At 54.0% G+C, this 107,000-nt stretch carries 81 protein-coding genes (1 of these 81 only partly in view); 35 read left to right on the plus strand and 46 right to left on the minus strand.

Annotation, left to right across the window (positions count from 1 at the left end; translation table 11 throughout):
* Positions 1 to 810, minus strand: partial view of a serine/threonine-protein kinase gene (locus ABD971_RS11710; protein WP_345322229.1) — the 5' portion only. 177 nt of this gene lie to the left of the window's left edge; only the first 810 of its 987 coding nucleotides appear in the window; its start codon is at positions 808 to 810; its stop codon lies off the left edge, out of view.
* Between the two features lie 125 nt (positions 811 to 935).
* Here ABD971_RS11710 and ABD971_RS11715 point away from each other — a divergent pair, with 125 nt between their 5' ends.
* Positions 936 to 1,700 (plus strand): WD40 repeat domain-containing protein, encoded by a 765-nt coding sequence (locus tag ABD971_RS11715; RefSeq protein ID WP_345322231.1) that lies wholly within the window; start codon positions 936 to 938, stop codon positions 1,698 to 1,700.
* The gene (locus ABD971_RS11720) at positions 1,618 to 3,552 is read left to right on the plus strand and encodes a hypothetical protein (protein WP_345322232.1); all 1,935 of its coding nucleotides are present in this window, start codon (positions 1,618 to 1,620) and stop codon (positions 3,550 to 3,552) included. Before ABD971_RS11715 ends, ABD971_RS11720 begins: the two co-directional genes overlap by 83 nt.
* A gap of 1,272 nt (positions 3,553 to 4,824) precedes the next feature.
* Here ABD971_RS11720 and ABD971_RS11725 read toward each other — a convergent pair.
* The 4 genes from ABD971_RS11725 to ABD971_RS11735 all read right to left on the minus strand — a co-directional run bounded on the left by ABD971_RS11725 (position 4,825) and on the right by ABD971_RS11735 (position 10,414).
* Positions 4,825 to 6,588: a hypothetical protein gene (locus tag ABD971_RS11725; protein ID WP_345322234.1), complete on the minus strand. Its 1,764-nt coding sequence runs from the start codon at positions 6,586 to 6,588 to the stop codon at positions 4,825 to 4,827.
* Between the two features lie 148 nt (positions 6,589 to 6,736).
* Positions 6,737 to 7,108: a transposase gene (locus ABD971_RS36040; RefSeq protein WP_425571298.1), complete on the minus strand. Its 372-nt coding sequence runs from the start codon at positions 7,106 to 7,108 to the stop codon at positions 6,737 to 6,739.
* A 36-nt stretch (positions 7,109 to 7,144) separates the two neighbouring features.
* The gene (locus ABD971_RS11730) at positions 7,145 to 7,603 is read right to left on the minus strand and encodes a helix-turn-helix domain-containing protein (RefSeq protein WP_345322236.1); all 459 of its coding nucleotides are present in this window, start codon (positions 7,601 to 7,603) and stop codon (positions 7,145 to 7,147) included.
* A gap of 630 nt (positions 7,604 to 8,233) precedes the next feature.
* Positions 8,234 to 10,414 carry a CHASE3 domain-containing protein gene (locus ABD971_RS11735; RefSeq protein WP_345322238.1) on the minus strand — a complete coding sequence of 727 codons (2,181 nt, stop codon included), beginning with the start codon at positions 10,412 to 10,414 and terminating at the stop codon, positions 8,234 to 8,236.
* Positions 10,415 to 10,720: 306 nt separating this feature from the next.
* Here ABD971_RS11735 and ABD971_RS11740 point away from each other — a divergent pair, with 306 nt between their 5' ends.
* The 5 genes from ABD971_RS11740 to ABD971_RS11755 all read left to right on the plus strand — a co-directional run bounded on the left by ABD971_RS11740 (position 10,721) and on the right by ABD971_RS11755 (position 16,549).
* On the plus strand, positions 10,721 to 14,836 hold the full coding sequence (locus tag ABD971_RS11740; RefSeq protein ID WP_345322240.1) for a chemotaxis protein CheB: 4,116 nt from the start codon (positions 10,721 to 10,723) through the stop codon (positions 14,834 to 14,836).
* Between the two features lie 180 nt (positions 14,837 to 15,016).
* Entirely contained in the window at positions 15,017 to 15,178 is a 162-nt protein-coding gene (locus ABD971_RS11745; RefSeq protein ID WP_345322242.1) for a hypothetical protein, read from the plus strand.
* Positions 15,175 to 15,351, plus strand: a complete 177-nt coding sequence (locus ABD971_RS36045; RefSeq protein WP_425571294.1) for a chemotaxis protein CheB — start codon at positions 15,175 to 15,177, stop codon at positions 15,349 to 15,351. The genes ABD971_RS11745 and ABD971_RS36045 overlap by 4 nt, the downstream gene beginning before the upstream one ends.
* A gap of 184 nt (positions 15,352 to 15,535) precedes the next feature.
* A complete protein-coding gene (locus tag ABD971_RS11750; RefSeq protein ID WP_345322244.1) occupies positions 15,536 to 16,057 on the plus strand; it encodes a CheR family methyltransferase in 522 nt (173 codons plus the stop codon).
* 102 nt (positions 16,058 to 16,159) lie between these two features.
* A complete protein-coding gene (locus ABD971_RS11755; RefSeq protein WP_345322246.1) occupies positions 16,160 to 16,549 on the plus strand; it encodes an Hpt domain-containing protein in 390 nt (129 codons plus the stop codon).
* Between the two features lie 390 nt (positions 16,550 to 16,939).
* Here the strand turns inward: ABD971_RS11755 and ABD971_RS11760 are convergent, their stop codons facing one another.
* Positions 16,940 to 17,998, minus strand: coding sequence for a GGDEF domain-containing protein (locus ABD971_RS11760; protein WP_345322248.1), 1,059 nt, complete (start codon positions 17,996 to 17,998; stop codon positions 16,940 to 16,942).
* Positions 17,999 to 18,060: 62 nt separating this feature from the next.
* Between ABD971_RS11760 and ABD971_RS11765 the strand changes: the two genes are divergently transcribed.
* From ABD971_RS11765 to ABD971_RS11795, 7 genes are all read left to right on the plus strand, one after another.
* On the plus strand, positions 18,061 to 18,243 hold the full coding sequence (locus ABD971_RS11765) for a hypothetical protein (protein WP_345322250.1): 183 nt from the start codon (positions 18,061 to 18,063) through the stop codon (positions 18,241 to 18,243).
* A gap of 812 nt (positions 18,244 to 19,055) precedes the next feature.
* A complete protein-coding gene (locus tag ABD971_RS11770; protein WP_345322252.1) occupies positions 19,056 to 20,141 on the plus strand; it encodes an HD domain-containing phosphohydrolase in 1,086 nt (361 codons plus the stop codon).
* Positions 20,142 to 20,169: 28 nt separating this feature from the next.
* Positions 20,170 to 21,924 (plus strand): HDOD domain-containing protein, encoded by a 1,755-nt coding sequence (locus tag ABD971_RS11775; protein WP_345322254.1) that lies wholly within the window; start codon positions 20,170 to 20,172, stop codon positions 21,922 to 21,924.
* A 304-nt stretch (positions 21,925 to 22,228) separates the two neighbouring features.
* Positions 22,229 to 22,690: a hypothetical protein gene (locus ABD971_RS11780; RefSeq protein ID WP_345322256.1), complete on the plus strand. Its 462-nt coding sequence runs from the start codon at positions 22,229 to 22,231 to the stop codon at positions 22,688 to 22,690.
* Complete coding sequence (locus ABD971_RS11785) at positions 22,687 to 22,995, plus strand: GNAT family N-acetyltransferase (protein ID WP_345322258.1); 309 nt, start codon at positions 22,687 to 22,689, stop codon at positions 22,993 to 22,995. The genes ABD971_RS11780 and ABD971_RS11785 overlap by 4 nt, the downstream gene beginning before the upstream one ends.
* Positions 22,996 to 23,185: 190 nt before the next feature.
* Entirely contained in the window at positions 23,186 to 23,497 is a 312-nt protein-coding gene (locus ABD971_RS11790) for a hypothetical protein (RefSeq protein WP_345322260.1), read from the plus strand.
* Between the two features lie 217 nt (positions 23,498 to 23,714).
* On the plus strand, positions 23,715 to 24,197 hold the full coding sequence (locus tag ABD971_RS11795; RefSeq protein WP_345322262.1) for a hypothetical protein: 483 nt from the start codon (positions 23,715 to 23,717) through the stop codon (positions 24,195 to 24,197).
* 563 nt (positions 24,198 to 24,760) lie between these two features.
* On the opposite strand, the gene ABD971_RS36050 is transcribed toward ABD971_RS11795, so the two are convergent.
* Complete coding sequence (locus ABD971_RS36050; RefSeq protein ID WP_425571295.1) at positions 24,761 to 25,042, minus strand: BON domain-containing protein; 282 nt, start codon at positions 25,040 to 25,042, stop codon at positions 24,761 to 24,763.
* A 340-nt stretch (positions 25,043 to 25,382) separates the two neighbouring features.
* Between ABD971_RS36050 and ABD971_RS11800 the strand changes: the two genes are divergently transcribed.
* Entirely contained in the window at positions 25,383 to 25,949 is a 567-nt protein-coding gene (locus ABD971_RS11800) for a superoxide dismutase family protein (protein ID WP_345322264.1), read from the plus strand.
* Positions 25,950 to 27,410: 1,461 nt separating this feature from the next.
* On the opposite strand, the gene ABD971_RS11805 is transcribed toward ABD971_RS11800, so the two are convergent.
* Positions 27,411 to 29,873 (minus strand): multiheme c-type cytochrome, encoded by a 2,463-nt coding sequence (locus ABD971_RS11805; RefSeq protein ID WP_345322266.1) that lies wholly within the window; start codon positions 29,871 to 29,873, stop codon positions 27,411 to 27,413.
* A gap of 399 nt (positions 29,874 to 30,272) precedes the next feature.
* On the opposite strand from ABD971_RS11805, the gene ABD971_RS11810 reads away from it, so the two are divergent.
* Positions 30,273 to 30,737: a CBS domain-containing protein gene (locus ABD971_RS11810; RefSeq protein ID WP_345322268.1), complete on the plus strand. Its 465-nt coding sequence runs from the start codon at positions 30,273 to 30,275 to the stop codon at positions 30,735 to 30,737.
* Between the two features lie 372 nt (positions 30,738 to 31,109).
* On the opposite strand, the gene ABD971_RS11815 is transcribed toward ABD971_RS11810, so the two are convergent.
* The 9 genes from ABD971_RS11815 to ABD971_RS11855 form a co-directional block, all read right to left on the minus strand.
* On the minus strand, positions 31,110 to 31,571 hold the full coding sequence (locus tag ABD971_RS11815; protein ID WP_339946734.1) for an MgtC/SapB family protein: 462 nt from the start codon (positions 31,569 to 31,571) through the stop codon (positions 31,110 to 31,112).
* Positions 31,572 to 32,013: 442 nt separating this feature from the next.
* Positions 32,014 to 33,375 (minus strand): arylsulfatase, encoded by a 1,362-nt coding sequence (locus tag ABD971_RS11820; RefSeq protein WP_345322271.1) that lies wholly within the window; start codon positions 33,373 to 33,375, stop codon positions 32,014 to 32,016.
* Positions 33,376 to 33,467: 92 nt separating this feature from the next.
* The gene (locus ABD971_RS11825; protein ID WP_345322273.1) at positions 33,468 to 34,904 is read right to left on the minus strand and encodes a sulfatase; all 1,437 of its coding nucleotides are present in this window, start codon (positions 34,902 to 34,904) and stop codon (positions 33,468 to 33,470) included.
* 341 nt (positions 34,905 to 35,245) lie between these two features.
* Complete coding sequence (locus ABD971_RS11830) at positions 35,246 to 36,724, minus strand: sulfatase family protein (RefSeq protein WP_345322275.1); 1,479 nt, start codon at positions 36,722 to 36,724, stop codon at positions 35,246 to 35,248.
* Between the two features lie 186 nt (positions 36,725 to 36,910).
* Positions 36,911 to 38,281 (minus strand): DUF1552 domain-containing protein, encoded by a 1,371-nt coding sequence (locus ABD971_RS11835; RefSeq protein WP_345322277.1) that lies wholly within the window; start codon positions 38,279 to 38,281, stop codon positions 36,911 to 36,913.
* Positions 38,278 to 38,733 (minus strand): four helix bundle protein, encoded by a 456-nt coding sequence (locus ABD971_RS11840; RefSeq protein ID WP_345322279.1) that lies wholly within the window; start codon positions 38,731 to 38,733, stop codon positions 38,278 to 38,280. The genes ABD971_RS11835 and ABD971_RS11840 overlap by 4 nt, the downstream gene beginning before the upstream one ends.
* A gap of 58 nt (positions 38,734 to 38,791) precedes the next feature.
* Positions 38,792 to 41,485 (minus strand): DUF1592 domain-containing protein, encoded by a 2,694-nt coding sequence (locus ABD971_RS11845; protein ID WP_345322281.1) that lies wholly within the window; start codon positions 41,483 to 41,485, stop codon positions 38,792 to 38,794.
* A gap of 6 nt (positions 41,486 to 41,491) precedes the next feature.
* Positions 41,492 to 42,886 (minus strand): FecR domain-containing protein, encoded by a 1,395-nt coding sequence (locus tag ABD971_RS11850; protein ID WP_345322283.1) that lies wholly within the window; start codon positions 42,884 to 42,886, stop codon positions 41,492 to 41,494.
* Position 42,887: 1 nt separating this feature from the next.
* Positions 42,888 to 43,445, minus strand: a complete 558-nt coding sequence (locus ABD971_RS11855) for a sigma-70 family RNA polymerase sigma factor (protein ID WP_339946726.1) — start codon at positions 43,443 to 43,445, stop codon at positions 42,888 to 42,890.
* Positions 43,446 to 43,626: 181 nt separating this feature from the next.
* Between ABD971_RS11855 and ABD971_RS11860 the strand changes: the two genes are divergently transcribed.
* Both ABD971_RS11860 and ABD971_RS11865 read left to right on the plus strand, forming a co-directional pair.
* Entirely contained in the window at positions 43,627 to 44,925 is a 1,299-nt protein-coding gene (locus ABD971_RS11860) for a DUF1552 domain-containing protein (RefSeq protein ID WP_345322285.1), read from the plus strand.
* A 239-nt stretch (positions 44,926 to 45,164) separates the two neighbouring features.
* Positions 45,165 to 47,651 carry a DUF1592 domain-containing protein gene (locus tag ABD971_RS11865; RefSeq protein WP_345322287.1) on the plus strand — a complete coding sequence of 829 codons (2,487 nt, stop codon included), beginning with the start codon at positions 45,165 to 45,167 and terminating at the stop codon, positions 47,649 to 47,651.
* A 569-nt stretch (positions 47,652 to 48,220) separates the two neighbouring features.
* Here ABD971_RS11865 and ABD971_RS11870 read toward each other — a convergent pair.
* Positions 48,221 to 48,697, minus strand: a complete 477-nt coding sequence (locus ABD971_RS11870; protein ID WP_345322289.1) for a tetratricopeptide repeat protein — start codon at positions 48,695 to 48,697, stop codon at positions 48,221 to 48,223.
* A 244-nt stretch (positions 48,698 to 48,941) separates the two neighbouring features.
* Positions 48,942 to 49,304, minus strand: coding sequence for a hypothetical protein (locus ABD971_RS11875; protein WP_345322291.1), 363 nt, complete (start codon positions 49,302 to 49,304; stop codon positions 48,942 to 48,944).
* Positions 49,305 to 50,091: 787 nt separating this feature from the next.
* On the opposite strand from ABD971_RS11875, the gene ABD971_RS11880 reads away from it, so the two are divergent.
* Together ABD971_RS11880 and ABD971_RS11885 are read left to right on the plus strand one after the other, a co-directional pair.
* On the plus strand, positions 50,092 to 50,970 hold the full coding sequence (locus tag ABD971_RS11880) for an SLC13 family permease (RefSeq protein ID WP_345322293.1): 879 nt from the start codon (positions 50,092 to 50,094) through the stop codon (positions 50,968 to 50,970).
* A gap of 55 nt (positions 50,971 to 51,025) precedes the next feature.
* Positions 51,026 to 52,027, plus strand: coding sequence for a calcium/sodium antiporter (locus tag ABD971_RS11885; RefSeq protein WP_345322295.1), 1,002 nt, complete (start codon positions 51,026 to 51,028; stop codon positions 52,025 to 52,027).
* A gap of 49 nt (positions 52,028 to 52,076) precedes the next feature.
* On the opposite strand, the gene ABD971_RS11890 is transcribed toward ABD971_RS11885, so the two are convergent.
* The 4 genes from ABD971_RS11890 to ABD971_RS11905 all read right to left on the minus strand — a co-directional run bounded on the left by ABD971_RS11890 (position 52,077) and on the right by ABD971_RS11905 (position 58,747).
* On the minus strand, positions 52,077 to 53,456 hold the full coding sequence (locus ABD971_RS11890; protein WP_345322297.1) for an MFS transporter: 1,380 nt from the start codon (positions 53,454 to 53,456) through the stop codon (positions 52,077 to 52,079).
* 110 nt (positions 53,457 to 53,566) lie between these two features.
* Positions 53,567 to 56,209, minus strand: a complete 2,643-nt coding sequence (locus ABD971_RS11895) for an efflux RND transporter permease subunit (protein WP_345322299.1) — start codon at positions 56,207 to 56,209, stop codon at positions 53,567 to 53,569.
* Between the two features lie 192 nt (positions 56,210 to 56,401).
* Positions 56,402 to 56,866, minus strand: a complete 465-nt coding sequence (locus tag ABD971_RS11900) for a hypothetical protein (RefSeq protein ID WP_345322301.1) — start codon at positions 56,864 to 56,866, stop codon at positions 56,402 to 56,404.
* Positions 56,867 to 57,169: 303 nt separating this feature from the next.
* Complete coding sequence (locus tag ABD971_RS11905; RefSeq protein WP_345322303.1) at positions 57,170 to 58,747, minus strand: alkaline phosphatase D family protein; 1,578 nt, start codon at positions 58,745 to 58,747, stop codon at positions 57,170 to 57,172.
* 1,334 nt (positions 58,748 to 60,081) lie between these two features.
* Here ABD971_RS11905 and ABD971_RS11910 point away from each other — a divergent pair.
* Both ABD971_RS11910 and ABD971_RS11915 read left to right on the plus strand, forming a co-directional pair.
* The gene (locus ABD971_RS11910; RefSeq protein WP_052031703.1) at positions 60,082 to 60,516 is read left to right on the plus strand and encodes an AP2/ERF family transcription factor; all 435 of its coding nucleotides are present in this window, start codon (positions 60,082 to 60,084) and stop codon (positions 60,514 to 60,516) included.
* A gap of 584 nt (positions 60,517 to 61,100) precedes the next feature.
* Entirely contained in the window at positions 61,101 to 62,291 is a 1,191-nt protein-coding gene (locus tag ABD971_RS11915) for a type III polyketide synthase (protein ID WP_345322306.1), read from the plus strand.
* Between the two features lie 182 nt (positions 62,292 to 62,473).
* On the opposite strand, the gene ABD971_RS11920 is transcribed toward ABD971_RS11915, so the two are convergent.
* A complete protein-coding gene (locus ABD971_RS11920; protein WP_345322308.1) occupies positions 62,474 to 63,793 on the minus strand; it encodes a serine/threonine-protein kinase in 1,320 nt (439 codons plus the stop codon).
* Positions 63,794 to 63,841: 48 nt separating this feature from the next.
* Complete coding sequence (locus tag ABD971_RS11925) at positions 63,842 to 66,700, minus strand: hypothetical protein (protein ID WP_345322310.1); 2,859 nt, start codon at positions 66,698 to 66,700, stop codon at positions 63,842 to 63,844.
* Between the two features lie 795 nt (positions 66,701 to 67,495).
* Here ABD971_RS11925 and pilM point away from each other — a divergent pair.
* From pilM to ABD971_RS11940, 3 genes are all read left to right on the plus strand, one after another.
* Positions 67,496 to 69,652 carry a type IV pilus assembly protein PilM gene (gene pilM / locus ABD971_RS11930; RefSeq protein ID WP_339945663.1) on the plus strand — a complete coding sequence of 719 codons (2,157 nt, stop codon included), beginning with the start codon at positions 67,496 to 67,498 and terminating at the stop codon, positions 69,650 to 69,652.
* A 126-nt stretch (positions 69,653 to 69,778) separates the two neighbouring features.
* Complete coding sequence (locus tag ABD971_RS11935; RefSeq protein ID WP_345322312.1) at positions 69,779 to 71,599, plus strand: hypothetical protein; 1,821 nt, start codon at positions 69,779 to 69,781, stop codon at positions 71,597 to 71,599.
* 195 nt (positions 71,600 to 71,794) lie between these two features.
* Entirely contained in the window at positions 71,795 to 73,864 is a 2,070-nt protein-coding gene (locus ABD971_RS11940; protein ID WP_345322313.1) for a hypothetical protein, read from the plus strand.
* Here ABD971_RS11940 and ABD971_RS11945 read toward each other — a convergent pair.
* The 3 genes from ABD971_RS11945 to ABD971_RS11955 all read right to left on the minus strand — a co-directional run bounded on the left by ABD971_RS11945 (position 73,834) and on the right by ABD971_RS11955 (position 77,980).
* The gene (locus ABD971_RS11945; RefSeq protein WP_345322314.1) at positions 73,834 to 76,539 is read right to left on the minus strand and encodes a protein kinase domain-containing protein; all 2,706 of its coding nucleotides are present in this window, start codon (positions 76,537 to 76,539) and stop codon (positions 73,834 to 73,836) included. The genes ABD971_RS11940 and ABD971_RS11945 overlap by 31 nt on opposite strands.
* A 233-nt stretch (positions 76,540 to 76,772) precedes the next feature.
* The gene (locus ABD971_RS11950; RefSeq protein WP_339945655.1) at positions 76,773 to 77,411 is read right to left on the minus strand and encodes an ECF-type sigma factor; all 639 of its coding nucleotides are present in this window, start codon (positions 77,409 to 77,411) and stop codon (positions 76,773 to 76,775) included.
* Between the two features lie 209 nt (positions 77,412 to 77,620).
* The gene (locus ABD971_RS11955) at positions 77,621 to 77,980 is read right to left on the minus strand and encodes a hypothetical protein (RefSeq protein ID WP_345322317.1); all 360 of its coding nucleotides are present in this window, start codon (positions 77,978 to 77,980) and stop codon (positions 77,621 to 77,623) included.
* Between the two features lie 459 nt (positions 77,981 to 78,439).
* Between ABD971_RS11955 and ABD971_RS11960 the strand changes: the two genes are divergently transcribed.
* Positions 78,440 to 79,321, plus strand: coding sequence for a PP2C family protein-serine/threonine phosphatase (locus ABD971_RS11960; protein WP_345322319.1), 882 nt, complete (start codon positions 78,440 to 78,442; stop codon positions 79,319 to 79,321).
* A 65-nt stretch (positions 79,322 to 79,386) separates the two neighbouring features.
* Here the strand turns inward: ABD971_RS11960 and ABD971_RS11965 are convergent, their stop codons facing one another.
* Both ABD971_RS11965 and ABD971_RS11970 read right to left on the minus strand, forming a co-directional pair.
* A complete protein-coding gene (locus ABD971_RS11965; RefSeq protein ID WP_345322321.1) occupies positions 79,387 to 79,884 on the minus strand; it encodes a gamma-glutamylcyclotransferase family protein in 498 nt (165 codons plus the stop codon).
* A 10-nt stretch (positions 79,885 to 79,894) separates the two neighbouring features.
* Positions 79,895 to 80,173, minus strand: a complete 279-nt coding sequence (locus tag ABD971_RS11970; protein ID WP_345322323.1) for an FmdB family zinc ribbon protein — start codon at positions 80,171 to 80,173, stop codon at positions 79,895 to 79,897.
* A 39-nt stretch (positions 80,174 to 80,212) separates the two neighbouring features.
* Between ABD971_RS11970 and ABD971_RS11975 the strand changes: the two genes are divergently transcribed.
* Positions 80,213 to 80,884: an NAD(P)H-hydrate epimerase gene (locus ABD971_RS11975; protein WP_345322325.1), complete on the plus strand. Its 672-nt coding sequence runs from the start codon at positions 80,213 to 80,215 to the stop codon at positions 80,882 to 80,884.
* Between the two features lie 31 nt (positions 80,885 to 80,915).
* On the opposite strand, the gene ABD971_RS11980 is transcribed toward ABD971_RS11975, so the two are convergent.
* Positions 80,916 to 82,190 carry a PP2C family protein-serine/threonine phosphatase gene (locus ABD971_RS11980; protein WP_339945644.1) on the minus strand — a complete coding sequence of 425 codons (1,275 nt, stop codon included), beginning with the start codon at positions 82,188 to 82,190 and terminating at the stop codon, positions 80,916 to 80,918.
* An 827-nt stretch (positions 82,191 to 83,017) separates the two neighbouring features.
* On the opposite strand from ABD971_RS11980, the gene ABD971_RS11985 reads away from it, so the two are divergent.
* From ABD971_RS11985 to tmk, 5 genes are all read left to right on the plus strand, one after another.
* On the plus strand, positions 83,018 to 84,448 hold the full coding sequence (locus tag ABD971_RS11985) for an aldehyde dehydrogenase family protein (RefSeq protein ID WP_345322327.1): 1,431 nt from the start codon (positions 83,018 to 83,020) through the stop codon (positions 84,446 to 84,448).
* 89 nt (positions 84,449 to 84,537) lie between these two features.
* Entirely contained in the window at positions 84,538 to 86,130 is a 1,593-nt protein-coding gene (locus tag ABD971_RS11990; protein ID WP_345322329.1) for a phytoene desaturase family protein, read from the plus strand.
* Between the two features lie 114 nt (positions 86,131 to 86,244).
* Positions 86,245 to 88,656, plus strand: coding sequence for a PAS domain-containing sensor histidine kinase (locus ABD971_RS11995; protein WP_345322331.1), 2,412 nt, complete (start codon positions 86,245 to 86,247; stop codon positions 88,654 to 88,656).
* A complete protein-coding gene (locus ABD971_RS12000; protein ID WP_345322333.1) occupies positions 88,653 to 89,108 on the plus strand; it encodes a response regulator in 456 nt (151 codons plus the stop codon). The genes ABD971_RS11995 and ABD971_RS12000 overlap by 4 nt, the downstream gene beginning before the upstream one ends.
* Positions 89,109 to 89,399: 291 nt before the next feature.
* On the plus strand, positions 89,400 to 90,023 hold the full coding sequence (tmk, locus tag ABD971_RS12005) for a dTMP kinase (RefSeq protein ID WP_345322335.1): 624 nt from the start codon (positions 89,400 to 89,402) through the stop codon (positions 90,021 to 90,023).
* 21 nt (positions 90,024 to 90,044) lie between these two features.
* Here the strand turns inward: tmk and ABD971_RS12010 are convergent, their stop codons facing one another.
* Positions 90,045 to 91,007, minus strand: a complete 963-nt coding sequence (locus tag ABD971_RS12010) for a DUF4349 domain-containing protein (protein WP_345322337.1) — start codon at positions 91,005 to 91,007, stop codon at positions 90,045 to 90,047.
* Positions 91,008 to 91,450: 443 nt separating this feature from the next.
* Between ABD971_RS12010 and ABD971_RS12015 the strand changes: the two genes are divergently transcribed.
* Complete coding sequence (locus tag ABD971_RS12015) at positions 91,451 to 92,689, plus strand: HD-GYP domain-containing protein (protein WP_339945629.1); 1,239 nt, start codon at positions 91,451 to 91,453, stop codon at positions 92,687 to 92,689.
* A 37-nt stretch (positions 92,690 to 92,726) separates the two neighbouring features.
* Here ABD971_RS12015 and ABD971_RS12020 read toward each other — a convergent pair whose 3' ends face one another.
* The 14 genes from ABD971_RS12020 to ABD971_RS12085 all read right to left on the minus strand — a co-directional run bounded on the left by ABD971_RS12020 (position 92,727) and on the right by ABD971_RS12085 (position 105,361).
* Positions 92,727 to 93,692 carry a DUF1559 family PulG-like putative transporter gene (locus ABD971_RS12020; protein ID WP_345322339.1) on the minus strand — a complete coding sequence of 322 codons (966 nt, stop codon included), beginning with the start codon at positions 93,690 to 93,692 and terminating at the stop codon, positions 92,727 to 92,729.
* Between the two features lie 4 nt (positions 93,693 to 93,696).
* Positions 93,697 to 94,188 (minus strand): hypothetical protein, encoded by a 492-nt coding sequence (locus ABD971_RS12025; protein WP_345322341.1) that lies wholly within the window; start codon positions 94,186 to 94,188, stop codon positions 93,697 to 93,699.
* A complete protein-coding gene (locus ABD971_RS12030) occupies positions 94,185 to 94,718 on the minus strand; it encodes a PulJ/GspJ family protein (RefSeq protein ID WP_345322343.1) in 534 nt (177 codons plus the stop codon). The genes ABD971_RS12025 and ABD971_RS12030 overlap by 4 nt, the downstream gene beginning before the upstream one ends.
* Positions 94,718 to 95,146 (minus strand): hypothetical protein, encoded by a 429-nt coding sequence (locus tag ABD971_RS12035; RefSeq protein WP_345322345.1) that lies wholly within the window; start codon positions 95,144 to 95,146, stop codon positions 94,718 to 94,720. The genes ABD971_RS12030 and ABD971_RS12035 overlap by 1 nt, the downstream gene beginning before the upstream one ends.
* Positions 95,143 to 96,261, minus strand: a complete 1,119-nt coding sequence (locus ABD971_RS12040) for a type II secretion system F family protein (protein ID WP_345322347.1) — start codon at positions 96,259 to 96,261, stop codon at positions 95,143 to 95,145. Before ABD971_RS12040 ends, ABD971_RS12035 begins: the two co-directional genes overlap by 4 nt.
* Positions 96,261 to 97,289: a type II secretion system F family protein gene (locus ABD971_RS12045; protein WP_345322349.1), complete on the minus strand. Its 1,029-nt coding sequence runs from the start codon at positions 97,287 to 97,289 to the stop codon at positions 96,261 to 96,263. The genes ABD971_RS12040 and ABD971_RS12045 overlap by 1 nt, the downstream gene beginning before the upstream one ends.
* Positions 97,290 to 97,364: 75 nt before the next feature.
* On the minus strand, positions 97,365 to 98,330 hold the full coding sequence (locus ABD971_RS12050) for a type II secretion system F family protein (RefSeq protein WP_345322351.1): 966 nt from the start codon (positions 98,328 to 98,330) through the stop codon (positions 97,365 to 97,367).
* 135 nt (positions 98,331 to 98,465) lie between these two features.
* Entirely contained in the window at positions 98,466 to 98,864 is a 399-nt protein-coding gene (locus tag ABD971_RS12055; RefSeq protein ID WP_345322353.1) for a hypothetical protein, read from the minus strand.
* Positions 98,857 to 99,423 (minus strand): RNA polymerase sigma factor, encoded by a 567-nt coding sequence (locus tag ABD971_RS12060; RefSeq protein ID WP_339945614.1) that lies wholly within the window; start codon positions 99,421 to 99,423, stop codon positions 98,857 to 98,859. The genes ABD971_RS12055 and ABD971_RS12060 overlap by 8 nt, the downstream gene beginning before the upstream one ends.
* 306 nt (positions 99,424 to 99,729) lie before the next feature.
* Positions 99,730 to 100,878, minus strand: coding sequence for a quinolinate synthase NadA (gene nadA / locus ABD971_RS12065; protein ID WP_425571296.1), 1,149 nt, complete (start codon positions 100,876 to 100,878; stop codon positions 99,730 to 99,732).
* A 133-nt stretch (positions 100,879 to 101,011) separates the two neighbouring features.
* On the minus strand, positions 101,012 to 103,255 hold the full coding sequence (locus ABD971_RS12070) for a multiheme c-type cytochrome (protein WP_345322356.1): 2,244 nt from the start codon (positions 103,253 to 103,255) through the stop codon (positions 101,012 to 101,014).
* Positions 103,256 to 103,387: 132 nt separating this feature from the next.
* Positions 103,388 to 103,951: a hypothetical protein gene (locus ABD971_RS12075; protein WP_345322358.1), complete on the minus strand. Its 564-nt coding sequence runs from the start codon at positions 103,949 to 103,951 to the stop codon at positions 103,388 to 103,390.
* Positions 103,952 to 104,020: 69 nt separating this feature from the next.
* Positions 104,021 to 104,794: a HisA/HisF-related TIM barrel protein gene (locus ABD971_RS12080; protein WP_345322360.1), complete on the minus strand. Its 774-nt coding sequence runs from the start codon at positions 104,792 to 104,794 to the stop codon at positions 104,021 to 104,023.
* A gap of 18 nt (positions 104,795 to 104,812) precedes the next feature.
* Positions 104,813 to 105,361, minus strand: a complete 549-nt coding sequence (locus ABD971_RS12085; protein ID WP_339945604.1) for a DUF2617 family protein — start codon at positions 105,359 to 105,361, stop codon at positions 104,813 to 104,815.
* A gap of 373 nt (positions 105,362 to 105,734) precedes the next feature.
* Here ABD971_RS12085 and ABD971_RS12090 point away from each other — a divergent pair, with 373 nt between their 5' ends.
* Positions 105,735 to 106,313, plus strand: coding sequence for an anthranilate synthase component II (locus ABD971_RS12090; protein ID WP_339945602.1), 579 nt, complete (start codon positions 105,735 to 105,737; stop codon positions 106,311 to 106,313).
* Positions 106,314 to 106,347: 34 nt separating this feature from the next.
* Positions 106,348 to 106,656 carry a DUF167 domain-containing protein gene (locus ABD971_RS12095; protein ID WP_345322363.1) on the plus strand — a complete coding sequence of 103 codons (309 nt, stop codon included), beginning with the start codon at positions 106,348 to 106,350 and terminating at the stop codon, positions 106,654 to 106,656.
* Positions 106,657 to 107,000 lie beyond the last annotated feature (344 nt).

Genomic DNA, 107,000 nt, shown 5'->3' on the forward strand with positions numbered 1-107,000 from the left:
TGTGTGTGCACGCTCGGCCTCGATGTACTTTCGCCAAGTCCTCGTCAGCAATTCGTTAATGGACTGGAGTTGCTCGTCGCTGATTTGCAATGTTTTGGCGAACCAGCCATTCAAATGAACCGTGTCTGATGTTTGCCAAACAAGGTATGCGTCTGCGCCAGCATCACCGGATGACTGATTCACTGAATCGCTATGGGGTTGCCTTGCATAGTGGCCCGTTTGCTGCGGGCGCTCGATGCGGGCGATCCAAGTGGCTCCACGTGAAAGTTCGATCTGGTCGCCTTTGATCGTCAAAGCGGTATCATTGCTCTCGACCTCAATGACGTAACGACCGGCTTTTAAGCGTGTCGAAGCACCCGCCTTTGTGACGGTCAGTTCTTTGACGACCGCATCGCCTCGCCGGATGATGACTGGCACGGCTGACTGGCTGTTGGTCTCAATTCGTATGGTGCCTTTGCCTGTTTCCAAATAAATGACGGTTCCTGCCAATGCAAAGAAGGCAATTGCGGCTAAGCCAATCAGCCGTTTTGGAATTCGCGGGCCGTCGCCACTGGCGGCGAGCATTGGTTTTTTTGCAGAACCCGCGGCTAGCGTCATGGGCTCAATTAGCGGTTTTGCAAGGTCGGGTCGTTGCAAATGAGCGTGCCATTTTTGCAACAAGGCAGCGACCTCGCACGCGGATTGATAGCGATCACCGGGTGACTTGTAAAGTAACTTGACGACGACTTGTTCTAACCACGCGGGTACGTCCGGATTGATACTGCGTAGCGAGCGAGGTTCGTCGTTTCCGATCCGGTTGAGTATGCCCATCGTGGTTTCGGCACGAAAGGGACTGCGGCCAAGTCCACGATATCCAGCGCCGATCGGAGAGCTTCCTAGTTCGCTGGGCCTACGATCGCGAAATGCGAAATACGGCACGACTGGAGGTGGTTGCTATGACGAAGGACGGCAAGCGTTTACTTCCATACGGGGCAACCCTATGGGATGACGAAGAAGGAAACACTCGCAACGCCGACGTGTTCCGCACATCAGTCGACGACATTGATCGCTTCGAGTACCGACTATGTCCAATCCAATATCGCGTCACATTCAAGAACATCTCATTGCAAGCGGGTCAACGAACGGATGTCAGCGTGGAGAGCGAACGAGTCACGAATGCAGACACCGATGAAATCTCCGTCTTGCCCAACCTGCTGCTGCCCGAGTCCAGCAGCGTCAAGAGCATTCAGTTCGCTGGCGACTCCACCATTCGTAGTCTCGCGTATGGTACGGGCGAGGCCAAACCGGACAGTTTTCTACGAGTTCGAGAGTGGAATCTGACGACGCAGACAGTGCTCACGGAAGTTGCGTTGGAGTGGGAGAAAAATTGGACTCGATACACGAGTCAACTCGTCTTGGCGGGAGACGGAAAGCTAGTCTTTGGCAGCCTTGGCAACGAACAGGCCTCTTGGGACGCCAAGACCGGCCAACTACTACGACGGATGAAGCCCGCGTGGGAAGAGTTCGGTGATCTTATGCTTCAACACGTCACTGCAACTCCCTCAGGAGATCGAGTTGCTTGCGTGGGCTTATCAAACTCGACCGAATTGATGCAGAGCGGGCACATCTATATTTGGAATGCCAAGACCGGCGAAATGGTACGAGAAATCAAATCCGAACACACTGGATACGTTCGTTCGTTCGTTCGCGTTGTCGGATGACGGACGGTACGTCGCTGCATGGCCAGCGCGAGAAGGCGTCGGGATTTGGAATGTCGAGAGCGGCGAACAAATTTTCAAGTTCGAGAATCAAAACCCGCCGGGGAGCTGGCCCGGCGAGCCGATGCACACGAGCGTCCCGGATCAGGTCCTTGGGTTGCAGTTTTCGCACAATGGACAGACGCTGGCGATCGGCGATCTAGTCGGTGTCAAACTGATCGACATCAAAACGGGCAAAGTGCAGCATTCGATGAAAGCGCCTCTGCGACTTGGTTCTCCGACGTTTGTCTTTTCGCCGAACGATCGCTACCTGTTTCGATACGGAGTTCACCTCGACAATCGTGAAGAGTCAATGCTTTGGGACGTCGAGACAGGCAAGCCGCTCGCAACGCTTCCAGTTTACGCCACCGCTGCTGCCTTTTCGTCCGACGGGAGCAAACTGGCGATCGGACGATCTGATCGGAAACAAGCGATCGCTCTTTGGGAACTCGACACAATCGCAGAGCGGAACCAGTCGAAAGATCGTCGCGATGATGTGTTCTGGTACCCACGAGGTACTGAGCAGTGGACGACCGGATTGCAGATTGTAAAGCGTCCGAGCCACAATAATCCGACATTGGTTCTCGAATACTTGCTACGAAACGATGCGGATACTGTTAGGACGGCTGATGTTTCGTTTAAGAGCGGTCCCTGCGGATACTTTGTAGATGCGGCCCATCGGATCGAACCCGGGCCCGGTGCGGAGGGTAGCCAAATCCACATCGAAAAATTTGATATCAACGCTGGAGAAGGTTTCACCGACCCGCGTTTCAGACAAGAGATTGATCTGCGGGGACTGGAGCCGGGCACATACAATGTCAACCTGGGAGTATTCTTCTCTTTGCCGACTGACGAACCTGGGACTCGCCATGGAATCCCTTTTGAACACCAATTCCCGGTTCGCTGGGAAGAGAAAGGTTCTGCATCGGCAGCTACCGGCGAAGAGATAAGTAACGCAAAACGGTTTCCCACGGTAACGCACAATAGAAACATTGCAGGCGACCAGCGAACCAACCTGACTGAGATTCGATGGGGCAAAGCCGTTGGCGGATTGCGAGCGGGTCTTACATGGACCAGCCATCGGGACGACGCACTACCGAATTTTGCGCATGGTCAAAGGGTGACCGCAGACCTGTTCGTACAAAACGTCTCAGACAGCGAAATTGCGTGCGAATTACTTCTTCCACACCGCATGGATAGTTGGGGCTTCAGCATCCGCGATGCCAGTGGCAAACTCATGCAGAGGAATCAGATTATACTCAGCCAAATCGAACCGCAACGAGTTCTGATCGCCTCAATCGCACCGGGTGAGACGAAACTTATTACTGGTAACCCGAGCGGATTCAGCGAGCGAACAGCCAGTGAGAAAAGCATCGATGTGTCACGATTGGACTTCAAGATCGCTAGTGAACTGCCGAGTGCCGAGTCCATTCCGTCTTACACTTATGGATTACCGGTGGGCAAGTATACGATCGAGGCGTACATTTTTATCCGCCAGGCCTCGAACTCGGATGCGACACTCAATCTCGATACCGAACGCTTAGGATTTTTCGTCGTTTCGGACGAATCCGTGAAGGCTACCGCCGAGGATGCCGAGTTTCAGTCCTCTCGCGATGCTGATAACTCCGGGGCGGAAGAACGCGAGGCTCCTTGGCGTGCTTTCGGTCGCGTGCTCGACGGCGATGGCAAGCCATTGGAGAGTGTCACGATTCGTGCTGCGACTGGCATGGGAACACTTCTCGGCGGAGGTGCGACTATAACCAACGCCGACGGCCGCTATGACTTTCGCTTCGGCATGGGGGGAATCAGCTTCTAAGACATTTCCGACGATAACCATATCCTCAGACGCAGTTTGCTCACGTTACTGCTCACTTTGACGGACACTTCGAAAAGAAATTTAGTCGTCATGGTAACGGGATTGGCAGTTTACAACCTGTCGCGAACGAACATCTTTAAAAGTGGAAAATCGCCGCAGACCAAGTCGTCCTGCCCAACCAAACTCGCGAGATCAACTTCGTGATGCTTCCCCCAGCAACAGGCATTTGCACGTTAATCGACGATAATGATCAGCCTCTTGCGGAGTCCTCCGTATCACTAACCGCCGACGCGCTGCCGCCGGGATCGTCTGTACTGTCACAAGTACGAACTGACGAGCAAGGCCGATTTACGATCACTGAGATTCTCACCTCGATCCCGTACCAGTTCGTTGTTTGCAAAACGAACAACAGTAATTCGGCCACCCCCCTCACTGTATGGAGGACTTTCAGACGCCCATCATTGGTCCTTTTTAGGTGTCCGGTGAAGGCCCGTGACAGCCCGCCCGAACGCCGGTTCAATACGACTTAGTCAACACACTCGGGTGTTAAGAAAAAATGTAATCGCCGCATAGACTCAAGTACGCGACACGATTCACGACGCTGGTCGACCCGCCGACCTCGAAGCCGTTCGCGAGATTATTGTTGAAGACTCAATCGTGGTCGCGATTTAGATGACGAGCACCAGTGGCGAACAGTGTTGCGATCGAGCGACGGACGGATGTAATGCGATTTCTCACGTAGCCCGGGGCTGACCTAACGGCCCATGGCGGCGATTTGCTGATGTTGCTTCGCATTGTGATAATCGCCCGAGCCTTGACCGAAGGCCGAGACAACGAATGCTACTTCTACCTAAACCAATCTGATTTCGATACGGACTGCAAAAACGGAATGAGTCCAGGATTGTGCGCTCCGAATGCCTGTTTAATTCCAAGAGACGTCACACACGGTCATGGTAAAAATCAGCAAGCTTTGTCGCGGTATCGCAGCAGCCGACTGTTGTTGTTGACAGTTTATGATCAGGAGAGCGTTATTGGGACTCGCCTCCGAAGACGGAAACGCGGCTGCAATTGAGAGAGCGACGCAACCGCGCGAACTGCGGAGCACAAGTTCTGATCTCGGTCGCCGACGCCTCGCGGATTTTCGTTTTCATCGATCCGAAGGATATCCGATCGGATCGCATTACCCCCTGGCCTATTGATGAGTAACATTTTGGTGCGTTCGTCGCTGGAAGGTTCCACAATTGCACGCCCGTCCGGCGATGGCCGCGATGGTCACTGGCTTGATACTGCACCCTGCGTGGCAAAAGGGGCGTGGCCCGCTTCAGCAAACACGGGCTGTAGGTATTCTTGGACATTGCGAATCGCGGTGAACACGCGATCAAATGGACGATTGCTGTACGCGTCAGTCAGAGCGTCACTCTTGACGGGTTGCCCATGGCAATCGAACACTCCCATGATCTCTCCGTCAGAGAAACGCTTGATAAGCTGACTGCCAGTCTTACGGAGCTTTCCAAACGACAATGACCGAATGTCGTGGCCATCGGCACGAATGCGTTTGATCAACCGATCGAAATGGTTCGGAATCAATTGGTTTGTGTTGCCCGCTTTGGTGGACTTATCCAGAGCGGTGCCCGCCCGATTGACCACTAGCACCGCATGAGGACCGTAGCCTGGGAATGTTCTGCGATGCTTCATCGCCCACTGAATTCCCTGGATAGTCAGTGGGAAAAGAATGTGTTCTCCATAAACGCCGCTTTTGCGACGGACCCGCTTGATAAACGAATCCTCCGCCGTCGATTTGAAGTCCAGAATTTCCTGGTGCCGGGGTGAGTGGGCCGAGAACAAGTGCACTTCGCCTACCAGTGTTGATGCGATCTCTGCACGACCGAAGCCGCAATTGAGCCCCATCAAAAGCAAAAGACGATCAAACGGATGTCCATAACGCGCCAGCAGTTTAAGTTCATCAAATGAGAAGGTGTCTACCTGCTCTAGACTCTTTCGTGCATGGTCGACAGCAAGACGTCTGATTCGCGTGTCCATGTCGCCGAAAGCAATAGGTTTTGTCCACTCGAACCGCGAACTGGAGTCCAGCCATTTTAAAAAGCGAGTGAGTGCGCTGAGATAGTTTTTGCAGCTTTTCGCCGTCATCGGAGTCGTTGCTCTAAGCTTGCAGGGACGCCGACGCCAGTACCCGATTAATTCGTTTATTTCGGAAGCGTCTAACTCGCTGATCGGGCGGTCCCCATGATGCTGAATCAGGGTTTCGACCTGCTTCACCTGAGTTTTGCCCCAGGGGGAGATTTGGTTCGACTCTGGACGGTGGAACTCACGTTCAAGGTACTCCTGATATTTCTTCATTGCCTGGTGCAGCGACACTTTGATCGCGATTGCGTCTGCTGGACCCACGCACGAAGTCGCTCCAGGGCGAGGCAATTGATGCGTACCACTGGCGGGCACATCGTCGCCAACAAACGGTTTGACGGGAGCGAGGTCCGGCTTGGGCGAGGTGAGCGGCACTCCCGCAGCAACAAGCACCCGCTCAGACTCTTGCATTGCCACGATTTTAGCGGGATCCACGTTTTCCAGTCGCGTGTGGACGGATGCAAGCTGGCCAGCGTCGTTGATTGCTTCCAATCTCGTCAGATTTTCCTCCCCGATTCGAAAGACGCGTCGATCCTCCGGAAGGACGAGAATGACCGTGAAACGTTTTTGGAGCCTCTGCAGTCGCTCCGCGTAGTTCGTCGGCGTCTCATTGCCGTTGCGGGGCAGGGCAAACTCACTGGCTCCTTTGGCGGTGGCTCGGGCCACTTCTAATTCGGTTTCGCACCAGAGCGGGTCCGGTTCGCGCGAGCGGCTCGCGATAACAGTCCAGATTTCCCGAAGCTTGACCTCGCGAATCTCAGCCTGGCGGAGGTCGGTACCTAAGATGAATTTGTGCTGCTGCCGGATGCCGGATTTACTTAGCTTCCAGCCTATCTGACGGGTGTAGTATCCCCGGCTGTCGAGTTTCCACTGACGACGCGCTCGAGCGACCATTTGGCAGCACTCCTGCCGGTCTTATCGGAACATCTGGGTCCCTGACTGGCTTCTTATCGGAGCATTTATCGGAACGTCGCGTTTTCGAGACAAAACTGACCGCCCGAAAAAGACGCGTAAACGACGTGAATACCAATAAAATAGCCACTTACCGACTGGCGGCAAGTGGCTCTAAAGCGGAGGACACGGGCAAGTACTCAAAAGTGACCCAGCGGCACTTCAACTCGCTTAGTGCTCTCGCTGCCTTTCGGTGAGCGCTCAGTCGATCCCAAACAACGATCAGTGGCCGTCGGACTTCGCAGTGTAACGAAAACAAGATCCAGAAGAAGTCTTCTGCCTTTGCGTTGTGATCAAGTAACTCGAAGTGCAAACCAAGCTTTCGACAGTGAGGCGTTAACGTCAGCGCTGTGATCGCAGTCAGTCGGTCATGCCGCTCCCACGCATTCATTCCTGGAGTCTTACACTTGGGAGCCCAGGTACGCCGCAGCAACGGTTGAAGCATAAAGCCGCTCTCGTCAATAAAAACACAGCTAGCATTGTGATTTTGGCCCCTTTTTTATTCGTTTCCAAGTTTCGCTTCGAAACTCTCGTGCTGCTGCATCATTGTGTTCGCGTGCACGACTGGTGTTTTTTGGCAAGAGTACCCCATCTTAAGAAGGACTCGTCCCAGATGTGCGGAGTTGTAACTAACCCCAAACTCCTCGAGTACAACATGGGCAATCCGATCACAGGTCCAAAGATCCGTTGGATAGCCTCGTGCCAACGCGCCACCGATCAAAATCTTTTTAAGTTGGCGTTTCTGTTCACTGGACATTCGCGACTGAAGAACATGCTGTGGTACCGCGTTGAGTGCTCTGAGGCCACCTTCGATCGCAGTTTTCTTCCATTTGCTGACTGTGACTCTGCTCACGCCGAGATCATTTGCCACATCGGCTACACGTCCACCGGCACGAATTCGACGCACCGCATCCTTACGTCGATTTTCCAATTCAATCGCACTGCCAACAGCACGCATGGTATCCTCTCCCGTAGAATGAGGATTAACCCGCCATTATGCGCAAAGCAAATCATGTCGCTTTGCTGGCGCAATGCTCAATAATGTTGCTCAAAGATCTGCGTTTAGTGTTTTCGCAGCTCAATGACGACTAAACAATCCTTCTTCATTAAGAAAAGATACAATCGTGTCACAATTTCAGATCAGTAGCGATTTAACATGCGACGTTCGCATCTCGACGAAATTTCTCTTTCGGTTCACTGATGCGGCGACGCCGCACTAGAAAATTGTCCATAAAAACTTCTCTATCGTTCCTGTAGTGAATGTATAGGCATTTCAGGTTGGCATTGAGAGAAACAGAATGCGTAATGTGATCGTTCAGCTTGGCTAACTGAAAGTAAAAAGCTGCAAAGCACTCATGGGACTTTCACCGCAAGTTGATCGATTAGCAAAGTCAACGAAATGATCGCTTCGCAATTGCCAGCAGAAGTCTTGACTTACATGAATCCTAGCTGGTATTGCGAGAGCGAGTTATTAGCCCAGTTTGCTTTGGAGGAATCGGCTCACTAAATCGGGGCGTCAGTCGCGTGCAATCGATCTGTGATTGGATTTACAATCATCTTGATTACACGCCGGGAAGCACGTCATCCGTTACGAAGGCTGGAGGTTTTGGAAAAACGCTTGTAACAATTTGAAATCGACAGGCTTGACCATGTGTTCATCGAAACCAGCGGCAAGTGCTCTCTCGCGGTCGCTCGCTTGACCGTAGCCGGTCATCGCGACCAACGCCAGCGGTTGACTCCTATACTCCACACGCAATCGCTTGGCTAATTCGTACCCCGTCATGCCGGGCATTGAAATGTCTGAAAACACCACGTCAGCGGCGAATCGTTCCATCATTGCCAATGCAGCGAGGCCGCTATCTACGACCTCGACTTCGTGACCGAGCTTCATCAGCAATCGCGATAGTATGACAGATAACGCGTGCATATCATCGACTACCAACACTCGCATCGGCTGAATTGGCTTGGAGTCGTCAACCACTGGAGACACTGCCTTGTTTGAATCATCAACCGTCGCGATCGGAATCTTGATGGAAAACTCACTGCCCTGATCGACTCCATCGCTGTGTGCCGAAACCGTACCGCCGTGCAATTCGACCAGGGTTCGCACCAACGTCAATCCGATGCCCAAGCCCGCGGTGCCGCGTTCGACCGAGTCCTCGATTTGAGCGAACATCTCAAAAATATCGCTAAGTCGTTCGGGAGCGATACCGCTACCATTGTCCTTTACCGTTACTACCACATGCTCGCCAACATGTTCCGCAATGACTTCAATTTTGCAATTCACGTCGCTGTACTTCGACGCATTATTGAGCAGATTACAAATGACTTGGGTCAGCCGCGCCGGGTCGACGTGGACGGTCAAGCCTTCCTCGGGCACGTCGACACTGAGCTCCTGCTGATTGCTTTCGATCAAAGCACGCGAATTCTCAATTGCAGAATCAATGATCGTCCGCATTTCGATCGCTTGCCTTTTCAGTTCGATCTTACCACGTCCGATCCGCGATACATCCATCAAGTCGTCCAGCAAGCGAACAAGCTGGTCAACTTGAAGGTCCATCGTGACCCGCAGTTCGTCAACTTCGCCGCTGAGTTCCATCATTGACATCAACTGAACAGCACTTTTTATGGGAGAAAGTGGATTTCGAAGCTCGTGAGCCAGGGTGGCAAGAAATTCGTTCTTGCGGCGAGATTCCTCGGACAGCTCCGCAGCCAGGCGGCTCAATTCATCGCTGTTCCTTTTCTGCTCGGTCATGTCACGCATCACCTTGCTGAAGCCGACCAGTGCACCGGAACGGTCGTGAATCGACGTGGTGATACCAGACGCCCAGAATTGCGACCCGTCTTTGCGTTGCATCCAACGGTCATCGCTTGCCGAGTCGTTCTTGACGGCCTTTTCAAATTCGGCATCGACGGTTCCAGATGCGTGAGCTTCGGGTGTGAAGATCAATGGTCGAATATCTCGTCCCAGAAACTCGTGCTCATCGAAGCCAAGCACTTGGCGGACGCCATCGTTCCAAGTTGTCGCGCGGCATTGGCTGTCCATCATGAAGATCGCGTAATCCGATATCTGCTGGAGAAAAAAGTGAATTCGCTCGTCAAGTTCGCGATTTTTTTCCTTCAAGTTTTGTGCTCGAAAGACTGCCCAAATAACCCCGCCGACCAAAGCGATGCCCAAGAGTGTGAGCAGCAGGCCGGTGAACCATGCAGTGCGGTAGGTTTCATTGGTCGCCATCAATTGCTGCGACTGCCGAACGCGTGCGTTGTTTCGCATCAGATCGAGTTGCTGACCAATCCGATCCATCAACTGCTTGCCAACATCGGTCTTGACAACCTGCTCCGCGGCGTTTGATTTGCCTTGACGTTGCAGATCGATGGTTTTCACCATCTCGCCACGCTTGGATTCGATGAATTGCTTGAGCGTCGGCAGGACCGCCGCTTGTGCAGGATTCGTGGTCGTGTGTGATTCGAGTTGTTTTAGGAAGCCATCGAGCTTAGCTTCGGCAGCATTGTAGGGTTCAAGGTAGCTTTCATCGCCCGTGACCAAATAACCACGTTGTCCAGTTTCGGCTTCGCGGAGTGCCAACGCTACCGAATCGAGCGAATCCAAAACCGCGTAGGAGTCGCCAAGGTTGATTGCGGCATGGTGCATCCGGGTCAGGTTTTGTAGCGTCACGACACCACTGACCACCAGCAGGATGATGACCGTTGCGGCCATCACAGGCTCGGAGAGGTTTCGATTGAGTTTCGTGGGTGGTGGTCGATACAAGGCAAAAAATCCTTCAAACGGTTGCCTACTGCTCGATCGCGTCACAGTCGGTAAAATCTTTGGTTCCAGTCGCCGCGATTATAGCCACCAACTGAACTTACTGAAACAATGAACCCGAGAGTTTCGCCAAAGGCACACCAATTGCTCTACCACTGGTAGGGAATCTAATCCCAAAGCCGGCAGTGAGGGGATATCAAATAGTACGTTGCCGCTCGCTCACCTAGGAGATGGAGTTCGTCGCTCATGCTGCGGGTTGGGGTTTTAACGGTCAATCAGTTTATCCATCCATGGAAGCAATCGCAGACCATGACTGACGACGACGCAAACTCAGTGGCAAACGTATCGACACCGAAATCATCCGGTTTTTTCGTCGTCGGAATCGGTGCATCTGCGGGTGGGTTGGAAGCTCTAGAAGCGTTCTTCTACGCAATGCCTTCGGATTCGGGGATGGCATTTGTCGTCGTCCAGCATTTGTCGCCAGACTTTAAAAGTCATATGGAGGAACTGCTTGCGCGGCAAACGACCATTACGATTCATCGCGTTGAGTCCGGCGTCGTCGTGCAACCAAACTCGATCTATCTCATTCCGCCAAAGAAGGAGATGATCATCAGTAGTGGTAAACTGCTGCTCACGGATCGAAGTAGCGATCGGTCATTGATTCACCCAATCGACCAGTTCTTCACATCACTCGCGACCGATCGCGGAAAAGAATCAATCGCGGTCATCTTGTCCGGCACGGGCAGTGATGGATCTCGTGGCCTCGTGGACGTGAGCGACGCTGGAGGTCTAGTGTTTGCTCAGGACGAGGCTTCAGCGAAGTTTAATGGGATGCCGATGAGTGCGACAGAAACGGGCAAGGTCGACTTGGTGCTGCCGCCAGCCGCGATTGCCGAGGCGCTCGTGAAGTATTCATGCGAAGGAATCTCACGAGAGAAGTTGATGGAAGAGGACTTGGCCTTCAGCACGATGCCAGGGGTGGAACAGATTTCAACGCTGCTTAATCACAAATACGGCCTCGACTTCGCATTCTACAAACCGGGCACTGTCGGTCGACGTATCAATCGTCGCATCGCATTGCTGGGGCTTGATTCGATCGAAACCTACGCCGCGTTTTTGGCGACCAATGAAGTGGAATTGAGCAAGTTATACGAAGACTTGCTGATCGGCGTCACAAAATTCTTCCGCGACGTCGAAGCATTTGAGACGTTGCAACGACAAGTGATCTCAAAGCTGGTGCGTGAGGCGACGGAGGAACCAATTCGAATTTGGGTCGCTGCGTGTGCTTCGGGCGAGGAGGCTTACTCGATCGCGATACTCTTCGATGAGGAAATTCGTAAGTCCAACCGACAAATAGAAATTAAGATCTTTGCCACAGATGCGCACCAAGGTTCGTTGCAAACCGCCGCGAAAGGAATTTTTCCGCCCGAATCGCTTAGCGAGATGACAGACGATCGTTGCAATCGCTATTTCATTCGTGCCAGCGACGGCTATCATGTAACGCGGGCACTTCGAAATAACATCGTTTTCGCGGCACACAATCTCATCAACGACGCGCCCTTCACGCAAATGGATTTAGTGACGTGTCGCAATATGCTGATCTACTTGCAGCCTGCGGCGCAGCGAAAGGCGCTCGGCATGTTTCACTTTGCCCTTAAGCTCAGTGGTACTCTTTTTCTTGGTCCAAGTGAATCGACCGGAGAACTTTCGGATGAGTTCAAGGCGATCGACAGCAAGTGGCGGATGTATGTCAAACGGCGAGACGTTCGATTGCCAGTAGGTATGAAAGCCCCGATTGGGCGACGTTCCGAGAGACTGCCTCACGTCACGTTGCCGACCCCGATGCCGCGTAGTAATCGTGTCGACCAAGAGCTGATCGCCACCTACGACCAAGTGCTTGCCAAGATGATGCCCTGCAGCATTCTAGTAAGTGAACTCGGAGACATTCTGCACGTGTTCGGCGGCGCGGAACGATACTTGAAGGGACGCGGCGGACGTCCTACGAATCATTTGCTAGAAGCAATCGACAAATCACTACGAACGTCAGTCTCTGTCGCATGGCATCATGCGATGAAGAAAAGCGACGCGATAAGGAACGCTTCGACGACATTCGACAGTCACGATGGTCAAGAAGACGTTCGCATCACGGTCACGCCGATGTCCGATGACAACAGCGGCCCTAACAATTTTTTGATAGCGATCGAAAAGACCGGCACGTCAATTAAGCACCTCGATCCCCTCGATGTCAGTACTCAGGAGATGCACCGCACTCGCGTCGAAGGATTGGAAACCGAGCTGAGGTACTCACAAGAGAACTTGCAATCGGCGCTCGAAGAGATGGAAACGTCGAATGAAGAACTTCAAGCGAGTAACGAAGAGCTGGTCGCGTCGAACGAGGAACTTCAAAGCACGAATGAAGAATTGCACAGCGTCAATGAAGAGCTTTATACGGTCAACGCTGAGCATCAGCGGCGAGTCGAAGAGCTTGCTGTCGCTAACGACGACATGGACAACTTGCTCGCGACAACACGCGTCGGTGTGATATTTCTGGACAAAGACCTCTACATTCGTCGCTTTACTCCCGAGATCGCACGAGTGTTTCACTTGAGCAATCAAGACACAGGACGATCGATGGGGCATTTTTCGCACGTGCTCAATCGTCCCGATTTAACAGATGAACTGCACGAAGTGATTCGGACGCATGAAGAACTTGAGATGAAGGCCACCGATCAATCTGGGAATCATTTCTTATTGCGAGTTTTGCCCTATCGCAGCGGTGACACGACCGAAGGTCTTGTGTTGACGCTGATCGACATAAGTTCGCTCGTCGCTGCAGAAGCCGAAATTCACTTGCAAAAACTGGCGATCGAATCGGCGATCAACGGCATTGTCATCACCGACCCAAAACAGGAGGACGATCCGATCGTTTATGCCAATCAAGGGTTTCTCGATCTGACGGGATTTGATCGTGAAGAAGTCATTGGCCATAATTGCCGGTTCTTACAATGCGACGAGACAGACGAAGACGCGGTGGAGCAAATCCGCGAGTCATTAGCTTCCGGTAATCCCATTCGTATCCCTCTTCTCAATCGTCGCAAGGACGGCCGACAATTTTGGAACGACCTTAGTATTACGCCGGTTCGCGATGCAAAAGGCGAGATCGTTAACTTCGTCGGAGTCCATCATGATGTGACCGATCAGATGAAAGCACAAAAGCGTCTTGAGGAAGCGAACCGTGCCGCTCAGCAATCCAGTGATGCGAAGAGTTCGTTCCTGGCGACTATGTCGCACGAACTGCGAACACCGTTGACCGCTGTTCTTGGTTTTGCCGAAATCCTGCGTAACGAATCGGACGATCCTGGTTACCAGGAAAAAATCGATACGATCCGTCGCAACGGTTCCTACCTTCTTGCGCTACTTAACGACATCCTGGACCTGTCCAAAATCGAGGCTGGCAAGTTGACTTTTGGGAGGACAAGTATCAATGTGCGATCAGTTCTGAAGGAAGTCGAGATACTAATGCAAATGCGAGCCACGGAGGCATGTGTGCCTCTTCGCTTTGACTTGCACAAACCACTCCCGGCGGGAGTGACAGCCGACGAGGTTCGCGTTCGGCAGATAATCGTAAACTTGCTCAGTAACGCGATCAAGTTCACCGAAGATGGCGAAGTTGTCGTCGATGCGATCCTACGCGAAGAAGGTTCATGTGATGGTGAAAGCGTTCCCGCTCGACTTGAGATTTCGGTGACCGACACGGGTATCGGGATTTCAAAGAGTCAGTTGGCGAAATTGTTTACACCTTTTAATCAGGCCAAGAAACAAACGACGCGGCATGCCGGTGGGACAGGACTGGGGCTGAGTATCTGTAAACGTTTGGCGGAAGGCATGGGCGGTACGATTAAAGTAGAAAGCGAGCTGGGCAAAGGCAGCCGATTTACCTTGTGTTTGCCAGTAACGCAGGAGCAATCAAGACGTTTGATCAGCGAAGGGGAGCAAGCGGACGCCGAGAAAGAGCAACGCCCCACCAATTTCCCGACGATCCATTCCCGGATTTTGCTTGCCGACGACCGTCGCGATGTTTGGCAAGTCGGCAAACATTTTCTGGAGAAGTGCGGTGCGGAAGTCGCGATCGCTGAAAATGGCAAATTGGCAGTGGAGATGACGGAGCAAGCGTCTAACGAAGGTCGTCCGTTTGAGTTGATCTTGATGGACATGCAGATGCCGGTCATGGACGGACGTCGAGCGGTCGCCAATATTCGCGAACTTGGCTACAAGACACCGATTATCGCGATGACTGCCGACGCAATGGACGGCGAACGTGAATCCTGTATCGCGATGGGCTGCGACGAATATTTCCCCAAGCCAATCGATGGCTTGTTGCTGACGAACTTGATTGCAGAGATGCTATCACAACCCGACGCGTGAGCTACGGACGCATGTCGCGGGAAAAGTCCCTCGCTGGCGCTTCGGGTGGAGATTTTCTAGCGGCATACTCTTACGCCATGCCAGTGTTTCGGCATGTTCCACCCACTGAAGCTATACGCATTACGATATTAGCCCCCATGGAGCGACTCTGAATTGGAGGTCGAAAACAGAGTCCAACCGATGGCCGACGTCGTTTACATTTGCCCGCGGCAGACGCAACGTGAGTTTGCCGACAGCTGGTTGACTCCGTCAAAGCTTGGCGATTCTGAAATGAACAACATTCCGATCGACGAGTTGTTTCATTCGTTGGCAGAAAACCAAGCGAATGCGGGATCGGCGTGATTATTTCTGGCTCAGCCACTGAAGGCACTTTGGGACTAAAGGCGATCATTGATGCCGGTGGATTAACGTTCGTTCAAGATGCAAAATCGGCCAAGCATGATTCGATACCACGCAGCGCAGCGACGACAGGTGCGGCCGATCATGTTATGTCCCCCCGACAAGATCGCGAATGAGTTGCGGAAATACTCTCATCATTTGGTTAGCACTTTCGAAAATCGCTCGCGTGGAGAACGAGATGCTCAAATCGGTCGTGCGATTCCTGACATTACGGTGATTTTGGCGAAAAGCATAAGACACAGCGTTCAGTAGTAGAAGTAAAGTGCGTTGACTCGTCGTTACGGACGAAGGATGCAGGTCTTGAAGATTAATCGTGTGGCGGATTACGTCGAACGCCTGGAGGAAGTCGAAGCGTTGTTTCGGAACTTATTGATCGGTGTCACCGCGTTCTTTCGCGAGCCCGACGCATTTGTGACGCTCGCCCAATTGGTTCTGTCAAAGATTTTAAACGATCGAGCCGCCGATAGTTGTGTTCGCATTTGGACTTCCGGTAACGCCAACAGTTCCGAAGCATGCACTCTGCCGATTCTTTGTCGTGCAATCATGGAAACGCTGGACGTGGCACCGGGGGTTAAGTTTTTTGCCACCGACATTGACGGGCGGTCGCTCAGGATGGCACTTATACCCTGCGAGCTCAGCGTAGAAAACGTTACTCTGTCTAAGCCTGAGAAAATGCCGCTGAGTCTTCGCGATCCCACCCTTCCTGAGCGGCTCATGGTGGTAAAATTTTCCCCGATGGAGAATGCATTTTGTTCATCATTGGCAAGCATGCATGTTCTAATGGGCATGAACGGTACAACAGGCAACCCTTATGATAAATGACTCGGAACTGTTTCAGGTTTCCGAATTGTCTGCAAAAACGCAGCCTATCGTTGATAAAACGATGAATCTGTTATTTACGTGGTGGGCAGGAGATAGTTGTTGATGAGTTCACTTACTTTATCACCAGAGGCAAGCGGTTCAACTGCGGTGGCAATCGATCAGAATGCCCTATTGGCCCGCTGTATGGGGAACGTACCGTTCGCCGTGTCTCTTCTTTACGAGCTAGAGCTCACTGGAGAACAGAAGGTCAGAGATATCGCCGAATGCGCCATGTCCGGTGATCATCATGGGGTCGTTCATGCGGCTCACGGCTTAAAAGGTGCGGCAGCCATAATCGCCGCGGAGCCTCTGCGTGCCGTAGCTGCAGCAATCGAAGAGGCCGGAGAATTTGAAGTTCAAGACGTTATTACTTTCCTTGTTGCAAACTTGCAGCTGGAAATGGCAAGATGTTTGGAATTCGCCCAAGTATTTCGTGAGCAGAACAGGGCCTGATGTAAACCGCAGCTTCGACGTTTATACACAACACAATCTGTTTCAAAAGTCTTTACCGGCGATCAACGCGGAAATTTTCAACGATCTTCTCGCGAGAACGTTCTTGCTCGACGGCGACATCTTAGCTGCGAGCTCGAACTTCTCACTGCGTTTTCAGTGTCAGTGTGAAATCCTGAATCATGCCGTTTTTCGATGATTCATCTTCAACGTTTAGCAGGTAATTGCAGACCAAGTTATCAATCCAATCTCTTGCAAAGCAATGTTGGATGATTATGATCCGCTTGGCATGACTCTCCTCCAGTTGTGTCGATTCTGGGTGACGAAAGGGGCATTCGTCACCCAGTTTTTCATTTGGAGCAGTGCGCTACGCAAATCGCTCCTGAAGATTATTTACAAATTGAGTTGGCGTTCAGCCTTAACTCCGTTTCGACCGTCTTGCTTGGCACAATACAGAAGTTTATCAGCACGGTGAAACCAACTCTCTGAAGTATCGGAGTCGCGTAAGATCGCGACTCCAATCGATGCCGTCACACGCTGTAATGTTTGGTCGCTTTCCTCATGCTTGAATCGGCTCTCTACGAGTGAACAACAGATTTCCTGGGCAAAATCCAGTGCATCCTGGGCTTCTACTGTTCTCAAGAAAACGCCAAATTCATCGCCTCCATATCGGGCGACCGTTGCATTTTCATTCAGTTTCTGGATGTTTGAAGCGATGAACTTTAGCAGACTGTCTCCCACCGCATGGCCTAACATGTCATTGACATCCTTGAATTTATCAAGATCAACCAGAAGTAACGCGACCTCTCCCGATGCGTCAGAGTCTCGTCCTCTAATCGCAGTTTCCATTAACGAATCGAAACAACGACGGTTGCCAACCCCCGTAAGCGGATCAGTCATGGTCAATTTTTGAGAGATGGCAAGATTCCTTTTTAGCGTCCCCATTTGGCTTTGGGACTCATTCAGCTGTGCTCGCATCTCCTCAAGTTGTGACTGCATGCACTCGTTTCTTTCGAGCATCTCAGCAACACAAGATCCAAATTTCTGTGGTGTGATGTCTGGCGATGCCAGATCGCGGTTCGTCTGTTCAATGGAATTGCCATATTCCGCCCCAGCATCCACTTGGCGATTTATCGCTAACTGCAAATTTTGCAACTCCTGCTCTAGGTCCCGCCTTATTCCATCCTGCAGGTCATCATTGTCGGCAGACTGGCAAAACTGCTGATGGAGCGACTGAAGCTGCTGAACTGTAACTGACTCCGGTCCGTCCACCACGTGCGAGAGTCGCTCGTGTAGCCCTCCGGTATTGCCCTCCGCAAACCGATACCAGACCTCGTATACTTCGGGAGTGGGTGGCGTATTGAATTGCCCAACATATCGAAGTGCTTTTTTCGCGATCACGAACACTTCATCAACGTCAGGGGGTGAAATAGGATTGGAACGTGGCGTCATGCGATGGCTCCTCTTGACGCTGAAATATCATTAATCGAGCACACTGCTTGTTCGAGGCAGAAATGAAAAATCTCCTCTTTGTCCGGCTTGTGGTTCTGTTCAAAACCTTTGGCAAAACGAAGCGGCCTGCAGCCGTTGAAACGGAGGTAGCTTATTTTTCTGTTAAGGAAGTTTTCGCCGATTTGCAGACAAAAAAACGCGTCAATCATTTTGAAAAGGAAACCATTAATGAACGTTATTTCTAACGCAGTGTCCAAGTAACGCATTTGCTTATTTCGTCTCTTTATTGCGTAAACAGTGCACGGAAAACGATTGAACAGGCGGCGCATTAATTACCATTTTGCATGCCTAGCTGACAGACGATCGCGAATGCGGTGCATTTGTTTGCTATCAACCCTGTCGTGTTGTTTTCGCAAATAACGCAGAAAAGATGCACGCGACTACCCATTGGAATATGGAGAGAGTTTGCCAACTCACTCAATAACCGCACGCACGTGATACAACCTTAGTGCGCTTTCCGCCGGGCGGCCAATAATTTCCAAAGGAAAGTCGTTAAAGGATGGTGGGCAGGTGGAGTGTTTCCATCTCGTTATACGGAGACAACTCTTGATGGTCAGATTCCGATCTTTTATGAATCCAGATGGATGCAGATTTTAAGGCGATTAAAAAAAACGAAGTAAATTAGTAGCTAGCTTGGCGTGAGAAATGCATCCTGATTGGTTCTTCTAGAAGTCACAACCAAACATCCTCCCCTGCAACGAATCAGATCCGCCCCTATCCAATGTGGTGTCGTTTTTATTCTGCGTATGACGTCTAAAATGATTGAGTGGGAGGAATCGTTGAGAGGGTTCCACCCGATAAAAGTCGACTGTCATCGCTCGTTTTGCTCCGCACTCCCACGTATTTTGTTTTGGGAATACGTAGCGAATGACCAGGAAATATCGCTTATAACGCTTGAAGGAGTCTTGAGGACGCCACATTTAGTTACACGCGCTTACACCTGCTTTTCATTTCCTTAGCAAGTTAAAACGTTCTATAGTAAAAGCAGGAGATTACAATGAAAGTTTTAGTTGTAGAGGATGATGCGATCTCAAGGGAGGTCGTAGCTCACGTTCTTACGAGTGCCGGATACGAAGTTGTTACTGCGAGCGACGGCAACGAGGCTCTTCAAGCAATCGATACGATTGGGCATTGCCAATTGGTAATTTCGGATCGTGACATGCCTGGAATGAATGGCATTGAACTGTGTCGCGAATTACGTGCGCGGAACACACGAGGCTATGTCTATTTCATAATGTTGACCAAGCTTGATCAACCAAAGGATAAGATTGAAGGCTTTGCAGCCGGGGCTGACGATTACATAACTAAGCCGTTTAATTCAGCCGAGCTGCTGATGCGGGTCAACACAGGGCGGAGGATCATCGCTCTTGAGACTCGCGATATGGCAATCTTCATGATGGCCAAACTTGCGGAATCTCGTGACCCTGAGACCGGAGAGCACTTAGAACGCGTTCGCAATTTTGCAAAAACTCTTGCCCATCACATGTATGAAAGGCATCCTCGGCGACAAGGGTTAGATCGGTTATTCGTAGATCTCATTTACGATACAAGTCCTCTGCACGATATTGGAAAAGTTGCGATTCCCGACCGCGTGTTGTTGAAACCAGGCAAACTTACCGCTGAAGAATTTGAGATTATGAAACGGCACACGCTTGAAGGAGCAAAAACCATCCAAGCGGCTTTGGAGGCGTATCCCAATGCACGGTTTCTACAAATGGCGTGGGAGATCGCAATTTCGCATCACGAAAAGTTTGACGGCACTGGCTATCCATACGGCCTGTCCGGCGAACAGATACCGCTTTCGGCACGAATTGTGGCAGTCGCCGATGTCTATGACGCGGTAACATCAAAACGCGTCTACAAAGATGCGTTTCCGCATGAAGCAGCGCGTTCAATCATCATTGATGGCTCAGCTCATCATTTTGATCCAGATGTTGTCGACGCATTCCTAGAGTCTGAAAGCGAGTTCCAATCGATTCGATCACGGTTCACGGACGCTCCAGTGGAGGGATACAGCTCACTTGTCAATGATCCTACAGCGGATCCGATGAACTCAATCGCACTTCCGGCGAACTCAATGTAACAACACAGAAACATAAGGGGCAATTACCATGAACGGTACGCAGAAACAACGTCTTGCAATTGTTGTTGACGACGAATCAATTGCCAGGAAAATGATGACCTTCGCGTTAAAGCGTGAGGGGTTCACCTGCCATTCTGCCAGCGATGGCGAAGAGGCGATGCTACTGCTTGAGGATCTAGAGTACGATCTTGTCGTTACGGACCTTGCGATGCCACACAAGAACGGACACGCGCTCGCGGTTGAACTGCTGAAGCTCGCCAAACGCCCATTCATCGCTGTTCACACTTCAGTCGTAGACCCGCAAATCACAAAGGATCTGATGAACCGAGGAGTTGACGACATTGTCTTTAAGCCAACCGACTACGCTGCCTTCGCAGCGAAAATGAAAGTGCTGGTTGACAAACTTGTCAATTATCCTCAACCGGAACATTCGCAGCAGACGCTTGAATCAAATGATGACGTTGAGTTGACAACGAATCAGACTTCAAACACTGGAATTAACAACACCGAGGGGGGCGTTGAAATAGATGGGGAAGTCGAATCACCAGCAGAGGCTCCAAAGTTAGGCAAATCGTCAGTAGTGAAGTCCTTGCAATCAATGGGGATCGAATCACTACCCTTTTCGCATTTCGCATTAGAAGCGTGCCGGGTCGCCTGTGAACAAGATTCTGAAGCAGAAGATATCGCTGCAGCGATTGAGAAAGAGCCTGCACTTACATCCGAGCTTCTGCGACTGGGAAACAGCAGTCTTTACAATCGCACGGGCAACAAAGCTCTAGATTTAGAAGAAATTATTGTTCGAGTTGGACGACGCCAAATAGGAGAATTGGCGTTAGCGTTAGATGCTTGCGATTCACTGCGTGACATGGGCATCCCTTTCTTGAATGTGAAACTTGCATGGCAACGCAGCCTTGCGGCTAGAGTCGCTGCAAAGCTTTTGATATCTCAGAGATCGAGCGGGAGCACGAGTGCTGGAATCGTGCTTAGCGCATCGATGCATCTTCTTGGTCGAATGATTCTCGCCAAAAAGTTTTCATGCGAAATGGTCGCTCTACTCGAACTCGCCAACCAGACCGGGGACGCATTGACAGAACTGGAACGACAGACATTTTCTGAAAGTCAGTCCGCAATGCTTGCAGGACTATTATCAAAATGGAATATCCCGCAGGACATTATCGGCCCGTTGGAACACCTCGATTCCACATACGGCGAATTGGTTTCGCTGAACCGCGCCAATCGAGACGACGCTGAATTAGTAAAGATCGCTGTATTGATTGGCTGGCTTGCAGTAGGAAAATGGGAGGCGTGGGACCTTGTAGAAATCCCGCCATCGAGCGTATTCCGACATCACTGCAATACCTCACTACGTGAAATTGTCAGTCGAACTCGAGATGGACTTGCCGAGGCATTGGCGGGACTAGGCAAAAATTCCTCGCTAGTGGTTGGTGACTCAAAGATGATGCCTTGCAATTATCGCTGCGCTGGAGAAACCGACGTCGATTTTATCAGAGAGATGTTGCCCTCACTGGAGTTGAGCGAAGGATCAGGGGGCAGTGATGATCAGCTTGCTACGGTGGTTAACGGTCTCGACGCATCACCGGAACGCATAAACACACTCATTCAATCCCGTGACCGAAACGATTGCGTGTTACTGACGAAGCCTGACCTGCAAAAGAGTTTGATAAGTGGGCCTGCTGTTGTGCTCTTCCCATGCACATTCGGCCGTCTGGCTGAATCCATAAAAGCACTGCATGTTCCGAGAAGCAAGGCCAAAGTTCGCTAATTTCAAGACGAAAGGGTCGGTTCGTTGTCTATTGCGAGGGCACCTCCTCCTCTATCTCTTCAACGGTCCTTCAGAAATCCAATAGTCAGTCTCGCTGTACAGAATGTGCTAGCGTTGCAAAACCGCGTGAAACCAAGTGCGGGCGGGACTCAATTAGCGTAAACTTGGGATTTTCCGAGACGGAGTTTGTGGCAATGACAGGAAGACGCAACTATCAGACACAAATCGTCAAGCTGCACCTCGTGTTACATGCCGTTGCACATCGAACCGTTCCGAAAAGCATTTTGTCACTCAAAGGAAACAGATGAATTTCGATCAAGACCAGTCGCCCGACCAAACTCCCAATGAAAGTTGGAATAAGAGTACCGCCGATCTTGAGGCGAAGAAGACAATCGTCTTAGAAAACGCTCGATCTTTGATAGAGAGAGCAAAGGAGGAAAGAGAATCTTTACCCCAAGTCGAGCTTCGGCAACGAGCCATCGCCTCCCTTGGCAGTCGGGCACAAGGTGTGCAGGTAGTTCGGTTAGTCCTTCATCCTCTGGCTGGGAATGTCAGTGACGCCGGTCGCGAAAAAGGAATTGAACAGGTAATCGCGATGATTCTGGAGGCTTGCGAGAGCAATCCTGAAGTTTCGTGGGACGCCGGCACCTGGTCGGTTTATGCAGGATTTGCAGGAGGTTATGTAATTAGGCGAGGAATAATTACCGAACTGGCCCATAGAGCGTTAAAAATGAAATGGAGCTTAATCGAAGGGAAAGTTAAATGACTCTTCCAAGAGTTGAATTCCGCAAGATCCGAACCGATGGTCCTGTAGTTTATTGGTATGTCGAAGCCTATTCGCCGGACGATTTTGTCTTTCCAGTTGGCACCGGTTATGTCCTTGAGGCAGGCACGGCAGCACACTTGAGCTATATACTTGTCGCAGACCAGTGGCGGAGAAAAGGTTATGGAACTGCGATATTCCAGGCTTGCAAATCGCGTTGGACTAACTTTATTTCGACGGGTTCAATGGACTCCGCAAGCGAATTATTCATGAGCGCGGCTGGGATTCTGAAAACCAGCGAGGAGTAAAGCGAGGGCAATAGGGGCGGTACTGCGAGAAAATGGAGCGTTTCGACACGCTGCCAAAACATAGGCGTGCGCGGAGCCTTTAGAATAATGGGTCACTTCCCATTCCCCACCACAGGCATCGTTTCGAAAACGCACGTTGATTGCGTTAACGACGGATTATCGATTTGCCCCTATCGGTTTCCCAAATGTCATGAATGACGAATATTTTAACGTCGAAGTGAACGAAGAGTTTTCGTACGAAGGCGACAAGTACAGAAAGCTGGACGATCGCAGATCACTATTATTAAGCGACGGGGATGAGAAAGTGGTTCACTTTTACCCAAAGGATGAGGTCTATCGGCTTAGCTTGCCAGCGACGGAGCCAATACTAGCGAAACAAAAACTTCCCGAGCGATCATCAATCAGAAATGCATTGTTATGGGTGATGCTTCTAAGCCTGGGCATCTTAGTTGTTGGTGGGCTACTTTCGGCGATTGTGTGGCTAGCAATCAGATGGGGGTGACGCTTGTGATCCTCGCAACGGGAATGACGAGCAACGCCCCTGAGTAACATTAGCGTATCGACACCCAGTTTTGCAACGCACGAATTCATACACGCCTCCCGGTACGGTGGCCATTGCAGAGTGACTTTGCATTATTCAATGCAATTCCCCCGTTTTTTCCCTACATGACTTGGAAGGAAACCTATGTTTGAAAACTAGCGAATAAAGGAACCAGCTCATGTTTTCGTTTTTAAGACGCAAAGAGGAATGTCGTGCAGAGGCCGCGTTGCGACGCATTCTGGACCGCACGACACCCAACGTGACTTTTGATGTCGAGGATAATCGATGTCACAATCGATACCATCGCACCTTGCCTGTTCTTGTCACACCTTGCCGGGGTAATTCATTACTGGTCGACCAATCCGTCGTAGGATTAACTCGCGACATTTCCGATAACGGGATGTCAGTTTTACTGTCGCAAGCCCTAGATTCTTTTTCGGTGGCTGTCAGTATCTGGCTTGCCTCGCGGCAATCCATCGACCCGCACCCGGTGACCTTATTGGGGCTCGCTGCACATTCTATTGAGATTGGTGGCGGATATTGGCACACGGGAATTCACCTCACGGATCGACTGGAAGACCACGCATTGTCAGCACAGCTTTTACCTTTAGTTGAAAAGTTACTCCCCTCAGAGGCATTGGTGGAACTTGCTAAAGTCTAATTGAGTGCCGCCACCCTTCCTTGCTTTTCTTGACGAAATGGCATTGAAGTTCTTCAAGTGTGAAATTCTTCACTGAAGATCGGTCCACTGTCAACTTTTCATGGGCAACTTCAGAACTCGCGCTTCGGGTTAAGGCGTCAACTCCCATCGCGATCTGACACCTGCCTTCTTTCGCCTGTGCGGACGCTTGAACCTGTAGCGTGCTAATGCTGACTTGGAAGCGCGTCAGCACAAGAGTTTGAAGAGTGTCTTCAACCGCACCGTCGCCGCAAAACCCCAGCCCTCGAAAGTCACCTCATCGAACAACGCATCGCACTTTTCTCACCCAAATCGTTAAACGATGGACTCACCGCTGCGCCGAGTGAATCAACTGCAATGCAGACAAGCGTTCGCTTGGATGAGGATTAGTGATCGTGAGATTTTTTTTCTAGATAGCTTCCCGTCAGCTACTCGATGTATGCTGCGCTCGAAAGTAGCCCATGCAATGCGTACACTCAAACGCTCGATGGGAACCAGTAACTTGCGACCACAAATCGGTCACGATTGGGTAAACCTCAATTGACTCATTGGGCGTTCTCCTCGGCGTAAACAACTTCGACTTGATTGTCGATTTGGGTGACACCAGCAATGCGTCGCACTGTTTCCTGCGCCATCTGCTTAATGAAATAAGAGGGAACCGTGCCCATGAGCAGTACAACCCCATCTTTGCAGTGGCAACGAACATATTGAAGTTGGCGATACGAACTATTGCACAGGCTCCGTCGAACGCGTAACTCCAATGGATTGGATAGCGATCGATGAACCCCAGTTGGATAGGGACGTGGGGAAGGAAGTGTTTGGATCATGGTCGGAATTTCCTCCGGGTGAAACTCTCCGTTATCGAAAATGCGAGCGACTACGGCTCCAGTGATTCACCCGTCTGCTGCCACGCTTTCGCTCCGCCATCGTAGTCATAAACGTGGCGGAATCGTACTCCGCGTAAAGCCATCGTGGACCTAATAAACTTCATTTTCTGGAGAATTGCTAACGCACGACACTGTAAAATTCCCCGATTGGAAGTGGGGGAAAATCCCATTCAGGCATAGGAGGAAATTGGCGCGAATCGCGTTGTTTTCTGTGTTGCTGGTCGTTGGATGTAGCAATTCAAGCACTACTCCGAATGCGACGACCAACGACAATGAATCCATGGCCAAGAGTTCGTCGACGGACGCATCGGCAAGCCAAAATGGCGAAGAATCTTTAAAAGCCGTTTGCGAATTGGTGCCGGTCGGTTCCAGTGGTGTCACGGGCACGATCCAATTCTCGTCGAGTGGCAACATGGTCCAAGTTCGTGGCGACGTTGCTGTCCTGAAGCCGGGGAAGCACGGCTTCCATGTCCATGAACAGGGCGGTTTGTCCGACAAAGTCACTGGCAAATCAACGGGTGGGCACTTCAATCCGACCGACCAACCACATGGTCGGCCGAGTGATACAGAGCGGCATGTCGGCGATATTGGAAATATCGAGGCTGATAAGAATGGAAAGGCGACAGTCAAGATCGATGACGCTGTGATCAAATTGTCGGGAGATGATTCAATCGTAGGTCGCGGATTGGTGATCCATGCCGAACCCGATCAGTTTACACAGCCCACTGGTGACGCATGCAACCGCGTGACCTTCGGTGTCATTGAAAAGACCTATAGGCTTTCGCTCCCGAAAGAATGTTCACGCAATATGCTCATTCACTTCTATACTTGGTCGTTAAGAGGGTAACAACTGATGGGACACGATGATTGGTATCACGCAGGAGGCGAAGTCCGGAACAACCGTCGACCCGAGGGAAGCGTTTAGATTTAGAAAGAGTCGAGGGATGGAAACAAGAATTACAATCACCTTTCTGCCGAGGAGGCTGAACGCCAATATGGGGTGTACAAACGTGTCCGTGAAACGGTATTAGCGTTACGTCCCAGGCCCATGTAAGTCCTAGTTCAGGCGGAAGTTCCTACACCGGCGGCTAAACACGTCGGAATATTTCATTCGGCGCAACTGCGAAGTGACGACATGTATGATCATTGGCCGATTTCACTTAGTGTTATGGTGAGGGTCGCGAGCAGTTCTTGGAAACGGTCCCCCGCATGTGCTGGCATGAGTTGATACTGGATCTTTTTCCGAAGACTTCGACGAAAGTGTTTCCAGCTCAACCCGAGTCGTTTGGGTTAGTAGCGCAGGGACCACATGCTCATTTTTTCGTCAGTTCATTCTCCAATTCAGTGAGTACTTTCCTGGGTTGATCGGGGGACTTTCTGAAAAGAATTCGAAGAAGTTTTTGTTCTAGGACGTCGAGCATTCGCGGTGGTCCGGGGTGCTCATCGGTCTCGAGCAATTGTGCACAACCCTTGTGAAAGCGATCTATCCACGACGACGCCGAATTCCGGTCCACACCAAAAATGTCGACAATTTCGCTGACCTCATATCCCTGCTTGCCTGTTGCTCGGGCAGATAGCCAGCCGCTTCAAAGAGGAATAGCGGATAGTCGGCACACCAATAGATTGCAAATTGCTCCAGTGTATGTAGCAAACTGTAGTTAATTACCCGAAAGACAACACAATCGAACTGAATTTGAAACTAGGCCCGATGCTAGAGAACGATAAATCTGGCCTAAAATCAGCTGTCAATGAAGAAGTGAGAGGACTTTTCATGCATACTGGAAGCCTATCCCACTTGGCGCGGACGAAACTCTTGGCGAGTTTCGCTACGGTGGAAGATTGATGCGGGGAGGGCTGACGACAGGCTGGAAGCCTATCCCACTTGGCGCGGACGAAACTCTTGACGAGTTTCGCTACGAGGGAAGATTGAGGTTGGGAGGGCTGGAGACAGGCTGGAAGCCTATCCCACTTGGTGCGGACGAAACTCTTGGCGAGTTTCGCTACGAGGGAAGATTGATGTTGGGAGGGCTGGTGACAGGCTGGAAGCCTATCCCACTTGGCGCGGACGAAACTCTTGGCGAGCTTCGCTACGGGGGAAGATTGATGCGGGGAGGGCTGGTGACAGGCTGGAAGCCTATCCCACTTGGCGCGGACGAAACTCTTGACGAGTTTCGCTACGGGGGAAGGTTGATGCGGGGAGGGCTGACGACAGGCTGGAAACCTATCCCACTTGGTGCGGACGAAACTCTTGGCGAGTTTCGCTACGAGGGAAGATTGATGCGGGGAGGGCTGGTGACAGGCTGGAAGCCTATTCCACTTTTTTGCGGCGGCGGTACCAGGTTGCCCCCAAGACGGCGAACACTGGGAGGCTGAGGATGCCGATCGCTTGGCCCCAGGCACTCGAGAGCACGATTTTGTTGAGCAGCGCATCATGCTCGTCTGGCGACTTGGGAATTTGACCAGTGTATTCAGCCACGTGATGCAGCAGACTGACGGCCAGCGAGGCGGTCGGAATCTCTTTGTGACAGGCAATACAGGTTCCTTCGCGGCTGATCCGATCGAGTTCGCCTTTGTTGAACGCTCGCGATAACTGGAAGTGATGTCCCACCGTAGCAACCTGTTGTCCGTCACTGTCGACAATCTGGGACCAGTCGTGATCGAGGTTTTCAATCGCTGCCATCTGAGCTTGCGACTGCTTGGGCAGGATCGTGCCGTCGATCGATTGCAGATCGACAACGTGCTGCTGGTTCCAAGGCCGCGTGGATCCGATCCCCAGCCCGAGTGCTTTGTTGGATGCATGACACGATTCGCATGAGCGTGCGTTTTTGGTGATCGTATGCGGCTGAGTGGGGCTCATGTCGATCGACAATTGGCCATCTTCGCCGCCGCCTTCACTGTTCGCTTCGGTTTTGAAAATATGATTCAGCATCAGTGGCTTACCGTCTTCGCCGATCACGGTCACCGAGGTTTGGCAGCCGGGGGCCAGCGGACTGACACGTCCTTCGCCGTTGATCCCCAACATCGGTTCTTCCCAGCGTTCGTAGCTGCGACTCTCGCTGACCTTTCCGGGGATGATCGTATCGAATCCCTCTTCGCCTCGATCAGCCCGGTGCTCGACTTCGCCATGCAGACGTCCGGCGGCAACCCAGTCGAACCCTTGTTTGGATTCGTTGCACTCGGGACATTTGTCCTTTTGCGTGAAGTCAATTTTGACGTGACATCCATAACATTGCGGCGTCCACGAGGCGTGGCACGAATAACACTCCATCTGCTGCAGATGCGACGTCACACTTTGCATCGCCACACGACCGCGCTCGCTGATCTTGTTCTCTTGCATCAACGTCTTCAGCGGCTTCATGCGAATGTCGGCACCGGCGGCGGTATAAACAATGATCTCGTCGTCATCGCGGACGACATTTTCGTACGGGTTACCGCGAGCGGTCAACAGAAACCCGTCCCGTTTGTCGACTTCGGCGCCTTGTAGCGTATGCGGCAATGGCGTGTCGGTCAGCCCCCGCGGTTCACCAGTTGCAGGAGACTCGTAAAACTCGTCCATGAACCCGAGCGGCAAATCCCAGGGGAATTGATCAGGTGTGCCGTGGCAATCCGAGCATTCAATCTGCACTGCGGCCAAGTTCGCGCCGGCGAGAAAACCATCACCGTGCACATCAAGCGAGGTGTGACAGTCTTGGCAAGTCATTCCCTTTTGGTAATGAATGTCCTGCTCCATCGCGAGGTAATGTTTTGTATGCAGTTTGGGTTGGTCGCTGCCGTCTTCGGCGTACGGCGAATGGAACGGCGTTTCCATCAGCCCTTGAAACGACACTCCGATGCGTTTGCCGCGGTCGTGACACGTGGTGCAGGTTTCCACGGGAATACCGCTATAGGTTTTGCCGTGAACGGTGACTTTTGCATCACGAGTGCCTTGAATCGAATGCACCAGCGCGTGCCCCGGTTCATCGTGCGGAATCGATTGATCGTCGCCTTCGTAGAACCCTTCGTTGCCGTAGGGAACGTGACATGACGAACAGCCCATGCCGCGAAAATCGCCTCGCTCTTGTCGGCCTTTGACCGCATGATGACAACGTTGGCATTCTTGGCGAATGTAGGTAAACGCAGCAAGCGATGGATCTTGTTCCAACTGACTGAGTTCATCGCGTTTGAGTGCGTCGGGAAGCGGTTCGTGACGATCAACGAAAACGTTCGGCTCTTTCTCTTTCAGCACCGCCATATATTTGCGGTAGGCATCGGTGCCAAGCCGCTCGCTCGGATCGGCCGGATTTTCGACAGCGTAGTTTGCCCATTTATGTTCGTAACCGGTGAGCGAACCAAACGCCCAGCAGACGCCTTGGATCTTGCCCGCTTCGGTCATCATCAGACTCTGCCACTGGACTCGGACTTGGTCCTCATGACATTGACCACATGTTTCCGAGTTGACCCAAGGGCTGCTCGGTTGCGGGTAGAAGTTGTCGCCGCCGTGAGCCTTTGCCTTGTCGACTTTTTCAGTTGGATCACCGTTGTGACAAACCACACAGCCGGCCGGATCCCCCAAGGCTTCGCCTCGCTGCATGATCTGGTTGAGCATCTCGGAGCCGATTTCGCGAATCGGCTCGACCTCGGAATGACATGCCATGCAGCCCGATTCGGCAGCGGCGGGAAAATGGTCGAGTAATCGATCGGCGAAACAAGCTGGCGTGACCGCAAAGCAGACGAACGCGACTAAGAACGCCACCGCAGCGGTCTGGAACCGAGTCAAGGTGGAAAGCAACATGCAGCAACAGCTTGATGAGTAGATTGAAAAGATGAGCCGCGGATTATGGCAGATCAACGCAAAAGGTTCCCCCCAATCTTGCGGATAATACACGGATTTCATTCGGATTCGGAGAAGCGAATTGTGCGGGAACCCGCAAATCTTGCCTGCCACGCTTCTCCGAACCGTACATCAGCTTGACAACCATATCGCTTTCCGTGTGATCCGCCGCCATTCATGCCGCTTGGTACAAGATTCGCAAACTTAACGCCTTCGGTTGGTAACCCCCGCGTTCACGCCAGCATGACCGCAGCAGTGGCACTGGGTGGTGTTCACTGAATCGGTGTCAACCATCACCGCTCTACCGAAACAGGGACACGAACAATGACGACTTTAGCTTCACCCACAGCGCAAGACCTCATGAACCGCGACGTCTGGACCATCGCCCCCGACATGCATTTGGTCGACATCGTGGCGTTTCTTCAAAGGCACAAACTATCCAACGCACCGGTGACCCAAAAAGAAGGAAACCAGCAACGCTTGTTAGGTTTTATCTCGGAGGGCGATTGTCTGGAGTGCTTGGCAAACGAGTTGTTTTATGGCAACCCGAGTCCGGTGCAGACGGCCGAAACGATGATGAAACGACATCCGACTTGTGTGACACCCACGACCGACATTTTCACATTGACGTCGATCTTTATGAGTCACAAATTCCGGCACCTGCCCGTGGTCGAGGGCCCGATGTTATTGGGCATTATCAGCCGCCGCGATATCCTAAAATCGCTCGACAAATACTACCGCGAGTGGTCGGAAACTCGCGATCATGAACGCTTCCCAGTGGACTTGCACGAGATCATGAACCTACGCTTCTTGGTCGGGAAATAGGGCACCGATTGGGGGCAACGCGAGACGAGCGGGCACACTCACACCGTCTCGGCTCGCACACAGTGTGTGCACCACCGCGCGATTCGTTTTCGCGTTTTGGCTGTGTTTGCGATGACTTTGGCGAATGGAAACGAATCGTGTGAGGAAGATCCGGCAACCATCCACGCTCTGGCGAGCGTAGCCACGGAAACGCAAATGCCGAAATCTGTCGACTCAAAAATGGATTACAGCGCCGGATATGTGCTAATTTAGAGTAGCGGAAGTCGTCAAGACTTTCGTTTCCATAATGAATGCCCCCCGAAACTCTTGACGAGTTCCGCTACAGAAAATGCTTTTCAGCGCACGCCAAACGTCTAACTCGATCAACCGAGATTAATCGTTGGTCGGATCGCCCGGTTTTTGAACTCGTTTGCGTTGGTTCAACAAACGCTCTTCGATCGGCCGCAGACCTACGAGTACGACGATCGTCAAGAGCACGCTGGTGATCGCGAGTGGGTATTCGCCCAATCCGCACGCCGTTCCTATCGCTGCGGAGAGCCAAATGGTCGAAGCGGTTGTCAAGCCAAACACCTCGTGTTTTCGATCCGCTTTCAGAATTGTGCCGGCACCGATGAATCCGACACCTGCTGCGATCCCTTGCACGACGCGGGTCAGATCTAGCGGTAATTGCGACGTCAGTTCACTACATGCCAACACGAACATCGCCGAGGCGAGTGAAACCAACATATGGGTGCGGAGACCGGCGGAATGACCACTCATTTGACGTTCGATACCAATCAAACCGCCGAGCAACACCGCGGCAACGGTCGGTAACCACACACTGCTGTAGCTCATCGCGTTCGCCTCGATTGTGATGAAAGAATGGCCAATAAGTATAGTTGCGACGGGTTATGCAAATAACTCGCCCCCCCAGATCTCAATATAACCACATCGATCGCTCCGTTTCACGCTGGCAATCGATCTTCGCAAAGCGGACGATGACCGATGTCTGCGCCAAGTCGAATTCCGCTGGCGAAACATTTACCCTAGTGCTCCGTCTCGACCCCAATTGGGGCTTGCCCCTAGCAGAAGACGTCTACGACTTGTTGATTTAGTGAGCCGTGACGCGTCAGCGGCCGGGTCCCGCTCGCTACCCGGTGCCTTACGGCCCACGGCTCACTGTTGCGATTTGCATTTCGATTAAATCAACAAGTCGTTGACGAGTTCCGCTACCTTAGCATTGCGAAACTCTTAACGAGTTTCCGTAAAGCCGCGACAAAATCGAGGGGTGACTTGACTATCTGTTCGACTTTTTCTTTTTGGACTGAACTTGCTCTGCGAGCGGCCAGAACGAAGACGGCACATGCGAATTTGTCATGACGTCTTCGATCTTGGTCACGATCTCTGGATGTTCCGCAGCGACGTTGTTCGTCTCGCCGGGGTCGGTCTGCAAATCGAACAACATCAGCGATCCTTTGGTACCGCGCCGCAGCCCCTTCCATTGCCCCATTCGCACTGCCTGTTGTGAACCGCCTGGGAATGCCCAGTAGAGCGGACCGCGATCCGCTTGCGATTTCCCCTTCAACGTGGGCACGACCGAGATGCCGTCCAAGTTTTGCGGTGTCGAGGTGCCGGCCAAATCACAAAGCGTGGGAAAGACATCACGCATGCCCCAGACAAAATCGCTGGTCACTCCGGCGGGTGTATGGCCCGGCCAACGCACAGCCATCGCGGCGCGGATGCCGCCTTCGTAAAGCGTTCGCTTGATGCCTTGGAAGGGCGCGTTGGAACCAAGTGACTTAACAAATGGTGTGTTGGGACCATTGTCCGACGTGTAGAAGACGATCGTGTCCTCGTCGAGTTTCAGTTCTTGCAGCAAATCCAGAATCACCCCCACGGTCGTGTCCGCTCGCGTCACCATCGCGGCGTAGTTGCGGACCTCTTGCGACCAAGGTTTGTCCTTATAGATTTGATAGGCGGCATCTGCATGAGGAATCACGTACTTTCCATGCGGCAAACAATACGGCAAGTACAGAAAGAACGGTTTGTCTTTGTGCTCGCGAATAAACCGTGTGGTGTCCTCTTCAAACAGATAGTGCGAGTAACGTTTGTTGGTTTCCATCCGCTCGCCATCGTTCCACAACCAATCGGTGTAGTGATCGTGGGCGTGGACTTGGTCGAGATAACCGAGGAAGTGGTCAAACCCTTGTTTGTCGGGAGTCCCGGCAGAACCGGGGTTCCCGAGTCCCCACTTGCCGATGCCACCGGTAACATAGCCTGCCTTTTGAAGTGATTCTGCGACGGTCACATCCTCGTCCTTCAAAAAGACCAATCCGTTTTCGTCGGTCTGATTGCGAGCCGCTGCGGCCTTGTTATCGCGTCGCCGGCAGTGCCCGGTGTGAAGTCCCGTCATCAGTACACACCGCGTCGGCGCACAAACCGCGGACCCCGAGTAGTGATCGGTAAACCGCATTCCTTCGGCACACATACGATCAAAGTTCGGTGTCTGAATCTCGGTCGACCCCATTGCCCCGAAATCTGCGTAGCCTGCGTCATCGAGCATCACGTAAATGACGTTTGGTTTGCGATCGGCAGCATAGGAAGAAACGGCGAACACCAATGTGAGAGCGGCGAAATGGAAAATACGGGAAAGTTTCATGGGAACCGCCTTGGTTGGCAATGTACGGGGAACAAAAGCTCGGTGGTGGAGAAGAACATGAGCGTGGAGAAATCGATTGGATGCAACCCTTTTTACGAAGATTGGGGGCGTTTTGACTTTGGTTGTCGCCCCACTTCTTGCTGGCGAGTTGGATCGAAATTGGGATTCGCCGAGGACATTTGGGCGTTAACGGATTCTCGCCACTTGTGCAGTTTCCCTTTTAGCTCCGCCGTCTTCGCAGGCAACTTTTCAGATAAGTCAGTTTGCTCGCCGATGTCGCGGGACAGATCATACAGCTCGACACGCTCGTCTTCATGGAACTCGATCAAGCGATAAACCCCCGAGCGGATGGCACTGTAGGGCGAATCACCGCCAGCGTGGTAATGGGGATAATGCCAGAACAAGTCACGGTCAAAACGATATTGGGGATCGCGTAGAAGCGGCACCAAGCTGAGTCCATCTTTGGGGTGTGATTGACTCGCCGCGATCCCGGCGAGTTGCTGGAGCGTGGGAAACAGATCCATCGTGATGATCGGTTCATCACAAACGGATCCGGCCGGCGTAACCCCAGGCCAATAGGCGATCGCGGGAACGCGGACGCCTCCTTCGTAGGCAGACCCCTTGCCACGTCGCAGCGGCAAATTCTCGGTAAAACCATCGTGTTTTCCGTTACGCTGCGTCAAGCCACCGTTATCACTAATAAATAGGATCACTGTGTCGTGGGTCAGGTTATTCTTTTCGAGTTGTGTGACGATGCGGCCAACGCTTTGGTCCAAGCTGGCGACCATCGCGGCATAGCTTGGATTTTGGTGCATCGCGTTCGGATCGACCTTTGATGTAAAGTAGTCAACCAGGTCGCTGCGGCCTTGGATCGGCGTGTGAGGCACGTGGTAGGCGAAGTAAAGGAAGAACGGTTCCGATTTCGATTGATCGATAAATTCGCACGCTTTGTCGGTCAAGTAGTCGGTCAAGTAGTTTGATTTTGACTCGCCCACCGATGGCGTCTTTAGCAGGTAACCCTTCGTCCCAGGCGGACGGTCGTAGGAAACGTCAAACCCTTGGTCGGTCGGCTTGGTACCGCTGGCTTGTTTACCAATGCCGCTGAGATGCCATTTCCCGATGTGACCGGTTCGATAACCGCTGCCCTTTAAGACCTCGGCAATCGTTGTTTCTTCGCCATCAAGACGTTTGGTCCAATCCGGGATCTGCAGTTTAGCGTAGGGACGGTTTTGGCCGGCGATAAAGTCGGACAAATGGAGCCGCGCAGGATACTTGCCAGTCATGATCGACGCACGGGTCGGCGAGCAAACGGTGCAAGCCGCATAGGCGTTTGTGAATCTCATCCCTCGCTCGGCCAGCGAATCTAAATTAGGGGTTTCGTAAAAGTCGCTGCCGAAGCATCCGAGTCCGGTCCAGCCGAGATCGTCGGCCAATAGCAGGATGACGTTGGGACGTTCGTCGGCCACCGCCGGGGTTGCGATAAGCGAGGTGAGCAACAAGCCGACGAAGGTCACGATTCCTTTGAACATATGAGATGCCTACTTGAGATGAAAGTTTGTGAGCGAACGCAACAACTCGCCTGTATAACAAGTCAAGATGTGTCGTAGTACACTGCTAAAACCTTGGGCTTGACGTCGATATTGGGGGTGGATTTATCTTCTGGCCTGTACTGCGGTCACCTCTCCACCGACGAAGTCGGGGGAGAGGTGGCAGAAAACCAACGCAACCGTAAATGATGACAAAACCAAAGTTTTAGCAGTTAAGGCTAGCGCGCAAACGGGTAACTTAAGAGCAATGATGTTTTGCTAAATCAGCGGCCTCACTTCGTCGGTGGAGAGGTAACTGTAGTTGGCGTCCTCTCTACTCAGTTTTAGTTAGTTGTGAGTTCACGTAGCTGTGGTTCGATCTTATTGTGGAGGAAACTTGCGTCTTGCTTCGAAACATAGTCTTGCAAAGCCGCCGCCAGTTTGCGGACGACATCCTTGTTTCCAGGCTCGTCGATCGAGTTTCGCAGTTCATCGGGATCCTGTTGTAGATCAAACAGCCAAGGACGTTCGGATATTGAGAGCACCAATTTGAAACGGTCGTTGATCACGGCAAACCACGCGGGCTTCAGGCCAGACGACTGCAGGATGGCGACGTCATCTAAGTTCGACTTTGCATTCCCTGTCAATAATGCCGACGCATCGCGGCCTTCAACAGCATCCGGCAATTGCTTTCCAAGTAGTGCCAACAAGGTGGGTGCGAAATCGACCGTACCAAGTGCTTGGTCCACACGAGTTCCCGGGGGAATGATTCCAGGGGCTGCGATCAGCATCGGGATTTTCGCACTTCCTTCGTAGGGATTGCCTTTGTTCAAACGGCCATGCTCGAAACACAAGTCACCGTGATCCGAAGTGAATACGACGATGGTGTTGTCGGTCAACTGCAATTCGTCGAGCGTCTTTAAGATCTTGCCGACGTTGTCGTCGATGCAACGCACCATGCCAAAATAGAGTTGCATCAACGAGGGATTGAATTTGAGTGTCGCATTCTTGCCGGTTGCCGCAGCCCAGGCGGGATTGTCGCGGCTCATCGAAAACGACAACGGCGGTCGAATCACCATGTGGGCAAACATCGTGTCATACGGTTCGCGGACGGTGTTTGGACCGTGAGGATCGGGAATACTCAGGTGGTAACAAAAGGGTTCATCAGCGTGTTCGCGGATGAAGTCGACGGCGCGATCGGCCAACCAATCGGTCGCAAAGGTTTGTTCGTCCGCGTCGTCGACATTGTAACTGGGGGCTCCCTTTTTATCTCGCGCACCGACTTGCGGACCGGAATCGGTCAGTTCCAAATTCTTCCAATGTCCACGATTGAACATAAAACGGTTATCCGCAAACCCGAACTGGCGTTTCGGCGCCCATTGTGGTTTACCGGGCCCATCGAGATGCCATTTGCCCGCATAGCCGGTCGCATAACCGTCACGCCGAAGCACTTCGGCAAAGGTGACGATGTCGCTGCGATAAGGTTGGTCATTGGAGTGGGCTCCCGTCTTGTGCGGATAACGTCCCGAGAAAAATGCGGCTCGCGAAGGCGTGCACACTGGACTGGTGGCATAAAACGAAGTGCAAATCGCTCCGCGCTTGGCAATCGAATCAATCGCAGGCGTCTGGACCACCGCATCGTCACCCCACACAAACGCTTGTTCCGGTGGCAGCGTTTCTCGATAAGCACCGAGCGTTCGAAAGTTGTGCTCATCGGTCTGGATGATCAGCACGTTGGGAGGCGTTTTCGCGATGGACACGTTGCAAAACAATGCAATGCAAACGAGCACCGCAATAAAGATGGAGCCGCGTGAAGTTCGCATGATGATTGCACCGTGGAGGCGAGAAGAGGAGCAAGAATTCGAAAGGGTGATTGTAGTTGATTTTGTGAGCCGTGACGCGTAAGCGGCCGGGTCCCACGCATTACCCGGTGCCTTACGGCCCACGGCTCACCACCGAAATTTGTCTACGGGGAGAGCTGATGACAGGCTGGAAGCCTATCCCACATTCTAGGCGGTGAATAACTCTTCGATTAGGCCGGTGGAATCGCCGAATGATGCGGCGTTGATTCCGGTGCCCCGCAGCGTACTGAGCCAGAGGTTACAGAGCGGTGTCTTCGGATCGCTCATGACGAGGTGACGGCCTTGTTTGAAGCCTGCACCACCGCCCGCGACCAATGTCGGGCAATTCTTCAGCGTGTGTACCGAACTAAGATTGGTCCCCATCGTTAACGCGACATGGTCAAACAGACTTGAACCATCCGGCTCCTTCGACGCCTTGAGTTTGTCAATGAACTCGGCAAGCAGTTTGGCGTGCGTCTTGTCGCGTGTTTCCGAAACCGTTCGTCGTTCGCCCTCGGAATAATGGCTCATGCTATGCGCACTCATTGTCGCTCCGAGGCTGGCGATCATCGAATCGACGGGCATGCGATAGGTAAATACCCGCGTGGCATCGACTTGCATCGCGGCAACCATAATGTCGTACATCATGCGAATCTCCTCGACGCCTTCGAGTGATTCGTTGGGTTCCTGTACTTTGTCCTTGGGCGATTTCTTCTCGACGCCCAACCAAGCTTCTTCTTTAGCCAGTCGCACTTCGATCTCACGAACCGACTGCAGGTACTCGTCCAATTTCTGTGAGTCGGTTCGGTTAATTTTGCGGCCGACCGACTTGGCATCCGCCAGCACGGTGTCTAGCACGCTGCGCTGCTCATTGAGCCGTTGTTGCCGCTCGGCTAGCGGCGTCGTGTCGTTAGAGAACAGGCGATGAAACGCAGCGACCGGTGTATCGAGTCCGGCGACAGGCTTTCCCGAGCGGTTCCAGGCCAACGAGGAACCGGGACCATGGCCATCGTTCGCGGCGCCTTTGGCGGCGAGTTGAATCGAGGTAAAGCGAGTCTTTTCGCCAAGCACTTCGGCGGCAACTTGGTCGACCGAAATTGTATTGTGAAAACTTTGCCCTGGAATCGCGTAACGGTTTGCACCGGTCAGCCAAAACGTACTGCCGGAGTGACCGTCGGCGGAATACTGATGCATCAAGTTCTGGATAATCGTGATGTCTTTTTGATGCCGGGCGAGCGGTTTTAGAATCGTCGGCAGTTCGTATTTTTCACCGACGGTGTTGACATCGGGATACCAACGATCGGCGGTCACGCCGAAGCCCATCCCAAGAAAAATCATCCGCTTCGGGGGCGAGGTTGCTGAGGGCGTTGCCGCCGCGGAATAACGGCGGAAGCCGAACGATTCAAGAAACGGCAATGTGATCAGCGCACTCGCACTACGTAGCACACCGCGCCGCGAAAGCCGAGACGGAGTGACAGAGGGCTGGGGAGTGGGAGAGAGAGTTTCGGAGTTCTTCTTATTGTTGGTTCGCGATTTCATTGTTCGTTTTCCGTGTTTGGCGGTTCGTGTGATTCGATGGTTTTGGTACTTCGTTTTTCATCTGGTCTAAGACGCCAACTGTCTGGCTTCCTGATCATGTTCACTAACATTCCGATGATCTTGTCGCATTCACAATAAAGTTCACGTGCGACGTCAGCGTCGAGGTATTTGCACTCCACCGCGAATTGCAACCATGTCGGCGTTTCCGCCGCTTCCGCTTCGGAGTCAGACAATTTTGCAACAAACGCCGCCGGGTACCGACGCTTCCGCCAAGCTTCCGCAATGTTGGCGGAGACAGATCGCGAAGAGCGTCGACACTGGTCCGTCAGCGAATACTGCTCTTCCAACGGGAATTTTCTACTTAGTTCAAAAAGATGCATCGCTGTCGCAAAACTGTGTTTGTAGAAATCGAGGTCCGTATGTTTGCGAATCGTTTTCTTTCGTTCGTCCATCGCCAAATCTCCTCTGTCCCTCTGTCTCTCTGTCCCTCTGTCACATCGCCTCACGGCGTCACTTGGTTTTGAATTGTTTGGATTGGACCAACGCGTGGACAAAAACACTTAACTCGTAGTCTTTGCCCTTTGCATACTCAAGGATTTGGTCCGCGAGGTCTTGGTCGGTGAACCCGTAGGGGCGTCCGAGACCGTATTCGATCAACGCTTCGGTTAATCCCATGGCAAAGTCGTCCTCGTGTTGGGCGACTGCGTCGCGTAATTCTTGATAATTCGCGAACTGCTCACCGCTGGGTAAACGTCCGCTGCCGTCGATCTCGAACTCGACGGACCGTTTGTTCCGACGTTCTCCGACGATCACAGTTTCCACATCTCGCCACATCCCGGAAGCGTCGAAATTTTCCAGGGCGAAACCGATCGGATCGATCTTCTGGTGACACTGGGCACATTGAGGCTCTTCTTGATGTGCTTTGGTCAATTCGCGAGCCGACAATACTTCGCCGGCGAGCCGACTGAGCTGCGGCACGTTCGGTGGTGCGGGTGGCGGCGGATCGTTTAGCAGGTGACGAAGCACCCAAGCGCCTCGTTCGACGGGCGATGAACGCAGTCCGTCGGATCCCATGGCGGCAACCGCCGCCGTCCCGAGCAACCCACCGCGAAGCGAATCCGGGGGCAGTTTGACTTTGCGGAATTCGTGGCCATCCCCCCCAGGCAAACCGTAATAATCAGCCATTACATCATTGACGACGGCAAAATCGGTTTTCAACAGCGTCCCGAGTGGCAATTTTTCCTCGAGCATGTGGTGCACGGTCGCAAAGATCTCTTCTCGAGCATTGGCACGCACAGCATTGTCGAACGTAGGAAACTGGACACCGTCAAATTGGAACATATCCAATCGTTCCATCTGCAACCATTGATGCACAAAGCCGCGAACAAAACGATCTGCACGCGGATCGGCCAGCAGTCGTGAAGTCTGAGCAAACAGAACGCGAGGCTGCGAGAGCTGACCGCTGCGGGCCAGTGACATCAGTTCCTGATCGGGCGACTCGCTCCACAAAAAATATGACAGCCGAACGGCAAGTTCAGCGGCGGTCAAATCGGGCGATCCCTCGTTGCCGGTCGATTCGACCAGATACAGGAAGCTGGGAGAGGACAGAATGATTGAAAGCGGGCCGATCAATGCATCGGTTTGCGTCAACCCTTTGGCACGATTGGCTTCGTATTGTTGAACCAGACGATGCAAATAGTCATCACTCGGTGATTCGCCCCGGAACGCACGCACGGCAAAGTCGTGAAGCACTTCTTTGGCGTAACGCTCGTCGCTCCAGTCGTTCGGTTTTGTCGGCAAAATTCGGTTTCGGGCTGCAATCGATGCCGAGCCGTCGTGGTCCGGCTCGGGCCCCACCAATTCAGCCCAATCGATCCATACTCCGGGCGGCGTTCCGATTCCATTGTTTTGTTGATCGATGGTCCATAGATTCTTGTCTCCACGATCTTGGTGGCTGCGTTGGTGAATCCAAATCTGCAGTTTCTCGCCAGGCCGATGTTCGATTGGAAACGTAATGATTTCAGGGTCGTCGAGCGTCCCGGTGACTTTTCGCCATCCCAGATGTTTGCGGCCGCTGCCGAAACCGGACGAAAACTCGACATATTGAAAGCGTGGATCGGCATCCGGGTACGCCGCGGCGCGAAGGCGGATCGTATAGGTGCCTGCATTTTCGGGCCCCAATGCAGGAAACTTGATTTTCGTGTAGCCGCCATCTTTGATCGTCAGGATCAACGTCGCGCCGTTTTTCGTTTCGGGACGCGCCAGATACTGTTCGAGCTGCGGAGCCCATTTCTTGCTGTTTTCGAGACTTTTCTTTGCAGCGTATTCGTCAAGAAAACCAAATTCAGACGCAGGTTTCTCTGATTGTGACTTCCACGCGGTTGCGCGTTTGATGTTGTCCTGCAGCGCCGCGAGCGCGTTGGCGTAATGCGGGGTGTATTCCTCTTCGGGCTCGATGCGAACCGTTCTCATTTTGGCTGTGTGCGGGGTTGACAAAGCCATCTGCAGCGTCGCCTTGGCAGTGGCGAGATAGTTTTCCAGTTGGTCACTCGAGAAAAATAGTGACGCTCCAACGGTGTCAAATCCCGCGGTCGCTTGATCGTCCGGCAGACTCGATACATCCGGACGTACCCCGAGCAAAGCTTCGATTGTGTTTTGGTACTCGCGACGATTCAGTCGCCGCATCGTGATCTCGCCGCCGGTGTCGCTAAGCAGTTTGCGTGCAACCACCATTCGCGTTGACAAGTCTTCGAGAAAATCGATCTTGGCTTTGTCCGAAATCGGCTCACTATCCTCAGGCGGCATTTCGCCTGAGTTGATTGCGTTGAGGATTTTTTGCCAGCGTTCGGCGGTTTCGATATTGCGAGCGATATCGAACGAAATGTCTTCGAGATTGACACCCCCTTCTTCGGCTGCCGCGTCGTGGCAATCGTAACAATATTGCTTAAAGACGGCAGCATGTTTGGCGGGCATGGCGGCGGGCGGTGCGGCCGGTTCGTCGGCCAAGCTTACCGGTCCGTATGTGCAAGCGAACAAGAACGCAAACAGGGTACACGCGATGGTGCCCGTCGTTAGGTTTCGCTTCGCGCCAGGTTGCAAACTCTCCGGAATTTCGCGTTGGTCATTAGCCGCGAACCGGATGGCTTGCGCCGTACCGCTAAGAGAGCGTAAACAATCGATACGAATAAAATCTAAAGACGACATAAAATTTTAATTCTTCTGCTGAGGTGAAAACTCGAGGATCGGTCCCGAAGCTTCGGGATGCGAATCACTCGCGAAGGCGTGCACCAAGCCAGGTCCCTCGCCATCAATTTGTCCGGTCAGTCGATCGATAACCAGCGTTACGGGGGAATCCGAATGTGTCTTCAGGAATTCCAAGAGTGTTTCATTTTCGATACCGAAGCTGCCGCGTTGCACACTTCGCGGTATCTCGAACGTCCCCAGCAGCACGCCGTCTTCGGGACCCGGTGCGTCCTCCCAAAGACTTTCGATTCCCCAATCACTTTTCGCTTTGTTGGTGAGCCCGTACACGGCGAATCGGTTGACCTTTGGCAATCGAGTCGCAAAGCCAAGCCCGCTGGGAACGAGATTCAATCTCAACCGAGCCGATTTCATCGTGGCAAAATCAACGTGGCTGACGTCAAAACCGCACAACGCGCGTTGATCCCAGGGCCCTGCAGCGCCTCGTTTTACCATCAGCAAATCGGGATGGTGACGTTTTTTGCGTTTGTTGTTGCGAATCACCGACGTCGCGCGACCTTCGGTTCCAACACGCAGCACTCGAGGCATCGCTTCGAGCGTTTGCTCGGGCAGCTGGCCGTCGAAGCTCGTCAGTTTTTGATCCGAGATCGAAGCGGACTGGCGATCGGTCAGCCGCACGTTTTCGCCGGTCGAAACAAGATGCACCGAGATCTCGCCTTTGATCACTTCAAAGTCCGATGGTTTTCCTTCGCCAGCGACTTTGACGGCGAATTCGGTTCCATGATCGACGACGTATCCACCGGGCGTTTCCAAGACAAAGCCGATCGCAGGCTTGGGCACACTGACCACCGCTGCACCGTCGAGCAGTCGGCCTCGCATCGGCGAGATCAAAACCAAATTCGCCGGCGCCTCGATCATCACCTCGGCACCGGAACGAAACTGGACCGTCGCGATTCCAGCGACCAACTTCATTAATCCGGGCGTCAAATCGGATCCCGGAGTGGTAGGCAGCGAACTTTCCCAGGCCGCATTTTCCGCCGACAGCAGCGTGGCGACCGTAGCGGAGTCGCCGGACTGCGGCGCAAGCCAAGCGGGTGCAACAAAGAAAATCGCAAGTATCGATGCCGCGATGGCCAAAAGGATCAGGGGCAAGACATTCTTTCCTGCTGGCACCTTTCCCGCGATCTCGGTTGCGGTTGTCACTGCCGACCCCCGTGCCGGATCAACCGCGTCGTCGATGGCCTGTTCAAACGCGACTTCGCGAAGCCCCGTATCCATCGCGGCAGCAACCACAAATTCGCGGCGCAAATCGAGATCCGCTTCCAACAAACGATCCAGTTCGGCGGCCTCGGTTTCGCTGACCTCGCCGATCAGGTAACGATGAATTAATGATTTGGGATCCATATCAGGACACCTCCGGCAAAAGTTGTCCGCGGATACACGACGCCAACTTTTGACGCAGCCTTCCTAGTAATTTGTAAAGTGCGTTAACTGACTTGCTGCCTTGTTCGGCGATCTGTTTCACACGTCCATCCCCCGCGTAGGGAGCCAACAACAATTCGCGATGAGGCGGTGAGAATTGAGTCAAGCATTGGGTCAACGCGTTCCGGATCGCAACATACTGTTCCGCATCCATCGCCTCGGCCTCGTCCGCAATCAATTCGAGAACCTGTTGGCTGAGCACGTGGCGATCCCGACGCAACTTGTCCACCGCCGAAAGACACTTAAACCGCACGATGACCTTGGCCCAGGGAAGGAACCCCGCCTCGTCATGCAGTTGCCCCAATTTTTCCCACATCGTCACGCTGGCCTCTTGCAGGGTATCATCAACGAGGTGCCAATCGGGCAAAATCGATCGAGCAAACGCGCGTAAGGCCGGTTCATGCTTGATAAACAGCCGCATAAACTCGCCTTCGGGCAGTTTTGCGTGGTTTGAGGGATCGTGCGAGTTTGCGTCTTCCATAATTCCCTATTCGTCTCCGGGAGCCGACCTGCCGCTTATCTGACAAGAAAAACCGAAAGATAGGGGCTTCGTCGCGATCCAAATTGATTTTACCGCGGTTCTAAAAGCATATAAATTGATTAATCGCTCGCCCCGCCATTCTGCTGTCCCTCCCTCTGAATCCAGCCCAAGTGAGTCCGTTATGAGCAACCTCGATCGCCGCCAGCTTCTGCGTGCAGCGGGCGTTTCCGTTTGTCTTCCGTTCTTCTCGTCACGGCGAGTCGCGGGTGACGAAGCATCCGGGCCAGCGTCGGGACGAAAACAACGGATGGTTTGCATCGGCAACATGCTCGGCTTCCACCCCGAAGCATACTGGCCCGCCGCCGCCAACGCCAAATCCCACGAGGGACTGACCATCCAGCGTGACTTTGCGCTCGGTCGGTCCACGGCACCGCTGAGCGCCATTTCAGATCGGATGACGATGATTGCCGGCTTGGACCACGATACCGCCGGTGGTCACTTTTCGATCCATTCGTTTTTGTCGGGTGTCCGTCAAATTGATGCCAAGACGATGCCGGACGCCAACGTCACGATCGATCAATATGCTGCCGAAACGATCGCCGGCCAAACGCGATTTCCCTCGTTGACTGTCGGCAGCGAAAGTGGCATCCATGGCGGATGCCAATTGTCATGGACTCGCACCGGCACTCGAGTTCCCCCGATCACGGGTCCCGAGCAGTTGTTTCAAATTCTGTTTGTGGGCAACAGCGAAAAAGACAAAGTCGCCGCCGCGGATCGGTTTAAACTGCAAGGTTCAATTTTGGATCTCGTTCGTGGCGATGCCAATCGCTTCGGACGGACACTGAATCAACAAGACCGCGACAAGTTGGACGAGTATCTAACGTCGGTCCGTGAAGTCGAGAAACGTATTGGGCTGCGTCGCAATTGGATCGATGTCCCCAAGCCAGAGGCTCCGTTTGATCGCCCCAAGAACCGCAACATGGTCGAAGACCTACCGCTGTTGTACGATTTGATCGCATTGGCGCTGCAAACCGATTCGACGCGAATTGCGACGCTGGAAATCGGCGGCGATTTCAACCCACGCGATCTTGGTGTGGACGGCGACTATCACGCGTTGTCGCATCACGGACACCTGGCCGACCGGATCGAGGCGTTAATTACATTAGAAACGTATCAAATTGAACAGTTCGTCCGCTTTGTCGAAAAGTTGTCGGCGACGAAAGAGGGCGAGCATAGCCTGTTGGAGCAAACCTCGGTTCTTTTTGGCAGCGGGATGGGGAACGCCAATTCGCACAACAACGTGAACTTGCCCGTGATCCTGGCGGGAGGCGGTTTCGAGCATGGCCGGTTGCTGGCGTTCGACCGAGACTCGGCTCATCGTCCCCCGCTGACCAATCTGTTCGTTTCGATGCTGCAAAAGTTTGGCGTCGAAACCGACCGCTTTGCCACCAGCACGGGAACGCTGCGAGGTTTAGCATGATGCGAGGGTTTTGTTTTATCTCGAGTCGAAGCATCGGCAAAAAACTTACTGTCGTAGTGGACGAGGCAACGAGTCCTGCGGCACGGGACTCGTTGCCTCGTCCACTACCGACTGCGCCATTTAGCATTGTCGGAACAATAAGTAACGGGTTTTCCCGTAGCGGAAGTCGTCAAGACTTTCGTTTTCCAGGCTGGTCGAAACTCTTGACGAGTTCCACTACGTCAGTAATTACTTCGATAATGCTTAAAGTTTGGTCGATGCTGATTTCGTCAGCATTATTGTTTGCGATGGCGTGCGGCGGGTGGCCTGCGAACGCCAAGGCAGCTGATCCCGCATTCGGTTTCCTAGCAAACTATTGCATCGAATGCCATACGGTCGATGATCCGGGCGGGCAGCGCGAGTTTGAAACGCTCGACTTTGCCAACACGAATCTCGATACACAAATCAAGATCCAGGAAATCGTTGATCAATTGACGCTGGGCAGCATGCCGCCGGTGGATGCGGACCAGCCGAGCGATTCCGAACGCGTGGCGGCGATCGAACAATTGACTCGCGTGCTCGAATCGATGCGTGAAAAATCCTCAAGCACCGGTGGGCAAAGCGTGCTGCGACGATTGTCGCGTCGCGAGTATCGCAACACCGTCGGCGACCTGCTGGCGATCGACATGACGATGTTTGATCCGACGACCGAGTTTCCCACGGACAATTTGTCACAACATTTCGACAACATCGGCGACACGCTAGTGACCTCGGGACATCTGCTCGAAAAATATCTCATGGCAGCAGATCGCTGTGTCGAAAAAGCTCTCGCGGTGAACCAACGGCCACAAACGAAAGAGTGGGTTTATAAAGACAATTTTGTCCAGCAACCCGAACTCAACCGCGCCCACAAATTAGCGTTCAACTATAAACACTTGGTGCTCTACGATCATCCGCTGAACGACAAGCCCGAGGGCGCGTATGGACACTTGCACCAATTCGCCGATGGCGTTCCGGTCGACGGTGTGTACGAAATCAAGGTGCTCTCGCAAGCATTGCATCGTGACACCCCTTACAACAAACGAACCATCTTCATCGATTTGGACGAACCGTTTCGCATGGGCATTCGGCCTGGTGACACGTCACTTGGCGACATGGTCCACACCCAGCCGATTCAGCCCAAGTTAGCCGAGACGGTCATCGCCGACAATGAATTAAAGTGGTACACGTTCAATATTCCGCTGGACCGTGGCTTCGCTCCGCGTTTTACTTTCGAGAACGGACAACATGACGTACGCGGATCTTATTCGCGAGTGTTCCGAAATCACGTCAATACACTGCCCGCGATTGTTCGCGGCGGCCGAGGAATCGTCGAGTTCCGAAACGCGGTCATCAAACATGGCCAATTGCCTCAAATCCGGATCGATGAAGTTCGAATTCGCGGACCTGTTAATGTCGATTGGCCAACACGAAGCCAACAAAGATTGCTTGGAGGCACGAGCTTTGACCCCAAACAGGCATCCGAGCTAATTCAGAAATTTGCATCGCGAGCGTATCGGCGACCGCCAACGACGGAGGAGGTCGCTGGGCTGGTGGGGATTTACGAGAGTCGCGTCGCCGGTGGGCATACTCCGTTTCAGGCCTACAAGGACACGCTGAAGGCGGCCATGTGTTCGCCAGCGTTTCTGTACCTTAGTCCGCCACCGTTGGCAGAGGCAACCGCGTTATCCCAACATGGTTTGGCGGAGCGTTTGTCGTACTTCCTGACTTCGTCGATGCCCGATGATCGTTTGCGAAGCTTGGCGGACAAGGGGAAACTGGATGACCGGCAAACACTTCATGCGGAGACCATGCGTCTGCTCGGCAGCAAGTCGTCGGATGCGTTTGTCGCCGATTTCCTTGACAGCTGGTTGAATCTGCGAGCCCTGGGCAGTATGCCGCCGGATCCCAAAGCGTCACGCGAATATTACGCGGCCGGTTTGGAACCGGAAATGAAACAGGAAACACGATTATTCTTGCGAGATTTGATCGACCGCAATGCATCGGCATTGTTGTTCTTGAGCGCCGACTACTCGTTCGTCAATCGTGACTTAGCCAAATTGTATGGCATTGAGGACCAAGTGCCCGTTGATGCTGCGGCCAATTTCCACCGTGTCGTTTTCCGCGACCCTCGGCGTGGTGGACTGTTAGGTCAAGCCAGCGTTTTGACGGTGTCGGCCAACGGGATCGAGACCTCGCCCGTGGTTCGCGGCGTGTGGTTGTTAGAGAATGTGGTTGGTACGCCGACGCCGCCGCCACCGGATGATGTGCCTACATTGGATCCCGATGTCCGCGGTGCCAAATCGATCCGTGACCAGTTGGTCCGGCACAGCGAATCGGCGGCATGCAACTTGTGCCATCGCAAAATCGATCCGCTCGGTTTCGCATTGGAAGGCTTTGACCCGATCGGCCGCGTGCGCCAGCACTACGATGCTCGCGGTAAACAAAAGATCGACACGTCGGGCGTCTTGCCAGGCGGCGATACGTTTTCGGGGCCTGCGGAATTGCGACAGCGGTTGCTCGAGCGAAAAGAGTTTTTCGTACGCACCGTGACCAATCGGTTAATCAGCCACGCACTCGGCCGACGCATCGAGTCGAGTGATCGTGCTGCGGTGGATGGCATCATCGGCCAAGTCCAGGAGGACGATTATCCGATGGCCGATCTGATCGCGGCGATTGTCACCAGCGATCTGTTTCAACGCCGTTAGAAACGGCTAGCAGTTCTCTGTCGTAGTGGACGAGGCAACGAGTCCTGTCGTGCCACTAAGTCGCTGGGACTCGTAGCCTCGTCCACTACATCAAAAGTTCATGTCATTCGGGTAACATCTTGAAATGACGAAGTTATTTCCGAACGGTTCCTTAATCTTCGTCGGTTGTCCGCGAGCGGGCGTGAGGATTGCGCGGTCGGATTTACAGGAAAATGAGATGACAGGAAAATGAAGACGCTATCGTGGCGATCAGAGAATTTTTCTGTCGCACCAATTTTTCTGTCGTTGTCTTATCGAACGTTGGCTGCAGGAAGAGATGGTGAGCGGCAGGAAGACTGCCGGGGCTCGTCGCGAGCGGGCGGTTTGAATCGACCGTTTTACTCGCTGCTACCGGACGGCTCGCGCCGTACCGCTACCTAAGGTACAGTTCGTAAATAGCTTCGTGATTCCCGTTTTGTTACAAATCACGCGGGAAGTGTTTTCTCTGTAGTGGACGAGGCAACGAGTCCTGCAGCGCCGGGGACTCGTTGCCTCGTCCACTACGGATTGTGCTGCACGGGGATGTCGAGTTACGCGGCCAGCTTGGGGGCGGTTCGCTTGGGCGGCTTGCCATCACTTGGCAATTCGGATGCGACTTTTGCTTGCCCAATCGTGAACGGAAACTCGCCTAGTTCGAAGTCAATTGGAACTTGCGTGTTCGCTGGTTCAATCCGATTCCACTTCCAATCCAATCGACGCCAAAACGATAGCCCCTTGGCCCACCGCTGAATCGCCGCTTTCATGCGTACCGCTGGCAAACAATCTCGATCCTGCAAGTCTTGCAGAATATCGAGTGCGCCACTGGGCGAACCGTGCAGCAGGATCGCGGTAGCAAAATTCACTCTTAGTCCGTCGCTGGCATCCATTCGAATCACCGTGGTGCCTGGATTCAGCGCGAGCCTGCGAAACAGATTGACGGCGAGTGCGTTTTGATTGCTCCGCATCAAGCAAACGCCGAGCGTTTCCATGATCAACGGCGATCGAGGCAGCCTTTTGAAGCCGCTCACTTGCTTCGGCGTATCTTCCAAGTTCGATCAATCGCAAAATCGGGGCTGGTAGAAGATCGCTAGGCAAGTTTTTTTGCGTCGTCAAGTGCCGCTGGGAAACGGCGTTAACAACGGTTTGCATTGAAGAACGATGAACATTTTTTGACATTGTAGCACCTTGTGTTGGTCCCCCAAGGCAATGGATGCCTGGGAACGATAGAAATGAAAGCAGATAAACAGAAGGAACAAACGCAGCGGGTTTGTCCTAAATCTGCAATCGAATTCCAAGTACCACCGGTGTCGGTGAAGCCACGAATCGCCGTTCCGCGACGACTTCGTCCGAGCAGAAACCAGGTTCGTGCCAAACGTCCATCGCCGACAACGACGCGATCGTTTTTCCAGGCTTGATATCACCCCGATCTATCGCCTGTGATTTGACGTCACGCACGCTCGCCAGCGGCGACATCACTCTGTCCGGCGACGACACCGCGGCTTCATGCTTCGACGTGTCTCCGTGGCTGCCGGCATTGATGGCAGGAGTGCCACAACTGAGGCAGAAGAAAACGAAACCGCACAAGAGCGAAAGCTCTCGGGAAAAGAAGCCAACACGGGGTCGGCGCGATTTCATTTGTTTAGACGTCCACGATTGTCGAGGGGGAGATATTTCGAAGTATTGCCGCGGAAGGAAAATTGTCAAGTGATGTCCATTCGGGAATGTCTTTTGGTAACGACGTGTTCTGGGATCCGTGTTCCCACGCTACTGTCACGCGATGATCCAGTCGGACTTTCTCCGAAACATCCCTTGTCGATAAATAGGCGGATGCGATAATTGCGGCTTGTGATGTGCAAGGCTTCCTGGAGTTGTCTTACGTTCATGTCGTTCCACCGCCGCTACGCGTCTGCTGCTATCGCGGCCACACTTCTCTTTTGTACCCTTGTAAGCTCGGCGGCCTTTCTTCTTCAGTGCCACGTTGACGTGAATCACCATCGCGACGTGGCGTCTGCTAGTTGCGTCTTTGGTGCGGTTCCTGACTTGGCCCCTGTGGCGTCATTGTCCCAGGCAGTGCAAGCCGAACCAGAATCGGCCAACACAATATTGGACATGTCTTGGTGTGCCGATGGCCGTGCGTTCACAAGTCGACTTCGAAACGAAACTCGCCACGTCGTTGCTGACCGAAATCTTTTGAGGAAGTCGAATATTCTTTTAAGTCTCGGCACGTTCCTGCGACTTTGAAGATACGGCAGGTCGCACCTGTGCACCGCCGGACATCAATCGATTCGGCGAACTTTGTCAGGCAAACCGACCAACGTCTCCGTAATGGCACCTCCGACAATCCGTTTGCGATGGTGTCAATCGATGACGATGTAAATCCGCTTCGTCACAAGCCAATTGCATTCTTGGAAACCTCTTTCAAATGACGTACCTGATTCTCGCCATTTTCATCCTCGGATACTTGGCGATCGCGTTAGAACACACGATGAAAATCAACAAGGCGGCGTCGGCGCTGTTGATCGGCGTCGTCTGCTGGGCCATCTACGTCGTCAATCTAGATCAGTTGCTGCCCAGCGGAGCGATTCCAAGTTGGTTTCTTACCGAAGCCGCTGTGCAGAAGGTCGAGAACATCCACCAGACGTTTGCGATCGAATCCCAGCACTTGCATTTGACTGGCGAGATTGCCAGCATCCTATTTTTTTTGATGGGGGCGATGACCATTGTTGAATTGGTCGACGCTCACGTGTTTAAAGCGACCACACACCTGCCACCCTACATGGGCATGATGCTCAGTCTTGCGGTGCTCTGGATCGTATCAGAGCTTGTCAGTCACACGATGGATGAAACGACACGATCGAGCACCGGAGTGTTGGCAGCGCTCCGCCGCGTGGACATGTCCAGTATCCTGTTTTTCCTGGGCATCTTGTTGGCCGTTGGATCACTTGGTGCGATGGGGATTCTGGAAAGTGCCGCTCGTTGGCTGGATGAGACGCTCCCCAACCGAGAAGTCGTCGCGGTCGCGATCGGATTGGTGTCGGCGGTTGTCGACAATGTTCCGCTGGTCGCCGCCGGCATCGAAATGTACTCGATGCCGATCAACGACGATTTCTGGATGCTGCTAGCCTACTGCGCCGGCACTGGCGGAAGTTGTTTGATCATCGGGTCGGCCGCAGGCGTCGCGGCGATGGGGCTCGAGCACATTGACTTTGTTTGGTATCTGAAGAAGGTGGCCCCTTTGGCCGTCGCAGGTTACATCGCTGGAGTGTTCGTCATCCTGCTGCAACGTCTGATTTTGCATTAGCAAATGCGTTTGGCAGAAGTTTTTGTTGAGATTTCTTTTTTGAAGGATCCGTCAAATGAGCGATATGGTGATGGCGTGGTTAAAGATCGGTGGAGGTTTGCTGTTGTTGGTCGGCGGCGGTGAATCGCTGGTCCGAGGTGCTTCGCGACTAGCCCGCTACATGCAAATTTCGCCGCTCGTCATTGGGTTGACTGTGGTTGCCTTTGGCACCAGCGCCCCCGAGCTTGCCGTGTCGGTCCAAGCCGCCTTGGCTGGGAATGCGGATATTGCGCTCGGGAACGTTGTCGGCAGCAACATTTTCAATGTGCTCTTCATTCTGGGCGTCTCGGCACTGATCGTACCGCTGGTCGTTTCCAGTCAACTGATCCGCTGGGACGTGCCGGTGATGATCGCCGCATCGCTGTTGCTGATCGTGTTTGGATGGGACGGGGCGATTGTCCGTTGGGAAGGCATCGTACTGTTCGCTGGAATTATCGCTTACACCTACTGGTGTATTCGCCAAAGCCGCCAAGAGAGTCGTGCGGTTGTCGAAGAATTTCAACAGCAATGGCCAACCGAAAATGAAGCTGGAATCAAGTCAGCCAGTACTTTATGGGTCAATTTTGGATGGATCGGCGGCGGTTTGATATTGCTTGGGCTTGGTTCCACCTTCTTGATCAGTGGTGCGGTCAAAGTTGCCGCCAGTTTAGGCGTGAGTGAACTTGTCATTGGGCTGACCATTGTCGCGGCGGGAACGTCCTTGCCCGAGGTAGTGACATCGATCACCGCCGCGATTCGCGGTGAACGCGATATCGCGGTTGGAAATGTGGTGGGAAGTAACATTTTCAACATTCTGTGCGTTCTGGGTTTGTCCAGCGTCATCGGACCGACGGGGATAACCGTTAGCGACTCGGCTCTTGCGTTAGACATTCCGGTCATGATTGCCGTTGCGTGTGCCTGTCTCCCGATTTTCTTCACCGGGCGAGTGATTTCTCGCTGGGAAGGCGGCGTCTTCCTTTTTCTATACATCGCCTATACCACGTATTTAATCTACAACGCGACAACGGTGGCGGTGTAATAGAAAGGGAATGGGATTTTTACTCTCAGATCTAATTGCAAGGTTTGCCTTATACGTCTTCGGGCAGCGGCTGATCCTTTGTTTCGGGCAGGAAGGCAACCGCGACGATCCCCAACAGAAAGATCACGCTCATATAGCTGGCCGCGTCTCGCAGGGCATCGATCCGCTGATCGGCCACCGCATCCTTGGGCACCAAAAACCATTGTAGATATCCCAGCGTGACGGGACCGCTAGCGGCCAAAAAGCGTCCCACGTTGTAGCAGAAACTGGTTCCCGTGCTGCGTAGCCGGGTGGGAAACAGTTCAGGCAAATAGATCGCAAAAAGCGCAAACAGACCCAATTGGCAAAACCCCATCAGTCCGCTTTTCCAAATGTCGTTGACGCCGCTGAAGGTTTGAAAGTAGGCGATCGTCGTTAGCATTGCAGCTATGTATCCGATTACGAAGGCAGGCCTGCGTCCAATCTTTTGCGTCAACCAAGTAAAGAACAACATCCCAGAGAAGGATCCGAGGTTCTGTACAATCATATTGACCGAGATCCAATAGCTTCGGGCTCCTGCAATTTCGCTTTCGGACGTTCCTGCTTGGCGAAGCGAATTCCCGATGACATCGCCTACCAATTCGGGACTAAAGAAACCAATGCCCCATAGGCCGATCACACCGGCGACACACAACATCATTCCAAATATTGAGTGCTTTCGCCAACGCGGATCGCTTAACATCGAAGCATAAGATCCGAATCGCACCCCGGTTGCCTTGCCCGCCTGTCGCGCGGCAACCCATTTCTCTGGTTCTTTCAATCGCATTTGAATAAACACGCACAGTAGCGCGGGAATCGAACCGACCAGAAAAATGACTTTCCAGCTGTTTTCGGGCGAGATATTTCCAGCGACGACCATTTTGCCAATCACGATGCCGATGATTGCAGCAGTCACGTTGCCAACGGCCGACAGGGCTTGCAGCGTGCCAAGTGCTGCCGTCCGTGCCGAGGGGGGAACGGTATCGGCAACCAAGGCGACGGCCAAACCGAACACCCCTCCGACGCCCAAGCCGGTGAGGAAGCGGAACATTGCAAAATCGATCCAACCGGCCGATAACGCCGACAATCCGGTGCAGACCGAATACATCAACACGCTAATTGTCAACGTCCGAGCTCGGCCTATCCGATCGCCGAGTGATCCAAAGATCAAACCGCCCGTCGCCCATCCAATCACGAATATCGATGTCGCGTAACCACCGTAAAGTTTTATGTCTGTCTGCCCAGTGCCCGGCGGCATCAGTGACGTGATCGCATCGTTGCGAGCAATCAAGAATAGTTGTTGATCCAAACAATCGAACAACCAAGCCAGCGACGCGACGACGAAGACAAACCATTGATAGCGATCAAGTTGTCTCCACCAAGGCATCGTCGACAAAGTGGGATTGGACATGGTTTTCCTTGTGATTCAATACTTTGGGGATGAGGAAGTTTGGGAATGAGGAATGATTCGAGTGCTTGAGTTCGCGTTACTTAGCAAAAGCTGCGGCGGATGCTGTGTATTTACGTTGCCACCGTGGTGACGTTGGACTTCCTAGCGGAGTCGGGATGTTGCATAATCTTATCCGCATTTTTTTGAGACGGCTTGAAGACTTGCCCAACGGGTCCCGCCAATAGAGCCGGTAACAACAAGAGCTCGGCAATCGCTCCGGCAAAAAGAATCACAAGCATCAGATAACCGAACTGCTTTGTCGGCGAAAAGGTACTGACCATAAATACCGACAAACCTAGACCGTTAATCAGCGTGGCCTGCAATGTGGGGGTCGCGCAGTGATGATAGGCACTGCGAATGGCGTTCAGACGATCGCCATCTCGATTTAAACTGACTCGGAACCACGTCAAGTAATGGATCGTGTCATCCACTGCCACCCCGAGCGCGATACTCGCCGCCATCATCGATCCGATTTCCACAGGCTGCCCGAGCCAGCTGATCCCGCCAAACACGACCAGCACCGGAAGCACGTTGGGAAGCATCGCGACCATGCCCGCGAAGAAGCCTCGCGAAACGAGCATCAATAGCGGAGTGATTGTGAGAAACGACCAAACGGTACTACTGATCAAACTGCGAAGCAGCGCCGTTTGTGCTTTATATACAATCGGCACAACGCCAGTGTACACGGTTGTAATCGCAGATTGATCGGAACGGGCCGAGACATGGTTCACTTGGTGAATCGATCCGTCCGTCTTTGCATACTTGGCTGCGGCTTGAGTGATTGCCGGATCAACCAAAGCTTTGAGCGATTCCGTAAACTGACCGTAGTCAACGTCTTTAAACGCCGCCACGCGAAGACTGATTCGCCAAAGCTCGCGGTTCGAATCTTTGTCGAAAGCCATATAGCCGCTGTTGGAAAGGGAATCGTAGGCCTGCTCCAACTTTCGGTTCATTAATTTTCGTTGAACAAACGACCCCATACTTCGGTTTTGACGCGGGAGCGGTGGAACAAACGTCAGCGCCGACATCGTGGGGCCGATCACGTTGTTGCCGTGAGCCCCAAACTTTTGCTCAATCGTTCGCTGTGTGGCAGCAACGATGTTCATGCGTTCAAGCAGCGTCCATACCGCTTTGCCATCTTGTCCACTTGATGTCGATTCGCCCGTTTTGGCAATCGATTCCGAATCAAATCCCAGCACAATCTCAACAGGAACCAAAGGGCCAAGGTTTGCTTCGATCCAGCGATAGTCCTTCAGAATCCTGGCTTCCTTACCGAACAGTTTCATCAAGTCAATCGAGGTGCGGTAGTAGCGAAGCCCGCTGACAAGCCCCACGATCAACACGAGGAATGTGATCGCGACCAACGCGTGGTGTCGTAGGATCACATCGCAAAGCGTGTCCCAGAACCGTTGCATCCGGCCATCGGATGCTGGCACAGTGGCCTCGCGGGATTTCGACTTGCCTTTGATCCGGATCGAGGCCACAGGTAGCTTGTCAGGCCACATGTACAGCGCCGCGGGTAAGAACAGAAACAATACAATCAACATCTCCATCACGCCGATTGCTGAGTAGAAGCCAAACTTTTGGATCGGAGTCAACTCACTCGCACACAGAGACAACAGGCCAAAGGCGGTTGTCAGCGAACACAACACAGCCGGTTTCCACCCCATCGCGATCGCCTTGCCCGGCGCCGCCTTTGGCCCCACGTCGCCAATTGCATCGCGGTAGTAATTGATCAGGTGAACCGCGCCCGAGATTCCGAGCACGTAAACGAGCGCAGGCATCGAAAGCACGATCGCGTCGGTGTTGGTGCCCGCGATCCACAACGAGGCAAGTCCCGCAGCAGCACTCAGGATGCCGCAACTAAAGACAATGCATGTCAAGCGAACGCTACGTAGCGACCACCACGAGAGCGTTAGGCCAAGCAAGCCGGAAAGTCCGGCCAACCGGATCAGTGTTCGTTCGCCTTCTTCGTCAATGGCCACGTTGTCGACGGGGGGACCGCCCAGTCGTGCTTGATCTGCGTCGATCTCACAGTTTCCTAACGCCGTGAACAAGACGCCGGCTGGGTGCTGAAAACCGAGCGGTCCGACCATCGGTCTTGCTAACACCTGACGTAGGTTCGGCAGTGCAGCGTCAGACAACGTGATCAACAAACATGTCTGTTGACGGTCTGGCCCCAGGAAGGAACCGACCAGTCGCTGCTTTGCGATGTCAAACGGAATCCCCGACTCCGTTTCGGACAGATATTCGAGCAGTCGAGGTCCTGTGTAGATTGATTTGAAGTAGTGGCGGTAAGGTTGTGCATCTTGTTTTCCGCCGACGGGTGAATCCGAGATCAACAAATTGGCGAGTTGATCAATTCGAGGGTCTGCCGGTACTCTGCCATCTTCGCTGATGGGACCATCAATCTTACAGCCATCCCAACTAAGCACGACGAACTGGTCGCTCGCAAAATGCTGGCGGTACCAATTCAGCTGCTCCGTTTCACGAAAGGCCGCCGGCAACCAATCGCCTACTTGGTTGTTATTGCTCTGAACCGCTCGTGCGGCGCCATAAAACAAGACCGGTGTTGCCAAGAAAAAACAGAGCAAAATCCCAAAAGACATTCGACCGAACCATGTCTTGGACGGTGGCAACGAATGTTTAAATGAACGTGATTTGGGATGCTTGGACTTGGGATGCGTGGACTTGGGATGCGTGGATCGACTCATGGTAGTTTTTTGCTTTGCCCAGCGAGCCCCACTATCATCCTCTGAAAGCCCATGGGAACAGAGAACAATCGCAGTCGCTGCGGAGCAAGTTGTGCTCGAGAAAGGTTGCAGAGAGTAAAAAGACGTAACACACCGATGCGTTGATTCAGACAATCTGTCCGAACCAAGCCCGCGATCGGACCAGTGTGAACTCTAAACCTGCAATCGAATACACAGCGTAAGAAGAGAGGCTTTCGAATCACGCAGTCGCAACGTTTGAGCAACTGTCCAGTGTGGAAGCAGTCGCAGTTCCGACAAACCAGCAACGTCCAATAAGCGTTCGTCATACGACGCGGAAGGCTTCGAAAGCCAAACCGTGGTCAGCGGCAGCGACGTTGTGAGGGCAAACATCGGTACTAGCGATGGAATGCCTAGATCCAACTTTGACCCTAAGTCAATCTGCGATACTGATCGCTGAGTTGTGGAGCCGGAATCGAAGTCAATTGTTTCCGTGGCTTTCAGCGCAAACGAAATCCCGTCGACAGCGATTGGAGTTTTCGTCTTTGCGATATTGGCCGGACGGTTGACCTCAATCGATAGCGACTTGGTATCCGTCGTTTTTGCAGGTAACGACAGCAGTGCGATCGACGCAAGTAACAGAAATTGCCAAAGTTTCATGAACGAAAAGAGCTCGTCAGCTCCACAGCACACAGAGATTGCAAGGTTTGTTTCTTTCGCAGCGTCTCCACCCATCCGAGTTGAGGCAGTGCACTGATCAAACTGGCAAGTCAGAAATTAAAGAAAGCTTGACATATTCTATCGTCGCGTTTCCGCAGACGTCAGCCACCCATTTCAGAATCATCAGCCGGAACCTCGCGATCGAGGTACCGGCAGTCCAAAACGCGGCAGCAGTGCCATCGAAGATGCAAACAGGACTACCGCCTGTGCTTAGGACCTTCGGTGGGGACTGACATTTCGGAACTACACCTGAACGGCGCCGGGTTTTCCGTTTTCGATTACGAACGACGCCTTGGTCTCGATCGGAGAACCGGGCTTGTCGACGAACGGGGTGGTGCGGAAGTGCGAGGTCCACGATTGCGGAGTGATGGCGCACGAGACATAGCCGCGGTTGGAATTGTACCAGCGAACGAAGTCGTTTTGGGCTGCGGCACGTTCATACTCGGGAATCACATTGCCGCCGTTGCCGCCCGAGGTCATCGCGGTTCCGACTAATTCGGTCCCGACCAATGGCGAATTGGGATTTTGGAAATCGAGTTGCAGATCGTTGACCCAATTCACATGGATGTCGCCGGTCAGCACGACAGGGTTGGAGATCGATTTCTCGTGAAAGAAGTTTAACAACCGGCGGCGGTTCACTTCATAGCCGGGCCATTGATCCATGCTGTAGCGGCGGTCGTCCCCTTCGCCGCGATTCAGCGGAGCCATCATGACTTGTTGGGCCAGCACGTTCCATGTCGACGACGACGCGAGCAAACTTTGCATGAGCCATTTCTCTTGTCGATCGCCCAGCATCGTTGCTTTCTGATCAAACACTTTTCCGGTCAACGGTTTCTGATGATCGCCATTGGGTTGGTCGGTGCGGTATTGCCGGGTATCGAGCACATGAAAATTGGCAAGCCGTCCGTATTGGCAACCTCGGTAGAGCGTCATGTTCGGCCCTTGCGGAAACGAGCTTCGCCGCAGCGGCATAAATTCGTAGTAGGCTTGATAGGCAGCTGCGCGTCGAGCCAAGAAGGCTTCCGGTGAGACGCCATCCTGTTCCGAGACAAGGTTCGCGTAGTTGTTATCGAACTCGTGGTCGTCCCAGGTGACCAGCCAAGGAAACAACCGATGGGTTTCTTGCAGCGTTTCGTCGAGCCGATACTGCGAATAACGAGTCCGATAATCATCGAGCGATTCAATTTCGCCGCCAATATGTTTACGTGGACGCTTATCCGCACCCGCATATTCGTAAATGTAGTCCCCTAGGTGAACGACCAGATCGAGATCTTCGCGTTGCATGTGAGGGTAACCGTTAAAGTAGCCCGTCTCGTAATGTTGACATGATGTAAAGGCAAATCGGACGCGGTCGGGCGTGGTATCGATTGCCGGAGCGGTGCGAGTGCGGCCAACGGGGCTGGTTTCGTTGCCCGCGTGAAAGCGATAGAAGTACCAACGATGAGGTTTCAGCCCGTCCACTTCGACATGCACCGAGTGCCCAAGTGCGGGGGTCGCAACGGCATCGCCGTGACGCACGACATGGGCGAAGGATTCGTCGGTGGCGACTTCCCACCGCGTCCGCACCGTTTTGCTTTGCATCCCACCCTGTTCAAGTGGTTTGACCGCCAATCGCGTCCAAATCACCACTCCGTCCGGAGCCGGATCGCCCGATGCAACGCCCAGTGTAAATGGATTGTCGCTGAAGTGCGGCTTCTCGGTGACTTCGCCCTGAGCTCGCAGCGCCAGCGTTGGAATCGCAGACACGGCCGCCATATAACGCAAGAAGTCGCGACGCTCGATTCCATACCTACGTTGCTTCGGTTTGGCTGTGGATGTCATGGGTCAAAGATCCTTGAGGAAAGGTTTTGGGCGGGGAGTGTTTTAGAGAAAGGAATCGCGGTGCCGGAACATGGCCTGCGGAAGTCCATCCCAGGGACATGCATCATACAACGGCGGAGACGGCCATGTTTGAGCGGCTGCAATGATAAGAAACGCCAACGCCCCAGCAACCGCCGCCGTGCATCCGCTCGACACCCCGGCGGGTGGTCCCGAGCATGCAAGACGTGATCCGCTGCGACGACATGCGATTCCCGAGAAGAATCAACGTCTGAGCTCGCATTTGCCGAGCAAAAGAGACGGACGAGGGTGATGCGGCATCGGTGGTTTCTGGCGAATCTGACCCGATGGTTGCACGCTGATCCAACGACCGGCACCGCCGTTTCCACACACACTCTTCATCCAAGTTTGTTGGACTCTTTACGCCGATGGATCGATTCGCGTCACCGGCAACGTCCAAACAATCAATATGTCGGAACAATTAATATGTCCGAACAATCCGTACGTCCGATAATCACCGTCCGACATTCCAGCGAGCGATGACGAGGATCGGTCGCCGACAGAAAGCGCCGCAGCGAATTGAGTCGAGACTTTGAGCAGAGGCGATTGCCCCGACGAATTCGATTGCCCCTACCGATACGACCGGGCTGACCGTCACGGTGGGTGGCATGTGCATGGGTGTCACCATTTTGACGTCGGTCTTCCTTGCCGTCGACGTGTTCACGACTTGGACGCCTGGATCTTCGAACCGGTTGCGTGGCAATCACACGTTGTGACATACCGATGCGATATTCTTGTCGCGATCTATCCAATGCAATAGATTGATGTCTGGTTGAGCTCGCCGGAGCCCAAGCTCCGATGGACCCTTTCGGATTTACGAAGGCACGGCAAAGGTCATCTTGATGCAACCGGAGCGAGCGAGAGTGCCGACGGATTGGAACGACGTCTTCGCGTCGGGCGAACCCCGAGCGATGCAAATCGTGGGACGCGGGTTAAAAACATTTCGTCAGAGTCATCGCTTCGAAGGACGAATCGTGCAGCCCATCCGAGTCGGTTTGGGTGGTCGAGATGAAGCGCCGGAGAGCACCTCAGAGGCGTAGGTTTGACAAAGTCAATGCACTGTCGATTAAGTCGGTTGTCACTTCACATCGCGTTTCAAATCCCCAGACAGGGGTAGAAAACACTCTCCGATGTAACCTATCGCAATTTTTTTGCGTAATTTTTGCGCCAAGACAGGTGTACATCATAGTGAACGTCTCTGGCAAGTTGTTTTTGGCGTCTACAATTGAACCCATCAGTTAGACACCCGTTTTTACTCGTAATGTAGTTGAACATCGATGAGTGCGAATCGAAACATCACACGGATTGACCGTGACAGTTCTGGGGGCTTCCTTGTGCGTTTAATGCGCAAGGGAAAGAAGCACACCAAGTTTTTTGCTGACAACGAATATGGTGGAAAACGCAAAGCACAAGCTGCTGCGAAAAAATTCCGCGACGAGTTGGAAAGCAAGTTGAAGGGCTACACGCCACAACAATTGTCGAAAATTGTTCGTTCAAATAACACCTCCGGCGTCGTCGGGGTTCGGCTTGTCGAAGAAGTCGATTCTCGCTGGCCGTCCAAGCCGACCTACCAATACTGGGTAGCTCAATGGAGCCCAAGTAAGGGTGTGCGAAAGACGCAACGATTCTCGGTCGAGAAGTACGGCCACGACGAAGCCTACAAGCTTGCCGTCAAAGCACGTGCCAAGGGCGTCGCGAGCATGAAATCGTAAGCGACGACGCTTAAAAGGTTATCGCGGCAAAGTATTATACTTTTGCTAAAAATTCACGACCAAGAGTTACCACGCGGTATGCGTCGCCATGCTTTTGTGGGGCATATGAGCCTGGTCTAGGCGGACTCGCGGTCACGAATTTCGCATTCGAACTACTTTGGTTTGGCTACTTTGGTTTGGCTACCTTGGTTTAGCCAATTTGGTTTAGCTACCTAGCTTAGGGGACGTATGATGGCCGCCCGACGGGCGGTCATCATACACCTCTATGTAGTGTGCCCCAGCGGCACTCTGCAATCGCTGGTGGGCGGGTGACGCTCGTTTAGCTCGCTGTACGGGTCGGATCCACTCATTTCAGCCACCGTTTTACCCATAAATCTCGTTTACCATTATGCAGATTCGCTCTGCTATGGATAATAGAGTCTTAACCGAGGGTGAAACGTCGAGCAGCGGAGCAGGTCCGGCTCGCTGCGTTTCTTCATCAATTTGCCTCCGACACTCTCGCTAGGCTTCCCTCATTCGCCAGTCTTTCATCATTTTGAATAGATTGAGCCAAGTCGATTGCAGAATCTAGCCCCGAGGAATGCATGAGTATGAAGATCCATGGTATGGGAACGGCTCTCCCGAGCCTGTCCGTATCCCAAGAAGGTTCCGCTGAAATTGCCAACGGAATCTGTTGCGAGACTGACCAACAACGGCGTCTGCTATCGACGTTGTATCGTCGAACGGGTGTCAAATCGCGTCACAGCGTGCTACTAGAAACGGATTCTCAATCCTCATTTAATGGCGAGTCGGTCGCCGCAAACGCTCTGCATGGAACCGCATCCCAGGTCGCCGAAGCGCAACCAGCGGGCTCGACTACGGTATTGGATCGCGCGAACCAGTCGTTTTATTGGCCAGCGAACAATGCCACCGACCGAGGACCGACGACCGCGCAGCGACTCGGTGCCTACCGCGACCATGGCGAGGGGTTGGCGATCGAAGCATCACAAAAGGCCTTTGCCGATTGCGACGTTCGTCCTGACGAGATCACCCATCTGGTAACGATTTCCTGCACGGGATTTCATGCACCTGGGGTCGATATCGCGTTGATTCGCCAACTCGGTTTACCCGCAACGGTGTCTCGCACCAACGTCGGATTCATGGGATGCCACGGCGCCATGAACGGACTCCGCGTTGCCAAGGCCTATGCGGATGCCGATCCTAAGGCACGCGTGTTAGTCGTGGCGGTGGAGTTGTGCAGTCTGCATCAACAATATGGCTGGGATCACCAACGGATTGTCTCGAATTCATTGTTTGCCGACGGTGCGGCGGCAGTGATCGGATCCGGATCCGACAAAGCTTCCAACGCCGAGCAGGTGACGTTAACGAGCAGCTATTCCGCGATCATCCCCGACACCGAAGAGATGATGTCGTGGGCGATTGGTGACAATGGTTTCGAGATGTATTTATCGGCCGAAGTCCCCGACGTGATTCGCCGCTCGACTCGCGCACCACTCGAAAAATGGTTAAACCAGTCCGGATTATCATTGGCCGAGATCCAATCGTGGGCGATCCATCCTGGCGGCCCTCGCATTCTCGATGCGTGTGCCGAATCACTTTCACTCGGCGAAGACGACTTGCTCGCCTCGCGAAGTGTATTGAGCCGGTTTGGGAACATGTCGTCTCCCACGGTTCTGTTTGTGCTGAACGAACTGCTCGATAACGCACAAAAGCCTCCGACGTTGATGCTTGGCTTTGGCCCAGGTTTGGCAATGGAAGCGGCACTGTTTCAGTAGCCCCTGTATTGGGATGCTGTGACGCATTTTCTGAGGGTAGCTACCTTCGCCAGAAGATGATTCGCAATTGCGCGGCGACCATCCACGCGCTGGCGAGCGCAGCTACCCCAGCGCAAATGTTTGATCGACGGATGCTTGCCGCAACTTTTGACAAGTTCACTACGAAATCGCTGCTGTTTGGCTTAGAACCGCTCGCGGATCACGAATCCGATAATCGCGCCGATCAACACACTGATCGGCACGGCGATCGCCAGCGTTAGCAGTATCGTGACGAGCGGACCATCGCGTCGACTACGCTCTAGCGGCGCCGCTGAAACGTATGGCATGGGGTGTGGCGAGGAAGAACTCGAACTTCCCTCGGATTGACTGAGCGGTTCCGAGGGGGTGAAGTCGTTGACGTCACGCGACGTCGACGGTTCTTTGGGTGGCGGTGGCGGCGTCCACGAGCGTCGATCCATCGGTCGGCTGACAAATTCGAGCGCATGATTGGCCCACGGCTCGAGTCGTTCGACGACTGCGTTTGCCGAGGGGATGCGATTCGCCGGATCCTTTTCCATCATGTCCGCAATCACGTCGACAAAGTCTTCGGATAAATCCGGTGCGAATTTGCGTGGATGCCAGGGCGTTTGTTCGCAGTGACGGCGACACTTTTCGCGTGCGTTTCCGCCTGGAAAGGGCACCTTTCCGGCGACCACGTAGTACAGCGTACAGCCGAGCGAATAGATGTCGCTGAGCGGTCCCACCTCGGATGGATTACGAATTTGTTCGGGCGACAGATAGTCGGCGGTACCCACGATTTTGCCAGCCCGCGGGTCGTCGTCGCTGGTCGAAAAACTGTACGCGGCCAAGCCGATATCGGAGACCTTTGCGTGCCCGTCGGGCGTCACCAGGATATTACCAGGCTTTACATCCCGGTGAACCAACCCCATGTCATGCGCGTATTGCAGCCCCATCGCGGCTTGCGAAATGACGAGCGCCGCGTGCTCCATCGTCAACGGGCCATTGCTGCGTACCAAGCGGCGGAGATCGGCACCGGGAACATACTCGGTCACTAAATAGTCGACTTTACCATCGTGTCCGGCATCAAACGCGCGGACCACATAGGGACAGTCCAGCCCTGCTTGCAGCCGAATTTCGCGCATAAACGAAACTCGGGCTTCCGGGGTCAATTTATCCAGCGGCAATGTTTTCACAGCACATTGGCGTCCCATCACGCTATGCACCGCCTTGTAAACCTGGCCCATCCCGCCTTGACCGATCCAATCGGTAATCATGTAGGGACCGAGATTAAACTTGGTGCGGCCCGCCCGCATTTGGCGAGCTTGGTATTCGGTGATCAAGCCAATTTGAATCAGCTCGGCCGCCATCGCATCGTCATCCGCAGTGCCGCCGTTATCGGACAGCGACTGCGCGACACGATTCCATTTCTTCAGCGTCACAAGTCCGCTTCGGATCGCAGCCTCTTTGAAATCGAGGATCGGCTTGGAATCACGAGAGGCCATCAAAGCAACGCTTCCTAATGGGGGACAACACGGTTATGCATTCATCGGCTACGCATCAAATTGAACTAATACATCGACCACTTCGTGTCCCGACAAACTCAGCTTGATACGATCGTCACTGAATTCGACTCTGGGTGATTCGGATTGTTCTTGTAAGCGAATTGCCAGGGCGTCCGCATCATAGGGTCTCCGATTATCCAACCGAACCGCGGCGGTCACGTTGCGGCAGAATCGCACGGTCGTGTTGCATGTTTGGGATTGCGATTGAATCAGCCGCACCACCGCGAAAAATTTACCTTCGCGATCCTGGCTACATTCGACGTCGGCGACCAACACTGTATTTGGAGCGGCATGAATCAACCAACCGCGTGACGCATCCGGCGAAACCGTTTCCACAGCCGCTTGCAGTGGCTCGCTGACGACGCTGCGGGCGGCCAGCACGGGACTTGGCAGATCAAAACCATAGTGCATCGTGAACTGACGCTGCGTCTCGCCCTGGACTTGCAGTAGCGTATCCAAGAATCGATCCTCGACGCGGCGGTGATACGCCAATCCGGCCGACGCCACCAAGGTATGACGATCGCTTTCATCCAACAACACGCCCAGCGGAGCAACGATACGGCGGCTGGAGGTGCGGTGCATTTTGTCACGCAAGATCATACGATACGAAACCGCTTCGTTCGCGACGGCACAGCGAGCGGCAAAGTAGTGTTGCCACGGATTACCCTCGAGCTTGGCAAGCACGTCGATTTTGCCGTGAACGTCAAGCATTCGGTTACCGCGTGTGACTTGGTAATCGAGTTCAAAGGCACCGATTTTTTCGCCCGTGGGGTTGGTGAAATGACCGATCGTGCGAATCACACCTCGTTCAGCTTTGGCGACGATCGTTTTCATCTGGTCGCATACCATTTGCGAATCGTTCTCGATCGACTTCTTCTTTTTCGTCCCGGAAACGCCCACCAACCGCATCGAAAAACGATTGCCGCGTGATTGGCCGCTATAAGCACCTTTGACCCCGCCGGTTTGCGGATCGATCGCGATTTCGATGAACGCGTTTTGCAGCATGCCATCGACCGCACACAATTTTCCGCCGCCCGAGACGGCATCGCGAAGACGTTGCCCAATCGATCGACCGCGCGAACCGCCGCCTGCTTCGTTACGCGCCACCGAAAAGCCAAACGCCGGCACATCGACCGTCACCATCGACTGTTTTCCGCTGCCGGTGACCGCGTAGATGTGCTCCTCTTTGACCGCCGTGCCATCGATCGCGACCGTGTGGCGAACGGGACAAGGCGTGGGGTTGATCAAACAGAGATTCCCACCGTGTTGACTCGGTTTGAGTCCGATCGATGCCAGCATCGTCTGGTCGCATGCGTCCGCTGATCCGTTACACACTTTGCCGGATGCCAAGGCAATCATCGCCTGCAAATTGGCTTGGTTTTGATTTGCGATCGACTTTTGCGTTTGCGTCACCATCGATGAAAGTGCATTGGATTGTCCCCCGGTGACTTGCGACACCAGCGCGTTATCGGCACCGCTGGACGCCGCCCCGCTGGGATCGTGGTGATAGGGTTGTTCGCCGCTGCGAAAGTATTCCGCCAGCGTCCAGAACCGCCCCAGCACAAGACTCCATGACGCAACACGGCGAACATCTTGATAGCTGTCACTTTCGTAGCCAGGCCAATGCACGAGCAACCCCGTAGCGATTTCACCACTGTCAATCGCCTCGCCAAGTCGAGGGCCGAGGGCCAAGAAGGCGGATTCGCCCGACGCATCGATCGGTTTGGCGGTTAACGCATGAATTTCCACGCCTCCGGTGTTTCGCACGACTTTGGCTTCGTCCCCAAAGCCGCTGCCATTTTCGAAGTCGACCGAAATCATGCCATCCACGCCCAGCGACGCGATCACTTTGGTCATATCCGTGGGGGTCGTGCCGGAGTAACGTGCATAAACCGGAGGCCGCAATCCAATCTGGGTCGCCGTTGCCTCGTAGGCCTGGGCGATCGCGTTCTCGGTATCCGAATAGGTCATCGCATCCAGGCTAACGTCGCCGGCGAGCCCACCGCCGGCCCAGCCCCAATTGCCGCGGTTCAGTTGGCTGACAAGTCGGTCGAGGCCTTCGCTGTGGGAAGCCGCGATCGCGGACGCCATCGGCGCGTCGATCAGCACGTTGCGGGGTGTCGCCAGCACGCTGGTCGAAGCCGCTGCCGAACCCGACGCGTCGTCACCGCCGTCATCGTGATCGTTTTGCAACGCACTGAAGAATGCGGGGAGCGTTGATTTGGAAAGCAACGTTAAGTCGACGAGATGGGGATCGGACGAAAAATAGTGATCACGTTCCTCGGCCAACGCATCGTAGCAATCATGTAGCGCCGCGACACATTCGCCCGCGTTGCCGGCGACAAACGCGTCCGCTGCGGTGACAAGTTTGTTTTGAAAATGAATTTCATCCAAATTGCTGGTGTACCGCAGCCGCCGCGTCATGACTTGGATCTGCAGCATCGCGTACCCCAGCGCGAAAAAGTCTTCGGCTTGGATCGTCCGTTCTTCGGTTTGCAACGAACGGGGCGATTTTGACAAACCAAGCGAATCGAGCAGCTCGCGGCGATCGGCCCCCGTGATCCACTGAATCGCCTCGTTGGCTCGGCAATTCGCCTCGAAATCCGCTGGCAATTGCGAAACGCTCAGCGTCGGGACAACAATCACACGGCGACCGGCACCAAATTCCGGAGGGCTATCGGCACGGTACCAGGTAGGGGTCTGCTGCGACGCCGCCACCAACTCGGGGTGCCAGAGCACGGTCCATGCGGCCAACAAGCTGCGTGCGTCCTGTTCGCCGGCATGTTTGGGAAAATCCTCTAACGTCGATACGGGGATCAAAATACAGCACTCGTCAATGCTCGCCATAACAGACTAAATTTGAGTTGGAAGGAGGGTCGTTTTCGATACAATCCAGCTATCTTATTTGCTTTGTCGCGAATCCCTTCATCGAATCCCGCTGCAGGTGACCGCATTGGTGCGTCGGCCGCATCAGGAATGCGGCCGCAGCGGACCTAGAAGCAAGGAATCAAGGCGTAGGGAAATCGAGACGCAGGGGATCGAGGGCCCGATAGCTCGGTGGTTGTTTTTGTCTATTCTTGCCGGAACGGCCGAGTTGCGACACCGAGCCAGCTGAATTTCTTGCCCGTTCGTCGTTCGCGGAGCCTACAATCGCTACGCAGAGCGTCAGGGCCGTCAATATCCCCCCGATCGTCACGACCGGGAATCACTTCACGACCGGGAATCACGGCAGACGTTGTTTCATAGCGGTACCGTAGCAAATCGCCGCGACGGCAAATAAGAGCGGACTTGCCAGCGGGCGAAAATCAACAACTTGATTAAAATGGACAGAGGAAGCGATGGCAGGAAGGCCAATCGCATTCACAACCGGTCGTCTCGACCAAACAAACACAAGAAAACGTGCTGAAACACAGTGCAATACGGACCGCCAGCCTTTACAATACAGTCAAAATGACTCCGCTGTGGTTCTTGATCATCACATCAGCGAGTCGCTGTCGCTCCATTTTGCGCTGCGGTTTCCTGCCTGTTACGTATCGAGTCAGGTTGGAAACTGAGACGTTTTCAGAGCCGACCTCACAACTTTTCCTGCTCATCTATTCGTTGACAAACATTCTCTCTGACGCAATCCACGAGAAAGATTAAATGGCTTCAAGCTCCGGTGTATGGGGAATCGAAATCGGCCAATCAGCACTCAAAGCGCTGCGTTGTTCGATCGTGGACGACGAAGTGGTCGCGGATGCGTTTGATTTTATCGAATACCCCAAAATCCTTAGCCAACCCGAAGCGGTGCCTGAGGAATTGGTAGCGGACGCGATCAATCAATTGCTTGATCGCAACGACGGCTTCAACGAGAAGGTCGTGATCAGTGTGCCTGGCCAAACGGGTTTGGCCAAATTTTTCAAGCCACCGCCGGTAGAGCTGAAAAAGGTGGCGGACATCGTTCGCTACGAAGCACGTCAACAGATCCCGTTTGACCTTGCGGACGTCGTCTGGGATCACCAGATGATGCCGGGCAGTTTGATCGAGGAAGGCTACGCGCTTGAGAGCGAAGTCGGCTTGTTTGCGATGAAACGCGACCAGGTTTATCGCCAGCTGCAACCGTTCGTCGAAGCGGACATCGAAGTCGACCAGATCCAGCTCGCCCCGCTGGCACTTTACAACATGATTGCGTTTGACCGTCTGCATGAACGGTTGGCCAACGAAGCTTTTGACGTCGACAATCCGCCCGATTCGCTCGTGCTGCTTTCGATCGGCACCGATTCGAGTGATTTGATTATCACCAATGGTTTCCGCATCTGGCAGCGTAGTATGCCGATCGGCGGTAACCACTTTACCCGCCAATTGACCAAGGATTTGAAGCTCACCTTTGCCAAGGCCGAGCATCTGAAACGCAACGCTCGCGAAGCGGTCGATCCCAAGCTGATCTTCCAAACGATGCGTCCGGTGTTCAATGATTTGGTGACCGAGGTTCAGCGTTCGATCGGATTTTTCCGCAGCATTGACAAACAAGCCAATGTGACCGGCATGGTGGTCGCGGGTAATACGGTCAAAATGCCTGGTTTGGCAGCCTATTTGAGCAAGAACCTTGGTTTCGAAGTCGACACGCTTGATCGATTCAACCGCTTGACCGGCGACGATGTCTTGTCGATTCCGACGTTTCGCGATAACGCTCCGACCTTCGCGGTGTGTTATGGACTCTGTTTGCAAGGTCTCGATCTGGCTCAAGTGCACGCCTCGTTAGTGCCACAAGAGATTCTGACCGAGCGGATGATTCGGGCCAAGAAACCTTGGACCCTCGCCGCGCTGGCCGCGTTGTTATTGGGCATGATTGGTCACTATTTCTTGACCGAAAAGAATTGGGAAGTGACGCATCCCGATCACTGGGACGGAGCTCAAGGGGTCGTCCAACAGATGTCCAGCTATTCGAGCGAGCATAAGGGCGAAGACCAAAAACTCGAGGCCAAGCTGACGTTTCTCAATGCACTTGGCAAAGAGGTATCCGGGAATTCCGAGCGGCGATTGGTTTGGTTGGAAATGTTGCGTGTGATCAACGGCATGATTCCTCGCGAAGAGTACCCCAACGGCGTCATGCCCGAGCCCAAAAACCGCAAGCCCTTTGATGAACGCAAGGCGATACACATCACACAGGTCGAAACGAAACATTTCGAAGACCTTGCGACGTGGTATACCGAGGACGTCAAAAAGCGTTACAAGGAAGAACTGCTCAGTATTCGTAAAAACACTGGCCGCGAGGTCGACCTTGAAGAGCTCAATGCGTTGCCCGGTCCAACGGGCCCAGGTTGGGTGATTCAGTTGACCGGATACCACTACTACAACAGTCCCAAACGAATGGGTCATGAAGGTAGCAACCACGTTCGCAACTTGTTGACGACCAACTTTTTGGACAAGTCCTTCCAATTGCCTGACGAACAAGGCAACTTGATCGAATTCACGCCTCAGGAATATGGGTTGTCGTATCCGATCTTGCTGCGTGACGACAAACCGACTCAGATTCAGGTGCCCAATCCGCGGTACGATCAAGAGGAGGTGTATAAAGCTCAAACTGCGATCGCCGAGCGAAATTTCCCCGAAGGCAAAACGCTTGACGATCTTGAAGAGATCATCAATCGCCCTCCGACGCTGACCGTGCTTCGACTCGATTTTGATTTCCAGGTGCTTTGGCAACCGACGATGTTGTCGGACCGAATCGAAGCCAAGCGATTGGCCGAAGAAGAAGCCAAAGCCGCCGAGGAAGCCGCAGCCGGTACGGATGACTCCGTCGCCATGAATGCCCAATAATCAGCAGATACTGTAGTCGGTGGATCCCGTAATTCGCCGACTACAGTCGTTCGCGAATCCAGTTCGCCTCAACGGCGACTTTACCAATTCAAACTCCGTTCCGAAATCAAACCGTTAGAGTTTCCAATGGGACAACTAAAAGAACAACTTGCCGTCGTGATGCGTTACGGATTCTGGATTGGAGTCGGTTTCGTGACGATCACATCGATTGCGGTGTGGTACTTGTCAACATCAAGTCTGCAGGCGGAAGCCGATTCACAGCAGTCGAAGATCAAGAGCGCGTTTGCATCGGTCACCAGCTTGCAAGGCGAGTTATCAACGCACCCCAATGCAAAATCGCACGAGAAAATGCAGGCGTTGATCGAGACGCGTGAAGACGAAGTGCTGCAAGCTTGGACGGAAATGTACGCTCGGCAACGAGGGCTGTTGACTTGGCCACAAGAGTTGCAGCAGGACTTTGTCGACGAGTTCAAGGACTTGATCCCGATCGAACGCTACATCCCTTATCCTGCCGAGGATCTCGAGAAAGAAGCAACGCTTTTGAATCGATACCGCTATTACATCGGCTTGATTTTGCCTGAAATCGCCACCATAGCGCGTGCCGAGTGGAATGCGCAGTTTGACCCGACTTTTAATCCGTCACTCGATGACACCTCGGGGATCCGCAACCTGCTAAAGCCTCGGATCACGGTTTCCGGGACCAAGAACGAACCGCTGGTGCAGTGGAGTGCGGGTAGTCAGCAGCAACTGCTTACCGATTTGTTCCCTTGGCGCGGATCACGTCCGTCGACTTTGCAAGTCTATTACTCGCAGGAAAACGTCTGGATTCTGAAGCAGATCCTGCAAATCATTGACACCGTCAACATTGACGCCAAAGAAGCATTTGAAGCCAAGATCCGAGAAATCAAAACGATCAAAATTGGTCGTTCCGTGAACGTCAGCCCTGGATCGATCAAACAAGTTGCCTCGCAAACCGCCGGCATGGGGATGGATGGCATGGGAATGGATATGGGCATGGACATGGGCATGGGTAGCGACATGGGCATGGGTATGGATGGCATGGACGGGATGGGAGGCATGGGCGAAGCCACCGACCCCGGCGACAATCGTTATGTCGGTACCGACTATGTTCCCATCACTGGCGCGGCGCTGCGTTCGGCACTGGAAAGTGATTCGCCTGCGGATGTGAATTTGGCGGTTGCCAAACGCGTTCCCGTGATGATGGCGGTACGAATGGACCAACGGGCCGTTCCTGCACTGATTGCCGCCTGTGGAAACGCTCCGTTGATGATCGAAGTCAAACAGGTTCGATTGCTGCCAGCCGGAGCGTCGTCTGCAGCCAGCGCCGGTGGCGGAGGTGATATGGGAATGGATATGGGCGGCTCTGACGGCGGCGGAGGAGGAGGATTCGGCGCGCCGAGCGGTGGCGGTTTCGGCGGTGGTGAAAGCATGGGAATGGGCGGTATGGATGGCATGGATGGTGGCATGGGCGGCGGAGGCGTGGCGATGGCCCAAACTCCTGCGACCGAAAATCCCTACGATATTGATGTTGAGGTCTATGGACTGATCTCGATCTACAATCCTCCGGACAAAAGCAAACTCGGGGTGGATCAAGTGGACCAGGAAACGGTCGTCGAAGGTTTGGTGGGTGATAAACCCTCGACCTCCAACGAAAATCTGCCGTCTCCGGCGACCAGTGGTGCCCCCGCAACGCCGCCTGCAGCCGCACCAACGCCAGCACCAGTTGCACCGGCACCTGCATCACCTGAGCCAGTACCAGCCGAACCGGCGCCTGCTGGGCCTGGACCTGCGCCTGCTGGACCTGGGCCGGCTGTGCCTGGACCGGCGCCGGCCGAAGCGGGGCCGCCTCCGGCAGCGGTACCGCCAGCCGCCGATCCCAGCGCGGCGGCAGCGGCCAGTCCTGCGGCTGCACCGCCGCCCTCTTAGATCGAGCGATCTTCTCGTCTTAGAAATTGGCGATTGGCATCGTAAAAACTTGTGGGCCGCTTACCGGCCTTGATATATTAAAAGAATGCAGGTTTCGTTCTCGGGAAAACATAAACGCCCAAAAACGATCGCATTCAATGACTGCACCACTCTTCTCACTAAGCCATCTGCACGGGCCGTTTTCGGGGAAATGACATGGATTCAAACAAAATCAAAGACTTGGCGATCAAGCATGTCGAGAAAGTCATTTTGGCGATTTTCGCCGTCGTCTCTGCATTCCTTGTATACCAAGCGATGCAGTTGCCCGAGTTCACTCAAGAACCGACACGGCTTCGGGACGATGCGACGCGTGTGAAAAACGAGGTCGACGACGACCATACCGACGCGATCATTCCCGAACGAGAAGCTTTGGCGATTGATATTGTCGAGCGGACCAAGCGAACGATCAAACCGGTCGATATCAAGGTCGGCTACGCTCAAATCGCTCCATGGATCGAAGTCGAACGAAACGATTCGTTTAAACGACGCGACCCCGAGCTTTTTGCCCCGCTGAAACTGCAAATGAAGAGTGTGATCGGCACGATGGCCGTTCGCTCGAAAGATGGGGAGTATGAGTTGGCGAAACTCGAGCCTGCCGATCCGATTGTCGTCGAAGAAAAGAAAGAGCGTCCCCGCCGAAGTTCGCGGCGTGGGCGAGGCATGGCCGGTGATGAGGGAATGTACGGCGAAGATATGTCGGGAATGATGGGCATGGACGAAGACATGTCAGGAATGATGGGTATGGAGATGTCCGGCATGATGGGCCCCGAGGGCAGCATGGCGGGAGCCGCGGTCCGTCGATTGGATCCCAAAAACAAATTTTCACTCTACTCGGTTCCCGCAACCTTGACCGATTTCAAAACCGGTGGAGTGATGAAGCCCGTGCCGACGGTCGCTCGCTTTATAGCCGGGACGGCGGCGCTGCCGCATAAAGCGATCTATGAATCGTTCAGTAAATCGCTTGCGGATTCGTCGAACTATCGACCGGAAGACCGAGACACACCCAAGTACTGGAACTTCCAGGTGCAGCGGGCTGACGTCACCGACAAGTCGGTCGACCAACTTGCCGAAGGCGACTGGGTTGATCGCAAAGATCGCGAATTTCATATGAAGAGCGCTGCCATTCTCTGGGCCGGAACCGCACCCGAGTTGGTGCCGTTCGATTACCGCGACGATTTGCTGACCATGTGGATCCCTCCGATGTTGATGGAAGACTATTCGAGTTTTGCTTTGCACCCCATGATTCCAATGCTTACGAAACTTGAAATCAAAGCGCTTGAGAAGCCCGAAACCATCGTCGAAGATCCGTGGAAACGAATGGGAGAAGGTGGCATTTTTGAAGGCATCGATATCAAACGAACCGATGTGAATTTGAACGAGGTGGGAAGAGAAGGCGGAATGATGATGGAGAGTGGTTACCAGACGAATTCTCCATTCGGGTTTGCTGGCGTTGAAGAGGATCCGTCAAATTACAAACTGATCCGCTTTTTCGACTTTGATTACTCCTCCTTTGACAATCTTTCCCCAAAACCGGGTCGCAAATACGTTTATCGCGTTCGCGTTTCGGTGAAGGACCCTAACTTTCCCGATAACCCGCTGCTGCAACCCGCTGCCAAAACGTTGCATCCTGATGCGTACGATCGGGTGAGCGAGTTGCAAGCCAAAGCGGAAAAGAAATACGCACCCGAACGAGCAAAGGGCACTCGCAAATCGATCAGCGAATTCCGTGACTTTGAGCGTTGGACGCCTTGGAGCGAGCCAAGTGCGCCGGTATCGCTGCCCACTGAAAACACCGTGCTTGCCGGTCCAGTGGTTCCGCCATCCATCAAAATGCTGAACTTCAAAAATCGCAGCATTCCCTATGCGAAAAGTGAACCGACCGTAAAAATGGTCGTTTCTAAATTTGATGCGGCGCTAAGAACCCGTGTCCCAATGCAGATCGAAGCGACCGAAGGTACGGTGCTGAGCAAGACCGCAGAATCAACCGATGTCATCGATCCGTTGACCTTGGAAATCAAGAAGCTGCCTAACGCGAAAATCAGCAATCGCTCGACCGTGATTGCGATCGATGGTGGAAACCCGCTCGCCATCGTTAGCAGTGACGACTTGAAAGAGCCCGGCAATGTGTTGATCTTCAAGGACAACGGCGAGCTGGATGTTTCTAACGAAGTGGACGATTTGCAACCGTACCGGATCTATTCATTCGCCGACGAAAAGGGCGAATAGGTTAACGGAAGAATCTCGGCGGCGCGAGGCAATCGCTTCGCCGAGGCAAAACTTGGGTGTCCTGCCAACAACAGTGGTAACATCGGTGGCGTTGAATCGGCGAGCGTACCAAGTTCGCCATCGTCAATGCCGCCGTTGATTCGCGAATCCAAGATCGCTTGGTTCAGCTGCGTGCCAAACGGCCCATAGGGATACTTCTGAAGATCAACGGTTTGACGAGCAGCATAGTAGGTTTCCGCCGTCAGTTTCGTTCCGAAGTCGATTCCGACATGTTCGGCAGCGGCTGCGTCATAATCGCGGCTATGCTCGTACAGATCGATCAGCAAGCCGCGGGCAAGACGATTATCAGGATAAGCATTACGCAGCCGTTTGGCGTCCGCCATCGCACGCTCGGTGTTGCCAAAGAACCAATGAGCACGGGCGAGCCCGACCTTGGCAATCACAGACAATTGATTTAGTTGAGTCGCCTCGCGTAGCCGATGCAACGCTTCGGCTTGGTTGTCCCGCGTCAACTCCAGCAGCCCGAGTTGATGATGTACCTGCCAAAAATTCTGCTCGACCAAAAGCAGCTGGTTCAAGATCCTAGCGGCTTCGTCGTACCGATACAATGTTTGCCACAGCAACATTGCGTCGGCCAACCGGGCGTTCGTCAAATCAGGATCTAACTGCAACGCTTCCTCGGCTGATTCTCTAGCGGTTTGGATTAACGCGATCGAATCCTCGGTCGAGCTTTGGGCTGCCAATGTGATCGAGGTCAACGCAATGCCGCCCAGCGGGGCAGCCCAGCTTTTGTCTTGCCGATGTGCCGATTGGAAACACGACAACGCTTTTCGCAACCCTTCCGGGCTGTCGGGATCGGCTCGCCCGACACCGTCAACCAAACAGCTAAAGGATCCCGCCGTCAGCGATGAGCCTTCGTCACCGGAGGAGGTCAGCGAGCGACCGACTGCGAGCGCCAGTTCCGAAGCGAGTTGAGACTGCTGTAACAAACTTGCGCCGGCACGGGACTTAAATGTCTGACCCCACAATTGATTTCCGGTACGTGCGGACACAATCCGCAAATTGATTTCGTCCCACAGTTGTTCGCCCTCCCGGCTGGTCGTCAAATTTCCGGTCACCAGTGCGTCGACATCAAGTTCACGACCGATCGCTTGGAATTCATCACGCGTGGTCGCGACAAAGGGACGAAACGGAGTCACGTTCACGTCTTTGAGTCGGCTGAGTTCATTGACTAACAGGACGGCAATTTCGTCGCCGCGATCGATCTTCTGGTCCCCCAGCGGTTGGCCTGCTGCTAACGAGGCGAGTCGGGTCGGCTCGCCCTGCATATTGGTGAAGGATAAAACCGCCAAACTGTCGATGTCTCGTAGTGTTTCGGCATGATACTGCATCGCCAAACCACCGAGGATTCCGCCCAGTGCGCCACCGGTAACAAATTCAAAGAAGCGACGACGAACGAACACCCCGGCGCCATAGCCGTGTTCGATATGTTGACCAATGGGATCGAGTGCCTGGCCGCGGCGACGCAACCGCAGCGCGATGTCGTGGGCCGAAGCCGGACGGCTCGTAATCTCTTTGTTTAAACATTCGCTGATCAGATCAGCGAGTTCGACGTCCGAGCGTCGACGCAGTGGATCGACGTCGGGCGTCGATTCGAGCGTCGAAGCGAAGCGGGCGCTAGCGGTGGAGCCATCAAACGCGCGTTTGCCATAAAACGCTTCGAACAACAAGCAGCCGAGCGCAAAGATGTCAGCCGGAGGCCCTGCCGTCTCGCCTCGCGCCTGCTCCGGAGCCATGTAACCGGGAGTCCCCATCACAACCCCCTCGCTCGTACGCCCTCCTGGATCACCGTCGAACAAGCCTCGTTCGGATCGGGACAACCCAAAGTCAAAAAGCTTGACAGCGATTGGCTGGGCGGATGCCCCATTTTTCGCGGGGGGTCCTGCGTCCTCCTTTTGGCTGGCCGAACTACTCTGCATCACCATGATATTTTGCGGCTTCAGATCACGATGCACCACACCGGCGCGGTGGGCAACCGCCAACGCATCGGCAATCTGGGCTCCGATCTGACGGACGGTCGCCGCAGGACAAGATGTTTTGGCCAAATATTGGTCCAATGTCTCGCCTTCGAGTAATTCCATCACTGCAAAGGGATTTGAATCCGTCACCCCCACATCAAACAATTCAACGATGTTCGGGTGGCTCAATGCAGCGACCGCACGTGCCTCGCGTTCAAAGCGTTCACACAGCGAAGCCCGTTTTTTCTGATCTTGGGTCGATTTTCCAATCGACAACATCTTGATGGCAACCTTGCGATCAAGCCGAGTGTCGATCGCCTCGTACACGATCCCCATCCCCCCTTGGCCAAGGATACGGCTGATCAGGTAGGGGCCAATTTTGCGGCCGATCGACTCGGGCGAGCTCCCTGAAACCGGGATCGCGTGCGTCGTGAAAGCAAAGGCCGATCGCGCGGGATTGGTCGAATCCGCTTTGGAAATTTCGTCGCGGACCGCAATCAGTTCATTTCGCAAGATGTCGGCATGTTTTCCCGCTTTTGCTTCGACCACACTTTCGATCGAGGGCGCATTGCCATTTCGCAATGCCTGTTCGTAATCGAGACAGATCGCGTCAAGTCTGGCGAGTTCGGTTGCGGTCAAATCATTCAGATCCATCATTTTTTACTCCAGCATCACACCAGCGTTCGCAGTTTCCATTCCGCGTTGCGTTTCTCGAACAGCTCTCGTATTCACGCCAACCTGTTCTGGCGCCAGCCCTGCTTTCTTTGTTTGAAGTTACGCTATTGTCGTTTTTCCCTTGCTTATGCGTCGGGGCTTATGCGTCGGGTTGTAAAAAGTAGAACGCAACTTCAAAACGTTTGATTCAACATCTTCTTAAGCCAACATGTTCTTTAGCTGGCTTCGTCCGCTTTGGCTTCGTCGGCTTTCGCCTCGGTCCACATCCGCCGAATCAATTGCAAGCGTCGTTCGACCGCACGCTTGCTGAGCTCTAAACGTTCCGCGATCTCGTCGACGAGAAAACCGTCCATCCGCATTACGGCGATTTGGCGAAGTTGTTCATCACCTAATTGATCCAGAAGCGTTTCGCAGGCCTCGGCGAGCTCGGCTCGCACATCGGGCGAGGAATCGTCGCTGGGGACATTTCCAATTCCCACCTCACGGCCTTGTTCGTTCGGATCGATGAAAACCGATTCGCCACGGATGTTGCCTCCCCCCCGTTTTTGACGGGTGTGATGCCGTAAATGGGCGTTCACTTTGCGGGATGTCAGCGTGATGAGCAGGCCCCACAGGTTCTCGGGAGCGTGAAGATCAGGAAATTGATCACGCCGAACGCCTGCGATAAAGCTCTGAAACGCGGCGATCGCGATATCTTCTTCATCCGCGGTTCGCCGCAAATTGGGGGGCATTCGTTTCGCTGCCAAACGCACCAAACTGTGGTAATAGTCGTTCCACAACGTCTCTGTAGCCGCCTCGTCACCGATGCGGACCCGCTCGAGAAGCTCTAGAAATTCACTTCCTGATTCGTCCATACAATCAATAATAGACCGATTGGGGGTGTTATGGGAACGTGGGTTCCGATTGTTCTCCCAGATGCTAGCGACCAAACCGAGCCGCCACACCGGGGTAAACAGCCACCGCCTGCTTTGACGCGCCCTCCAAAATGTAATCTCTGTTACTACAACACCGCCGGAACGCGGGTCGTCGGCTGAGCTTCGACCGCGTTCACACTGCTCGCTGATCATTCATTCACGTTGTTTTCGGATGATGCTTCGATCCGGTCCGCCTTCACCTCGGCTTCCGCTTCGACTTGCTCGGCCAATGCCTCGCCTTCGACTTCAACGCGGTCAGCAATTCGCTCCAGCTCGGCTTGCGGCCGGTCATCACGTTGGCGAGTTTCCTCGGCCAGCATTTCAACGCCCTTGCGAGTCATCTCGGCCTTGCGATCCGCTTCACTGCGAACCCGATCGGCTTCGCGGTCACTCGGTGACCGCGAGCAGCCACCGCCGAGCGACATGCATCCCCACAGCAATAGGGGAAACAGACCCCAACGTGGTATCCGCCACGTTCCCTCTGTCATGCTCATATCGAACCACTTCATCGACGTCGCTCTTGATTGAAAATCTGGTTTGGCGTGCTACTTAGGTCCGCTGGTTTTCTGCCATCTCTCCATCAACTTCGCGACGACCGATTTAGTTAGCCGTTTTGGCGCCTGCCACGATTTCATCACCACTGAACCGAGGCTAGCGCCCAAACGGCTAACAGCGGTGATGTCGTCCTAAGTCAGTAGTCCTAAGTCAGCAGTCCTTAGTCAGTAGTCTCCTTCGTCGGTGGAGAGGTAACTGCCGGAAAGGCCGGCGGAAAAACTTCCCCCAATTATCCAATGACCACAGCAAAGGCATCAGCAAACGTTGTACCGACCCGGGAACGATCAACGCCGCACGGAACACCGTTTGCTCTTTCCCGCCAAAACCATACTGCAGAACAGATCACGTACGGTAACGAGTCACGCACTGTAGCGAGTCACACACAGTCACCGCGCACTCACAAGGAACTTTGGATGAACGGCAGCCCTTTCGACGTTTCAGGCGGCTCGGATATCGGTAGAAGGCGATCCGAAAACCAGGATCACTTTCTAATCGCGGATTTACGTCGCCAGCTGATTGTTCGCGGAACCGATGTCCCCGACGCAGCGAATCGCGAGATGTTTGGGTGTCAAGAAGGCAACCTGCTTGTGATCGCCGACGGCATGGGCGGTCATCGCGACGGTGAACGCGCCAGTCGTACGGCGATTGAAGCGACCGCCCAATATGTATTGGACATGATGCATTGGTTTTTGAAGTTATGTTCCGACGATGAACAAGACTTTATCGACGAGCTGTCGCAATCGCTGACATCGGTCCAGCGTAAAATCTGGTCCGTCGGCGAGGGCATCCATCGCCGTATGGGAACGACCGTCACGATGGCCTACTTGCTCGGATCACGTATGTACGTGGTACACGCCGGCGACAGCCGTTGCTACCTGCTCCGCGACCAAAAACTGAAACAATTGACCACTGACCACACCGTCGCTCAGCAATTGATCGACGCCGGGGCACTACGCGAATCCGACGCGGCTATCGAGCAGTGGCGACATGTGCTGTGGAACTGTGTCGGTGGTGGCAACCAAGAAGTTCGGCCCGAAGCGGTCCGCTGCACCCTGCGAACTGGTGACGTGCTACTGTTGTGCAGTGACGGACTAACCGGGATGGTCGATGACGATCGCATCGCGGCGATTTTGAAGGACAACGAGAACAGCCAAACCTGCGTTGCCAAACTGATCGAAGCGGCAAATGCCGAAGGGGGTGAAGACAATATTTCTGCAATTGTCTGTCGCATCAATCACATCGAAGAGAGCTGCGACACCGACCCCGCGGCGGAGCTCGATACGACGACCGGCTAGCGTTTTTGAGTAGCGGAGCGGCGAGCGCCCGCTCTGCCTAATCCGCTCCGCCTAGTTTGAACGTTTCATTCGCTGCAACGAGACACGTTGCGACGTGCCGACAATCGAGTCGATGGCATCACACTCGCGATCATCGCGTGATATTCGAGCGGCAAGCCGTGCTCGATCGCTCCGTTGATCACATGGCTGTGATACCAGTCGGCGGGGACAAGCGAGTTGTCGATACGATCGGCGATCGCTTGATACAGAAACGTGGTGACCGTGCGACTCGCAACTTGCACCTCGACTGTCGCATGTTCGTAGCCTACCCCGAGTGACTCGCAACGATCGAGGTTCTCTTTTTCGCTGAGCAGCGTTTCGTAGATGACTCCCCACAAGATGTCGTCATCATCTTTGGTCGCAAACGCGTTCGCTTTGCCGGTTCCGTCCATACCGCGTTTGTGAAACAGTAGTTTTCGTCCGCGAACGAACCCGACGCCCCTGACCATCGCACTAGGGCATCGCGCGCGAAGCCGCGAAGTAGACATGTTGGAACCATACGCAAAATGATGAAACGTTTGCATCACACTCTCGTTACATTTGGCAGCCGCCGCCACAGCAGCGTGGTGCACCACATGCTTCGCCGCCGCCCGCCATTGGCAATGACGCACCACTGCGGACCGTCGGAGCCGCAGTCACGCTTAATTGCCGTTCCATCTTCTTATTGCCACAATGAGGGCATTCAGCAACTTCGTCTTCACGACGCAATAATACTTCGACCACCTGATTGCAGGGTTTACATTCGTATTCGTAGAGGGGCATCGTCTTGTAGAATCCCGATAGGTAAGTGTTCTTTGCATCGATTATAGACAAACCGACTCATTTTCCGCAAAACATGTTTGGCCCTCCACGATGAAAATTAAATCTCTTAGCCGTGAACAAATCCGATCGGTCGACCAGCAAGCGATCGAGAACTATGGGATGTCCGGATTGGTATTGATGGAAAATGCAGGTCGGGGGGCGGCCGAGGTGATCCAGCGAAATGCCGCCACCGGCCGCGTCGTGATCCTGTGTGGCAAAGGAAACAATGGCGGCGACGGCTACGTGATTGCGCGTCATTTGGACTTGATGCAGCGCCAAGTGCGAGTGGTTTCGGTCGTCGAGCTTGACGCCTTGTCAGGTGATGCCGCCGCCAACGCGGCGATTGCCCAAAAGGCTGAACTTGACGTGCAAGTCGCCACTACTGCCGAAGTGATGGAATCCCATTTACACGATTGCGAGGTGATCGTCGATTGTCTGCTCGGTACCGGAGCGACGGGGCCGCTACGAGGAATTTACGCCGACGCCGTCAAAATCGCCAACCAAACCAAGGCGACTCGAATTGCCATCGATGTGCCGACGGGAATGGATGTCGACAGCGGCGAAGCGGACCCTCATACCTTCCAAGCGGAATTGACGATCACGTTTGTCGCCCCGAAAATTGGCTTCGAGTTTGAAGGGACGCAATCGCGATTGGGCGATATTGAAGTCGTCCCGATCGGAGTGCCGCGAAAACTGCTACGTCAATGGGCATCCGAAGCGTGAGGGGATGCGTTGGATCGTTCTGCGAAAACCGTTATCGTTCAATGTCGGTTTCATTCGCGGCGCGATTATTTAGTTCTCGCAGTTGATGCATCGTTTCAATGATCGCTTCGGCCTGCAAGCGAATAGCCCGCTTGAACTGCCCCGCTTCGACAGACGCATTGCCTTGTTTTTGCAGTTTGTCGATTTTGCCCCAATCCATCAACCAATTTCGTTGCGAAGCGGCGGTGCGAAGTTCTTCTACCGTTTCACCCAACCGATCATAGATCTCTTTGTTGGGTTTAGCTTGATAGCGGCGATAAGGGCCCTTGCCGCCCGGCGTTTTCGCCAGCGGCCGCGTCTTGTGCTTCGGTTTGCTCTGCAGATATTGTGCGACACAGAAACCCGCAGCGATCACTCCGAGGATAAACGCGATTATCATCGGTCCCAATGCTTTGCTGACCGGCGTCTGCAGCACGGTCATCGCGAGGCCCAGCCCTAACGCACCGAGAAAACAAATCACAGCCGTCCCAATCAACAGCGGTGAGACTGCCGCCGGTTCCTGTTTTCGTGAGTGCCGTTTCGATTGAGACGGCTTTCCAATGATTTCCGCGAAATCCTCTCCCACACGAACGATAATGACGGTCGAGTTATCCGGGCCGCCTCGAAGGTTGGCCAAATCGACCAAAACTCGCGTTGCTAAATCCTCGGGCAAACAATCCATCAGCGTCGCGATTTCTTCGTCTTCGACTTGACCGGATAAACCGTCGCTGCAGAGCAGGAATTGGTCCCGCGATTGAATTTCAAAAGGCCCTTCCAAATCGACTTCAACATTGGCGTTTGGCCCGAGCGAACGCGTGATCACGTTTTTAGGGATCGATTGTCCTAACACGCTGTCGGGATGAATTTGCCCGCTCGCTTCCATCTCCCAAACCAACGAATGATCGAACGTCAATTGTTCGAGCACTCCGTCGCGTAATCGATAGGCTCGCGAATCCCCGACGTGCGCGATGACCGCTCCGACAGGCAGAATCGCCAAACTGCTGGCGGTGGTGCCCATATTGTGAAATTCGGGATTCTGCTGGCCACGCCGATGAATTTCCGCGTTGGATTCTCGCACGGCAATCCGCAGCGCTTCGGACGAATCCTCTTCGGTCGAGCGAAAATATTGCATTGCAATGTGCTCGGTCGCCAATCGGCTGGCCAATTCCCCAGCGGCATGAGCCCCCATCCCATCGGCGACCACAAACAGATGCCCGCGATGATGAAACCGCTCGGGGCTGCCCGCCATCAGCACCGCCATCGAATCTTGATTATTCGCGCGACGCATACCGACATCCGTCAGTTGCGAATAATGAATACCAGGCTTCCAAGATTCCGACACAGATAGTTGACTCGCGTCGAGGTGGTTCACAGTCATACAGGCCTATATTGTAACCCTCGCGTCATTGCGAGGGTCTCGACGACCCTCCGTTTTTTCAGTCCCAAGAACAAAAACGGTCCGGTCGTCTCGTTTAACCGTTCATTTCTAAACAAGGCGGATACGCGGTGTCTTCCACGTGGTGGCGAAATCCGCCCAAATGCGAAACCGCCTTCTTGCAGCCACGCTTCACCCGCTAACCCGATCCGCCGTCCAAAATCGGTAGCGAACTCGCCCAGTGGTCCACAGTGTATCGGTTCGATACTCTTGCATGTACTCCCCATCAAAAACGAATGTCGCCTGCGGCATAGTGCGGCCATTCGCCAGTGCACCACAGCACCGATCCGACAGTCCATCGGTCCGACAATCCATCGGTCCGACAAGGCACCGATCCGACAGTCCGCCGATCAGACCGCTTCCTTTTGTTCGCAAAGCTTCGGATTTGGGTAAGTTTCCCTCCACTGTCTTGACCGTAATTCGATGTTCATCGAAACAATGCCGTCGATCGGTGGCGGGTAAGGCGATCGGCGGCGGGTAAAACCTCGGAAACAGTCCGGGTGGCTTCCCGGCGGACTAGAATTTTGTCATCCTCGCTTCCGCCCTCACTGCAACCGAGTCACGAAACCAAAATTGAGATCGATTCGCACCAAGACAATTGGGGGGGGCAGCCTAGGCATCCTTTTCCATTGACCGAGACAGATACGACTTCCGTAGCGACACCGACGAAGGCAGCTCGAGTGCAAAACAGGCCTGCGAAACCGTGGATCGAGTTGACAATCCGTCAACGTTGTAAAACGGTGGCCGCCACCCGATTTTCGATCGCTCGTCATGTCGAAGACTTCACGCGACTGTGTGCAAGCGAACAACGCACCGATCCGCTCGAAACCGTCACTGCCGAGTTGTTTCCACTCTGCGATGCGCTGCACTATTTGGGCCGCAAAGGCGCCGCGATCTTGCGGGCTCGCCAGCTCGGCGTCGTCGGACGTCCGTTTTGGATGTGGGGAGTCCACAGTGTGGTGCAGCGCGCCCCGCATGGCACCGTACTGATCCTCGGGACGTGGAACTATCCCTTGTTTTTGGTCGGAGTTCAAGTCGCGCAGGCTCTGGCGGCTGGCAACCGTGTGCGACTGAAACCGGCCGCAGGCTGCGAAGCATTGACCCGCAGGCTCGTCCAATGTTTTTACGACGCAGGCGTCCCCGCCGATGCGTTGGTGCAACTCGATTCGTCGGTTGATTCCGCGCGACAAGCTCTGGCCACTACGTCGACGGCTTGCGGTGGCGATCGAATCGACCTTGTCGTGTTGACCGGATCGGCGAACACCGGACGCAAGATACTCGAGCAAACAGCGAACTCGTTGACTCCGGCCATCATGGAGCTAAGCGGATGTGATGCCGTCGTCGTGCTGCCCGCTGCCCCTGTCACGCGAGTTTGTGAATTCGTGAAATTCGGTCTGACGCTCAACAGCGGAGCAACCTGTATCGGTCCTCGGCGTTTGTTTGTCGAGGATTCGCCGATCGCCGACCAGCTCGTAAAAGGTCTTTGCCAACAGCTGGCCGCCATCAACACGCCATTTGCGATTCATCCGGCCGCACGCGATGGAGTGATTCAAACGATTACGAATTCGATCGCTGGCGGCGCAATCGACGCTACGTCATGTTTCGACGCCGAGATGTTGGCATCCTCGGGCAGGATGAACGCGTTGGTGCTGGACCGCGTCTGTGTTGATGACGCGATTGCATCGGCCGATCTGTTTGCTCCCGTGATCAGCGTCATTCGGTTGGCAAACATCCAAGACGCTGTCGCTGCGATCAATGGAAACCGCTATCGTTTGGCGGCATCGGTGTTTGGTCCCGATCGCGACGCGGTGGCGATGGCGAGTCAATTGGACGTGGGCTCGGTCGCGATCAACGACTTGATCGCGCCAACGGCGGACCCCCGCGTACCGTTTGGTGGACGGGGAAATAGCGGCTTTGGCGTGACTCGCGGCGACGAAGGCTTGTTGGCGATGACGGTGCCGAAGGTAACCAGCCGGCGCCGTGGCCGTTTTGCCTTGCACCTGCTGCCGCGAAACGACGCGACACGCAAAAAGATGCCCATCGTGCTGCAACTACTAAATGCCAAAGGGATCTCGGATCGTTGGCGAGCGCTGCGTCGCCTGATCTCCTGATCCCGTTGGCGCATCCAAAACGGCTCCCCAAAAAACGCCCCCACTGCCTTGCCCCTCTACTGAAACCTTTCTCGAAGAATCAAGCAACCATGAGTGTCACAAAGAAACCCGCGTGCAAAGTGATTGTCATTGGTGGCGGATTGGCGGGACTCGGCTCGGCGTGTGTGTTGGCCGCACGCGGACATTCGGTCACTTTGCTGGAAAAGAATGACTGGCTCGGTGGCAAGGCCGCGGAGCTTAGCGAGCAGGGCTATCGGTTTGATATGGGACCGACGATTGTGACGCTGCCCAGTGTGCTGCGTCGCATCTTCGCCGAAGCCGGCCGCGACATGGAGGATTATCTTTGCATGGTTCCACTGGATCCTCAGTGGCGTTGTTTTTTCGAAAAGGATAATACCGCCGATCAAACCGTGCTCGATTTGGTAGCCAACGTCGATTCGATGGTGGCCAACATCGACCAATTTACCGGTTCGCCGTCGGATGGTGCAGGTTACCGCAAATTCATGTCGATCAGCGAAAAGCTGCATGGCGTTTCCGATCGCTTCTTTTTCTGGCGTAGCGTCGGCGGGTTGCGAGATACGATGCAAGTCGGCGGAGCATTCTCGGCCGCCGTGTTGAGCGATGTGATGGCGTTGCGAATGGGCAAAAGTGTGGCGTCGGTGGTTCGACAACATGTCAGTGACACCCGTGTGGCGCAAATGATGGACCACTTTACGCAGTACGTAGGATCCTCGCCGTACGCGTCCCCCGCGGTGCTCTGCGGAATCGCGCACATGCAGACCGACGAGGGCATCTGGTATCCGATCGGAGGCACACGGGCAGTGCCCGAAGCTCTGACAAAATTGGCCGAAGAATTGGGAGTCACCTTTCGCACCGGAACCGACGTGATGCGAATCACCACCGCCTCGTCACACGCGGCCGGATCGACTCGAGTCACCGGCGTGGTGACCGCCAGCGGTGAAACAATCGAATGTGACGCGATTGTTAGTAATTGCGATGCGGTGCGAACCTATCGTGAACTGCTGGACGGCACCGCGGAATCGGCAAGGTTTGACAAATCCCGTTCCCACGAACCGGCCTGCAGCGGTGTCGTGTTGTATCTGGGACTAAATCGTCGTTATTCGCAGTTGCTGCATCACAATTTTGTCTTTTCGCGTGATCCTGAACAAGAGTTCGACTTTATCTACAACAAAGGCGAACCGGCACCGGATCCATCGGCCTATGTCTGTGCTCCGGCGATCAGCGAACCGAGTGTGGCGCCGCCCGGTTGCGAGGCGTTGTACGTTTTGGTGCATACGCCTTACTTGCGTCCAAATCATAATTGGCACGCGATGTTGCCAGCGTACCGCGAGACGATTTTGGACAAATTGGAATCGGCCGCGGGGATGAGCGGACTTCGCGACGCAATCGTCTACGAATCGGCGCTGACTCCCGAGGACATTCACCATCGCTATCGCGTGCTCAACGGCGCGATTTACGGATTGGCCAGCCACGGAAAATACTTGGGCGCGTTCAAACCGGCGAACCGCCGCCGCGATATCGCGGGCTTGTACTTGGCTGGCGGCGCGGCACACCCTGGGCCGGGAATGCCGATGGTGTTGATGAGTGGTTGGATTGCAGCCGATTCGCTGGACGCGGATTCGCCACACCAAAACGTTGGTGCGACGGTAAATCCTCGCTAAAGCCGACTCGAAAAAACAGCAAGGAAACGGAGGGGACGTCCAACCCGCCAGCCGAGAATGGGTTAAAATTTAGCGACGGACGCTGCCTTATCCCTTTTCGAACACGCTGAACGTTTGAACGCCACTAATTCCAATCATCGTGGACTCGTCATCGCTGCGGCTGTTGCGACGGCTGTCTTTCTAATTGACTGTAATGTCGAGCAAAATACCGCCGTCAGCGTGCTTTACATCGTTGCCGTCTGGATCGCCTACGCAACTCACCGCCGAAACGATGTCTTGATCGCCGCCGTCGTCTGCAGTCTGCTGACGCCGCTGGGATGGTACCTCTCGCCCGGAGACGGAGATTGGACCGAGGCGATTTGGAATCGCATTCTATCGCTGCTGGCGATCTGGATTACCGCTGGTCTCTGCTCGCGAGCGCTGTCGTTGGACGCGCAACGCAATACCAGCAATTTGCTCGGCGAACATTTGCAGCAGGAATTGAAATCCGAGCACAGCCGTTTCACGGAGGTCCAAGAACGTTGCCAATTGACCATTGATGCCGCTCTGGATGCGGTGATCATGTTCAACGATCGCAGCCAGATCACTGAATGGAACAAACAAGCCGAGCACACGTTCGGTTGGACACGCCAGGAGGCATTGGGGCAATCGTTAGCGGAGTTGATTATTCCCGAACGCTTCCGAGCAGAGCATCTTCGTCGTCTGCAACATTTTGACCAAACCGGCACCGCCACGATCAAGAATCAACGCGTGGAAATGTCCGGTATACGCCGCAATGGGGAAGAGTTTCCGATCGAATTGAGCATGATCGTGCTCCGCTGCACCGACGGCAACCAATACAGTGCCTTTATCCGCGACATCACCGATCACAAAGCGACGCTCGAGGAGCTGCAAAAACGTGACCAGCAAATCACAACACTCCTGAATTCGACCGCCGAAGGCATCTACGGTATCGATCTGCAGGGGCGATGCACGTTTGCCAACACGACTTGCGCCCGCTTGCTTGGTTACGAGACACCGGAAGAATTGTTTGGAGCCAATATGCACCAATTGATTCACCACACCCGCACCGACGGCACGCCGTATCCCCAATCCGATTGCCGGATCTACAAAGCGTTTCGCAATAGCGAGAGTGTGCACGTAGACGACGAGCACTTTTGGCGAAAGGACGGCAGCTCGTTTTCGGTTGAATATTGGTCCTATCCGGTCCATGTCGAAGGCACGCTGGGCGGATCAGTGGTGACATTCGTCGATACATCGGATCGGAAACGACGCGAACACCTACAAACCAAAATGTACGAGGAGCTCGAAGACCGAGTCGCACTGCACGATCAAGAGCTTGTTGCGATGCGAGACCGTTTGGATTTGGCGCTCGAAGGCGCCAATGTGGGATTGTGGGACTGGGATGCCGTCACCAACGAAGTCTACTTTTCCAAGACTGCCAAGACGCAATTGGGCTATGATCCGGAGATGCCTTGGACCAATTTTCGCGACTGGGAAGCTCGACTTCATCCGGATGACCACGACGAAGCGCTGCAGTGCGTCAAGAAATACTTTGCCGAACGGGGCGATGTGTACCAATCGACGTTTCGCCTACGCTGCGAAAATGGCACCTATCGCTGGATTCTGTCCCAAGGGCACGGCGAATTTGACGAATCGGGAAACCCTATCCGATTGATCGGCGTGCATATTGACATCCACGAACAGATCGAAAACGAAAAGATTCTCGAGTGGCTCAACGGCGAACTGTCACGGACCGTCGATGCGTTGCATTCAAGCAACATTGATTTGCAGCAATTTGCCTACGTCGCCTCTCACGACCTTCAGACTCCGCTGCGAGCCATCGCTAACTTTGCCCAGTTCTTGCAAGACGATTATGCAGGAAAATTCGACGCTACCGCGGACGACTATCTGCAGCGGATTGTGCAGGGAGCTCACCGGATGCAGCAGTTGATTCGTGATCTGTTGGGCTATTCTCGCGTCGAATCCCGAGCGGCCCCCTTCCAACCAACGTCTCTGAATGATGCGTTCGACGACGCCCTTGAGATGTTAAGTTCCTCGATTGCCGAAACGGGGGCTCGCGTGACACGTGATGATTTGCCTACGATTCAGGCCGATAAGTCGCAAATGGCTCAACTGTTGACCAATTTGATTGGCAACGCCGTCAAGTACCACGGCGACGAACCGCCCGAGGTGCACGTGTGGGCCGAAACCAGCGACGAATTTCACACCCTTTTCGTGCAAGACAACGGCATCGGTATCAGCCCGCAGCACCACGAACGCGTGTTTGAAATTTTTCGTCGCTTACACACTCAAACCGCTTACCCCGGTACCGGAATTGGATTGGCCGTTTGCCGCCGTATCGTCAACCGCCATGGCGGAGAAATTTCAGTAAAATCGCAAGAAGCCAAAGGAAGTACGTTCGTGTTTACGATCCCGGTAAACCATTCTCCGATTGACCAATTCGACGCCGAGAGTCCCGATGCGATCAGCATCGGACACGACAACGCAATGGGGGACACATGAAAATCGCCGATAGTGGTCGACCGGCCGAAGTGCTGTTGGTCGAAGACAACGAAGACGATGTGATCATCACGCGACGTGGCTTCAACAAGTCGGATCTGCCGGTAAATCTTCATCGCGTCGAGAATGGTGAAGAGTGCATGCAGTTCCTGCGGAAATCAGGTCCCTATGTCGATGCCCCCACCCCCGATTTGATCCTGCTAGATCTGAATATGCCGGTCAAAGATGGCCGCGAAGTGTTAGCGGAAATCGTCGCCGACGAACAACTTCGCCGCCTCGCCGTCGTCGTGCTGACCACATCCGAGTCGGACCAAGACCTGTTGACGATGTACGACTTGCGATGCAGTTCGTACATCTTGAAACCGGTCGACTTCAAACAATTCCAACAGGTGATCAAGTATATCGGCGAATACTGGTTCACCATCGTGGTCCTGCCCAACGGCAGATCAAATTAAGATCCGTCCGCCATCGTGGGATTGCGTTCCAGGGCCGTCAGTCACCGCACGCCATTGATCGAGTTTGGTAGCGGTGCGGCGCAAGCCGCCCGGTCAAAATCGAACGTTTTACTCGCTGCAACCGGACGGCTTGCGCCGTGCCGCTACCAATGTAGATGGCGTTGCCCGCGGCACAGCGACCGCTTCGTTCGTCGCTCTGCCGGACCTGCCCCCTGTCATCTCGGGCCAAAAACGTCAGAATCTGACATTAATCGTCCCTGAAGAATCCCCCGCAGTTTTCCGTTCTTATCTATGACCTCTGCTTCCAATCGCGGCGTTTTTATTGTCATTGACGGCATTGACGGTGCCGGAAAATCGACCCAAGTCCAACGATTGTGCGATTCGCTGCGTGAACAAGGCTTCGGAGTCACCCAATCACGCGAACCGACCGACGGACGATGGGGCAAGATGATTCGCAACAGCGCCACGACAGGCCGATTGTCGTTGGACGACGAGCTCAGTGCTTTTGTCAACGATCGTCGTGAACATGTTTCCACCCTCATTCAACCCGCACTCGGCGCCGGCCAAATCGTGATCGTCGATCGCTATTTCTATTCGACCGTCGCGTACCAAGGTATCCGGGGCGCTGATACCGCAGCCCTGTTGTCTCATATGCGGGCCGAGTTTCCGATCCCTGATCTGACGCTATTCTTTGATTTGCCGGTCTCGGTGGCACTGCAGCGGATCTCGGAAACACGAGGCGAGGTGCCGAACGAGTTCGAGCAAGAAGACGCGCTCACCGAAATCCGCAAAACGTTCCATCAAATGGCCGCCGAGTGTGATGAGGTGCAATTGCTTGATTGCACCCCGACCATGGACGCCGTCACTGCGGACATCGCAGCCCGTGTCGCTCAAGTACTTGCATCACGTCAGTAAACTACAAAACGCGAAGCGCCGCTAAATCGCTCTGCGACTGCGAATCACCCGCCGTACCATCGCCGCGACCACCATGACGGGAATGCCCAGCGCGATGATCCAAGGAATCAAGGCGATGAGTGCAATCAGCATGCTTTCGCCGAGTTGACGCAGCGAACGCAGTGATCCGCTAAACGCTTTCGCAATGCGGTCTGTGAATGTCGGTGCCGCCGGCGGAACGTATTCTTTTTCCTCGCGGACGTTAATCGTCACCGTTGCCAAGGCGGTACGATCGGCAAGCACTCGCAGTCGGCCTTCCATCCGTTCGATTTCTTCTCGTACGCGTGCCAGTTCACGCTCGATTTCCAATACATCCGACAACTTGCCCGTCCGCTCTTCTAACATCGTGATGATGCGATCCTCGAGTTTGCGGTTGTTACGCACACGTGCCTCGACATCAACGTATTCCTCCGTCACATCCTGAGCATCCTCGCGTCGTGATTCAGCGAATCCCAAACCGCTGACGCCACTAACAAATTCGTGATAGCGATCGACCGGAACGCGAATCACCCAAGCCCCACTTTGACGATCGTTGTAACGGCGATCGGTCTCACTTTTAGAAATAAACCCGTCGACGGATTCCACTAGCCGAGGCAACGCGGCTTCAAAATCAGCGTAAGCCTTGACGATCAATCCAAGCGATGTGTTGTAGATGATCCGCCGCTTGGTCTTCGTATTCGACTTGGTCTTTGCGGATGTTTGATCGTCGGAATCGCCATCGTCGCGCTGCGTTGTCGATTCCGTCATGCTCGCCAAACTCTGCCCCTGGCGTCTCGTCCCCTCTGCGCTAACCCCCGACTGCGACTCATACGTCGTCGCCGGCTGGACCATGTCCAATTTCCCCGAAAATCGCGAATTTGGACTCTCACCGCACCCCAGGATCATCACAGCAAACATGATGATGACTAGCGTGCGTTTCCAGGCAAAACGGGATTGAAATAGCATCGTGGTGCTCTCTTTCTCATACATTTGTCAATACGATCACCTCGAGTGCGCGAGGCCCTATCGATACGACGATTCAGTCGCCTCTGCGGATTTTTAAAAACCATTGAATTCGCAAAGAAGTGTGGAGGAAACTTGCGGATTCCGGATAGGGTGCGGGCGATGGCGTTCATTGATTGCGAAAGATGCCATCAAAACGATGGTCAAAAGACGGGTGCGACGTATGGCACGCGATCCCCCCGCTGAGCAAACTTCACTCCCTACAAACCGTTTAATCGGTCCAAAGTGCCGACGTCCGGCACTGATTCGCGCCGTTCAGCAAGCTCAGTCGCATACCGATGCAATTCACGTCGCATGCTTGGAACTGAGTGTCTCTCGTTTTTGCGCGACGAAGTCCGTATTGGATTCGCCGATCGCTTGCCGACGTCTTTGCCGCTTTCAACTTAATGTCCACCTCTCTACCTCCTTCCGTAAACACGCCTCCGCGTCAATCGGCTCTGCCGCTTGCTGCTGCGTCGACGTCCGCTGCGCGGCCGGTGGAAGTGTTGGATGGTAAGATCATGATTGTCGATCATGAGCCGGTGAACGTCTTGGTTGCCAAAAAACACCTGCAAGCGGCTGGATACAGTAATTTTGAGACGACCGTCGACACCGCCAACGCATTACAGTCGATTATTGCAGCGGGTCCCGACGTCTTGCTGCTCGACGTGAACATGCCCAATGCGAACGGCATCGACATTCTGCGTGACCTACGAAATCGTCCCGGATTCCGCCATCTTCCGGTACTGATTCTGACCGCAAACGACGATGCTTCGGTCAAGCTGTCTTGCTTGGAACTCGGCGCCACCGACTTTTTGATCAAACCCGTTGATCCAATGGAATTGGCGCCTCGTGTTCGCAATGCGCTACAGAACAAGTGCTACCAAGACCAACTGCAACATCACACCGAAGACCTCGAAGAAACGATCCAACAACGTACTGCGGATTTAGAGCGATCACGTCGCGAAGTCATTTACTGTTTGGCTCGCGCTGCCGAACTGCGTGATAACGACACTGGAAATCACGTGATTCGAGTCGGTCGCTTTGCAGGGTTGATCGCCAGCAAACTCGGGCTTCCGGATTGGTATGTCGAAGACATTGAGCTTGCCGCCCAACTTCACGATGTTGGTAAAATCGCGGTGCCCGACGCAATCTTGCTGAAACCCGGCCGATTGCTGCCGAGTGAATTTGCCGTGATTCAAACTCATGTCAAACTCGGTCACCAAATTATCAAACCCCATACGATCAACGACGGCAGTTCGCGGCGACGTTCGTCAAAAGAGGAATGCCCGGTCCAACGCGACAGTGGTTCGTTGATGCGATTGGCCGCCAGTATCACACAGACGCATCACGAAAAATTCGACGGTTCAGGCTATCCATTGGGGTTGGCTGGCGAAGACATCCCATTGGAAGGCCGCATCACCGCCGTGGCGGACGTCTATGACGCACTCGCATCCGAACGTCCTTACAAACAAGCGATGCCACGCGAGAAATGTTTCTCGATCCTCGAAGAGAGCCGCGGCACCCACTTTGACCCCCGAGTCTTGGACGCCTTTTTCGCTGCGGTACCCGAGATTTTGAAGGTCCAAGCCGAGTACCGGGACCATTACAACCACGATGCCGCGTCCGACGCTGGGTCTGCGTAACGATCGGCAACCGAATCGAAGGATTCGGTAAGTCGGGTTACCAGCTATCTTGAACCAACAATTCACCGTCGGCACGGTCGCCGAGTTGCGTGAACAATGCCGGGTCAATCGATTGACTTAGGAATCGTGTCGAACCGTCCGCGAAACCAAAGTTCCCGCCGCCTTGATGCGAGCTTCCAAAACCGCCCACTTTGAGCGACCCCAATTCACGATCGCTTTGAATACTGAGATCAAAATAGCGATCGGGACCTTCGATCTTCGAGCCCGTATTGCGAAGCGTCGCTCGAGTTCCGGAACACCATCCAAGTGAATTGCGGTACGGAATCATTTCGCCAATCATGATGGTTTGCGAGCTACCGTCACGGATGTCGCTGTATCGCAAATGGCTGTTTAAAAACAGCATCCCATTGTTGTTCGAGTCGATCGGAGCCTCGACCGAATGATGGCAGCCCGCATAGTTCGAGATCGCCGCATACCCCGGTTCCATGCTGTCGCCGAGCGGAATCGAGAAGTCGGACTTTACCGACGGAAACGATGGACATAAGTACGTGGGCACGTTTCTTACCCGTACCGGGCTATTGACCGTGGCATAGACACCGGCTTCCTGATCAAAGTGCTCAAACATGCTTTGCTGCTCAATGAACGGCAAGATTTGCACCATCCAACTAATGTGCTTGCCAATCGGCTCATTCCTCACGGGGCCTGTTTCGCTGATCACGCCGGCCGGCAACCGCTCGTGACTGAAATCGTGATGATGCACCGAGAGCCCAATCTGCATCATATTGTTCAGACACGAGGATCGACGAGCCGCCTCGCGGGCCGCCTGCACAGCGGGTAACAGCAAACCAACCAAGACTCCAATGATCGCGATCACGACCAACAATTCCACAAGCGTGAATCCGCCGCTTGACGGGTTGGTGCTGTAGCCCCGACGCGAACGGAGGTTGGGAATAGCGTTGGGAGAAAGGGTCGAAACGAGCCGATTCGTTGTTCGTTTATACATGGTTCTACTCATCGTTGGTTGCTGCGGAATGAGGATTTGATTTTGAAACTTGGAACGTGTAACTTTTTTGTGTGCGGGTTGCGATTTCCATTGCGGCACTGTCCACCGATCGTGCCAACGTGGCAATCACATCGACCGAGACAAGATTCGAAGCGTCGTCACCGCCGGCGGCCGGAGCAACGCTGATTTCAACGTTGGCTTTGGCATAGCGTGAGTTCTCAAACGCGGGGATCCAATTTTCGCCTTCGTACGAATCGTCTGCGGCGATCCGAGTGATCGCGCGGTTGATCCCCGCATCCAACAACCACTCGGTTTGCATTGTTTGATGTCGACGCACGGTTTCACGCTGTGCCCGCACCGCCGATGCCACGCTAGTCATCACAAGTGTTGACACCACAATCAAACAAACAAGCGTACAGATAAGCACAACACCGCGACGCCCGCTTCGGTTGCGACCACCAATGGCTACTGGGATGGAAGTAGAAATAGGTCTCATGGTGACTCCTGGGCACGTGTCACAGCGTCCTCGCGATCACCGAGATTTACCAAACGACGGTAGCGACCGGCGGACGCAGTGATTTGCCGATCCACACGTTCGGAGTAACCGCGTTGATCGGGAACGAAGCGGATTTCGAGCGTTGCTTGCTGCTGATCTTGCTTCTTGGAAAACGTCGCGACATACGATTCGGCTAGCGTGTAGCTTTCCCGCCGCATCGTGTTTCCATCGCGGTGTTCTCGGCGTATCACATCGTTTCCCTCGCTTCGATAGTCCACCATGTGTCCGTCATTTCGCACCACAACAAACGACTCGGCTGTACTACGGACATCATCACTGTGATGCACATCCCAGCGGAATTGTTCGACTAAACGCTGCGAATCACGATCATGACTTGCACGTTTGCTTGAGACATTGGACATCGTCATCGTTTGGTGAACCAATCCCATCGCTAGCCCCAACAGCGTACTGCCAGCGGCCATCGACACGATCAATTCAATTAGAGTGTGTCCTTGGTGATGTCGGTTCATTAATCGTCCTCGCTTTTGAGCCAACCCACCAACGTCAAAGGTTCCGGGTTGCCGACGCGTTTCCAGTCGATGGATAAATGCAATTGCGTTTCGTTGTCGCTGCGGACAATTTTCGCTTCCATCACAGCATCGGGAAGCAACGCACGTGCGGCGTCGGACACGGCAACCACATCGGCTTCTTTTTCGAGCTCCTCGGTCGGCAATGCGATTAACCGTTCCATGTGATTGGTCAATTCATCAAGTGCCATTTGGCGATGCCGCGTCTGTTGCCACAGTCCTCCACAGCGAACCGTTAACGGTGCGACCAAGCCGACGCCGCTGACCACCAAGGTCGCGGTGACCATCAGTTCAAACAACGTAGCCCCGCGACGCTGGCGAGGTCGCCCAAGCCGCTGTCGACCGCCGATTTGTCTTGTAATAATGTTCATAATTCAAATTGAGGCTTCGAAACAAAATAGGTCAGCTGAATCAGGAACTCAAAGAACCCCACGCACACTAGCACCACGATGGATGCGACCAGAATGATCAAGACAGGATGCACAAGGCTCAGCCACCGCTCACAACGACGATCAAATTGCTCGCGTTTCCACTGTCCCAAACGCCGCAACATCCAACTGATTGCCGGCTTCGAATTGAGCCGTGTGATCGCAGTTGCCTCAGCCGCGGTGATCAAACGTGCGTCGGCCATGCTGCTCCATAAATCGGCCCCTTGTTCGACTTCGTTGCGAACCAGTAACAAACGTTGGCGAATGCGTGGATCAAAGTGATAACGAGCCAGCGTCGACACCGCGCTTGGCATGGGACGTCCGGCATCGATGCTATCGGCCAACACACGCAAGAGTTCCGCATTGCGTCCCGTCGCGTCTGCCGACGGAATCATTCGATTGGCGAACCGACGAAGTACGTCTGAAAGCGGACTAAGCGCCAACACGACCGAGGCAATGAAGGCGAGTCCTATCCACAACCCGGCGTTAGAAACAAACGCACTCAGACTATTCAGCAAATGGAATGTCCAAGGGAGTACAAATTCACCATCAGCATCACCGACTTCGTTGACCATCTTCAAAAGCATCGGAACCAAACTGGTCAGTACCAACAGTAAGATCGGCGTCATCACCATCGCGATGATCGCCCCGTAAATCACGATCTGGCGCAGATGCGACTGGCGGCGGTTCAGTGATTCGTCGTGGTGTTGTGCCATCCGTGCGAGTGTTTGCGGCAGCGTCCCATTTTGGGTCGCCACACGAATCGCCAACACCGCGTCCTGGGTGAGTACTGTCGGCGTTTGCTCGAGCGCCTCGACTAGCGAACTGCCTTCGCCAAGACGTTTTGCCAGCCGAAGCAGACGACGACGATAAGAACCACGGTGTTCTTGAGCCAGATTGCCAACGACTCGCGGCATATCCAGACGCTGGGACATTGCCACCGCTAACATTCGAATCAGCGATTGCTGACACATGCTGCGAGTGTCACTGGGCCACCACGGCATTAACTTCCACCGCCGAGTCCAGGTGTAAAAAGCAATCAAAATTGAGTCGATCATTAGGACAACCCCGTAACAAGGCTAACGAGGGGTGTGAATAGCGAAAACACGACAAACGCTACGACCGCGGCGACCATCACCGTTGCAAGCGGTGACGCAATGCCGCTCATCCAATTGACTCGTGTCCGCGCCCGCTGGCGATACATCGTCGATATTTCACGTAACACGACCGTGTTGGGTTTGATCTCCGGCGCGACCGAAAGTACATCGATGACATTCGCAGGCAATTGATGTGATACCGAGGATTCATGCAGGGGCATCGAGCCTTGATTCGCATGATTCGCTAGATGGACGGCAAGGTTTCGAAGGTGCCGGTTACCACAGGTCTGTCCTGCGAACCACAACGATTCGGGCACCGATGCGCCCATCTCGAGCATCTCGGCTAATTGGTTCACAAACTTGGCCATTGCCGCCACGCTGCCGGTATTGCCCGCCGCAAAACGGCCAAACAAACGCAGTCCCAATGAGAAACGAAGGCATAGCTGATAGACGCCAAACACGGCGGCGACGGTTGCCGCAATAACCGCTAATGCAGTAAGTGGATCGTTGGTAATCGATTCGCTAATCCAAATCAGCAGCAGCGTCGGTGCGGGTAGCTGCAAACCGAACTCGTCGTACATTTTCGCGAAGGAGGGAACCACGGTGAAAGCCAACACCACCAACACGATCAACGCGAGCGACACAACAATGGTCGGATACAACATCGCAAAGCGAAATTGCGACCGCGAGTCGGCTTCGGCGTTTGCGTACGCGACGGCATTGATCATGATTGCGGCATGAGACGTTTTTCCGCTGGACGCGCTGGCGTGGGTCAACCAAACGGCAGTCGCGGGATCACTCAACAATGTGTTTGCCGAAGCACCCGCTCGCAGCTGATCAACCACATGGATTAGCTCTCGGCGGCTCTTGCCACGCGGCATCTCGTCGGCGACGGCTGCCAGCACCGAAATCAATTCATCGCGATGCAACAACATGTGATCCACATGTTTGCGTATCGTCGACTCGGGCGATGGGACGTAAATTGGCATTGCAAATGAAGAAAATAATGGAACAGCGTCAATGACCGGACAACAGCACAGGCCCCACGACAAGGACTCTGCGATTTACGCGAACGCTAATACGCCGAGAAAATGAACCCAAGGCAAAAACAGAGACAACGCGTAGAGCAGCACGATGATTCCTCCCACCACCGCGGTGGCGATCGAGGGCACGAGAAATCGCCAAACGGCCGCTAAACGCTCGGCCTTTTGCCGATACATCGCTGCAACAAATCGCAGCACCTCGCCGCGGGACGGGTCATCCACGCCTTCATCAAACGCCCAACGCAGCAGCGGTGCCGCATCGAAGCGGGCCGCCGTCGCTCGGTCCTCGGTTGATTCCGCAGTGTTGTGAACGCCGCAAATGACGAGGGCGTCTGACAGCGGGATCCCCTGCTCGATCAATCCCGCCATCTGCTCGGCCAACTCCGAATTCTTAATTGCACGCCGATATCCTTTCCCGCCGGGAACGGCAGCCCAATCCAAACGATCACGGTACGCTCGCCAACCCAACCAACCGATTGCCCCAAGGATCAACAAAACGGTCAGCCAAACGGCCATCCAATCGCGTAACACCTCAAGCAGCAAAAGCACGGAACCTTCTTGAATTCCCATGTCCCGGTAAAACGATTCAAACTGTGGCGTGGTGAACGAAAGCGTGAAAACAAACGCCACCAGCGCCAACAAAACAATGATGGCCAATTGAAACAACCATTGGCTCACATTTCGTTTCAACACTCGCTGCGACCGTGCTGCCGCCGTCGCCGCATCAAGTGCGGCCGCCGAATCTCCGGTGCGTAGTAGCGTCAGCAGCGATTGCCGATATTGGGGCGAGATCGCCGGATCCTCGGCGATCGCCGCTTGCACCGTATCACCGCGTGCGACACGTACCCCGATTCTGGCATTTAGCTGAGAAACCGTCTTGTCAACCGATTGCGGCGTCCCTTCGGAATGAATTGCGACCGGCAATCCTGAGTCGGCGATGAGCACCAACTGTTCGTTAAAATCGACAATCTGATCAAACTCAGTCACTTGAGGGGACGTCCCGCGTGGAAAAGAGGAATGAGAATGGTAGCGATGGATTGGGTGTCATTGCGCAGCATCACTGCAGACGACGCAGCGTGTCTTCGGATGGCGATTCTTACCCAGCGGGGTCGCTGCCGAGGATCATCGAGGCAAACGAAATCGACTTGCCTGTGTTTGCCGCAATTGGCTGAATGCTTCACACATGCCCCATTGGGGACCGATATCCGATCGTCTCGACAGCTCCGCCGCCTTGCGATGCACCTCAACGGATGTCGCGCCGCTGAAACGCGACTGATAATCGCCCAGCAACTCGACCACGGGTGAGGCAAGACAAAACATTAGCAGGACGCAGACGAAAAAGCCGCCCATGCGTCGCTCCAACAAAGTATCGTCACAGACGCTTCGTGCCGCCTCGAGCGTGCGAGGACGCAAGTCATCGGAAACACGGACATAGCTGCCCGCCGCCCGAATCCGTTGCTCTATTTCATGCAAATCGTGGTTGTCGTTATCAAAGTCCGCGTCATGATGCGACTCACTCATGAGCGACCTCCGCATCGTTAGCGTGAAGTTTATCGGCCAATTTTCCGATCGCGTATCGATAGCGACTCGCCGCTGTCGACGGTGTAATTTCGAGCACCGATGCAATCTGGGCAAACGTCATCTCTTCCCAAATTTTCAGCACAACGACTTCGCTTTGTTCCGCTGGTAGCGTCCGCATCGCAGCCCAAACGGCGCGATGTTGATCTTCGAGCTCGATCGAATCCACGACGCGCCGCGTCAATAAATCAGTCAAATTGCCCACGAGCGACCATCGCTGTTTCCGTCTCAGGATCACCAGCGATTCGTTGCGAACCATGCTCAGCAAATAGCCCCAAGGCTGTTCAGCAGCGGCGAGTTTTTCGGGTTCCACCGCAACGCGGACGAGTGCGGTTTGCACGGCATCTTCGCCGTCATGCTGGTTTCGGGTGATCGTCGTGGCGTAGCGAACCAATCGCTGAGCGGTCAAGTCGTACAGCCCCGACAATGCCGGAGCACTGCTTTCGGCAATTCGCTGGGCATGCAACCGCACGCGTTCGGAAAAGGTTTCAAAGTTAGCCATCAGACCTAAGGATGCGCGAAGGCGGCCCATTTGTCTAACGTTTGAGAAAAATACTCGATTTATCTCTCAAATTTATCAATCAACCGGCTCGATCGACGACGAAATGCCCACATTCACCGAGTTTGACCAGGTTTTCTGCCACCGCTACACCAAGTTTGTTGGGAGAGAGGTGACAGCAGAATAGGCCCTAATAAAAACTTTTCCTCGATGCCCGACGTCAACACGAACGTTTCAACGTCCCAGTTCTACAACCGAGACCATCCACTTAGCGTCAAAGTCGATGTCACGGGGCAACCAGATACCCAGCTACTTAACTGCCAACATTCGCTCCAATGCGACGAGACTCCATTTGGAAATCTCGGCGTCGACCTCGATCTTGTTGACGATCGCTCCGTCACGGAGATTTTCCAGCGTCCAACAGAGATGTGGCAGATCGATCCGGTACATCGTGGCACACATGCACACGACCGGGCTGAGGAAATGAATTTCCTGCTCGGGATGCTCGGCCTTCAACCGGTTGACCAAGTGCAATTCGGTTCCGATCGCCCACTTGGTTCCCGCAGGGCTGTTGCGAACCGTGTCGATGATCTTTCCCGTGCTGCCGGAAACGTCTGCGATATCGTTGACTTCGCGAGGACACTCAGGATGCACCAGGATCTTGATTCCAGGATGCTGTTTGCGGAACCCATCGACATGTTCGGGGCGAAACATTTGGTGAACGCTGCAGTGTCCCTTCCAAAGGATCACTTTGCTTTTTTCCAAGCCGGCCTCGGTATTGCCACCTAGCTCGAGTGCATACGGATCCCAAACCGGCATCTGATCTTCGCCGATCCCCATGCTCAGTGCCGTGTTGCGACCAAGGTGTTGGTCGGGAAAAAAGAAAACACGGTCGCCGCGCTGGTAAGCCCATTCCAAAACGGCTTTAGCGTTGCTGCTGGTACAAACGATGCCGCCATGTCGACCGCAGAACGCTTTCAGACTGGCGGCACTATTGATGTAAGTCACCGGGATGACGCGTTCGGTGTCGATCACTTCGGACATGTCTTCCCATGCCGCTTCGACTTGTTTGATCGCGGCCATGTCGGCCATCGAGCAACCAGCGGCCATGTCGGGCAACAGCACCGTGACGCGTTGGCCATCACGTTCGGCCAATTTATCGGGGCGATTTGCTAAGATGTCGGCCGTTTCAGCCATGAAATGCACGCCACAAAAAACGATCGTGCGGCAGGTGCGACTGGCCGCTGCCATCTCGCTCAGCTTGTAGCTGTCGCCGCGAAGATCGGTGTGCGCGATCACTTCGTCTTGTTGATAGTGATGTCCCAGGATCAGCAGCGAATCGCCGAGCTCGGTTCGAACCGCTTCGATGCGGGTTTGCAATTCTTCGGGCTGAAGCGTGCGGTAAGACGCCAGCGAATGGATCGCGTCTTTGTCGTGTTGGGTAATAGTCGCGTTCAACGGTGGTCCTTCGATAACAAAAATAGTCGCCTGGACGATAGCAGCCGCAAAACGGCTCTTCGCCACTGTTGATTGTACCCCTAAAACCCATGTTTGATCGATGGGCCCTAGCCGGAAGCTGCGCCGACGACGATTATTCGCCCTCGCTTTCCTCGGCAATCTTCTCTTTCAGCAACCGCACCGCAGTGCGGTAGATTTCGACTTCGGGGGCCAATTCGGCGGCTTTTTCCAGCTGGGTCAACGACTCGCCGTATTTTCCGGCCTGATACAACGCCAATCCGTAGCGGTATTGCAGATGGGCGTTCTCGGGCACCAAGCCAGCATCCCGTGCGATTAGCGGAAGTTCGGCCGCACGAAGCTGCTTGGCAAGCGCCGTCATTTCCGCCGCTTGCGGTCCGTTGGACTGGGCCAACGTATCCAACAATTCAGCAAAATTGGACCTCGCCCCCGTCGTATGCGGCTCAATTCGGATCGCGTCTTGATACGATTCGATCGATTCGCCGTAACGGCCGAGCTGCTCGGCCAGCGATGCCCATGCCATGTGGGCGCCCGCTCGATCGGACGCGTTCATCAACGTCGCTTTGACATTGCGAGCCGCCAATTCGACCTGGCTACGCTTGTTTTCGTCCAACTGGCGCAGAGCACCGGTTGCGATCATCACCCGAGTGGCTTCGTCACGCACCGGTTTCGATTCGTCCTCGATTAACGGGAACAAATCCTTCGCAATCCGCTCAGGCGACGCCATCATGTAGACCGACACGGCCGCGGTGCGGACCAGCGGATGTTCGGTTTCGTTCTTCAGCATTTCGCGAGCCACCGGCAGCGCCTCGGCAACACCCGATTGACCAAGTTCCGACAGCGCAGTGGCGCGAGCGTAGGCGGGAACCTTATCGTCGGTCTCTTTTACCAATTCGATCATGGCATCGACCGCCCCAGCCTTGCCGGCACGAAACGCCGCGATCGCTTCGCCAAAATGAGGCGGCGTTGCACGCTGTTCGCCGTACCATTTTTCGCACGCATCGTCACACCACTTGTCGACTTTGGCAATCGCCTCAGCGAGTTCGTCGTTCCCCATTTCGGCCAATCGCAACCAATCCGCGTACTCCTTCGCCTTCTCGCTTGTCGCAGGATCCAAATCCTTGCGTACGTCTTCGACATGGCAACTGCTACATGCATTGGGCGTTCCGATTTTTACAGAAAGATCGGGACGAGGAATACGCAAACTATGGTCACGCCGTGGATCCACTTCCATATACGTCGTATGCGGCATGTGACAATTGACGCACATTGCACCCTCTGTGCCAGGCACGTGGTGATGATGCGACGGCACGTCATATTTGCCGGCCGCGTGTTGGTGACAGGACGTGCAGGTTTCGTTGCCTTTGTGCTTGAGCTCTAACGAGTGCGGATCATGACAATCGCTGCAGCGGATGTTTTTGTGATACATCTTGCTTTGGATGAACGAGCCAAACACGTAGACCTCGTCTTTGATTTGACCGTCGGCGTGATAGGTCGCGGGGCTCATCAGCTCCAACGCATAATGGTCAAAATAAGTATCCCCGCCATGAAAGTTACCATCCAAAACACCACGTCGACTGTGGCATGGAGCGCACGTTTGAATTTGCGGTTCGTTGCTTTCGCCTTTCAGTTTGGTCAGCCCGTATCCGTAGCGGCGATCCCAGAACAGTGATTTGCTGTTGGCAAGTTCCACATGCATGCTGCCGGGACCATGACAGGCCTCGCAGCTGACGTCGATCTCTGAAAACGTCGTGTGGTAACGGTTCGCTTTGGGGTCAAAGTTCGTTTTCAAATTTGTCGAATGGCAATCGGCGCACATCGTTTGCCAGCGCTGGGCGATCCCGGTCCAGTGCAGCGGGTCATCGGGCTCGAGTTTATCGTTGACGTCCGGCGGACGAAGATAGAACCATCGCTTCGCTTTCGTATCCCAGCTGATCCTCAGCACCTGCAAACGCGACAATTCGTTTTCGGGCATGTCGTCGCTGCGATCAAATTCGACCATGTACTGCTGAAGCGGCGTAACCCCAAAGACGTACTTGACCTCAAAGTCTTCCATCTTGCCGCTGGGGCCTTCGGTATAAACCATAAACCGCTCGCCATCGCGATACATGCGGTTGACCAAACCATCGTGCTCGAAAGTGACGTCATTAAAATCACCGAGCACCGTTTCGTCGGTCGCGACGTCCATCGCCAAATCGTGATGCGATCCCTTGAACGCCTCGGCTTGGTCGCGATGGCAATCGATACATGCACTGCGGCCGACAAATTGTGCTTCGATACCCGCAGGTTTCGCCGACCAATAGTCAGCGAACACGCCCCCGCCTAGCAGTAGGATCAAACCACCGATCGCAAGCGGCATTATCGGAAGCGTCTGTTTTGGCGTGGAGGATGTTTTGGACAAAGTCGACGTGGGGAACAGAGAGCGAATGAGAGAGGGGGGCAGCATCGTCCCGGAGCGAGCGAGCCGATCCATGATACGCAGAAATCGCCGCTATTGTTTCGTCGCGGGGGCAGATTCGCCAAGCAAACGCCACGCTTCATGACGCATTTTTTCCACAAGTTCGGTTCGTGCGGAATCTCGGGGCTCGATCCGGTTTAACAGACGGGCCGAACGCAACAGCGACTCGGCCGCTCGGGCGCTGGCATCTCGATCGTTGCCTGCCGCCGACGTGGGGGTGTCCAGTGCGGGGTCGAGCGAAGAACCGTCCAAGATACTGCCGCGCGACTTGATGATGCCAAGCACGTCGTCCAGCAGCGGATCGGACGAGCGGACGTCATCGGATGCCCCTTCCAAGACACTGCGGATCTTTGACTCGATCGGGTTCGGAGTCGAACTCGGCTCGGGCGATGCCTCGGCGGGTGAGGTTTCAGTGGGTGATGTTTCAGCGGGCGCCGCTTCCAGCGGTGCTGGTTCCGCCGGGGATGTTTTTGTGGGCACCGCAGGCGGCTGAGCGGAGGGGGGGAAATCGATACGCGATTGTGCAAACGAAACGCCCAGCGTCACGATCAACAATCCCGTGGCAATGACCGTGCGTCGCAGGGAAGAGGTAAGCATGATCGGCTCTTTTGGGAAAAAAACGAAAAATCAGACGTTGCGAGAACCAATGGTCGCCAAGCGATATCGCTACCGCTTCAGGAGCGCGGTGGCGACAAGACAGCGATCGCAGCCCGCTTGCTGCAATAGCTTAACGTCGGAGGCGTCTCGTATACCACCGCCCGAATAAAGTTTGACGCTAGGGAAATGCCGACGAATTCGCGAGCAAATCTCGGCAATCGAAGGACCACGTGACGTCCCCACTGTCGCTGTGTCCAGCGCCACCACTCGGTCGATGCCAAGTTGGTCCGCGAATTCCAGCCAATCGCGTTCAGAATCCCAATCGCCACCAGAATCCCAATCGTCATCTGAATCGTCGCCCCCTACAAAAACCCCTTGGCGATAATCCATCCCCAAAACAAGCTGCGAATAATCCAACGCTCCTTCGAATCGCCGCAGCGACGTCGCATTCGTGGCACATTCGCTCGCAACGATCACAAACACATTGCTCCGCCGCCGAACCGATTTTAACAACGAGGCCACCGTATCGCGCTCGGGCAACCCAATGTCGACGAGTATCTCGTCCAGATCGCTGTGGGGTGAAATCAAACGCTCAAGCAACGCAATTTGCGGCTGGCCGAGAAGGATCGAGTCTAAATCGGCGATGTAGAGTGATCGGATTCCGAGACTTCGGTAGTGAGCGACCAAAGCAAATGGATCGCCGGCGGTTTTCCCCCCGATCGCTATCGGCTGATACGCTTGCCGGTTACCGGCGACCGCGTGCACGGCGATTCCCGCCTTCAAATCGACCACTGCGACAATTTGTTCGCGAGTGGTCGCATCCAACCATGAGCAACCAGACATCAAGAAAAGGCCGACTCGCTACTTGGAGCTATCGCCGATCGAAAAGAGCGATTCGACTTTGACGATAGCATAATCGTCGGGGAAAGTATGAATGGCTTGAATCAGCACACTCTTACGACGCGTTTCCACGTTGACGTAGCTCAGCGCGCCAAGCGCCATCCGGCCGCTGGCGTCAAAACGGTGCAATAACCCCTCGGTTTGGCCGGTCCCCAATTGTTGTTGAACCATCCAGAACATATCGGGTTCGACGGGTTCCAATTGAAAATGCGTCTTGTACTGGACACCTCCACGGCACTCCGCTCGCTCGGTGCGGCTACCTTTCAGCGGGCGTGAAAGCAGACAGCGACGCTTAGGCAGCGGCTGTTGGGCGCTGGTGGCGACTTCGCAAATCGTCATCCCCGCGCCTCGCCATGTGACGACGTGTCCACAATTGGTGATGTCAACCTGGACCTCATAGTCCGTACGCTCGACACGACGTCGTTGATGCAGTGCGTAAAGCTCGGGATGCAGCGAGCGGCTGAAAACGTGAAACGCCAATTCGGCGACTTTGGGGCGAACCGAAAGCATGGGAATTTATCTATGAAGAAGAGCGCGAGTAAATAAATTTGTTGTCAAGACTGAATGTTCGAGGTCGTTGATACTCAATGAAAACTTTTTTCACTAAGATATCGCCAGTTTCGCTCTGCTCGGTCTTATGCCACTAACGTCTGTCGATACGTGTGAATCGCGTTTCGCCGTATTTCCACTCGCCCAGCGTTGTCGTGTCATGCCCATTATACGCTGTGGAGTGTTTCCAACCAAAGAGCGTTTACGCGGATGAGAACAAAGAATATTCTTTTTGTTTCAAGCCCCCATTTCCCATTGACATTTCGGCGATTCTGAGCTTCCAACATCCTTTGAATTTGCCCCCTTCATTCTTGCATCAAGTGTTGTCTGTACCATGGTTATCGTCATCGACAATTACGATTCGTTCACTTACAACCTGGTCCAGCGACTCGGTGAGATCGATGCCGAAATCGATGTTCGCGTCTTTCGTAATGACGAGCTCTCGATCGAACAACTGCAAGACTTGTCGCCATCGCGTGTCCTGATTTCACCTGGACCTTGCACACCCAACGAAGCGGGCGTCAGCGTCCAATGTGTCAAACAATTCGCAGGCAAAGTCCCACTACTCGGGGTATGTCTTGGCCATCAATCGATCGGGCAAGCGTATGGAGGCGAGATCGTGCGTGCTCCGGAACTGATGCACGGCAAAACCGACAAGATCTATCACGACGACGAAGGTCTATTTAAAGGCATCGAGAATCCGTTTGTTGCAACTCGTTACCACAGCCTGGTAATCGAGCCGTCAAGTTTGCCGGACGAGTTGATCGCCAGTGCATGGACTGACACCGGAGGCAAGCGGCAAATCATGGGGGTGCGTCACAAAGAATACAAACTCGAAGGATGGCAGTTTCACCCTGAAAGCTTTCTGACGCAGCCAGGCATCGAATTGCTCAAGCGATTCTTGGCATGGTAACTCCAGCGCCAAGTCACGTGGGGGAGGATGTCTCGTGATCGTCATCAAACAACACGACGATCGATGCACAATTGACGTCCATGTCACCCCCAAAGCAAAACAGGCTTCAGTCGGTGGATGCCACGACGCAGCTCTCCGCATCTCGGTCACCGCGCCGGCTGATAAAGGAAAAGCCAATAAGGCGGTCGAAAAATCGATCGCCGCGGTTTTTGGCGTCGCTAAATCGAATGTCGAAGTCGTCCGCGGATCGACCTCGCGACGCAAAACTGTGTCCATCGCCGGAGTCAGCGAATCCGAAGTACGCAAGAAACTCGATCCGCTGCTACGCGATGGATCTGCGTAAAAAGACTACGGTGCGTGTGTTAGCGACATGCCACCTCTCCCAAGCTAAAGTTCGGCAGAGGTGGCTTGCGTCATGTCACCTCTCCCAAACGTAGTTTGGGAGAGGTCGAGCAGAGCCTTCAGCGATTGCTCGGGTGAGGGCCGTCCGAGCAAGCCAGCGGCCTGCTGCAAGCTCCGTTGCGCGGTCGGCCCTCACCCGAACGAGGCCTAAAGGGCCCGCGGCTACCTCTGCCGAGCTGAAGCTCAGCAGAGGTGGCTTGCGTCACGTCACCTCTCCCAAACGTAGGAGACTGCTGAATTAGTCGGGGGCCCTGGAAATGCGTAGAATGAGAGGGTGTCGTTTCT

This window comes from Novipirellula rosea (assembly GCF_039541335.1).
GTDB classification, from domain to species: Bacteria; Planctomycetota; Planctomycetia; order Pirellulales; family Pirellulaceae; genus Novipirellula; species Novipirellula rosea.

Bases quoted from the DNA above. Each gene is read 5' to 3' on its own strand.
- ABD971_RS11795 (WP_345322262.1), top strand. From the start codon at position 23,715: ATGTTTTCGTTTTTAAGACGCAAAGAGGAATGTCGTGCAGAGGCCGCG.
- ABD971_RS12000 (WP_345322333.1), top strand. From the start codon at position 88,653: ATGAAAATCGCCGATAGTGGTCGACCGGCCGAAGTGCTGTTGGTCGAA.
- ABD971_RS11885 (WP_345322295.1), top strand. From the start codon at position 51,026: ATGAGCGATATGGTGATGGCGTGGTTAAAGATCGGTGGAGGTTTGCTG.
- ABD971_RS36050 (WP_425571295.1), bottom strand. From the start codon at position 25,042: ATGATCCAAACACTTCCTTCCCCACGTCCCTATCCAACTGGGGTTCAT.
- ABD971_RS12025 (WP_345322341.1), bottom strand. From the start codon at position 94,188: ATGAGACCTATTTCTACTTCCATCCCAGTAGCCATTGGTGGTCGCAAC.
- ABD971_RS11805 (WP_345322266.1), bottom strand. From the start codon at position 29,873: ATGTTGCTTTCCACCTTGACTCGGTTCCAGACCGCTGCGGTGGCGTTC.
- ABD971_RS11915 (WP_345322306.1), top strand. From the start codon at position 61,101: ATGAGTATGAAGATCCATGGTATGGGAACGGCTCTCCCGAGCCTGTCC.
- ABD971_RS11830 (WP_345322275.1), bottom strand. From the start codon at position 36,724: ATGCGAACTTCACGCGGCTCCATCTTTATTGCGGTGCTCGTTTGCATT.
- ABD971_RS11950 (WP_339945655.1), bottom strand. From the start codon at position 77,411: ATGGACGAATCAGGAAGTGAATTTCTAGAGCTTCTCGAGCGGGTCCGC.
- ABD971_RS11875 (WP_345322291.1), bottom strand. From the start codon at position 49,304: ATGAAATCGCGCCGACCCCGTGTTGGCTTCTTTTCCCGAGAGCTTTCG.
- ABD971_RS11740 (WP_345322240.1), top strand. From the start codon at position 10,721: ATGACTGACGACGACGCAAACTCAGTGGCAAACGTATCGACACCGAAA.
- ABD971_RS12045 (WP_345322349.1), bottom strand. From the start codon at position 97,289: ATGCCAATTTACGTCCCATCGCCCGAGTCGACGATACGCAAACATGTG.
- ABD971_RS11845 (WP_345322281.1), bottom strand. From the start codon at position 41,485: ATGTCGTCTTTAGATTTTATTCGTATCGATTGTTTACGCTCTCTTAGC.
- tmk (WP_345322335.1), top strand. From the start codon at position 89,400: ATGACCTCTGCTTCCAATCGCGGCGTTTTTATTGTCATTGACGGCATT.
- ABD971_RS12030 (WP_345322343.1), bottom strand. From the start codon at position 94,718: ATGAACCGACATCACCAAGGACACACTCTAATTGAATTGATCGTGTCG.
- ABD971_RS11835 (WP_345322277.1), bottom strand. From the start codon at position 38,281: ATGAAATCGCGAACCAACAATAAGAAGAACTCCGAAACTCTCTCTCCC.
- ABD971_RS12080 (WP_345322360.1), bottom strand. From the start codon at position 104,794: ATGTCTGGTTGCTCATGGTTGGATGCGACCACTCGCGAACAAATTGTC.
- ABD971_RS12090 (WP_339945602.1), top strand. From the start codon at position 105,735: ATGGTTATCGTCATCGACAATTACGATTCGTTCACTTACAACCTGGTC.
- ABD971_RS11960 (WP_345322319.1), top strand. From the start codon at position 78,440: ATGAACGGCAGCCCTTTCGACGTTTCAGGCGGCTCGGATATCGGTAGA.
- ABD971_RS11715 (WP_345322231.1), top strand. From the start codon at position 936: ATGACGAAGGACGGCAAGCGTTTACTTCCATACGGGGCAACCCTATGG.
- ABD971_RS11940 (WP_345322313.1), top strand. From the start codon at position 71,795: ATGGATTCAAACAAAATCAAAGACTTGGCGATCAAGCATGTCGAGAAA.
- ABD971_RS11770 (WP_345322252.1), top strand. From the start codon at position 19,056: ATGAAAGTTTTAGTTGTAGAGGATGATGCGATCTCAAGGGAGGTCGTA.
- ABD971_RS11975 (WP_345322325.1), top strand. From the start codon at position 80,213: ATGAAAATTAAATCTCTTAGCCGTGAACAAATCCGATCGGTCGACCAG.
- ABD971_RS12055 (WP_345322353.1), bottom strand. From the start codon at position 98,864: ATGAGTGAGTCGCATCATGACGCGGACTTTGATAACGACAACCACGAT.
- ABD971_RS11820 (WP_345322271.1), bottom strand. From the start codon at position 33,375: ATGAAACTTTCCCGTATTTTCCATTTCGCCGCTCTCACATTGGTGTTC.
- pilM (WP_339945663.1), top strand. From the start codon at position 67,496: ATGGCTTCAAGCTCCGGTGTATGGGGAATCGAAATCGGCCAATCAGCA.
- ABD971_RS11905 (WP_345322303.1), bottom strand. From the start codon at position 58,747: ATGACATCCACAGCCAAACCGAAGCAACGTAGGTATGGAATCGAGCGT.
- ABD971_RS11880 (WP_345322293.1), top strand. From the start codon at position 50,092: ATGACGTACCTGATTCTCGCCATTTTCATCCTCGGATACTTGGCGATC.
- ABD971_RS11965 (WP_345322321.1), bottom strand. From the start codon at position 79,884: ATGCAAACGTTTCATCATTTTGCGTATGGTTCCAACATGTCTACTTCG.
- ABD971_RS11785 (WP_345322258.1), top strand. From the start codon at position 22,687: ATGACTCTTCCAAGAGTTGAATTCCGCAAGATCCGAACCGATGGTCCT.
- ABD971_RS11810 (WP_345322268.1), top strand. From the start codon at position 30,273: ATGAACCGCGACGTCTGGACCATCGCCCCCGACATGCATTTGGTCGAC.
- ABD971_RS12075 (WP_345322358.1), bottom strand. From the start codon at position 103,951: ATGCTTACCTCTTCCCTGCGACGCACGGTCATTGCCACGGGATTGTTG.
- ABD971_RS12085 (WP_339945604.1), bottom strand. From the start codon at position 105,361: ATGCTTTCGGTTCGCCCCAAAGTCGCCGAATTGGCGTTTCACGTTTTC.
- ABD971_RS11890 (WP_345322297.1), bottom strand. From the start codon at position 53,456: ATGTCCAATCCCACTTTGTCGACGATGCCTTGGTGGAGACAACTTGAT.
- ABD971_RS11925 (WP_345322310.1), bottom strand. From the start codon at position 66,700: ATGGCGAGCATTGACGAGTGCTGTATTTTGATCCCCGTATCGACGTTA.
- ABD971_RS11945 (WP_345322314.1), bottom strand. From the start codon at position 76,539: ATGATGGATCTGAATGATTTGACCGCAACCGAACTCGCCAGACTTGAC.
- ABD971_RS11775 (WP_345322254.1), top strand. From the start codon at position 20,170: ATGAACGGTACGCAGAAACAACGTCTTGCAATTGTTGTTGACGACGAA.
- ABD971_RS12015 (WP_339945629.1), top strand. From the start codon at position 91,451: ATGTCCACCTCTCTACCTCCTTCCGTAAACACGCCTCCGCGTCAATCG.
- ABD971_RS12060 (WP_339945614.1), bottom strand. From the start codon at position 99,423: ATGGCTAACTTTGAAACCTTTTCCGAACGCGTGCGGTTGCATGCCCAG.
- ABD971_RS11855 (WP_339946726.1), bottom strand. From the start codon at position 43,445: ATGGAAGACGCAAACTCGCACGATCCCTCAAACCACGCAAAACTGCCC.
- ABD971_RS11865 (WP_345322287.1), top strand. From the start codon at position 45,165: ATGCTTAAAGTTTGGTCGATGCTGATTTCGTCAGCATTATTGTTTGCG.
- ABD971_RS11825 (WP_345322273.1), bottom strand. From the start codon at position 34,904: ATGTTCAAAGGAATCGTGACCTTCGTCGGCTTGTTGCTCACCTCGCTT.
- ABD971_RS11935 (WP_345322312.1), top strand. From the start codon at position 69,779: ATGGGACAACTAAAAGAACAACTTGCCGTCGTGATGCGTTACGGATTC.
- ABD971_RS12070 (WP_345322356.1), bottom strand. From the start codon at position 103,255: ATGCCGCTTGCGATCGGTGGTTTGATCCTACTGCTAGGCGGGGGCGTG.
- ABD971_RS11895 (WP_345322299.1), bottom strand. From the start codon at position 56,209: ATGAGTCGATCCACGCATCCCAAGTCCACGCATCCCAAGTCCAAGCAT.
- ABD971_RS11780 (WP_345322256.1), top strand. From the start codon at position 22,229: ATGAATTTCGATCAAGACCAGTCGCCCGACCAAACTCCCAATGAAAGT.
- ABD971_RS12035 (WP_345322345.1), bottom strand. From the start codon at position 95,146: ATGAACATTATTACAAGACAAATCGGCGGTCGACAGCGGCTTGGGCGA.
- ABD971_RS11910 (WP_052031703.1), top strand. From the start codon at position 60,082: ATGAGTGCGAATCGAAACATCACACGGATTGACCGTGACAGTTCTGGG.
- ABD971_RS11990 (WP_345322329.1), top strand. From the start codon at position 84,538: ATGAGTGTCACAAAGAAACCCGCGTGCAAAGTGATTGTCATTGGTGGC.
- ABD971_RS11980 (WP_339945644.1), bottom strand. From the start codon at position 82,190: ATGCGTCGCGCGAATAATCAAGATTCGATGGCGGTGCTGATGGCGGGC.
- ABD971_RS11790 (WP_345322260.1), top strand. From the start codon at position 23,186: ATGAATGACGAATATTTTAACGTCGAAGTGAACGAAGAGTTTTCGTAC.
- ABD971_RS11745 (WP_345322242.1), top strand. From the start codon at position 15,017: ATGGCCGACGTCGTTTACATTTGCCCGCGGCAGACGCAACGTGAGTTT.
- ABD971_RS11800 (WP_345322264.1), top strand. From the start codon at position 25,383: ATGGCCAAGAGTTCGTCGACGGACGCATCGGCAAGCCAAAATGGCGAA.
- ABD971_RS11860 (WP_345322285.1), top strand. From the start codon at position 43,627: ATGAGCAACCTCGATCGCCGCCAGCTTCTGCGTGCAGCGGGCGTTTCC.
- ABD971_RS12020 (WP_345322339.1), bottom strand. From the start codon at position 93,692: ATGTATAAACGAACAACGAATCGGCTCGTTTCGACCCTTTCTCCCAAC.
- ABD971_RS11720 (WP_345322232.1), top strand. From the start codon at position 1,618: ATGCCAAGACCGGCGAAATGGTACGAGAAATCAAATCCGAACACACTG.
- ABD971_RS11900 (WP_345322301.1), bottom strand. From the start codon at position 56,866: ATGAAACTTTGGCAATTTCTGTTACTTGCGTCGATCGCACTGCTGTCG.
- ABD971_RS12040 (WP_345322347.1), bottom strand. From the start codon at position 96,261: ATGATCGACTCAATTTTGATTGCTTTTTACACCTGGACTCGGCGGTGG.
- ABD971_RS11760 (WP_345322248.1), bottom strand. From the start codon at position 17,998: ATGACGCCACGTTCCAATCCTATTTCACCCCCTGACGTTGATGAAGTG.
- ABD971_RS11850 (WP_345322283.1), bottom strand. From the start codon at position 42,886: ATGGATCCCAAATCATTAATTCATCGTTACCTGATCGGCGAGGTCAGC.
- ABD971_RS11955 (WP_345322317.1), bottom strand. From the start codon at position 77,980: ATGAAGTGGTTCGATATGAGCATGACAGAGGGAACGTGGCGGATACCA.
- ABD971_RS11765 (WP_345322250.1), top strand. From the start codon at position 18,061: ATGAAAAATCTCCTCTTTGTCCGGCTTGTGGTTCTGTTCAAAACCTTT.
- ABD971_RS12010 (WP_345322337.1), bottom strand. From the start codon at position 91,007: ATGCTATTTCAATCCCGTTTTGCCTGGAAACGCACGCTAGTCATCATC.
- ABD971_RS11840 (WP_345322279.1), bottom strand. From the start codon at position 38,733: ATGGACGAACGAAAGAAAACGATTCGCAAACATACGGACCTCGATTTC.
- ABD971_RS11730 (WP_345322236.1), bottom strand. From the start codon at position 7,603: ATGCGTGCTGTTGGCAGTGCGATTGAATTGGAAAATCGACGTAAGGAT.
- ABD971_RS11920 (WP_345322308.1), bottom strand. From the start codon at position 63,793: ATGGCCTCTCGTGATTCCAAGCCGATCCTCGATTTCAAAGAGGCTGCG.
- ABD971_RS11725 (WP_345322234.1), bottom strand. From the start codon at position 6,588: ATGGTCGCTCGAGCGCGTCGTCAGTGGAAACTCGACAGCCGGGGATAC.
- ABD971_RS11815 (WP_339946734.1), bottom strand. From the start codon at position 31,571: ATGAGCTACAGCAGTGTGTGGTTACCGACCGTTGCCGCGGTGTTGCTC.
- ABD971_RS11755 (WP_345322246.1), top strand. From the start codon at position 16,160: ATGAGTTCACTTACTTTATCACCAGAGGCAAGCGGTTCAACTGCGGTG.